Source organism: Leptospira hartskeerlii (assembly GCF_002811475.1).
GTDB classification, from domain to species: Bacteria; Spirochaetota; Leptospiria; order Leptospirales; family Leptospiraceae; genus Leptospira_B; species Leptospira_B hartskeerlii.
Genome location: NZ_NPDL01000006.1, coordinates 115,343 through 230,685 on the forward strand (window position 1 = coordinate 115,343; position 115,343 = coordinate 230,685).

The 115,343-nt window shown below is 40.4% G+C and carries 101 protein-coding genes and 2 pseudogenes (2 of these 103 running past the window's edge); 30 read left to right on the plus strand and 73 right to left on the minus strand.

Annotated elements, in window-relative coordinates; translation table 11 throughout:
* A protein-coding gene (locus CH352_RS12395; protein WP_100707483.1) for a tyrosine-type recombinase/integrase crosses the window boundary here: on the plus strand, positions 1-588 show its 3' portion. Its footprint begins 306 nt before the window's first position; only the last 588 of its 894 coding nucleotides appear in the window; the start codon falls outside the window, past its left edge; its stop codon occupies positions 586-588.
* Positions 589-592: 4 nt separating this feature from the next.
* On the opposite strand, the gene CH352_RS12400 is transcribed toward CH352_RS12395, so the two are convergent.
* The 7 genes from CH352_RS12400 to CH352_RS12430 form a co-directional block, all read right to left on the minus strand.
* Positions 593-2,005 (minus strand): MFS transporter, encoded by a 1,413-nt coding sequence (locus CH352_RS12400; RefSeq protein ID WP_100707482.1) that lies wholly within the window; start codon positions 2,003-2,005, stop codon positions 593-595.
* Between the two features lie 33 nt (positions 2,006-2,038).
* Positions 2,039-3,328 (minus strand): alanine racemase, encoded by a 1,290-nt coding sequence (locus CH352_RS12405; RefSeq protein ID WP_100707481.1) that lies wholly within the window; start codon positions 3,326-3,328, stop codon positions 2,039-2,041.
* 46 nt (positions 3,329-3,374) lie between these two features.
* Positions 3,375-3,995, minus strand: coding sequence for a trimeric intracellular cation channel family protein (locus tag CH352_RS12410; protein ID WP_100707480.1), 621 nt, complete (start codon positions 3,993-3,995; stop codon positions 3,375-3,377).
* A 1-nt stretch (position 3,996) separates the two neighbouring features.
* Positions 3,997-4,803, minus strand: coding sequence for an SDR family oxidoreductase (locus CH352_RS12415; protein WP_100707479.1), 807 nt, complete (start codon positions 4,801-4,803; stop codon positions 3,997-3,999).
* A 9-nt stretch (positions 4,804-4,812) separates the two neighbouring features.
* Positions 4,813-5,919, minus strand: coding sequence for an MBL fold metallo-hydrolase (locus tag CH352_RS12420; RefSeq protein ID WP_100707478.1), 1,107 nt, complete (start codon positions 5,917-5,919; stop codon positions 4,813-4,815).
* A 72-nt stretch (positions 5,920-5,991) separates the two neighbouring features.
* Complete coding sequence (locus CH352_RS12425) at positions 5,992-6,360, minus strand: hypothetical protein (protein ID WP_100707477.1); 369 nt, start codon at positions 6,358-6,360, stop codon at positions 5,992-5,994.
* 52 nt (positions 6,361-6,412) lie between these two features.
* Positions 6,413-8,677, minus strand: a complete 2,265-nt coding sequence (locus CH352_RS12430) for an adenylate/guanylate cyclase domain-containing protein (protein WP_100707476.1) — start codon at positions 8,675-8,677, stop codon at positions 6,413-6,415.
* A 128-nt stretch (positions 8,678-8,805) separates the two neighbouring features.
* Here CH352_RS12430 and CH352_RS12435 point away from each other — a divergent pair, with 128 nt between their 5' ends.
* Positions 8,806-9,285 (plus strand): peroxiredoxin, encoded by a 480-nt coding sequence (locus CH352_RS12435; RefSeq protein WP_100707475.1) that lies wholly within the window; start codon positions 8,806-8,808, stop codon positions 9,283-9,285.
* 3 nt (positions 9,286-9,288) lie between these two features.
* Positions 9,289-11,055 (plus strand): M61 family metallopeptidase, encoded by a 1,767-nt coding sequence (locus tag CH352_RS12440; RefSeq protein ID WP_100707474.1) that lies wholly within the window; start codon positions 9,289-9,291, stop codon positions 11,053-11,055.
* Here the strand turns inward: CH352_RS12440 and CH352_RS12445 are convergent.
* A complete protein-coding gene (locus CH352_RS12445) occupies positions 11,042-11,755 on the minus strand; it encodes an SDR family NAD(P)-dependent oxidoreductase (RefSeq protein ID WP_100707473.1) in 714 nt (237 codons plus the stop codon). The two genes, CH352_RS12440 and CH352_RS12445, sit on opposite strands and share 14 nt — an antisense overlap.
* 43 nt (positions 11,756-11,798) lie before the next feature.
* On the opposite strand from CH352_RS12445, the gene argB reads away from it, so the two are divergent.
* Positions 11,799-12,671 carry an acetylglutamate kinase gene (gene argB / locus CH352_RS12450; protein ID WP_100707472.1) on the plus strand — a complete coding sequence of 291 codons (873 nt, stop codon included), beginning with the start codon at positions 11,799-11,801 and terminating at the stop codon, positions 12,669-12,671.
* A 99-nt stretch (positions 12,672-12,770) separates the two neighbouring features.
* Positions 12,771-14,519 (plus strand): GAF domain-containing SpoIIE family protein phosphatase, encoded by a 1,749-nt coding sequence (locus tag CH352_RS12455; protein WP_100707587.1) that lies wholly within the window; start codon positions 12,771-12,773, stop codon positions 14,517-14,519.
* A 33-nt stretch (positions 14,520-14,552) separates the two neighbouring features.
* On the opposite strand, the gene CH352_RS12460 is transcribed toward CH352_RS12455, so the two are convergent.
* Complete coding sequence (locus tag CH352_RS12460) at positions 14,553-15,848, minus strand: ATP-dependent 6-phosphofructokinase (RefSeq protein ID WP_100707471.1); 1,296 nt, start codon at positions 15,846-15,848, stop codon at positions 14,553-14,555.
* 63 nt (positions 15,849-15,911) lie between these two features.
* On the opposite strand from CH352_RS12460, the gene CH352_RS12465 reads away from it, so the two are divergent.
* On the plus strand, positions 15,912-17,000 hold the full coding sequence (locus CH352_RS12465) for an LIC_20087 family outer membrane protein (RefSeq protein ID WP_243396370.1): 1,089 nt from the start codon (positions 15,912-15,914) through the stop codon (positions 16,998-17,000).
* Positions 17,001-17,067: 67 nt separating this feature from the next.
* Positions 17,068-17,700, plus strand: a complete 633-nt coding sequence (locus tag CH352_RS12470) for a hypothetical protein (RefSeq protein WP_100707470.1) — start codon at positions 17,068-17,070, stop codon at positions 17,698-17,700.
* Positions 17,701-17,768: 68 nt separating this feature from the next.
* On the opposite strand, the gene CH352_RS12475 is transcribed toward CH352_RS12470, so the two are convergent.
* From CH352_RS12475 to CH352_RS12525, 11 genes are all read right to left on the minus strand, one after another.
* Positions 17,769-18,083 (minus strand): hypothetical protein, encoded by a 315-nt coding sequence (locus CH352_RS12475; protein WP_100707469.1) that lies wholly within the window; start codon positions 18,081-18,083, stop codon positions 17,769-17,771.
* Between the two features lie 6 nt (positions 18,084-18,089).
* Complete coding sequence (gene metH, locus CH352_RS12480) at positions 18,090-21,827, minus strand: methionine synthase (RefSeq protein WP_100707468.1); 3,738 nt, start codon at positions 21,825-21,827, stop codon at positions 18,090-18,092.
* The gene (locus tag CH352_RS12485) at positions 21,824-22,123 is read right to left on the minus strand and encodes a DUF362 domain-containing protein (RefSeq protein WP_100707467.1); all 300 of its coding nucleotides are present in this window, start codon (positions 22,121-22,123) and stop codon (positions 21,824-21,826) included. The genes metH and CH352_RS12485 overlap by 4 nt, the downstream gene beginning before the upstream one ends.
* Before the next feature lie 17 nt (positions 22,124-22,140).
* Positions 22,141-23,454, minus strand: coding sequence for an adenosylhomocysteinase (ahcY, locus tag CH352_RS12490; protein WP_100707466.1), 1,314 nt, complete (start codon positions 23,452-23,454; stop codon positions 22,141-22,143).
* Positions 23,454-24,494 (minus strand): ArsR/SmtB family transcription factor, encoded by a 1,041-nt coding sequence (locus CH352_RS12495; RefSeq protein ID WP_100707465.1) that lies wholly within the window; start codon positions 24,492-24,494, stop codon positions 23,454-23,456. Before CH352_RS12495 ends, ahcY begins: the two co-directional genes overlap by 1 nt.
* Positions 24,495-24,603: 109 nt before the next feature.
* A complete protein-coding gene (locus CH352_RS12500; protein WP_100707464.1) occupies positions 24,604-25,134 on the minus strand; it encodes a DUF1564 family protein in 531 nt (176 codons plus the stop codon).
* A 75-nt stretch (positions 25,135-25,209) separates the two neighbouring features.
* Positions 25,210-25,944 (minus strand): FecR family protein, encoded by a 735-nt coding sequence (locus CH352_RS12505; protein WP_100707463.1) that lies wholly within the window; start codon positions 25,942-25,944, stop codon positions 25,210-25,212.
* An 84-nt stretch (positions 25,945-26,028) separates the two neighbouring features.
* Positions 26,029-27,111, minus strand: coding sequence for a DNA-methyltransferase (locus CH352_RS12510; RefSeq protein WP_100707462.1), 1,083 nt, complete (start codon positions 27,109-27,111; stop codon positions 26,029-26,031).
* A gap of 101 nt (positions 27,112-27,212) precedes the next feature.
* Entirely contained in the window at positions 27,213-27,776 is a 564-nt protein-coding gene (locus CH352_RS12515; RefSeq protein WP_100707585.1) for a hypothetical protein, read from the minus strand.
* 63 nt (positions 27,777-27,839) lie between these two features.
* Positions 27,840-28,868 (minus strand): FecR domain-containing protein, encoded by a 1,029-nt coding sequence (locus tag CH352_RS12520; RefSeq protein WP_100707461.1) that lies wholly within the window; start codon positions 28,866-28,868, stop codon positions 27,840-27,842.
* 26 nt (positions 28,869-28,894) lie between these two features.
* Positions 28,895-29,419 (minus strand): RNA polymerase sigma factor, encoded by a 525-nt coding sequence (locus CH352_RS12525; protein WP_008588970.1) that lies wholly within the window; start codon positions 29,417-29,419, stop codon positions 28,895-28,897.
* 542 nt (positions 29,420-29,961) lie between these two features.
* On the opposite strand from CH352_RS12525, the pseudogene CH352_RS12530 reads away from it, so the two are divergent.
* A pseudogene (locus tag CH352_RS12530) lies at positions 29,962-30,162 on the plus strand (hypothetical protein); the annotation flags it as partial.
* A gap of 46 nt (positions 30,163-30,208) precedes the next feature.
* Here the strand turns inward: CH352_RS12530 and CH352_RS12535 are convergent.
* The 4 genes from CH352_RS12535 to CH352_RS12550 all read right to left on the minus strand — a co-directional run bounded on the left by CH352_RS12535 (position 30,209) and on the right by CH352_RS12550 (position 35,192).
* Positions 30,209-30,487, minus strand: coding sequence for a TIGR04454 family lipoprotein (locus tag CH352_RS12535; RefSeq protein WP_008588707.1), 279 nt, complete (start codon positions 30,485-30,487; stop codon positions 30,209-30,211).
* A 153-nt stretch (positions 30,488-30,640) separates the two neighbouring features.
* Complete coding sequence (locus CH352_RS12540) at positions 30,641-32,542, minus strand: glycoside hydrolase family 5 protein (RefSeq protein WP_100707459.1); 1,902 nt, start codon at positions 32,540-32,542, stop codon at positions 30,641-30,643.
* Positions 32,543-32,548: 6 nt separating this feature from the next.
* On the minus strand, positions 32,549-33,433 hold the full coding sequence (locus CH352_RS12545) for a patatin-like phospholipase family protein (RefSeq protein ID WP_100707458.1): 885 nt from the start codon (positions 33,431-33,433) through the stop codon (positions 32,549-32,551).
* A 538-nt stretch (positions 33,434-33,971) separates the two neighbouring features.
* A complete protein-coding gene (locus CH352_RS12550; protein WP_100707457.1) occupies positions 33,972-35,192 on the minus strand; it encodes an MFS transporter in 1,221 nt (406 codons plus the stop codon).
* 298 nt (positions 35,193-35,490) lie between these two features.
* Here CH352_RS12550 and CH352_RS12555 point away from each other — a divergent pair, with 298 nt between their 5' ends.
* On the plus strand, positions 35,491-36,606 hold the full coding sequence (locus CH352_RS12555) for a GGDEF domain-containing protein (protein WP_100707456.1): 1,116 nt from the start codon (positions 35,491-35,493) through the stop codon (positions 36,604-36,606).
* On the opposite strand, the gene CH352_RS12560 is transcribed toward CH352_RS12555, so the two are convergent.
* The 4 genes from CH352_RS12560 to CH352_RS12575 form a co-directional block, all read right to left on the minus strand.
* Positions 36,571-37,995 (minus strand): high affinity choline transporter 1, encoded by a 1,425-nt coding sequence (locus CH352_RS12560; RefSeq protein ID WP_100707455.1) that lies wholly within the window; start codon positions 37,993-37,995, stop codon positions 36,571-36,573. The genes CH352_RS12555 and CH352_RS12560 overlap by 36 nt on opposite strands.
* Before the next feature lie 83 nt (positions 37,996-38,078).
* A complete protein-coding gene (locus tag CH352_RS12565) occupies positions 38,079-43,355 on the minus strand; it encodes a trifunctional serine/threonine-protein kinase/ATP-binding protein/SpoIIE family protein phosphatase (protein WP_100707454.1) in 5,277 nt (1,758 codons plus the stop codon).
* Positions 43,356-43,414: 59 nt separating this feature from the next.
* On the minus strand, positions 43,415-44,095 hold the full coding sequence (locus CH352_RS12570) for a transmembrane-type terpene cyclase (protein ID WP_100707453.1): 681 nt from the start codon (positions 44,093-44,095) through the stop codon (positions 43,415-43,417).
* A 3-nt stretch (positions 44,096-44,098) separates the two neighbouring features.
* Positions 44,099-45,226: an oxygenase MpaB family protein gene (locus tag CH352_RS12575; RefSeq protein WP_100707452.1), complete on the minus strand. Its 1,128-nt coding sequence runs from the start codon at positions 45,224-45,226 to the stop codon at positions 44,099-44,101.
* 99 nt (positions 45,227-45,325) lie between these two features.
* Here CH352_RS12575 and CH352_RS12580 point away from each other — a divergent pair, with 99 nt between their 5' ends.
* Positions 45,326-46,714, plus strand: coding sequence for an OmpP1/FadL family transporter (locus tag CH352_RS12580; protein WP_100707451.1), 1,389 nt, complete (start codon positions 45,326-45,328; stop codon positions 46,712-46,714).
* Here the strand turns inward: CH352_RS12580 and CH352_RS12585 are convergent.
* The 3 genes from CH352_RS12585 to CH352_RS12595 all read right to left on the minus strand — a co-directional run bounded on the left by CH352_RS12585 (position 46,711) and on the right by CH352_RS12595 (position 48,923).
* Positions 46,711-47,145, minus strand: coding sequence for a hypothetical protein (locus tag CH352_RS12585; RefSeq protein WP_100707450.1), 435 nt, complete (start codon positions 47,143-47,145; stop codon positions 46,711-46,713). The genes CH352_RS12580 and CH352_RS12585 overlap by 4 nt on opposite strands.
* Before the next feature lie 293 nt (positions 47,146-47,438).
* Entirely contained in the window at positions 47,439-47,906 is a 468-nt protein-coding gene (locus CH352_RS12590) for a hypothetical protein (protein WP_100707449.1), read from the minus strand.
* A 117-nt stretch (positions 47,907-48,023) separates the two neighbouring features.
* Entirely contained in the window at positions 48,024-48,923 is a 900-nt protein-coding gene (locus CH352_RS12595; RefSeq protein WP_100707448.1) for a haloalkane dehalogenase, read from the minus strand.
* Positions 48,924-49,085: 162 nt separating this feature from the next.
* Between CH352_RS12595 and CH352_RS12600 the strand changes: the two genes are divergently transcribed.
* Positions 49,086-50,213 carry an MBL fold metallo-hydrolase gene (locus CH352_RS12600; protein WP_100707447.1) on the plus strand — a complete coding sequence of 376 codons (1,128 nt, stop codon included), beginning with the start codon at positions 49,086-49,088 and terminating at the stop codon, positions 50,211-50,213.
* Between the two features lies 1 nt (position 50,214).
* Here the strand turns inward: CH352_RS12600 and CH352_RS12605 are convergent, their stop codons facing one another.
* The gene (locus tag CH352_RS12605) at positions 50,215-50,826 is read right to left on the minus strand and encodes a LuxR C-terminal-related transcriptional regulator (protein ID WP_100707446.1); all 612 of its coding nucleotides are present in this window, start codon (positions 50,824-50,826) and stop codon (positions 50,215-50,217) included.
* Between the two features lie 3 nt (positions 50,827-50,829).
* Entirely contained in the window at positions 50,830-52,023 is a 1,194-nt protein-coding gene (locus CH352_RS12610) for a sensor histidine kinase (protein WP_100707445.1), read from the minus strand.
* A gap of 306 nt (positions 52,024-52,329) precedes the next feature.
* Between CH352_RS12610 and CH352_RS12615 the strand changes: the two genes are divergently transcribed.
* Complete coding sequence (locus CH352_RS12615) at positions 52,330-55,125, plus strand: FG-GAP repeat protein (RefSeq protein ID WP_100707444.1); 2,796 nt, start codon at positions 52,330-52,332, stop codon at positions 55,123-55,125.
* Between the two features lie 3 nt (positions 55,126-55,128).
* On the opposite strand, the gene CH352_RS12620 is transcribed toward CH352_RS12615, so the two are convergent.
* Entirely contained in the window at positions 55,129-55,809 is a 681-nt protein-coding gene (locus tag CH352_RS12620) for a class I SAM-dependent methyltransferase (RefSeq protein ID WP_100707443.1), read from the minus strand.
* Complete coding sequence (locus CH352_RS12625; protein ID WP_100707442.1) at positions 55,806-57,137, minus strand: hypothetical protein; 1,332 nt, start codon at positions 57,135-57,137, stop codon at positions 55,806-55,808. Before CH352_RS12625 ends, CH352_RS12620 begins: the two co-directional genes overlap by 4 nt.
* A 108-nt stretch (positions 57,138-57,245) precedes the next feature.
* Here CH352_RS12625 and CH352_RS12630 point away from each other — a divergent pair, with 108 nt between their 5' ends.
* The 6 genes from CH352_RS12630 (at position 57,246) to CH352_RS12655 (ending at position 66,251) form a co-directional block, all read left to right on the plus strand.
* A complete protein-coding gene (locus CH352_RS12630) occupies positions 57,246-59,261 on the plus strand; it encodes a protein meaA (RefSeq protein ID WP_100707441.1) in 2,016 nt (671 codons plus the stop codon).
* 3 nt (positions 59,262-59,264) lie between these two features.
* Positions 59,265-60,218: a P-loop NTPase family protein gene (locus CH352_RS12635; protein ID WP_100707440.1), complete on the plus strand. Its 954-nt coding sequence runs from the start codon at positions 59,265-59,267 to the stop codon at positions 60,216-60,218.
* Positions 60,219-60,234: 16 nt separating this feature from the next.
* Positions 60,235-62,406: a dolichyl-phosphate-mannose--protein mannosyltransferase gene (locus CH352_RS12640; protein WP_100707439.1), complete on the plus strand. Its 2,172-nt coding sequence runs from the start codon at positions 60,235-60,237 to the stop codon at positions 62,404-62,406.
* A 40-nt stretch (positions 62,407-62,446) separates the two neighbouring features.
* On the plus strand, positions 62,447-64,036 hold the full coding sequence (locus CH352_RS12645; protein WP_100707438.1) for an LA_3751/LA_3752 family putative glycosyltransferase: 1,590 nt from the start codon (positions 62,447-62,449) through the stop codon (positions 64,034-64,036).
* A gap of 42 nt (positions 64,037-64,078) precedes the next feature.
* The gene (locus tag CH352_RS12650; RefSeq protein WP_100707437.1) at positions 64,079-65,308 is read left to right on the plus strand and encodes an ankyrin repeat domain-containing protein; all 1,230 of its coding nucleotides are present in this window, start codon (positions 64,079-64,081) and stop codon (positions 65,306-65,308) included.
* 136 nt (positions 65,309-65,444) lie between these two features.
* A complete protein-coding gene (locus CH352_RS12655; protein ID WP_100707436.1) occupies positions 65,445-66,251 on the plus strand; it encodes an acyl-CoA desaturase in 807 nt (268 codons plus the stop codon).
* Between the two features lie 51 nt (positions 66,252-66,302).
* Here the strand turns inward: CH352_RS12655 and CH352_RS12660 are convergent, their stop codons facing one another.
* Positions 66,303-66,782 carry a hypothetical protein gene (locus CH352_RS12660; protein ID WP_100707435.1) on the minus strand — a complete coding sequence of 160 codons (480 nt, stop codon included), beginning with the start codon at positions 66,780-66,782 and terminating at the stop codon, positions 66,303-66,305.
* Positions 66,783-67,002: 220 nt separating this feature from the next.
* On the opposite strand from CH352_RS12660, the gene CH352_RS12665 reads away from it, so the two are divergent.
* The 3 genes from CH352_RS12665 to CH352_RS12675 are packed head-to-tail and all read left to right on the plus strand — an operon-like array spanning position 67,003 to position 70,674.
* Positions 67,003-69,384 (plus strand): SpoIIE family protein phosphatase, encoded by a 2,382-nt coding sequence (locus CH352_RS12665; RefSeq protein WP_100707434.1) that lies wholly within the window; start codon positions 67,003-67,005, stop codon positions 69,382-69,384.
* Between the two features lie 47 nt (positions 69,385-69,431).
* Positions 69,432-70,334 (plus strand): diacylglycerol kinase catalytic domain-containing protein, encoded by a 903-nt coding sequence (locus CH352_RS12670; protein ID WP_100707433.1) that lies wholly within the window; start codon positions 69,432-69,434, stop codon positions 70,332-70,334.
* On the plus strand, positions 70,327-70,674 hold the full coding sequence (locus CH352_RS12675) for an STAS domain-containing protein (RefSeq protein WP_100707432.1): 348 nt from the start codon (positions 70,327-70,329) through the stop codon (positions 70,672-70,674). Before CH352_RS12670 ends, CH352_RS12675 begins: the two co-directional genes overlap by 8 nt.
* On the opposite strand, the gene CH352_RS12680 is transcribed toward CH352_RS12675, so the two are convergent.
* Positions 70,671-72,341, minus strand: coding sequence for a PhoX family protein (locus CH352_RS12680; RefSeq protein ID WP_100707431.1), 1,671 nt, complete (start codon positions 72,339-72,341; stop codon positions 70,671-70,673). The two genes, CH352_RS12675 and CH352_RS12680, sit on opposite strands and share 4 nt — an antisense overlap.
* Before the next feature lie 109 nt (positions 72,342-72,450).
* On the opposite strand from CH352_RS12680, the gene CH352_RS12685 reads away from it, so the two are divergent.
* On the plus strand, positions 72,451-72,945 hold the full coding sequence (locus tag CH352_RS12685; protein WP_100707430.1) for a hypothetical protein: 495 nt from the start codon (positions 72,451-72,453) through the stop codon (positions 72,943-72,945).
* On the opposite strand, the gene CH352_RS12690 is transcribed toward CH352_RS12685, so the two are convergent.
* The 18 genes and pseudogenes from CH352_RS12690 to CH352_RS12770 form a co-directional block, all read right to left on the minus strand.
* The gene (locus CH352_RS12690; RefSeq protein WP_100707429.1) at positions 72,926-73,462 is read right to left on the minus strand and encodes a hypothetical protein; all 537 of its coding nucleotides are present in this window, start codon (positions 73,460-73,462) and stop codon (positions 72,926-72,928) included. The genes CH352_RS12685 and CH352_RS12690 overlap by 20 nt on opposite strands.
* A 57-nt stretch (positions 73,463-73,519) precedes the next feature.
* A complete protein-coding gene (gene htpG, locus CH352_RS12695) occupies positions 73,520-75,349 on the minus strand; it encodes a molecular chaperone HtpG (protein ID WP_100707428.1) in 1,830 nt (609 codons plus the stop codon).
* Complete coding sequence (locus tag CH352_RS12700; RefSeq protein ID WP_100707427.1) at positions 75,346-76,941, minus strand: BatD family protein; 1,596 nt, start codon at positions 76,939-76,941, stop codon at positions 75,346-75,348. The genes htpG and CH352_RS12700 overlap by 4 nt, the downstream gene beginning before the upstream one ends.
* A complete protein-coding gene (batC, locus tag CH352_RS19220; protein WP_341476373.1) occupies positions 76,938-77,651 on the minus strand; it encodes a TPR repeat-containing protein BatC in 714 nt (237 codons plus the stop codon). Before batC ends, CH352_RS12700 begins: the two co-directional genes overlap by 4 nt.
* Positions 77,637-78,635, minus strand: a pseudogene (gene batB / locus CH352_RS19225) (VWA domain-containing protein BatB); the annotation flags it as partial. The pseudogene batB and the gene batC, both read right to left, overlap by 15 nt.
* A complete protein-coding gene (gene batA, locus CH352_RS12710; RefSeq protein WP_100707584.1) occupies positions 78,632-79,576 on the minus strand; it encodes a VWA domain-containing protein BatA in 945 nt (314 codons plus the stop codon). The pseudogene batB and the gene batA, both read right to left, overlap by 4 nt.
* On the minus strand, positions 79,573-80,475 hold the full coding sequence (locus tag CH352_RS12715) for an LB_053 family protein (RefSeq protein ID WP_100707425.1): 903 nt from the start codon (positions 80,473-80,475) through the stop codon (positions 79,573-79,575). Before CH352_RS12715 ends, batA begins: the two co-directional genes overlap by 4 nt.
* Positions 80,472-81,296 (minus strand): DUF58 domain-containing protein, encoded by an 825-nt coding sequence (locus CH352_RS12720; RefSeq protein ID WP_100707424.1) that lies wholly within the window; start codon positions 81,294-81,296, stop codon positions 80,472-80,474. Before CH352_RS12720 ends, CH352_RS12715 begins: the two co-directional genes overlap by 4 nt.
* Before the next feature lie 14 nt (positions 81,297-81,310).
* Positions 81,311-82,309: an AAA family ATPase gene (locus CH352_RS12725; protein ID WP_100707423.1), complete on the minus strand. Its 999-nt coding sequence runs from the start codon at positions 82,307-82,309 to the stop codon at positions 81,311-81,313.
* Between the two features lie 11 nt (positions 82,310-82,320).
* Positions 82,321-82,974, minus strand: coding sequence for an LIC20036 family protein (locus CH352_RS12730; RefSeq protein WP_100707422.1), 654 nt, complete (start codon positions 82,972-82,974; stop codon positions 82,321-82,323).
* Between the two features lie 116 nt (positions 82,975-83,090).
* A complete protein-coding gene (locus CH352_RS12735; RefSeq protein ID WP_100707421.1) occupies positions 83,091-84,377 on the minus strand; it encodes an LIC20035 family adhesin in 1,287 nt (428 codons plus the stop codon).
* 101 nt (positions 84,378-84,478) lie between these two features.
* A complete protein-coding gene (locus CH352_RS12740) occupies positions 84,479-85,567 on the minus strand; it encodes a DUF1574 domain-containing protein (protein ID WP_100707420.1) in 1,089 nt (362 codons plus the stop codon).
* A 44-nt stretch (positions 85,568-85,611) separates the two neighbouring features.
* Positions 85,612-85,977 (minus strand): PLU-1-like domain protein, encoded by a 366-nt coding sequence (locus tag CH352_RS12745; protein WP_100707419.1) that lies wholly within the window; start codon positions 85,975-85,977, stop codon positions 85,612-85,614.
* Positions 85,978-86,133: 156 nt separating this feature from the next.
* Positions 86,134-86,553, minus strand: a complete 420-nt coding sequence (locus tag CH352_RS12750) for an SRPBCC family protein (RefSeq protein ID WP_100707418.1) — start codon at positions 86,551-86,553, stop codon at positions 86,134-86,136.
* Between the two features lie 15 nt (positions 86,554-86,568).
* The gene (locus CH352_RS12755) at positions 86,569-87,381 is read right to left on the minus strand and encodes an SDR family oxidoreductase (protein WP_100707417.1); all 813 of its coding nucleotides are present in this window, start codon (positions 87,379-87,381) and stop codon (positions 86,569-86,571) included.
* A 50-nt stretch (positions 87,382-87,431) separates the two neighbouring features.
* Positions 87,432-88,718, minus strand: a complete 1,287-nt coding sequence (locus CH352_RS12760; protein ID WP_100707416.1) for an NAD(P)/FAD-dependent oxidoreductase — start codon at positions 88,716-88,718, stop codon at positions 87,432-87,434.
* Positions 88,711-89,226, minus strand: coding sequence for a low molecular weight protein-tyrosine-phosphatase (locus CH352_RS12765; protein ID WP_100707415.1), 516 nt, complete (start codon positions 89,224-89,226; stop codon positions 88,711-88,713). The genes CH352_RS12760 and CH352_RS12765 overlap by 8 nt, the downstream gene beginning before the upstream one ends.
* Positions 89,227-89,238: 12 nt before the next feature.
* Complete coding sequence (locus CH352_RS12770) at positions 89,239-90,003, minus strand: SDR family NAD(P)-dependent oxidoreductase (RefSeq protein WP_100707414.1); 765 nt, start codon at positions 90,001-90,003, stop codon at positions 89,239-89,241.
* Positions 90,004-90,133: 130 nt separating this feature from the next.
* On the opposite strand from CH352_RS12770, the gene CH352_RS12775 reads away from it, so the two are divergent.
* Complete coding sequence (locus CH352_RS12775) at positions 90,134-91,156, plus strand: GGDEF domain-containing protein (RefSeq protein WP_100707413.1); 1,023 nt, start codon at positions 90,134-90,136, stop codon at positions 91,154-91,156.
* Here CH352_RS12775 and CH352_RS12780 read toward each other — a convergent pair whose 3' ends face one another.
* The 4 genes from CH352_RS12780 to CH352_RS12795 all read right to left on the minus strand — a co-directional run bounded on the left by CH352_RS12780 (position 91,157) and on the right by CH352_RS12795 (position 94,064).
* Entirely contained in the window at positions 91,157-91,555 is a 399-nt protein-coding gene (locus CH352_RS12780) for a cyclic nucleotide-binding domain-containing protein (protein ID WP_008589074.1), read from the minus strand.
* Positions 91,556-91,739: 184 nt separating this feature from the next.
* Entirely contained in the window at positions 91,740-92,345 is a 606-nt protein-coding gene (locus CH352_RS12785; RefSeq protein WP_100707412.1) for an NADPH-dependent FMN reductase, read from the minus strand.
* Between the two features lie 107 nt (positions 92,346-92,452).
* Positions 92,453-93,154 carry a ParB/RepB/Spo0J family partition protein gene (locus tag CH352_RS12790; RefSeq protein ID WP_100707411.1) on the minus strand — a complete coding sequence of 234 codons (702 nt, stop codon included), beginning with the start codon at positions 93,152-93,154 and terminating at the stop codon, positions 92,453-92,455.
* Positions 93,138-94,064 carry a ParA family protein gene (locus tag CH352_RS12795; RefSeq protein ID WP_100707410.1) on the minus strand — a complete coding sequence of 309 codons (927 nt, stop codon included), beginning with the start codon at positions 94,062-94,064 and terminating at the stop codon, positions 93,138-93,140. Before CH352_RS12795 ends, CH352_RS12790 begins: the two co-directional genes overlap by 17 nt.
* A 187-nt stretch (positions 94,065-94,251) precedes the next feature.
* On the opposite strand from CH352_RS12795, the gene CH352_RS12800 reads away from it, so the two are divergent.
* The 5 genes from CH352_RS12800 to CH352_RS12820 all read left to right on the plus strand — a co-directional run bounded on the left by CH352_RS12800 (position 94,252) and on the right by CH352_RS12820 (position 98,578).
* Positions 94,252-95,346 carry a putative porin gene (locus tag CH352_RS12800; RefSeq protein WP_100707409.1) on the plus strand — a complete coding sequence of 365 codons (1,095 nt, stop codon included), beginning with the start codon at positions 94,252-94,254 and terminating at the stop codon, positions 95,344-95,346.
* Positions 95,343-96,449 carry a ferrochelatase gene (gene hemH, locus CH352_RS12805; RefSeq protein WP_100707408.1) on the plus strand — a complete coding sequence of 369 codons (1,107 nt, stop codon included), beginning with the start codon at positions 95,343-95,345 and terminating at the stop codon, positions 96,447-96,449. Before CH352_RS12800 ends, hemH begins: the two co-directional genes overlap by 4 nt.
* Before the next feature lie 91 nt (positions 96,450-96,540).
* Positions 96,541-96,897: a YciI family protein gene (locus CH352_RS12810; RefSeq protein ID WP_100707407.1), complete on the plus strand. Its 357-nt coding sequence runs from the start codon at positions 96,541-96,543 to the stop codon at positions 96,895-96,897.
* A gap of 27 nt (positions 96,898-96,924) precedes the next feature.
* Entirely contained in the window at positions 96,925-98,157 is a 1,233-nt protein-coding gene (locus CH352_RS12815) for an RNA polymerase sigma factor (RefSeq protein WP_100707406.1), read from the plus strand.
* A gap of 4 nt (positions 98,158-98,161) precedes the next feature.
* Complete coding sequence (locus CH352_RS12820; protein WP_100707405.1) at positions 98,162-98,578, plus strand: SRPBCC family protein; 417 nt, start codon at positions 98,162-98,164, stop codon at positions 98,576-98,578.
* Here the strand turns inward: CH352_RS12820 and hemG are convergent, their stop codons facing one another.
* From hemG to CH352_RS12870, 10 genes are all read right to left on the minus strand, one after another.
* Entirely contained in the window at positions 98,579-99,883 is a 1,305-nt protein-coding gene (gene hemG, locus CH352_RS12825; RefSeq protein ID WP_100707404.1) for a protoporphyrinogen oxidase, read from the minus strand. It lies immediately after the preceding gene.
* Between the two features lie 81 nt (positions 99,884-99,964).
* Entirely contained in the window at positions 99,965-100,930 is a 966-nt protein-coding gene (locus CH352_RS12830) for an LA_0442/LA_0875 N-terminal domain-containing protein (protein WP_100707403.1), read from the minus strand.
* 126 nt (positions 100,931-101,056) lie between these two features.
* Entirely contained in the window at positions 101,057-102,406 is a 1,350-nt protein-coding gene (hemN, locus tag CH352_RS12835; protein WP_100707402.1) for an oxygen-independent coproporphyrinogen III oxidase, read from the minus strand.
* A complete protein-coding gene (locus tag CH352_RS12840; RefSeq protein WP_100707401.1) occupies positions 102,403-103,425 on the minus strand; it encodes a uroporphyrinogen decarboxylase family protein in 1,023 nt (340 codons plus the stop codon). Before CH352_RS12840 ends, hemN begins: the two co-directional genes overlap by 4 nt.
* Entirely contained in the window at positions 103,418-104,110 is a 693-nt protein-coding gene (locus tag CH352_RS12845) for a response regulator transcription factor (protein WP_100707400.1), read from the minus strand. Before CH352_RS12845 ends, CH352_RS12840 begins: the two co-directional genes overlap by 8 nt.
* Positions 104,107-105,036: a sensor histidine kinase gene (locus CH352_RS12850; RefSeq protein ID WP_100707399.1), complete on the minus strand. Its 930-nt coding sequence runs from the start codon at positions 105,034-105,036 to the stop codon at positions 104,107-104,109. The genes CH352_RS12845 and CH352_RS12850 overlap by 4 nt, the downstream gene beginning before the upstream one ends.
* Positions 105,033-106,328: a glutamate-1-semialdehyde 2,1-aminomutase gene (gene hemL, locus CH352_RS12855; protein WP_100707398.1), complete on the minus strand. Its 1,296-nt coding sequence runs from the start codon at positions 106,326-106,328 to the stop codon at positions 105,033-105,035. Before hemL ends, CH352_RS12850 begins: the two co-directional genes overlap by 4 nt.
* Positions 106,328-107,293 carry a porphobilinogen synthase gene (gene hemB, locus CH352_RS12860; RefSeq protein ID WP_100707397.1) on the minus strand — a complete coding sequence of 322 codons (966 nt, stop codon included), beginning with the start codon at positions 107,291-107,293 and terminating at the stop codon, positions 106,328-106,330. Before hemB ends, hemL begins: the two co-directional genes overlap by 1 nt.
* Complete coding sequence (locus tag CH352_RS12865; protein ID WP_100707396.1) at positions 107,290-108,852, minus strand: hydroxymethylbilane synthase; 1,563 nt, start codon at positions 108,850-108,852, stop codon at positions 107,290-107,292. Before CH352_RS12865 ends, hemB begins: the two co-directional genes overlap by 4 nt.
* On the minus strand, positions 108,837-109,724 hold the full coding sequence (locus CH352_RS12870; RefSeq protein ID WP_100707395.1) for a glutamyl-tRNA reductase: 888 nt from the start codon (positions 109,722-109,724) through the stop codon (positions 108,837-108,839). The genes CH352_RS12865 and CH352_RS12870 overlap by 16 nt, the downstream gene beginning before the upstream one ends.
* A gap of 33 nt (positions 109,725-109,757) precedes the next feature.
* Here CH352_RS12870 and CH352_RS12875 point away from each other — a divergent pair, with 33 nt between their 5' ends.
* The gene (locus CH352_RS12875) at positions 109,758-110,048 is read left to right on the plus strand and encodes a hypothetical protein (RefSeq protein ID WP_243396368.1); all 291 of its coding nucleotides are present in this window, start codon (positions 109,758-109,760) and stop codon (positions 110,046-110,048) included.
* On the opposite strand, the gene CH352_RS12880 is transcribed toward CH352_RS12875, so the two are convergent.
* Entirely contained in the window at positions 110,025-110,921 is an 897-nt protein-coding gene (locus CH352_RS12880) for an HAD-IIB family hydrolase (protein ID WP_100707393.1), read from the minus strand. The two genes, CH352_RS12875 and CH352_RS12880, sit on opposite strands and share 24 nt — an antisense overlap.
* A 99-nt stretch (positions 110,922-111,020) precedes the next feature.
* On the opposite strand from CH352_RS12880, the gene CH352_RS12885 reads away from it, so the two are divergent.
* Positions 111,021-111,848, plus strand: coding sequence for a 1,4-dihydroxy-6-naphtoate synthase (locus CH352_RS12885; RefSeq protein ID WP_165780191.1), 828 nt, complete (start codon positions 111,021-111,023; stop codon positions 111,846-111,848).
* Here the strand turns inward: CH352_RS12885 and metF are convergent.
* The 3 genes in view from metF to CH352_RS12900 are tightly spaced (at most 33 nt apart) and all read right to left on the minus strand, a layout consistent with a single transcriptional unit that may run on beyond the window.
* Entirely contained in the window at positions 111,837-112,718 is an 882-nt protein-coding gene (gene metF / locus CH352_RS12890) for a methylenetetrahydrofolate reductase [NAD(P)H] (protein WP_100707391.1), read from the minus strand. The genes CH352_RS12885 and metF overlap by 12 nt on opposite strands.
* Before the next feature lie 33 nt (positions 112,719-112,751).
* Positions 112,752-115,259 (minus strand): discoidin domain-containing protein, encoded by a 2,508-nt coding sequence (locus CH352_RS12895; protein WP_100707390.1) that lies wholly within the window; start codon positions 115,257-115,259, stop codon positions 112,752-112,754.
* 21 nt (positions 115,260-115,280) lie between these two features.
* Positions 115,281-115,343, minus strand: the end of a protein-coding gene (locus CH352_RS12900) for a helix-turn-helix domain-containing protein (protein WP_100707583.1). It continues 831 nt past the right edge of the window; the window shows 63 of its 894 coding nt (coding positions 832-894); its start codon lies beyond the right edge, outside the window; the stop codon is at positions 115,281-115,283.

Consider the following 115,343-nt stretch of genomic DNA (forward strand, 5'->3'; position numbering starts at 1 on the left):
GAGTACAAAACTCCTAAGGTTCTTAACCAAAAAGAGATTTCGCTTCTTTTGGAGACAGCATCCGAGTCTCCTAGATCCCATCTTCTCTGCGCGTTAGCCTATTATGCAGGCCTACGAGTAGGTGAGATCATTCGTTTGAAATGGGGACAATTCGATCTTTCTAAAAAAACGATCAAAGTAGACTCCCCTATTCCTACTCAAAACAGAACCGTTTTGATGGATGGAGAATTACAAAAGATCTTGAAGAAGTTTGAGAAGGAAGTCGGAACCGAAAAATCCTCATATTTGTTCCCAGGCAAATACCAGGGCACTCATTTGACTTCCAGGAACGTAGAACGTTTGGTTGGAGATCTGGCAAAGTATGCGGGAATCAAGGCCCAAGTAACATTGTTTACTCTCAGACATAGTAGAGCGATCCATCAATTGGCAGAAGGTAAAAGTCTTGAAGATATTCGGGAATTTTTAGGCCATAAAAGTCTTGCGACCACGGAAAGTTATCTTCCGATCCGCAAGAATCTAAGGCCTCAGGTCAGACAAAAACATATCCAAGACGCTTTAAAAGAAATTAAGAAGAAGTACAAGTACTAAAGATTTATCCGGCGGAAACGCCGGAACTTCTTCTTTTTTGAATATTCTTTTTTCTTGATAGAAGTTCCTGTATTTTTGCATGGACTTCTGAAGTCAGTTCCAATCTAGTAAAGATCAAAGAAGCCAGAACAAATAAACTTCCTACCACCGGCCCAAATATAATCGTCAATCTCCAACCAAGCTCCGAATCCTGTGTTTGTGCTCCTGCTTGGTATCCGATTGCTTCTAATAGAAATCCTAAAAATGCAAAACCAATGGCTCTGATTATCTTGGTTGCCATCTTCCAAAACCCGAAATAGGCCCCTTCTCTCTTTTCTCCTGTCAAAAGTTCATCATAATCAACTACGTCTGCTACCAATGAATCAAAAAGAAGAATGGATCCTGCAAATATCCCGCCTAAAAACGCTGCAACCAAAGGTGCTTCATAAGATCCTTGGGGTAAGATCGGATATAAGATGATAGTCATAACTCCAAGTAAGAAGCTTCCCCAAAATGCAGGACGTTTTTTACCGAATCTTTTTGCTAAGTAGACCCAAAGCGGAATAGAGATCGTAAGGAAAAATACAAAAGGAAGAAGGATACGTATTACCACTTGAGAATCTTCTAATAATAATCTTTCTTTATAATACAAAAGCCCAAGAGAAGAATTCAGAGTCCTTGCAGCAGTTGCCACTATAAACGCTAAAAGTAGAGGTAGAAAATAACGGTTTTTTAATATAAAACGAGCAGATTGTAAAAAAGATAAAACATTGTCTCCGAAAGAATTCGGCTTTGTTTCGGATCGTTGGTAAGGAAAATCTCTACCTTTCGTAAAAATATAAGAAGAATAAGATACGAAACAGAGTAGAACCCAGATACTCCCAGAAGAAAGACTCCTGGATGCAAATCCATCTTTTCCTAATGAAACCCAAATCGCTGGAAGAAGTAAGCCGGACAAAAGACCCAGATTCGCAAAGAATAATCTCCAGCCGAAAATTTTGTTCCTTTCCCCCGGCGTATAACCTATCTCTCCTCCTAAACTAATATGAGGAACTGCGATCATTGTCATAAATGTATTTGTGAAAAAGTAAGCGACTACCAAATACAAAAACTTAGAGATTTGGGTTTCTAACTCGGGAGGAGTGAAAAGAAAATATACACCTAATCCAAGTAAAAATCCTCCGATTAAAATATAAGGCCTTCTTCTTCCGTTTGCGAAACTTGTACGATCGGAGATATATCCCATAATAGGATCACTGATCGCATCCCATAAGATCGCGATCAACATTGCTAAACCGAATAGAGAAGGTTTTAATCCAACTGTAGAAACATAAAAATCCAGAAGGTAGATCTGGGCCATGGTTTCCACAGCAGTGATCCCCACTTCTGCGGAAGCATAACCTGCCATGGTACTATTAGAAAGAGTTTGTACTTTCATCCAATGAGTAGATTCTTTTCGAATTCTTCTATCTTAATTGATAAAAGTTTTCCAAATACCGATCAGTTTGCCTGAACGGATCAGATGGATCTCTCCCATCTCTGCCATTACCTTCTCACTTTGTGTAGGTCTAAAAAATACATGATCATCAGGCTCTAAAGAAGTTGCTTTAGAGCCGTTTAAAATACTTTGATTGGTGCTTGTTCCGAATAAAGAATTGTCTTCGAGTCCTTTCGGAGATTCCTTTTTAGCGGAGAAAGCTCCACCGTAAATAAAGTATGTTATTTCTTGGTTCGGATTCCAGACAGGAAATAGAAAGGATAAGGACTCTAAAAATGGGATCTTGGTCCCAACTAATTTTTTCAAGACCGGAGTTGCTATAAACACTGCGGGGCTATGTTCTTCCAAACTTTCTACATCGAAATCTGTGGGTTTTACCAATGCAGAACCCAAGGACACATCATTCACTATCCCAGGATTTTTTTGATAGAAGCTATAAGTTTTACTTCCACCGCCGTTAAATACCAATTGTTTTTGGAATAAATTCGGGAACTTCTCCTTTCCTAGTTTTATGAAATTAGAATATTTATCTAATGAATTTTGGAGAGATTTTTCCATGGCGGAGATCTTATCACCGAAAATCACAGGAACGGAGGCGACATGAGGTTCGTATCCCATATATCCGGAAAGTTCTAGATTTTTAGGATTCGTTTGTAGGAGTTCCAACACAGACAAAGAATCTTCCGGTTTAGAAAATCCTCCTCTATGTAATCCTATATCGATCTCTAAACTTAGTTTTAATTTTAGTTCCTTCTTCTTTGCAAATTCTAAGTATTGAGCGACTCGATCGGAAGTATCTACCAACCATTGTACATTTTGAAAATTCTCTTTTTTAGTCTTAGAGTATATGTTTTCCAAAGCTGCGATCGGCATCGGTTTTCCCAGAAGAATATCAAATTTTTGGAATTCCGGATCGTTCAATAACATGATGATATCCCCGGAATGGAATACCATTAATCTTTTAGAGCCTGTTGCGTTTACGATATATCTGAGTAAATCTATAGAAGGCAGAGATTTTACCACCACTCTATATGATAAAGGGGCCCTAATTTTTTCTTTCAGAAGTTTTAGGTTAGAATCCAAACGATCCAAGTCGAGTAACACGATCGGTTTTCCTGGACCATTTTGTTTGAGTTCTATATTTAGATCTTTAAAATAAGGAGTGTAACCGGCCCCGTTATCTTTTGGTTTTATAAAAACGATCAGTAAAAGTGCGACTGCAAAAATCCAAAGTAATCCGTGATTAGACCCTTTTCTATACATTGAAGATTCTCCTTCGAAAAACCAGATCGGACTTTAAGTAGTTAGACTATTCCGGCAAACGGAATTTAGGAAGAGATAGATTAAATCTGACTGCGATCATTCGAACAAATATCACAAGCAAAGCGGAAACTGCAGTGTTTAAACTTCCGTTCACTTCGTATCGATCTAGTATAATGTATAAGATCGCGCCTGCCAAACATGCGGTGGCGTAAATTTCTTTTCGGAAGATCATCGGAACTTCATTAATGAGAGTGTCTCGGATCACTCCTCCAAAAACTGCGGATACCATTCCTAAGATTGCTGCAGCAAACGGATTTACTCCACTAAGTAAAGAGATCCTAGTTCCGATCACAGTATAGATCCCGATCCCGACTGTATCGAAAAAGAAAATCCCTGTTTTCATTCGGATCAAGAATCTAGGAAATACGAACGTAATTGCAAAACCTGCAAATATAGCCCAAAGAACATTAGAGTCGGAAACCCAAGAGACTGGATAATTACCCAGTGTAATATCTCTTAAAGTTCCCCCACCAATCGCAGTGATAAATCCCGTAAAGAATACACTGAATGCATCAGCATGATACGTCTTTTTTTCCGCAGCGGCCAAGGCTCCCGACACTGCAAACACAGTGACCCCGGCCAAATTGAAAAAATAAGAAAGGTCCACTTTAATTCTTTTTGTAAGTCTTCTGCTTTTTTTTACCTTTACCCATGAGAGAAGGACTGAGTAACGCATTCAATCCTGGCAGAAAACTTCCTACCTTGGCTAAAAATCCTCTGGAGCCTGGGATCAAAACTTCCATAGGTTTGTTTGGAATCACTTTATTAAAGATAATATCAGTTACTTCTTCCGTTTTTAGATATCTGTTTCCTGAGAATGTCATGGAAGCTTCTTCATAATCTTTTTGCAGATCAAGCATAGGAGTTTGGATCGCATCAGGACATACAACACTCACGAATACCTTTTTAGGTCTTAATTCTTGCGCCACTGCCAAGGAAAACCCTCTGACTGCAAACTTAGAAGTAGAATAGAGAGAAATCCCGGGGATAGGAGCAACGCCCGCCAAAGATGCAATATTTATAATATGGCCTCCGCCTTGTGCTATCATTCGGATAGAAGCTTCTCTAGTTCCGTACATCAAACCTTTGGCGTTAATATCTATATGCTTGTCTATATCCTTAGGACTTACATTTTCAATATAACCTGGAAGAAGGTAACCTGCAACATTCATTAGAATGTCTAGTTTGCCCCATTTTTTATAAGCAAGATCCATGACCTTCTTCCATTCAACAGGAGAAGTTACATCTAATTTTGAAGTTAAAACTCTGTTCTTATCAAACTTTTGTTTAGTAACGTAATCTTTTAAAGCTTTTTCGTTCAGATTGGTGAGAAGTATATTATGGCCTAAAGAATAAGCTTTTTCAACCAGATTTTTTCCTAAACCGCCGCTTGCACCGGTGATGAGTATATTCATGTATATTTCCTAATGGGTAATTATATTACCGAATTCTAATTGTCCGAATGAGAAAGTTGGACTTGTTCCGGGGAAAAGCCAGAACCCGCTCATCTCGGAAGAAGGCATAACGTTATAAAATTCAGGATTTCGCAAAGAAGGCCCGGCAATCTCTTTTTCCAAAACCATGGAGATGTACTGATCCAGACCGATCTCCAAAGTATTTCCGTTCAAGATCACTTCCATTCCTGTGTTTTTAGCATATTTACGAACACCAGGGATACGGGATTTGAGTGGATTATAATTATCCGCGCTCACTCCATTCTCGCTAGTTACAAAAATTCCTTCCGGAGTATTTGCGACCAAGCTATGGTTTCCATACGTATGTCCGGGAGTCTTGATCAAAGCGACTCCCCCGCCTAGTTCAGTATCCGAATCTAAAAGAACAACGCGATCCATGGAAATTCCGCCTGATCCATTCGGGCAATACCAATCGGATTGAGGAGGAAGAAGTCCTTGGATAGAATCCCATTCTTCCTTCATGACCAAAAGTTTTGCATTCGGAAAATATCCGGGCTGACCATTCGCTCCTAACCATTTACGCAGATCCTGAGTATGCAAATGATCGAAAGAAATATAATCCACCTTCTCCGGAGGAAGTCCCACTTTTTTAAGACATTCTTCCACCGTATTCAAGGTAGGAGCCATGATCTTTCTTCCAATGTTTTGGAAAGGACCGAAACTTTGGGAAAGTCTTTTGAAAAACGGAGTCTCCGCATTTGCATCCACGTCGGAAGGAGAGAATAATAAGGTTTTAATTCCTTCGGAAGTTTTGTATTGGATGATAAACAATCGATTGATGATATGAAGGAATGGTGTGGGAAGACTAAATGCATTCAATAACGCATACTTAGTGGGATAAGGCACTCGGACCAAATCAAAGGATTTGTAATATACTATTTGTGGTCCCGATAAAAATTTCTCTCTGAATCTTCGCGCTCTTTTGCGAACATCTTCCAAACGATCCACTGGAGCCGGAAGACTACGGGAACCTAAAAAATCTTTGATCGGTTTTAGGCTAGTATCTTTTTTAGAAGATGTTTTTTTGAGCGATTTAGAAACGTTTACCTTTGCCATAAGTTTATCCCTTCACATTTATTTTTGTTTTCCCATTCTCAGGAATTGAAAATGGGATTAGTTGATAAAAACTTAAAACGGTTTGTACAAAGCCAAATATGCGGAGAATGTTCCAAGCACTGGAAGGCCGAACCAAAGTATTTTTGCAAACTCAGGCTTTTTATAATAAGCAGTCAATAGTCCGCCAAAGATCAGCCAGATCGCAAGTTTAACGATCACCCAACCAGGAAAGCTAGTCAGAAGTCCAATCCTTGCTAACATTCCAAAACCGCCCAGAAGTATGAGGACCATACCTATTCCATGAGCGGAAGCGATCAGTTTTTTAGGAGCGTTCTCTTTTGTACCTCCTCCTAATACGTGAAGCGCAAGACCACCGTATGCGGAGAATAAGAATAAAATACCAAGGATATGAATAAGTTTGTACACCGGATAAGAAATCATAAGGTGCCTATTCTCAAGATCCTCTGATCTTATGGAAGCGAAAAACGATCTTCTACTTTTCCAAAAGATGTTGTACTCCGACCCAATTTCCAACTGGTGGAGCTTCTATATATTCCTGACAACGTTTTCTGTACAAAATCGCCACTATATCTTCCGGATAAACTTTTAGGGCCTGTTCAAAATTCTGGAGAGCTTCCTTAAAATTTCCTACTTTATAAAGAATGATCCCTCTAGAGATCAAAGCCAGAGTAGCATCCTTTAATTTACGGATATGTGGATCATCTGACTCATAAATTTCATAAATGATAATAGGTTGGCTTTTTCCTTTGACCACGACTGAGTCCACTTCTCTAATCGCAAGTTCGTCGGCAATTGTAAGACTAGACAAAGTATTTTGAGTGATTAGTATATCCGCCTTATACAAATTCGTGAGACTTTCCAAACGAGATGCAACGTTAACTGTGTCACCTATCACGGTTGTGTCCAGTCTATGAGAAGATCCTACAGTCCCGAGCATTAGATTTCCGGTATTAATTCCAATACCGATACGAACACCTTTCACATGTCCGTGAGCACTTTTAACTTCTTCTTCGAGTTCCCGGACCCTTCTTCTCATATCAATGGCAGCAAGAACCGCCCGATCCGCTGCAGACTTACCTTCCCAATCATTCTCGGAATGGATCACTCTTTCTGCGGAGAATAATGCAAGAATCGCATCTCCCATAAACTTATCCACGAAACCTTCGTACTTTTGGATGAGAGGTTCCATCTTAGCAAGATATCCGTTGATAAATCTAAAATTTTCTTCAGGAGTCATCTTCTCGGAAATCGTAGTAAAAGAACGAATGTCTGTGAATAGAACGCTCATCTCTCTTAGCGCAGAATCGCCTAAGTTTACATCCACCGCTGAATCTTTTCCGAGCACGCTTAAGAATTGCATCGGAACGAACCGGAAGAATGCATTCTTCTGTCTTGCTAATTCTAATTTCTGATGACTAAGCTCTATGTTCAATTCTTCAGATTGTTTGTATAGATCTATGAATCGATTCGCAAGAATGGTGGTTAAGGAAATCACGAATAGAAGATATGCAAACTGTGTGAATCTAATCCCAGATTGGAAGAACATTGAATCCAAAACATCGTAGCCTGAAATGAATACGATGATGAACATACTGATCGCCATGAGAGAAGCGTCTTTTTTACGAAGATAGACCGCCTTTCCCATAAAGTACAATAGATAAATAAGAGAAGGCAAAATGGAGATCTGCCATGCTCTCAAACTGATCATCAAATATTGGAATGGAGCAAAAAAAGAGAAGAAGAAGATAGAAAAACTCCATCCTGTAATTCCTAGTATCGCTTTGTTCGGTAAGGTAGATCCGTAAAAATAATCATGGAGAAAAAGTAAGAATAAAGGTGCAAGTAACGATACGGAACCATATTCAATTCTTGTAATCCAAGTGCTGTCTTGTATAAAATCAAAAATGATTGTGGATCTACTCAAAGAGTAAACCGCCATCGAGATCGAAAAAACTCCGAAGTATAAATTATATTTGTCCGTTCTTCTTTTCGAAAAAATGAGAAGATGATACAATCCGAAAAATATATAGATCGTATTTAAACTTAAATTGATTAAGATCCCGATCTTCTTGGAAAAATCATATTCAATACCTAAAGTATAATCCCCATCCAAATAAAATCCAAGATCCACATTCGTAGGCGTGAATATCGGAGAAAGAGTCGGGTATTCTTCTTCAGAAAGATGAACTGCAGGTGCATCTCCTAACATATGGAATACAAGTTTGTTTTCTCCTGCTTGTAGAAGGCTGGAATCAACCTGCACTTCCATATCTCGCAGAGTTTTTCGGATCTCCATTTTTCCATTTGGATCCAAATGGATCTCTTTTTGGAGAAGATGACCGTTTAGATAAATTTCCCAGTTCTCTCCTATAAAATTTAAATAAAGACGGATCGGATTCAAAAACACTTGTGCCTTAGGATCAAAGCTTAGATTAAACTTTGTTTGGATGGTGAACTCTTGGATCTTATCGGATACTGAAGTTTTATAGAGTTGGTTCAGAACGATCGGGAATTTTTCTATTTTTAAATACCCAGGCTCTCTAGACTCGAAGCCGGATTTGAATTCAGGTTTAAACCCTTGTACGGATTCCCATTCCAATCTTTTTAGGTCCAGGTCCTTCCAACCAGGGATGGGCTCTTCTTCTTGAGAGCCCAGAGAGTAAAAAGAGAATAAGAAAAAAGAAATGAAGATTAGAGATCTGAAAGGTAAAGCCGGAAATTTTTGTTTTTGCACCATGCGTTATTCGACAGTAGTAATTGGATGAGAAAAACTGCGAGATTTCAAGTTTTTTAAGGGATTTTTTCCTTTTCCCAAAAATGTTTTTGGTAGAAACTATCCGGAAGGGAAAATAGGAGGAAAACTTTATGTCCGACTCATGGGAAGGCAAAAAATTACCGGAAGTAAGTTTATCTAGCTCGGCAGGAAGCACCGTAAATCTACCAAAAGATTCCTCAGGTTCCTGGACCTTATTGTATTTTTATCCGAAAGACGATACCCCAGGTTGTACAAAACAAGCCTGCTCCTATCGGGACAATTTGGAAAAATTCACCAAAGCAGGAGCAAAAGTCTATGGGATCAGCTCCGACTCTCTGGACAGTCATAAGCAATTTATTGACAAATTCAATTTGAGCTTCCCTCTTCTATCCGATCCGAAACAAAGTTTGAGCGGGCCTCTAGGAGTTTATGGAGACCAAGAATGGCAAGGCAGAGTGTTCAAGGGACTTTCCAGAGATAGCTTTTTGGTAGGACCAGATGGAACTATCCGCAAAGTATGGAGAAAAGTGGATCCCACTAAAACGGTCGCTGAGACATTAGAGGAGATCTTAAAAGAGGCCGGTGCCTAAGGCGTGATCGTAAAATATACTCTAGATACATACCAACCGCATAGACATTTATTAAAGGTGGAAATGGAAGTCCACCCAGACAAACAGGAAACATTTCTTTGTATCCCGAATTGGTCCCCGGGTTCTTATAAGATCCGAGATTATTCCAAATCCATTCATCAAGTCCAATTTACTCAATCCAAACCCGGTTGGAGCCTAGAGCAAACTGATCTCGATACTTGGAAAGTTTCTTCTAAGGGAGAAACATTCAAAATTTCTTATTTAGTGTATGGGTTCGAACATACCGTAAGGACCAATTATTTCACGAGCGATTTTATTTTAGTACATCCCCCCGCTACATTCTTATATCCAAAAGATCGATTGGATCTGGAACCTGAATTAACTTGGAAAAATCTTTCTCCTTTTAAATTTTGTTATACAGGATTAAAGAAGAAGGAAGGTTCTAAACAAACTTGGAAAGCAAAGGACTTTGATGAATTTTTTGATTGTCCGATTCTTCTTACCAACGAAAAACATATCTCTTTTAATACAGAAGGATGTGAATTCGATCTAGTCATTCTAGGAGATATTGCAACAAAAGATAAGAAGAAGATTTCCAAAGATCTGGCCACCATCGTAGAAACACAGATCAAACTAATGGATGGAACGGAGAATAAGCATTATTTATTCGTTTTGGACATGAGTGATAATCTATACGGAGGATTGGAACATCTCAATTGTAGTATCAACCAATTCGATCCGAATGGATGGTCGAATCCCGATAATTACAGAACTCTTTTAGAACTTCTATCTCATGAATATTTCCATCATTGGAACGTAAAAAGAATTCGTCCGATCGCACTTGGACCTTTCGATTACCAAAAACCGAACTTAACGAAAGAATTATGGATCGCAGAAGGGATCACTAGCTTTTTCGATGCGTATTTTCTACTTCTTTGCGGATCTTATTCTCCCCAACAATATTTGAATAAACTTTGGAAGGATATTCAGGAACTGGAAGAATCTTTAGGTGAATCCTGGATGAGTTTGGAAGATTCCAGTTTTACCGCTTGGACTAAATATTACAATCGTCCATTCGATCCAAATTTTTCGAACACAGGGATCTCATATTATACGAAAGGTGCCATTCTATCTTTAAGTATGCATCTTTATATCCTAAAAGAAACCAAGGGCAAAAAATCCTTGGTGGATATCATGATTGCCTTGAACAAGCAGTATCATCAGGAGAAAAAAAGAGGTTTCACTAAAGCTGAATTTTTTCAAACAGGAAAGAAGATCACTGGCCTGGATCTAAAACTTGAATTCGACACTTATATCACAGAACCAAAACGTGTACCTATTGAAAAGTATCTGCATTTGATCGGAGTGGAGAGAACTGCATCCAAACCTAAAATTGAATTAGGATTTAGAGTAAAAGAAGAAAGAGGAAGAATGATCGTAAGTAAGATCCTTCTCTCCAAATCCGTTAAAGAAACGGATATCAATTTAGGTGATGAATGGATCGCTCTGGGCGATAAAAGAATTCTTCCAGGTAACTTTAAAGAATTATTAAATCAGTACGAGCCTGGCAAAAAAGCGGACCTTCTTCTTTCCAGAAGAGGGAAAATTTTAAAAAGAAAGATCAAATTTGATTCTTCTCCTTCGGCGAATGAACTGTGGATTGATGAAAAAGTGGAAGATGATACAAAAAAATTGAGAGAAGTATTTTTGAATCTGGGAAAAGAACCCGTGATATCGGAACCTTCTTCTAAAAAAACTAAATCGAAGTAATTCCTCCGTCCACAGTCCAGTTCGCACCGTTGATATAACCTGACTCGGAAGAAATTAAAAAAGTCACTACTCTTGCGATCTCTTCCGGGGAAGCAATCTTCTTAACAGGCGTCATCTCTATTATCTTTTTGCGATGATCATCTACCTGGTCTTCTTGGATTCCCATTTTGGTTTCCATATAACCCGGACTCACCGCATTAGACGTTATGCCCTTCTCCCCCCATTCTGCAGCGACAGATTTCATAAAACCTATGATCCCATGTTTGGAAGAAGAATAAGCCACAGACAGTGCGCTCCCTTGCACCGATAAAGAAGAAGCGATATAAACAAATCTTCCGAATTCTTGCGCACTAAAAACTGGAAGTAAAAATTTTGTAATTTGAAAAGCGGAGCGAAGATTGATGGAAAAGATTTTATCCCATTCTTCTAAAGAAACTTCGGTGATTTTATGATAAGGACCTCCGTAACCCGCGCAATGTATAAATCCGCGAATAGAAGAAGTCTCAGACTTCAAATTCTTGCAGGCATTCTCCAGTTCATCTGAAGAAGTCAGATCTACTTTTTGGAATGTTTCATTTGGATGAAGTTTGTCCGGAGAAACCAGATCCCAATTTAAGATCTTATATCCAGAATTTCCTAATTCGGAAACAAGAGCGCGGCCAAGGCCCCCACTTCCTCCAGTGATTAAAATTGTAAACATTTCTGAATCGACGTACAAGTGGGGAACGATTTCTCTGTTTGGTATGGAACATTCCTTCGAGAGGGTCAACAATATTCTGGAGGCCCTCCCCTATATAACAAAATACTCCGGGAAAACTGTGGTCATCAAATATGGCGGAGCCGCAATGGCGAAGGCAGACTTAAAGGAATCTTTTGCAAAAGATATCGTTCTTCTAAAATATGTAGGCATCCATCCGGTAATTGTTCACGGAGGCGGACCTGAAATTAACAGACTCTTAGATAGTTTGAATATTCCGACTGAGTTCGTTCACGGGCATCGGGTCACAAATGAAGAGACCATGGATGTTGTAGAGATGGTTCTCACCGGCAAAGTTAACAAACAGATCGTTTCCATGATCAATAAAGAAGGTGGGAATGCAGTAGGACTTTCCGGAAAAGACGGAAATCTAGCGGTCGCTTCCAAAACAAAGATCGAAGTAGATGTAGAAGGTAAAAAATCCGAACTAGTAGATGTGGGTCTTGTAGGCAAGATCGACAAAATAGATCCTACAGTTATTCTTTCTCTCCAAGAAAAAGGTTTTATCCCAGTCATTTCTCCAGTTGCCGAATCTGAATCTGGTGAATCTTTGAATATAAACGCGGATACTTTTGCGGGAGAATTAGCGGGAGCTCTCAAAGCAGAAAAGCTGATCCTTCTTACGGACACGAGCGGGATCCTGATCGACGGAAAACTTGTAACAGGTTTGAACAGAGCCTTAGTAAAAGATTATATTCGCAAAGGAGATATCACCGGAGGAATGATCCCTAAAGTAGAATGTTGTCTTTCCGCGATCGACCAAGGAGTGAGAAGGACTCATATTATTGACGGAAGAGTCCCCCATTCTATTCTGATCGAAATCTTTACTGATCAAGGGATCGGTTCCTTGATCGAATAAGAGGAAAGTTTCGAATCTCCTTGACAGGAGTTGGATTTGGGCTGGAATAAGCCCTCCCGATTTGAAAATCTCTCAAAAAAAGAAGTACTCCCGGACCAAATGAGTTTCAAACAGCTCTCCTTAGCTCTTATTTCAGACATTACTGCCAGGATCAACTCTACAGACGATCTGGAAGAACTTTTGGGAATTATCATAGATACCACAAAAGATGTACTCAATACGGAAGGATGTTCCCTTCTACTCTATGATCCGGAAGAAGATTGTCTAGTATTCCAAGTTGCAAAAGGTGATAAGGGAGAATCCCTCACTGAATTAAAAGTCCCTAGAGGAAAAGGGATCGCTGGAATGGTTCTAGAAAGTCTAGAACCTGTCATCGTAAACGACGCGGCAAACGATCCTAGAATTTATAGAAACATAGACGACGCAGTTGGATTCACCACAAAAAACCTGATCTGCGTTCCAATGAAGGCACAAGGAGAGATCCAAGGAGTTCTGGAAGCGGTTAACTCATTGGAAAGGCCTGAATTCACAAATAAAGATATTAAAATATTAGAATATCTTTCCGATCTTGCGGCTATCGCGATCAGGAACAGAAGATTGATCCGCGATCTAAAAGATCGTGCCAGAGAATTGGACTGTCTCTATCAGATTAGCCAGGCGATTTCTAATATTGGCGAGCTGGATCAGTTCTTAAATCTGACAGTAAACTCCATCTCAGACGTTTTAGGTGCGGAAAGAGTTTCTTTAATCTTCCAAAACCCTAGAACAAAAGCATTCGAACTTTCTAAATCTATCGGTTTCAGTTTGGAAGAAGAATCCCATTTAGTGGACGAATCTCGCGGGATCTTAAACGAAATTTTATCCCAGGGAAAAGCAATCTTAGTACAGGGACAAACGGATATTAATCCCGACCTTCTTACTCCGAATCGCTATAAGACTAGATCCTTCGTTTCCGTTCCGATCCGTCAGGATGGAACGATCATAGGCGTTTTGAATGCAGCGGATAAAATGAGCGGAGACAGTTTTTCCCACCAAGATCTTTCCATCTTAAGTACGATCTCCAACCAAATTGCAGAAGCATATAATAGCCTTTTGGCAAAGAACCAAAAGGAGAAGTTAACCTCCATCAGAAGAGATATGCAGATCGCTTCTCAGATCCAGATCAACTCTCTGCCTAATATTCCTAAGAAGATGCATCTTCTGGAAATCGAGACTTCTTACACCGCATCCAAAGAGATTGGTGGGGATTTCTACGATCTAATCTATCATAATCCGGACGAAGTGAGTATCCTAATCGCAGACGTTTCCGGAAAAGGGATCGCAGCCGCGTTGTTTATGGAATTTTCCAAAACGATTATCGCAGGGGAAGTGGCGCGTAACTCTTCTACAAGTATCAGTCTCATGGGTGCAAATCGGATCATACAAGAGAAGTCCGGTTATTTTATGTTCGTTACTGTGATGCTCACTCGTATCAATATGCTCAAAAAAAGAATACGTTATTCTAGCGCAGGTCATAACGAGCAGTTATTATATAAAGCTAAGGAGAAGAAGGTACTACTTCTCTCCGGAAAAGGAATGCCTTTAGGGATCAAAGAGTCAGAGATAGAAGAACATGAAGTGGAATACCAACCTGGGGATCTTCTGGTTCTATACACTGACGGAGTAAGCGAGACCACAAACGAAACCGGAGAAATGTATTCTCTGGAAAATCTCGCAAAACTCATAGAAAGAAATGGGGATATGCCTGTAGAAAATCTAAAAGAACTGATCCTAGATACTACTGACGCATTCAGAGGAGAAGCGGATCCTCATGACGATTACACTTTAGTAATGGTCCGACTCAATTAGAATTATATAATCTTCCTCAGAAAAACTCTTATATTATTCGACTACCATACGAGCCGGCTGTCCCGTAGATGCCAATAATGTTCTCCACAAAGTACTCTTAGTAGGTTGCAGCACTTTTCTTTCCTGAATAGCGATATCAATAGGAAGATGAGTGAACACATTATTCCACATTCCGATCACTAGATCCGTCTTGCCTGCCATCGCAGCGTGCACCGCATTCTGAGCCAGAAATCCGCAGAAAATAGAATCCTCAGGGTTTGCAGGAATAGAACGAATGATATAGCTTGGATCAATATATTTCACATTCACTTCAATCTTCTCCGATTTGAAGAAGTCCTGGATGGAATTTTTTAGATAAACGCCTATATCGCCTAACTTTAGATTTCCGGAAGCATCCCTTTCTTCCGTTTTACCGAAAAACTTTTGCCCTGCTCCTTCTGCGACAATGATGACCGCGTGTTTTCTGGTTAAGATCCTATTTCTCAAAACATCTAAAAAAGAACCTTTTCCATGCAGATCGAAATCCACTTCAGGGATCAGACAATAATTTACATTTTGAGAAGCGAGAGCGGCGTTCACCGCGATAAACCCGGAATGCCTCCCCATTAACTTGACTACACCGATACCGTTCGGCGCGCCTTTTGCTTCCACATGTGCGCATTCTACCGCTTCCATCGCTTTGGAGAAGGCTGTGGAAAATCCGAAAGTTTTTTGCACATAATTGATATCGTTATCTATCGTTTTAGGAACTCCAATGACGGAGATCTCTTCTCCCCTTCTGTCTATCTCCTTAACGATCTCTTTGGCTCCTCTTAAGGTGCCATCTCCTCCTATGCAAAACAACATTTTGACACCATACAAAGAAAGCCTATCCACCATGTCGGAAGCACTTTGGTTCCCTCTGGAAGAAGCGAGAATTGTACCTCCGTCCCTTCCGATATGCGCCACGTTTTCCGGATTCAACTCAATCGGCTTATGATCAAATTTTTTGACAAGGCCTTGGTAACCGTAAGGAAAACCAAGGATACGTTTGACCCCGTATCTATAATTTAATTCCATTACGATACCTCGGATCACGTCATTGATCCCTGGACAAAGTCCCCCGCAGGTCACGATCCCGGCAGTAACTTCTTTTGGGTCGAAGTAGACCTTCTTTCTGGGACCGGCTTGTTCGAAAAATTCAGCTCCTTCTCCGATATATTCCTTCCAGCTCTCTTCTGTTTCGAATACTGTCTTGAAAACCACCTTGGATTCGTCTCCGGTGTAATATTCGTAAGCGGCCGGACTTTCAATTTTGCAGGGTCCGAAATTTCTGATCTTTGTGTTCATTTTTACCGATTCCAAGTAAATTATAGAAGGTCTTATTTTTTGGTAAATATGGCGGAATTTTCATTGGCAAAGCAGAATATTCCGTCATATATCAATAAATATAGGATGAGAACCGAGAAGATGACATATGATTCCAAATCTCTTCCTAAACGTAAGCGCTCGTTCTTTAGAAAGACCTTCCCTTCCCTCTTACAGGTGATTTTTCCTTTTGTTGCAAGCCTGTCCGTAATCTACGGAGAGAACAGTTCTACTTTTTTCTGGGATTCTTTCGACAACTTTTCTAAAAACAAGGCCCTATTTTCTCAAAAGGAAACTTCCGGTCGGACGGAGGAAAAGGAAGAGCATAAAGTCCAATTTTTTTCTTCTCTTACATTCAAATATCCTTATGAAATGAAAGTGTTTCGAGAATATATTCCGGTCGAATCAGCATCTTTCGACTCCATTCCAGGATTGCCTAGTAAAATACCAAGCCAACCAAGAATACTTTTACAGAAGAGAGAATTTTTCGCTCTTTATCCATCGCTCGGGAGAGAAGAAGTTTTTGTAATGGCGATGAGTATGGGCCAAAACAAGGAAATTAAATCCGAGGCCTATGTAGGAGCGAATACTGAACGGAGAGCATTTGATCCTCTGACTGACGTGAGAGCCACTTCTTCCGTTATGCCAGGATTAGGCTCTAACCTTTCTAGAGGCTTGGACAACCAAGCAGGGAATTTACTCTTTGGATATTTACTCGGAAGAGCCGGGATCCAAATGGACTTAGGCTGGAGAATGGCCGGGAATAACGTAGGTTTGGCGATCCCAGAATCCGCAAAATCTTCTATCGGGATCAGTTATTCATTGATCTCAAATTCTAGCAGCTTGAACAAGATGGATTTCTTTTTACAGGTTTCCGGGATCAAAAGATTTAACGATAAAAGTCTTTTACAAATTGATACTCCCCAAGCTTTCAGAGGATGGCAGCAAGGTTACGAGTATTACGTGAATCCAGGATTTTCTATTGCCACAAAAAATTTGAGTTTCGAAGGTTTAGTACGTTTGCCACTTCATCAACCATTCCCAAATACGGACGGGCTCTTAACTCCTGAGATCCAAGGGATGCTCGGAGTAAAATACAAATTTTCGGACAGTTCTCCTAATCTGCAAAAATAAAGATCAAATTTTCTTAATATAATCTCGCCGGTCCTTAGTAAATCTTTCCAAGTCAGGAGAAATGCCTATGAAAAAAATCAAGTTCCTAATTTTACTCTGCGCCGCCACTACCGTTTTCGGCGACGAAGTAGTTTATACTAAAACAGGAAAGAAGGTAGTCCTCAAAGAAAATTTCACCTGGCAATATGCGCCTGAACCAAAAGTAGATCCTTCTAAAAAATCAAACTCAGTCAGATCCATTTTGAAAGCAGAAGACCAAACAAGTCTGATCAAAAGTAAATCAGGAGTATATTCTGTTTTTTATAATTCAACGCTATGGACAAGCGTAACCGAAAATCACGAGTTCGCAGAATTCCATTTTGTTAACCAGGCAAGAACAGGGAACGCAATGGTGATCTATGAAGGTTTGGAAATACCGTTAGAATCATTTCCTGAATTAGTTTTATTGAATGTGGTCAAAACAGATCCGGATGCGAGGATTGTAAACATTGAAGATTGCTCCGTGAATGGAGTCCCAGGAAAGATCGTCACTTATACTGCCCAAATCAAAGGCCTTAGATTTATTTTTTACTCCTTTCTAGCTAGCGGTAATTTCGGTTCCATTCAGTTTTCCACTTTTACCTTAGAAAGCCAGTTCGAGAAAGAGAAGGCGAACTTTGAGAAGGTGATTTCTGGATTTGTTTTGAATCGAGGTTTGTAGTAACTTCGATGGGTATTACGACCCAAACAGGCAGCTTGGGTCGTGGAATTTGAATTTCGTCGAAGATACTACAAAATCTGCATTTTCTGAAAAGAAAGTTGCAGATCCAGCTTGTTGATTTGCTCTTTCTTTCTGCCAAATCTCAATAAAGTAGTAGTTTCGCCGGATGTAGTATCTATGACCTCAATCCTAGTTTCCATTACAGGGCAGGCAACTTCCTCACAACTGATCTCACTCAGTTTCAAACGAAGATCTTCCCTTCCCAGTTTCTCCCTTATCTTAGAAGCCAACCAGGGATGAAATGGAAACTCTGTTCCAGGTTCCGATTCATCCTGGTATTCAGAATGAACCGGATTTGTAGTAACTTCGACAAATCGTTTCATTAAAGATTAGACTCTGGAAACCGCCTCCTGGGGGTCGTAAGCCAAATTCGGAGAAAGCCATTTTTCCACTTCAGAAACGGTCATTCCTTTCCTTTTTGCATAATCCTGGATCTGGTCCTTATTGATCTTCGCAACAGCAAAATATTTAGCAGCAGGATGAGCGAAGTATAAGCCACTCACTGAACTTGCAGGCATCATTGCAAAATGTTCAGTGAGAGTGATACCTGTATTCTTTTCCACTTCCAATAGATCGAATAAAGTTCTCTTTTCAGTATGGTCCGGGCTTGCAGGATAACCGGCCGCAGGACGAATTCCCTGGTAACGTTCCCGGATTAATTCTTCGGTAGAAAGATTTTCGTCCGCTACATAGCCCCAAATTTCTTTTCGAATTTTCAGGTGCATATATTCCGCGAAAGCTTCTGCAAAACGATCGCCTAAAGCTTTTGCCATGATGGAATTATAATCGTCCAGGCGAGAATCGAATATAGAAGCAAAAGCTTCTACTCCATGACCCGCAGTAACTGCAAAACCACCGATATAATCCGCGACTCCGCTTTCTTTAGGAGCGACATAGTCCGCCAAACAGTAATTAGGTTCGTCTTTTTCTTCTTTGCTGATCTGCTGGCGAAGAGTATGGAAAACGGTCTTAATATTTGTTCTGGTTTCGTCTTCATAAACTTCGATATCGTCTCCTACACTATTTGCAGGAAAGACCCCGATTACTCCTCGGGTTGTATATCTTTTATTGGAAACGATATCTTCCAATAATTTCTGAGCATCTTTGAATAATTCTTTGGCTTGTTTACCGTAAGTTTCACTTTCAAGAATGGAAGGATAACGTCCCTTCAACTCCCAAGCTTGGAAGAATGGCGACCAATCTATATAAGGAACTAATTCCTCTAAAGAGATCTCGTTATCAAAAACGCGAACTCCTACGAAATTCGGCTTCTTCACCTTTGTCACGTTCCAATCGGTAGCGTATTTATTCTCTCTGGCATCTTCGATCGAAACAAGTTTTCGATCGCTTCTAGTATTAAAATAAATTTCTCTTTGTATCTTTTGTTCTTCTTTGATTTGCTTTATATAATCCGGCTTTAAAGAAGGATTCAAAAGTTTCCCTACAACGTTTACAACTCTCGAAGCGTCCAAAACATGGACCACAGGCTGATCATACTTCTCGGAAATTTTTACGGAAGTATGAGCTGAACTTGTAGTAGCTCCTCCAATCAATAGGGGAATATCAAAACCTGTCCTTTTCATTTCAGAAGCAACGTGAACCATCTCATCGAGAGAAGGAGTGATGAGTCCGGACAAACCGATGATGTCAACATTCTCCTTTTTTGCTTCTTCCAGAATTTTCTCACAAGGGACCATCACTCCGAGGTCAATCACTTCGTAATTATTACATGCGAGCACAACAGCTACGATATTCTTGCCTATATCATGAACATCTCCCTTCACTGTGGCGATCAGGAATTTTTGTTTTCTGGAAGCCTGTGCCTGCTTACGATTTTCTTCTTCCATAAAAGGCAGAAGGTACGCTACGGATTTTTTCATAACCCTTGCGCTTTTTACTACCTGAGGAAGGAACATTTTTCCTGATCCGAAAAGATCTCCCACAACTCTCATTCCATCCATTAAAGGACCTTCGATCACTTGCAACGGTTGATCGTATTTGAGTCTTGCTTCTTCCGTATCCTGGTCTATATATTCTACAATTCCTTTTACTAAAGAATATTCTAATCTTTGCTCGACTGTTCCGTCTCTCCAGGCTTCTTCTTTTTTCTCTGCCTTCTCACCTGACTTAAAGGATTCGGCAAATTCAATTAATCTTTCAGTCGCGTCGGATCTTCTATTTAAAAGTACGTCCTCTACTCTTTCTAAAAGATCCTTAGGAATTTCTTCATAAACTGCGAGCATCCCTGCATTTACGATCGCCATATCCATTCCGGCTTTGATCGCATAGTATAAGAATGCTGAGTGCATAGCTTCTCGCACTGGATTATTTCCGCGGAAAGAGAAAGAAATATTACTTAAACCACCGCTGATCTTCGCCCCTGGGCAAACGGCTTTGATCTCTTTGATCGCTTCTATAAAATCGACCGCATAATTATTATGTTCTTCTATTCCTGTTCCTACGGTTAGAATATTCGGATCAAAAATGATATCAAACGGAGAGAAGTCTGCTTTCTCCACCAATAGATCATAAGCCCTTTTGCAAATCCGGACTTTGTCGTCTTTAGTAGCAGCTTGGCCTTGTTCATCGAAAGCCATTACGATAACAGAAGCACCATACATCTTAACGGTTTTTGCCTGCTGTAAGAATTTCTCTTCTCCTTCTTTTAAGGAAATGGAGTTTACAATCGGTTTCCCTTGGATACATTTTAACCCAGTTTCCAAAACAGACCATTTGGAACTGTCTACCATGAAAGGGACCTTTGCGATATCAGGCTCCACTGCGATCAAGTTTAAAAATTCTTTCATGGAGGCTTCTCCATCTAAAAGAGCTTCGTCAAAATTTATATCTATGACGTTAGCACCGGCTTCGACTTGCTGCAAAGCGACGGATACTGCCTCTTCAAAGTTTCCTTCTAAGATCAGCTTTTTAAATTTAGGAGAACCTGTTACGTTAGTTCTTTCCCCTATTAAGACGAAACCGGTTGCTTCATCTATATTCAAAGGTTCTAATCCGGATAATCTGGTCTTCCCTTCTATCTCTGGAATGATCCTCGGCTTTTTACCTTGGACGGCTTTGGCACCTTCTTTAATATGAGCAGGAGTAGTCCCACAACATCCTCCTGCAATATTCAACCAACCTTGGTTGGAAAAATCATCCAAGAAACTTCCGAATTCTTCCGGAGTTTGGTCATATCCTCCGAACGCGTTAGGCAAGCCTGCATTCGGATAACAGCTAATATAACAACCCGAGATCCTGGACAATTCTTCTATATAGGGTCTCATCTCTCCCGCACCTAAGGCACAGTTAATCCCAACAGAAAGAGGATTTGCATGATAGATTGAATTGTAGAATGCCTCGATTGTCTGTCCTGACAAAGTTCTTCCGGAAGCGTCGGTAATCGTTACCGAAAGAGAGACAGGAATTCTTACATTCAAATCTTTGAATACGTTCTCAATAGCAACGATGATCGCCTTAAGATTTAAAGTATCGATATTCGTTTCGGAAAGAAGAATATCGACTCCTTCTTCAACTAACGCTCTGACCTGCTCGTAGAATGTTTCTACTAATTCGTCGAAGGTTACTGCACGGAATGCTGGATTATTCACATCCGGAGAAAGAGAAGCCGTTCTTGTCGTAGGTCCGATTGATCCAGCGAGGAATAATGGCTGATCGGGATGAGTTTTGGAGAACTTCTCCATTGCAGCACGAGCGACCTTCACCGCTTTTCTGTTCAGCTCATCTACATAAGCTTCCGCATTATAATCTGCTTGGGAAATCCTGTTCGAGCTGAACGTATTCGTTTCTAAAATGTTCGCTCCTGCTTCCAAAAATTTATAATGTATTTCTTCGATCACTTCCGGCTTAGTGATCACCAGGAGATCGTTATTTCCCTTTAATGCGGAAGGATGGTCTTTAAGTCTTTCGTCTCGGAAATCGTCTTCTCCCAGACCATACCTTTGGATCATTGTCCCCATTGCTCCGTCAAGAACCAGTATCCTTTCTTCTAACAATTTTAAGAGTTCTTGTGCTTTGGGATTTGTATATGTGGGAAATTTATGTTTCATAATTCTTTAATATTGCAGTGCTTATCTAAAAGAGGTTTTTTAAGATCGTTGATCATCGGCAATGTTTTCGATTCTCTTGCGTTCAAAGCGATCCAATCTTTCCATATCACCGGCACCTCATCCTCCGGGAAGATGGCATTCACCGGACATTCTCTCAAACAATCATTACAATTGATGCAAATGTCCGGATCTATGACTAAGTAATCCTTTCCTTCTCGGAAAGCTTCTACAGGACAGGCAGCAGCGCAGTAAGTAATTTTGCACCCTACACAGGGTTCGGTTACTATGTATGCCACGGCCTCTCCTTTATCGATTAATAGCGGTAGTGTTCCGGTTTATACGGACCTTCTACCGGCACTCCGATATACTCAGCTTGCTTAGCGTTTAATGTAGTTAGGCGAACTCCTAATTGCTCCAAATGTAACGCTGCAACTTTCTCATCTAGTTTTTTAGGCAATCTATAGACGCCGATCTCGTATTTATTGTTCCAAAGTTCGATCTGAGCCAATACTTGGTTTGTGAAGGAACAAGACATTACGAAAGAAGGGTGACCAGTCGCACAACCTAAGTTTACCAAACGACCTTCTGCAAGAACGATAATGGATCTACCGTTCGCGAAAGTGTATTTGTCCACCTGAGGTTTGATCTCCTTCTTCACTACGCCTTTCTCAGCGTTCAATCTGGACATTTGGATCTCAGTGTCGAAGTGTCCGATATTACAGAGAATCGCGCCGTCTTTCATTGCTTTCATATGTTCAAGGGAAATAATATCGTCGTTTCCGGTCGCAGTTACTACGATATCCACGAATTCGATCGCGTCTTCCACCCTTAGAACTTGGTATCCTTCCATTACTGCCTGAAGAGCACAGATAGGATCGATTTCTGTAACGATCACTCTAGCACCGAAATTGCGTAAAGAAGCAGCAGAACCTTTTCCAACATCTCCATAACCGCAAACAAGAGCTACTTTCCCGGCAAGCATAACGTCGGTTGCACGTTTAATACCGTCAGCTAAAGATTCTCTACAGCCATATAAGTTGTCGAATTTAGACTTGGTAACGGAATCGTTCACGTTGATCGCAGGAAGTTTCAATTCGCCTTTTTTCAGGAGTTTTTCGAGACCTTTTACTCCTGTAGTAGTTTCTTCAGAAACTCCTTTAATTTCAGCGAGAAGTTGAGGATATTTCTCATGAATATACATGGTGAGATCACCACCGTCGTCCAGGATCATGTTCGGACCTTTTCCACCGTCGAAAAAGATAGTCTGTTCTACACACCACCAGTATTCTTCTTCCGTTTCGCCTTTCCAAGCAAACACAGGAACTCCGGTTTTTGCAATTGCAGCTGCTGCATGGTCTTGAGTGGAGAAGATATTACAAGAAGACCAACGAACTTCTGCTCCAAGCTCAGTCAAAGTTTCGATTAGGACCGCAGTTTGGATGGTCATGTGAAGGGAACCTGCGATACGCGCACCTTTGAGAGGTTGTTTCCCCTTATATTCTTTGCGTAAGGACATCAGACCTGGCATTTCTTTCTCTGCCAAAATGATTTCTTCGCGACCCCAGTCAGCGAGTGAAATGTCTTTAACCTTATATTTTAAACCTTTTTCTTGTATTGTAGCGGACATTAAAGTCCTCCTCTTTTCTTAGCTTTAATTATTAATACTTTGAAGTATTTCTGAGATTCCACTTCTTCGATGGATTCAAGGCTGAAGCCGGTGTGGCTGAGCCAATCTGTGAGAAGTTCCGACTCGAATCCGAGCCATAAGTCGGCGAAATTATCGCGCATGAATTCTTGGTTGTGTTTTTTTAGGTCTACTATGATGAAAACGCCATCGTCCTTTAAAACTTTATGTATTTCTTTCATAGCCTGAGGTGGGCTGGAAAGGTGATGTAAAACCATCGAAGCTACGACAGAATCCGCAGACTGGATCAAATTCTCCGGCAGAGTTTCAATCTCGGATGTGAGCAAATGAACTTGGGAATTATTTAAAAAAGAACTTCTCGCCTCTTTGATCATCTTTTCAGAAGAATCGATACCGATGACTTCTTGGCTTTTCATCAATAAGTAAGGAATCAAACCACCAGGACCACATCCAAGGTCTAAGATCCTACAAGAATGTTCTGGAAGCAATTCCAGTATCTTATTCCGATATAAAACCGGATCCAGAACATCGCTTTGTATGCTTTCCCAATCCTGGGCAACATCATCGAAATATTTAGATCTTTTCAGATCTCTTTGTCTGAGAATATCTTTAGTCTTAGTAAGATCCTGCTCCGAATAAGGAAGGCTCTTTTCAAAATCGAGAAGAAGCGTATGAAATCTTGCAGAAAAATCCTGCGAATCGCCATTAGAAACCTTAGGGCTGTAATATACCCAAGAACCTTCGCGTTGAGATGTCAAAAATCCGGCATCTGCCAGGATCTTTAAATGTCTCGAGATCCTGGATTGACCCATGTCCAGAACTTCCGTTATCTCCTGAACATTTAAGGGCGTAATGGAGAGTATCCGAAGAACTCGAATACGGGTTTCATCGGATAATGCCTTTATCGCGAGTAGAATATCGCGATCTTGTAAGCCTCCTCTTGCCGGAGAAGATGCGATGAGAATTGAATCTGAATAAGTTTCGACAGATTCTCTTTCTAAAGACGTATCCTTAAGCGACATTTCCAAGACCTTCTTACGAGATATCAAGATATCTTGATTTCATCAAGCAAAAATCGCAACTTTTTCTAAGATAATTATGTCTTATATATTATCGAAGGTGATTCCGAAACTAACTCCAACCCGGAGATCCCTTCTTAAGAGTAAATTTCCGAGGCCATCCTACTAAAATGATCCAAACCTCTCGCGTGTCCAAATTCAAGACACGACGAATGTCTATAATCCTTGAAGTCGGTGGTTTTCGATTTCGCCAAAAGTGAGAAAGAATTCTTTCATCCACTGCAAGTGATTCCCAATGGATCATTAACACTATTATATAATTCATTGAAACGCCGTGCGCAAGGGCTACATTTCGCAGCTCTTGGTAATTTTCTTCTTTCGGACGATAACTGTGGCGGACTAAATTTTGGCCTTTTGACTGAAAGGAAGTTCTAAGTGGATTTCTTCCCATGTATTTTCGTGACTGAAGCAACAAGCTATACTTTTCTTGCAAACGCCTCAAATATCTTGGAAAATTCCGTTTGCAATCAACGGGAACTTTTCTCCAAAGTCTTTCCGGAATCAATGCCGTAGAAGGATATGGATTCTTAACAATCTTTACCTTTCGTTTAAGTTTCTCATTTTGGAAAACAGTAGAGTTCATACTCTTCTCGTTTCCCAAGTTAGAGTTAGTGCTTGAGAATTTTTTAATTTGTCAAAGTTACTACAGCAGAATAAATTACAAATCCTGCTTTGTCTGATTCAATAACTCTTGGTTTTGAAGTTTTTGGTCTCGAAGAATCTTATAATTCTCCTCCATTATCTTCTTAAACCCATCCAAGATCTTCATTTTCTCGCGCATGAATTCTTCCAAGGGCTGCTTCAGAAGACCTTGAGGAGATACTACAGCTTCTTCATCTCGTTTTAATGGAAAATTTTTTCCATTTTCTGTAGTAACTCCGACTTCTCCTTCTTTCACAAAAATTCCATTCGGTACGTCAGAATCTTCATGATCAGGATTTTCTTTACGTTGAGTTTCATTTTCTTCACAGACCACAAACTGCGTTCCCCGAACACCCGCATTGTAAGAAGGTGTAGTTATCGTAAAATCTTCTTTCTTAGATCCTTTATCAACTCGAGCGAACACTTTGCCAGAAACAAGTTCTAATTTTGATTTATTTGCCTTTTTGTCGGAACTCAGTTCGGCAATCTTGACTTTCGTAAAAGCCGCAATGCGAACGACAACGGATGGACCAATCTGAAGATCTACTTTTCCTTCTTTTGTTTCGAGTTCGTCCTGCTTTTTTAAGATCGAATTCTTCTTGAGGCTTACCTTTTTCCCATCTTGGGTTCCAGAAACATCTCCTACAACGAATAGCACGATCGCAATTTCTTCTTCTGCAGATAAAGAAGAAGGTAAAGCAACGAAAGTAGAGAAAATAAGGAATGTAGATACAAGTGCTCGATATTTCATGCGAGAATTTCCTATAACACCAATTTATCTGATAAAGCTGTAGTAGGATCTACTAGATCCATTAGAATAGCAACAATTTGAAACTTACTTTTTAGAGGAATTTTGCAGATTAAACCGAGAATAATAAGCTTTCAAGGAGAAATGTTCGTTCTCATACGAAGAATCTACCGATTCGAACGTCAATTCTGTCTCCTGAGAAGTTATTACTGGAAATCCATAGTATTTATTTTTATGCGAAATCTCTTTCTTTTGCTTCTTCCGATCTAAAATAAAATCAAGATGACTTTGTAATCTGTTTTGTAGTATCGTCGACGAAACATTCACTGCACTAAGCAGCTTTTTCCTGGCAATTTCAAGAATTCCCGGATCTACATCATATCCAATACTATTTCTGGAAGAAAGAAGAGCCGCTAACGATGTAGTTCCTGTTCCCAGGAACGGGTCCAAGACTGCATCCCCCTTTATGGAAAACATGTTCACCAATCGATAGGCGAAATCTAGAGGAAATGCAGCAGTCCGTTCTCGTGAAGCTCCGACATCCTTGAAAATCTGTCTTTCTCCTTTTAGGTCCCACACATCCGAAAACCAAACATTCCTTTCTTCCCAGAAAAAGGCGCTATTTCGTCGGATCTCCGTCTCAGATTTAGAATACTTTCTCAATCCCCCTTTTCGAAGGACCAGAATATACTCATGCTCGTAGGTAACATAAGCACCTACTGGATACATGCCAGATCCCATAAACTTAGTCGGAGAATTAGTCTGCTTTCGCCAAAGAATGTCGGGTAGAGAAGTAAAGCCGAAGTTACGACAAGCCTGTAAAATCCTTGAATGATTCGAAAATAAACTGAACTCCCCGCCAATACTCCGAGTGGCGTCTCCAATGTTTACAAGCAGGATCCCACCTTCTTTCAAAACTCGGAAGCATTCACCCCAGACCCTATCCAATTGCAAATGCATTGCCTCGAAGGCATCGTTGCCTAAGTTTTTGGCAAGAGCGTTCTTGGTATTTTTGTCCCAACTTTTGAAAAGATCATCCCACATTTCTACCATGGGATAAGGAGGAGAAGTTAATACGAGGTTGACACTTTCATCCGAAAGCTTATCCATTTTTCTCGAATCGGAATTATATAATATATGTGAAGTTTCCGGAACGAGTATATCCTTCATACACGTTCTGCATGTTTCAATAACGTCCTAAATTGGCTATTCAAATTTAGAAAGCGAAGATAAGGAGAGGAAAAGTCGAAGATACGACAAAATCCCCAGTATTAATTCTTTTTGCCGTGGATCTTTTTATCGATCAACTCATTCAGAAGATCTGCAAGATCCTGAAACTCATCCCCACTTCGGATCCGGATCTTGTCTACGTCTTTGCCTTCCAATAGCAACTTTAGATTCTTCTTAATATTATAGATCGGCCCGGCCATTTTGTGGGAATAGACCAAGACAAAGATCGCAGAAAGTAGAAGATACAACATGGAGAATAGTAGAATTCCTTTAAATTGGATCGTAAAAAGATCCAGACCATGATCGTAATCCGGGAGAGCGAGCTCCTTCTCTACAAACTTGTCCTTCTCTTCTCCGTTAACAATCTCAAATCCCTTTTGGTAGACTTTAACAGTGTCTTGGCGAAGTCTGAAAACCACTCCTTTGTCGTACTTAGTAGAATGGATCCAGAATAAAAATCCGAGAGTAAGCAGTAACCCGAAGATAAACAATAAAGAAAAATTTAAGAAGAACCTTAATTGAAAGTCCTTATCGATCAGATAATTGGCAAGATGTCTTTTATAACGAGGAATCTTTGCGGAGGGGTTTGCTGTTTCTTCAGACATGGGAATTAGCCTTCTTTGGTAGAATTTCTTTAAAATTCTCCACATGTCAAAAATAATTCGTTTTTAACGAAGTTGAATCACCTCCATAACCGAATCTCTTTGGATTTTTATTTCCTTCTCAAGGGTTTGCAAATACATAAAATTTTCGTCCATGTCGACGATCACACCTTCTAACGTCTCACCATTGGAAAGTACGACCCTCTCTAATCTTTGATATTCGTTAAATAGATCGTCTTTATTGGAGAAAGATTTTTCGGAATTTCTAGGAATCTCGTCCACAAGAAGTTCTGAAAATTTAAAACCTAAGTCCTTTTGCTCGGTAGAAGATAGAAAAGTTCTCTGGAATCCTTTTGCCTCTAAACGGATTTTTTGGCCTGGTTCCAAAACTTGTTCTCCACGGTTAGGATCAATGCTACTCTTTGCTGCAACTCTTCCTTCTAAAACGGAAACGATAGTCCCCTCTTTAAGACTTTCTCTGACTTCGAATTTTGTTCCTCTGACTTCTACTAAGCCTATTTCAGTTATGATCTTAAATTCGTCTTTTTTAAGATTCTTATGCAGATGGACTAAGATACTTCCATTACGAAGTCGGAAAGATTGTTTTCCTTCTTTCATGATCTCGAGCTCTGTAGATTCTTCCAAAATCATACCTTCTCCCTTAGCAATGTTTAGGAAAAGTCTGGAGCCAGGTTCAGTCTTTAAGATCTGGCCAGAACCTACGGATTCGCCTTCATTTAAAGCCAAAAGTTTTTCGGAATCTGATGAAAATAGGTATCCTTTCCCGATAATTTTAGTCACGGATATTCCGAGGTCGTTCTTTACAGGGGGAATTTTAGGATTTTGTAAAATTAGAAAGCCGAATGCTCCGATCAAGATCGCAGCTGCAGAAGCAATAGTGTATAATAACGGTTTTTTAAAGCTAATAACTTTAGAAGCTTGGGCCTTTTCGTAAATTTCCTCGAAAGAAATATTTGAAGGAGGAGAAACCCAAGATTTGGAAAGCATATCGGACAATTTATCGATAGAAGAACTGAATTCGTTCTTCTCACCTTCGATTGCCTTCCTAATTTTATGTTCGAAATTTTCGTCCATTCTTCCCTTTAACAGCCTTCTCTGTATTATTCCATCGGCAGAATTTGTTTGTTTTTTGCGATCTCTACGAGTTTTCCGGTCGCCTTCACGACCAATCTGGATGCAGTCGCAATCGAGATCCCCATTATATCCGCAATATCAGCCAACGTGTATTTTTCTATATTCTTTAATACTAAAGCGTATCTTTCTCCTTCTTCTAAGTCGTCCAAACAATCCATCAATCTGGATTCCAAGTCGGAAAGTTCCGTTTTTCTTTCGAAACTTTGTCCTTCTTCTCTGTAAGTTCCCATGTCGTCTGTTCCGGATTCTTTCACCGTGGAGAACTTCTTGGCATAGTTGATCGATCGATTTCTCGCGATTGTATATAACAGCTTTAGGGCTTGTTCTTTGTTTAAGTCGGAATTGGAATACTTCTTAAAAAAATTAAGAAAGGTATCCTGCATTAGGTCAGAGGCGGTTTCTGGATTTCCGGTATACTTATACAAGAAATCAAAAATTCTCCCGTTGGATTCCCGATACAGGGTTTCCATAAAATCTTTTCGGGATGCCATTACACAAAGATTCCAACTTGAAACGCTAATTCAAGTAATTTCCGGCGGCTGTTCTAAACTATACCCTTTTCTCCTCTTCGCGAACGGGCTTTGATAGAGATAACATATCGGGTCCGACTTTTTTACATAGAGGAGAAAAATTTGTAGGAAGGTTTACATTTTTTCTACTCTTCAATTTTAGAAAAGGAGAAGAAGGTGCCTTCTAAAAATAGATCTACCCGAGTTCAGGGAGAATCCGTTCGGCAGTAGGATTGAAATCGAGTTTTGTAGTAACTTCGACGAAAGAAGAGAGGAATCTCCCCGGCCAGTCGAAGTTACTACATTTAGTGGAATACACTACTCAAATATGAGACATAATTCTGAATTCTCAAATCCTCCAGATCCTTCTCAATTGTACCGATAGAATTTGTATCAACAACTTAAACCCAATGAAAATGAGTCGAACCCTTCCAGTCCTAGCCTTTTTTGTAGTAACTTCGACACTTTTATACTCCCCAGTTCTCCATCCATCTCCAGAAGCTTCCTTCCCCAACGAAACTCCTGAATCAAAACCTCTCTTAAGAGTACTTCCAGCTTTCAGGAAAGAAGAATGCGACTGGGCAATTCGTTGGGACGTATGCCTTAAATGTGTTTCGAGTAGATACAGATACGCACAAAGGATACATTTTTATCCTTCTGGATTGTATAGAGAACATGGATGTTATTCTGAGGAGAAAGGTTTCTTTTTGATAAAAGAAGATTAGGCAGTAAATAAAGAGCCGGAAGGACCCGGCCCTTTATTATTAGAAATTACTTCTTACAAGTAGCTAAGGCTGCCAGTGTTTTAGAAGATTTTAAACAAGTAAGATCGTATTTGCCAGTCATACACTCTTTGAGTAGATGAGCGGAAATTTGACCTTGCATAGCTTTCAGTTTTTCTGCCTGCTCAGGAGTTTGACCAACAGCAAGGTTAGAAATCAATTCATTTACAACTGGATCACATTCTGCTTGGCTCACTTTCGCTCCGCCGCAAGAAATAAGACCTGCAAAAATTAGAATTGTAAGGATCGAAAAAAACGTGTTTTTCATGCAAAGACCTCTGCGAATTTTTAACTCTATGTCGCCAATATTAGCCTCGAGTTGAACCTCTAACTAGATAAGATCGAAAAATTCCAAAACCTTGGACAATTCCGACAGTTTAACGACGAAGGCCATTCTAATGACTCCCATTCTATAGAAAAGTTATTTTTTAGTCGGGAAAATCGTTATGCCGTAATAGGAAACTGACTTTTCTCCTTTGAAGGTAAGGACTCTTTTTTTGGAGTCGAATTTCCAGCTTCCCGCGTTTACCAGTACTTCGAAACCTTTTCCGTAATGAATTTCAGGAAGAAAAATCTCTGCTACTGGAATTTCATCTCCTTCTTTTTGAAAGGAATATTTGAACATTGATTTTTCCATATCAAAACTGATCGCTTCCGGATTTCCTTTAGTTCGGATCGGATAAGGCCTGGAGAATGCTCTAACGGCCCTTCCCCCATCTTCATCTATACTTTTAGGAGTATCCAAAGAATAGAGTGAAAGATCTTCTTCATTCCATCTATCACCTAAACTGTGAGTATTATCAGGAGTATAATTCCAAAGAGTATAATGTACGAAATTTTTCTCGATAGAAGTTATGATACGATGTAAAGAAGCCTCTAAGTGAGAATAATTTTTTGTTCTAAACGCCAAACGTCCGTTCATATCCATCGGGATCCCAGTTTCTCCGATTACCGTAGGACAGTTATTCATCTTCTTAATAGAAACTTCTTTGATCATTCTGATCGTGTCTTCGTAAGCCTTCTCCACATTCTTCTTTCCGAATATTGGGACCTGCTTGAAAATATGGACTCCAAACCAAGGAATAAAACGTTTGAACATCAAAACGGAAACATCGTACCAGTGAGTCGCGTTGATTACAGCTCCTTCTCCTTTTTTTGGTTTTTCGTTCCAGTCCAATTCTAAACTTCCTGGATCTGATTCGATGAAGATGGAGAATTTTTTCTGAACAGATTGTATTCTTGTTTTGAATCTTTTGATAAAAGGAAGCATGAACTCAGGGTAGAATTCTATCTTTCTTCCTCTATATTTATTAAAATAATCGGGACGAAGTAACATTGGAGCTCCATTCGGGTCGTAATCCCAAACTCCATGTTGTCTCCAGATACAATGTTTTCCTTCCTGCCATAAAGGAATAGACTTAGTATTTAACTTAGTTTTTCCTAAATTGAATCCGGTAAACCCGAGCATATACGCATTATTTGCTCTTACAGTTCTTCCTTCGGACAAAAACATTTCTTGGAAAGGAGAAGTAGTCAGAATTTTTCCAAAACCAAGTCCGGAAAATTCTCCTATATTTTTTTTACCGATCCATCCAGGAGAAGGTTCATTCAAAGAATCGAATCCTAAAACGTTTTTGTATTTAGCGACCTTCTTCGCTATTTTACACATCGCTTCTATATAATGATCTTGTAAGAAAGTTTCTACATTCTTTCCGCGAATGGAAAGTTTAGGCGCGAATGTTTTTCCTCCGAAGAATAGAGTAAACATTGTCGCACAGGCATACTTCTGATAGTTCAAAGGCCAGGACATTCTTTTGTAATTCCTACCTTGAAAGTGATGAACGATCGCAGTATCGGAATCTTTAATATTCTCAATATTCATTCCGACTTCTTCCAAAGTCCAACCTGGCGCGCCATCTCCTCCTGTGAATCTGGACCAAACATCTTGGTGAGGATCTATAAAAACGTAGAATCCTTTTTTGTCGGCAAGTGCCACCATTCTTTCAATATAATCTAAATATGCTTGGTCGTATTTGCCTGGACCTAAATGTTCCACTGCCTCCCAAGTAACAAGAAAGCGAAGAAAGTTAAATCCCCACTTCCTCAATCGATCTAAATGTTCAGAAGCTTCCTTCTCTTCTAAAGGTCTTCCTACGAAGGAAACTTTTCTGTGATCATGAAATGTTAAGGATTGATCGAAATGTGTGGTTCCATCCGGTTTGAATGGAAGTTTGGAACTTCCTGAAAGATTTACTCCTCTTAATTGGAGAATATATCCTTCCGAATCTATAAAATTTCCGTCTTCTACCTTGATTTCCAGCATTGGATCTTAATCTTCCCCGAATTGGATTTTAGCATCTTCGTATCCGCGGCTGATCAGATAGTCCGCTTGTACTTGAGAAAAATTTAATATACTTCCGAAACCGAGAGAGGTTCTCGGTCCGATCACTCTGATCTTATAATCCGTTTTTTCAGGTTCGGAGAAAGATAATAATGATTTAGTGAACCCCTTCTTCTTATTATCCTTTTGTTTTTTTTGGTATTGTAGATTTGCCATGATTGTTTGGAAAGATCCGATCAAAGAAAGTTCGAATACCCTTTCGAGTCCGTCTCTTCTATTCCTTGGAAGTCCCATATTCACTCCTCCCACAGGAGACAACAATACTACTACTATCTCTTTTGCGCCTCTTTCTACCGCAGGGAGGATCGGAACGTTTGCCATCACTCCCCCATCCCAATGAGGTTTTCCATCCACATACTGCCAAGGGAAGATCAGAGGTATGGCGGAAGAAGCCATCACATGTTCTATATCTATATCCTTATTCCCAAAAAAGACCAACTCTGCAGTCAGTATATTAACCGCGGTAATGATGATCTCCATCGGATTTTTTCGCATATTACGAAAATCTAATTGAGAATAGAGTAGATACTTTAAAGGAGTTGTGTCTGCAAGCGGAGAAAATCTACGAAAGATCAGATCCAGAAAATCATTCCAGATGGAATATTTCATTACCTTCTGGATTTCGATGGATTTCCAAAGATCTACGATCTTTGCTGCATCCATTCCGCAACCCAAGGCGGAAGCTGTGATCGCACCCACGGAAGTTCCGCAGACTACATCCGGTTTAAATCCGATTTCTTCTAAATATTTTAGGACCCCGGCATGATATGCGCCTCGAGCGCCTCCACCGGATAATACTAAAGCCCGCTTCATTCCAAATAAGGTCCTGCCGGAGTCAGTCTTAGGTTTCGCAGGTAAATTTCAAGGCGGAATATTGATTTGGAAGTTTGTAGTATCTTCGACAATTTCTACGCGAGTTCGTATTACCCAGATATAACTAGCTAATATTGGCTTAGAATTTGGAAGAATGGATGGGGTTCCTAAATCAGCGTCGAAGTTACTACAGATTTAGCATCAGGGAATTCCCCTCGCATAGTAACATCTAAAAAGGAAGAAATTAAAACCTTCTGAGTGTCTGCGTCTAGCTATGCTAAATGCCCGAAAGTGACCAATTCTCGGAACTCAGAAAGGCCAGTGGTCTGATGGTATTGCAATAGGTCCAAGAGGGCCTTTTTGCAGGGGCCTGGGCTATTGCTCAGCCACCTCACAGGTCATTTTCTTGCTGCAACTGTCGCTACTCAACTAAACCACCTCCTTTAACGTGTGGCCAGACCATATTCTGTCGCATTAAAAAGTCAAGAAATGTCCGTATTTTTTTACGGATTTCAGAAACAAGTTTCCAAAGTGTAACTTAGGAAACTATTTTCACCTTTCTGGACAGATAGAGAGCGAGAAGATTGAAACCGATCGCAAAGTAACCTACTATATCAAATCTTTCGAAAGTTCCATTCGGTAATTGGATTAGGATCGCTCCTGCAAGAAGAGCTCCGATACCGGTGGCTACACTCTGTAAACTAGAATTCACAGACATAAAACTTCCCCTCACCTCAGGCCGAATGGCAGAAGTTAACATTGCCATAGAAGGAATAACCCGACCGGATACTAGGACCATAAAAACTGTCGTAACTCCGAGGGCCATGTACACAGGCAGATCCTTAGGTAAATGAGTGATAGCAAGAATAGGAAATAAGGCGAGAAGAACTAGGATCAGAAAAACCTTATGTTTCCCGAACTTATCCGACATGAATCCTACGATCCAAGAAGAAACAAAAGTGCAAATCCCTCCGATCTCGTAGATATGGCTGACCTGAGTCTTGGAAAAGCCCATATTCCTTTCCATAAAAACAGCTATCGAAGTTACGACAGTAAATCCACCCAAGATTACGCTCATAAAAAACGCTAGAGCCACCAAGTGATCTCTTTTCGAAAGCACGCTAATTAGCTGACTGAAATCCGCCACCTTCTGCTTTTCCATTTTAGAAGGAATGCTAGGTAAATAAAGAATGGCCAGAACCAGGACCGGAAGCCCGAGGATCACAATAAATGCAAAGGTATAATTCCAACCGGAACTCATCGCAATTCTGATACCTGTAGGAACTCCTAACACTGATGCAGCGGAGAATGCGCCCATTACTCCCCCCATCGCCTTCCCTCTCTTTTCTATCGGAAAAACGTCACCTATAATGGAAAGGACCACACCGCTGATCATTCCTCCGAAAATTCCCGCAGTGATCCTTGCAAAAAGAAGAAAAGAATATGTATCTGCAATCGCGCAGAGCGCAGTTCCTACTAAAAACCCCACATATAAAAAGATTGCAGCAGACTTACGATTGAAACGATCGATAAAGTTAGCTCCAATCAAAGCAGCAATCGCTGCGGCAAAAGAATAAGAAGAAAGTACCAAAGAGAACATTGCGGTATCGATCTGGAACTGCTTCAAAAAATAATCCTGAAGCGGAAACATGATCATAAAATCCATGATATTGGTGAACTGAATACTCGCGAGCAGCAAGATCAGAAACAATTCATGACGAACCATTTTTGTCCGAGGAAGTGAAGCTACGGATTCCATATACTTACCAGATTTTTTTAGGTAAGTTATAAAGAGATAAATTTTTAGAAGTTCCGTATTTTACTCATATAAATTTATTCATGTAAAGTTTGGAAACTAAATAGATTCAGACTATTCGTCTAGAACTAAGTTCAAGAAATTTCTAAGATTACAAATGCGGGTTTCAATGACGAATCGGCACCCAAGTTTATTTCCACACTAGGTAAATAATTTTCCGATTTTTGTTACTAGGATTTTTAACTTCCTTTCTTTGAAGCGTATAAACCTAAATCTTCATCCGTCTATCTGAATATCCGCTATGAAACTCAAAAGATATCTTTCGGAAGACTTTTCTTATTCGAAATCAGGAGAAATCCGTAAACTTCGAACCCTAGACAATGACAAATCCGTCAGAATTCTCAGCGTTTTTACCCTTCTAATCTCCTGCATTCTTTTGGCTCAAACCATACTTTCACCCGGCACTACAATGGGAGGCCAGCTTCAATTCTTGTACGGTCTTAGCTTCGGAAGTTCCGCGTTATTCTCAGGATTGATGTTGGCGATCCTTGCCTTAAAGGACTTAAAAGGAAAAAAACTCTCCTATTTCTCCACTCTTGGTTATGTCGGGATCCTTACTTTAGTAACTACATTTGCAACTTTGGTGGATCAGCATCATGCGGGGGACTATTCCGCATTCTGTTTCGGATTGCTTATGCTCCCACTTTTCATCCGGGCAAGCTTTCTTACTTACCTTACTATCGTCTCGATCAATCTGTTATTCTTTTCATTCGGTTATAGTTTTATGACCGAACGAGACCTTGATTTCTCCATCTTAACCCCCGTCATTGCATTCTCCATTGCGAGCATAGGTGCAGCTATCAATGTAGAAGGTACCAGATTAAAAAGTAACCTTTTGCAATTACAATTGGAAGAATCCAATAAAAGCCTAAAAGAACTATCCCATAAAGATTCCTTAACAGGGCTTTTCAATAGAAGACACTTAATGGAATCATTAAGTACTCTTTTAGCGGCATCTAAAAGATACGATTTTCCTTTGTCTGTCCTTCTACTCGATTTGGACCATTTCAAAAAGGCAAACGATTCATTCGGACACCAAGCAGGAGATAAATTACTCGCGACGATCGGAAGATCGTTGTCTGGGTTAGTGAGAGATTGTGACGTAGCAGCTCGTTACGGCGGAGAAGAATTCTGTGTCGTGCTCTCCAATACGAATATAGAAGGAGCTAAATTCGTAGCGGAAAGGATCCGAGCCAGAATAGAAACCGAAACCTTCGAAGAAATACCTTGGACAATTACAGTGAGTATAGGAGTCGCTTCAAGAGAAGGTGACGAGAGTCCCGAAGATTTCCTAAAAGCGGCAGATAAGAAATTATACGAATCAAAGGCCGCTGGAAGGAACAGAGTCTCCGCCTAATTCCGGTTCCGACTCGAATAAAGAAATTTTAATATATCTTCCTAAATATTGCCCTAAAAAGCTTACCCCTAAAGCCGGAATAGTGGGCGGCAACCATTGCGGCCCAAAAAATTTCAGGCCTAACCAAACGATCATCCCTGAAAACATTGCATAAACTGCTCCACTTGCATTCGCCTCTTTCCAAAATAATGCGGCGACCAAAGGAACAAAAAGAGAAACTAAACTAATGGAAGAAGAATCCGCGACCAACTGATAAATATTCGTTTCGCTCAATGCCATTCCGGTAGATACAATTGTTACGACTAGTACGGAAAAACGCATTACTCTCAGTAACAACTTTTCAGAAGGATTTTTCAATGTGGGACGAATCAAATTTTCCCCTAAAACCGAAGCAGGAGCCAAAATCGCTCCGGAAGCGGTACTTAAGATCGCAGAAAGTAATGCCCCAAAAAATAAGATCTGTATAAACAAAGTAGAATGTACTAATACTACGTGAGGAAGTATCATTTGATTGTCGCCGGCTGCAATCTCAGGATAAACTCTTCTAGCAAAATATCCCGCAAGCAAAGGTAAAAATGCAACGGTCAGATACATTCCACCGCCTAAAAACGAAGAGTATACTGCTACCTTTTCAGATTTTGAAGACATCACTCTTTGGAAAATATCTTGTTGAGGGATAGAACCCAACCCTATCGTCATCCACGCTGCAATATATGCGAGAATCGCTTCAGTTTCAATTGGAGGAAAGAAGGAAAAAAATCCGGGCTTTGCAGTCGCAATTACAGTTTGGAATCCACCAGCTTTACCTTGCAGATCCCAGACCAAAACTAAAAGTCCTACTATGATCAATATGGTTTGCAAGAAATCTGTAATCGAGATAGCCCACATACCTCCAATATAAGTATAGATCAAAACCACAACGGATGCCGAAAGTATCCCCACATACATATCGAATCCGAATAAAGAATGAATGACTATCCCCATTGCAACTAATTGAGCTGCGATCCAACCGAAGTATGAAGGAATCATAAATAATGCTGAAAGAAATTCTACCTTACGGCCAAAACGATTTTTGTATAAATCGCCGAAGGTAAGAATATTCATCCTATACAATGGCCTGGCAAAAAATATCCCGACTAAAAAAAGACAAAGCGCAGCACCGAAAGGATCTTCTATCACAGCTAAGATCCCTCCATCCACAAACTTAGAAGAAGCACCCATCAAAGTTTCCGAACCGAACCAAGTAGCAAATAGGGCCGAAGATGCAAGCACTAGAGGGAGCCTTCTTCCTGCTAATACATAGTCTTTAGAACTATTAACGAATCTAGAGGCAAATGCGCCGATCAGAATGGTAATAACAATATACAGAATAACGAAAAGACCTAACAATTCAGAATGTCCTGATAGAAAACTTCTTAATTGTGATCTTGAAATTCAGAGAATCAAAACGCAAGCGATAATAAGAAAGTAGATCAATCTATGTCCAAGATCAAAAGAGTGATATCGTCCTGGATCGAACTTTTAGAAATAAAATTTTGTAGATCGGAGATTATCCTTTCTGCTTGGATCTGAGGTTCAAACTGAGCATTTGAACGGATAGAATGCAAAAATCTTTCCTCTCCATATTCCAATTTGTCTTCATCAAACTGCTCGTATATCCCGTCTGAGAAAAGAAAGATCCTATCTCCGGATTCTATCTTATATTCCTCGGTTCTATAAGGATAATCTTTTACAAATCCTAAGATAGCTCCTGTCTTAGGCATCTCTTCTGTTTGATAGGAACGTAATAAAAATTGGGAGATATGACCGGCAGATGCAAAATAGACTTTTTTCTCGGATAGATCCACATCGCAGATCGCTCCAGTGAAGTAGAGTGTTTTATATTTATTTAAAATAGAATTATTCAATGCGAAAAGAATTTCTCCCGGTTTTTCCAGAGAAGATTTTAAACTTTCATATTCTCCTTTGATCGCCATCGTAACTAACGCTGCTTGCACTCCGTGGCCTGTCGCATCCGCCAAAAAGAACCTATATCGTCCGTTGTTTAATTTACATATATCATAGAAGTCCCCTCCTACTTCATCCATTGGCATGTAATTCACGGAATATCGCAAGCCCGGGATACTTTTAAGTTCAGGAAGAATACTTCTCTGGATCTTTTGAGAATACAACATATCCTTCCGAATGATAGAAAGAGATCTAGCTAATTCTTCCGTTCTTTCGTTTACTTTTCTTTCCAGTTCCGAATTCATTCGAGTGATATCCTCGTATAATTTCGCATTCTCTAACGAAATTGCGGCCTGGGCGGAAAGTATCTCTAAAATTTCCAATCTATGTTCGTCGAAGATCCCAGCAGTAAGTCGATTCTCTAAATAAAGAACACATAATGTTCTTCCTTGTTTTGTAATCGGCATGCAGAGCAATGACTTGGGCTTACTTCTTTTAACATAGGGATTTACGGAATAAAAAGAATCTCTTGCTGCGTCAGAGATCAAAACCTTCTGCCCGGAACGAAAACAAAAATACACAATTTCTAAGGGTAAAAGATGCCCTGCTTCATCTAGTGAGATCGGCTTGGGCAAAAATCCAGGCTCTTCTATATCGGAACCCGCCATCAAAAAAAGTTCTTTGTCTTGGGGAAGGATCAAAAATCCTCTAGTAGCCGCTGCATTCTCCATGATAGTTCGGATTAGCTGCCTTAATAATTCGCCTAACTCGATCACTCCTGAAATACTTTGAGAAGCCTTGAGCACAGTTCGTAAATCCAAACTGAAGGATGTGGAAAGCATAGAATCTGCCAGGATCTTCTCCGCGGAACGTTTCGGAGTTCCTTGAGGACGAAGCAATTCTCCGTATTCATCTCTGAGCAAGTTTACGATAGATTTGGCTCCCCAAGATCCGTAAAGCCGAACCGCATTTTGCATCAGGAACTTTCCGTAGGAGGTCCTACCGTGTTCTATACTCCATTCAGCAACATGTTGGTATACGACTGCTTTTCGAAAATCGTTCGGTTCGGACTCAACTTGTTGTATGGCCATATCAAAATATTTGGATGCATTTTCCTTTCTTCCTGCATAATCCTCATAAAGTCCTGCCAAAACAAAATAGAATAATTGGAAACTAGGCGGATAGATCCTTGACCAAAGTTTAAATAAATATAATGAATATCTAAAGAAGAACTTTTCGGTCAATTTCAACTTCTTCTTACGCAATTTCAAAAGTCCCAAGGACCTATAAAATCTATATTCCGAATATATGAACATGATCCTGGATTTTTCCAGATCCGAATGATAATTTTTAAAAATTCTCTCCGCTTCTAAATAATAGCCCGACAGATAGGAAAAAGAACCGAATAAGGTTGCGTACCAAGAATTAGCAGTCCCATTTCCCGCAGACTCGAGAACCTTAGACTCGAATTCCCGATCAGTATATAAATTATCCTTATATCGAATTGTTTCAGTGGATTTTCCTTCTAGACGATCTAGATAAGAATCGGAAGAATACAAAAGGATCATCAGAATATCGTAATTTAATTTGGAACCTCTTTCTAAGTTCTCTCTGATCTTCTCCCTATAGGAAATGGAATTTTCCGCAGAATATAATTGATTCGTATTTTGGGAAAAAAGTGCGAACGCAGCCCAGAGATAGTCCCCATACTGCATACATTTATGAAATGCCTCTTCCGTATAATCCACTATGGAACGGAAAGGATACATAAAATAATCCAGAAGAATTGTCCGGCCAAAAACAAATCGACCATAGAGTTCATCTGATTTAAACTTTTTTAATATCTTTTCGGCCAGTGTCCAATATCTCATAGACTGCTGAAAATTTCCGTTGATGGAAAGCAGAATGGAACCGAATCCTGCGTAACCGAAAAAGCTAAATGGAGCATTTCCTTCTTTCAAGGTAAGGTTGATCAGCTTTAAATAAATATAAGCCATCACCTTCATATCCATATGTTTTCCGTAATTAAGAAGATTAACTAAAATGTTTAAGGCTTCCGTTTTATATGGATCTTTGCTATCTTTTGCATGTACTAATTTTTCAGGAGATCTTCCTCTACTGTAGAATACCATCTTCAATACTTCGCCGAATACTGCTAAAAATCCTGGTTTCTCTTTAAAACCGATCCCAAGAGATTGTAATGCTTTGATCCCGATCTTAGATGCGGAATCCAAATCGTTAAAAACGTTCATCACTTCCAATTGCATTAGATAAACGTCCGCTTTTTCGGATGGGCTATGGAGTTTGGAAAGTAGGTCGGATATGATCTTCTCCGCTTCTTCTCTTCTGGATAAATAATATGCGGATTCCGCAAGAGACTTCAGAATATGAATAGCGTTCTTTCTATCTTTCTGCCAATAAGAGTCTTTTAGCTGAGAAGCAAGCAGACTAAAAAAAGAATAAGAAGATTCGTATGCTGCTCCGACTTTTGCAGAATTACCGGCAAGTATAGTATAATGAAAGAAGTCCTCATTCTCCTGTCCGTTCGTATACAATTCTCTGGAACGCAAAAGATGATTTGCAATATCTAAGATCTGTTCGGATCCGCCTGAATTTTTTTCCCTTTCTATCAGTAATTTAGCTAGAGTATTATGGATCCTTGCTTTCTCGCCAGAGTCTGTTGCATCCAAAATACTTTGGATCATTCTATCATGAGAAAAATGGAACTGTACATTCGAAAGAGAAGAATACATTCCGGATTCTTCTATCTTTTTTTGGGAAATATACTGCAAAGCGGGAAACAACATATTTCCCGCTTCTCTATAAAATACGATCCCTTCTCTGATTGCTTCTCTAATCCCTCTAGACAAGACCCCGGGTCTTGTTTTGAAAAAATCATACATATCTTTCAGATCGAATTTAGCCCCGATACAAGCCCCTACCCGCAAAACTTCCAAGGTTTCGTCAGGAAGTTTTCCTACCTTATCCAGAAATAGATCTAGAACGTTATCCGTAACTGCTCTTTGTAAAAGCCTATCCCAATCCACTCTATGGTAAGCAGTCTTTGGATCAAAACTAAGACATCCTTCATCATACAAGGATTTTAAGAACTGATGCAAAAATAGAGGATTCCCTCCCGTTTTTGAAACGAGAACTTCTGCGAGTCTGTTCGCGTCTTCAGCAGAAACATGAATACTGTCTGAAATATACTTAAAAACACTATGTTCGCTTAGAGGAGAAAGTCGTATCTCTCTCAGATCCAAACCTGGAGAGCCTTGTTTTACATTTACATTCGGGAAGAAGTCGGCATCTTCAGAACGACTGGTCAAAACAAAAAGTAATCCTTCCCAATCTTCGCTATTCAAAATAAATTCAAGTAATGCAAGAGAAGCGGAATCTGCCCATTGTAGATCATCCAATAGAATGATTGCCGGATTTTTTCGGTCAAAACAAAGAGTCAAAAACTTAAGAGCCACTGCAAATAGGATCTTTTCGTCCTTCTGCCTCTTACTGGTTTTTGCGGGTATTTCTATTCCTAATGTTTTTCCCAAATCAGGCAAAAACTGGGTCAGGATCTCTATATTATCCCCTAGAGTTTCCTTTATAAAATTTTTAAGTAGAACGATCTCTTCTTCTTTTTTCTGGAGTATCCTTCTTAAAAGATCATCCATGATCTGGCGGAATGCATAGTACGGGATTTCTTTTTTATCTTCTTCGAATTTTCCCCGTAAAAGAACGACAGAATAAATATCCAGATAAGTGATCGCATCTTCTACTAGAGCAGTTTTTCCAGTACCTGATTTTCCTCCGATGAATACTGCCGACCTTCTTCCGTTCGTTACATTTACTATCCCGGATTCGATCTCTTTTCTTTCTTTATCTCTATCATAGATACGAGGAGAATCTCTAAAACCTACTTTTCTTTCATAAACGCCGGGAACAAACTCCGACAATTTACGTTTGGACTTTAAAGAATCCTTAATGCTCTTTAGGTCGTGTATCAGATTTTCCAAAGAGAAGTATCTCTCTTCCGGCATCTTAGAGAGTAATTTATCCACCAAAGTTGAAATTGCGGTAGGAACATCTTCCCTTTTTTTCACTAAAGAAACAGGAGATCTTGCAATATGATAATGTACCATCTCCAAAGGATCTTCCGTTTCAAACGGAGGAGCTCCGGAGATCATCTTATAGAACAATGCTCCTAAAGAATATGCATCTGATCTGAAATCAACCGGACGATTCAGCCTTCCCGTATTTTCAGGAGAACAATAAGGTAAAATATCAAATGTATATCTAAGAGGCGCATAACTTCCTTTTTCGGAGAGAAGAAGAGAGGCTCCTCCCAACCAAGCTAATTTTGTTTCTCCAGTATCCGGATTATAAAAGAATGCACGCGGAGAAATTTGGTTATGAACAATGCCGAATGAATGTAACCTTGCTAAATTCTCCGTAATTGCTAAAGCTATGTCTAAGAAGGTCTCGAGAGAGATGGATCCTGCCAAACTTTGGTGTAGAAGTTTAGAAGGGATATTTTCGTAGATCAAACAGATCCCGTCCGAATTTTCGAACATATCCTCCGGTTTGAGAATACCTGGATCGCTAACTAATTTCCCCAATTCAAATTCATTTAGAAAATACACCGAAGAGGTTTCCTTGCCCTCCGGTCTCTGAACTCGAATGATCTTTGGTTCTCTGGTCCTACCGAATTTTCCTCTATATGTTTGAGAAAAACTGTCCTCGTACAACAATTCCCCCAATTCATAAGGAACTCTGTCTGTGGACAAATCCGGCGTAGTTTCCAATTTTATCTTTTTCGAAACCTAAGCGGCCCCGAAACCTCACCCGAACTAAATTTTAAAGTTCACACTTTAGAGGGCGAATACTTTTGGCGTGTAAAGATCCAAACATAGTAAATGTCGGCTATCGTTCCGAGCCCGCTCAATACCTGAACAAAGTACTTATCCGGAAAATATAGAAAGATGAAGATCGTAAAGAATCCGTTGCCTAAAAACTTTGCCCATGAAACCGGATAGGAGAACATGTTCGGATTTCCAGTTTTTAAGAAAAGGATCGGATACAATACCGAAATGATCAGACTTAAGATATAAGCCGAATTGGACCCGGTAAAAAGATCATAACCTCCCTTATAGAAAGTATAGATCAATAATCCCCAAGACACCACCAAAATGCCCAAAAGGAATTTATATCCCTTATCCGACATTGGCAAGGAAATTTGTTTTTTACCGAACCGGATTACCTGATAGAAAATCACTATGTCCAATACGAATCCGAGTTTATAGCCCCAGAGTAATATCGCACCCATCGGTTCTTTAATAAAGAAGCCCCATAATAATTCCCAAATAATGTTCCCGCAGGCGATAAAAACGGGCATCTCGACGAATTTTTTCTTAAACGGTTCTATTAGAAGAACTGCATACATATAGGCCCAGAAAACCACTCCTAAAAGTAAGCAAATATTCTCAAACAGAGTATAACGTCCGAAGTATTCCGGGTCCGTTGCTAATGTCTGCCAAAAACTCATCCTTTATAGTCTCCAATTCTCTCTTAATGAAGGCGGGATCCAAAATCTGGCTTTTTTTCCGCCGTAATAAAAATGATCCATAGAAAAAAGAAGTTTGGAAGCAAAATAAGCGACTAACTTTCCGAACCCTTCATCATCGTCTACATGAGAGTCGAAGTCCTTAAAGATCTTTTCCATAAAATAACCCAAAGGATTTTTTGGAGGCCATCCTAGGCCAAGCACTTCGCTTGTTTTTTGTCCCATGTATGTTTGCAAAAAAAATAATGGAAGGTTATCAAATAAATTTCCCGGAAGCATATATTCCATAAAGTCCAATAGAGATTTTGCAAGTACCTTGCCGGCGTCCGAAGGTTTTTGTTGGTCGTTAAATATCGACTCACCTAAAGAATGTGCGGCATCATATCCTTCCGGACAGAGCTCAGGTTTTACTCCTATAAAATGTCCCACCACCCTCCATAGATGAATGTATGAGTCTTTTTCCTCCTGGCTAAGTTTTAGAGAGGATTGACCAAGACCTTCTACCACCAAACTGGAAAAAGATTGTAGAGTACCTGCCATATCTTCTTGGTTGATCGGTTGTCCCCAAGCAGCAGGATCCCAGTCTTTTCCTTTTCCGAGAAAATAACGTATAGAAGCATGCATTAATCTTACTTTCTGGGCGGTGCGTATCCCTTTACCTTGAGGGCCCAGTCCATTCTCCTGTGCGACAGAGATAACAAACTGAGTGGTTTCCATCAGTCTTCGATTGACTCCGTCTATTACACCATTCTGTTCTATCAATCTTCCAGTTTTGTAAAGTACCTGTGCTCCGTCTCCGCAAGAGTACGCCATGGGAAGAGACTTAACGCAAAGCATCATCAAGATTTGAGGACCATAAGTGGAGAATAACTGCTCTCCTTTTGCAATCTTGTTCTTATCCGCCCAAGAAGGGAGATCTTCCGTTTCATAAAAATATTTTTCTAAATAATCAGGTAAACCGGAAGGGATAGGATCCGAGTTCTTAGAAAGGGCATCGAAAAAGAGCATTGTTTTCTCTCTGTCAAAAGCGGATTCAGTAAAATATTTCGTGACAATCTCGTCCGCCAATGGATCAGTTTCTTTTCGTAATGCGCGTAACTCGTTCGAATTCATTCTAAAACTAAAACCTCGTCTCCGGAATGCGCCAGTTTTATATTTTGAATTTTAAAAAGAAAGCACTTGTAAAAAAAACCGTAACGAATTCCTTTAAGCATGCTTTTTGGATCTAGAGCTCGCAAAAAATTCTCCCTGTTTTTCTTGGCTATAATTTCTTTCCTTGCTCCTAAGTTAGAAGCTGTCGGACTTTTTCAGCCTTCTCATAATGCAAGATATGGAGGTATGGGAGGAGTCAATTTAGCCATTGGAGGATCTCCTATGGATATAGGGACTAATCCAGCTAACTTAAGTCTCAAAAATCGAAAGGAGTTGGAGTTCGGAATTTCTTTACCGTACATCCGTACAGTATACAAAGACAAGTTTTCAGACCCAGACCCAAATCTTTCCTACGAAAATTCAGAATCCTATAACGTGCTCGCCCCACTTCCCTATTTTGCGATCCGAATTCCAATCAGCGAAAAATGGACTTACGGTGGAGGAATTTATATACCAGGCGGAGGAAACGGAGAAGTTTCCGGACTCACAAGGATCACACCTAACGGTCAAAGTTTGAACGACTGGTCAGGGATGAAACTTCCCACTCCAATCGGAGATTCTAGAAGAATCCAGGAAAGTTACTCTTCTACTTTTTATCTAGTCAAATCCACTCATGCACTCTCCTATAAAATCGGTGGACTTTCTATAGCGCTCGGAGTCGAAGGAATTTATTCCAGACAGATCGCTTACCAAAAGTTTTACGACATTACCGGAAATATTGAAGTTCCCGGCCAAGGTTTTGATTATAAAAGTAAAAATGCATACGCACTCGGAGGGATCTTCGGGACAACGTACCAGATCACAGATACATTCAAGATTGCTTATTCTTACCAAACTTCCGCGAAAGTCCCTTTGGATGGAAGTATGCAAGTTGGTTCTTATCCGAGCCGTACTGGAGTTTCTGCAACATTTGCAGTCCCTGAAAGACATGGTTTAGGTTTTTCTTATGGAACGGATACATTTAAGATCGGAGTAGATGCATTATATTATAATTATGCTTCTTATACTTCCACCTATAAACAAACATTGGCAGCACCTGTTTTCCCGACTGCATTCGGACAAACGAATGTGATACCTCAAAATTTAAGTTATCATGATTCTTGGGCTTTAGGAATAGGAGGCGAATGGATCGTAAGCGATTGGACTTACAGATTAGGCGCAAGGCATAACTCTGGAGTTTTAAGATCGGAAGGAACAAATGCACTCCAAGCTGGAATCATGGTGCAAGATCTGGTCTCTGGTGGATTAGGATATTCAACCGGAAAATGGAAATTCGATTTTACACTTTTATATTATCTTCCGGTAAGAGTCTATAACGGAGGTTCTGCAGATTGGAACTTTAATCATGCAGTATTCTCCAAAGACGATATCCGAGTAGCAGAATTTAAACATTCCTTAAGATCGGATATCCCTGCGATATTATTAGGAGCCAGCTATTCCTTTGATTAAATTCGTGCTTCCGTTTTACAATCATGGGAGAATGCGGTGGAAGTAGGAAGAGGATAAAAAGGGATCAAAGGTAGATCACGGATAATCTCGGATTGAAATGTCCATTCTTCAAGTGTCTGAACGGATTTTTCCCAAGCTTCCACCAATAAGGAAGAGTGAATTTTCTGATAACAATCGTTTAGAGCTTTTTGACGTAAATATAATGTAGCAATTTTTGCAGAATGTAGATTAAACATTACGTCGGTAAATTCGGATTCTTCCTCCCAAAATTTGTCGCCAAGACCCGAATTGATAAATGCGACCGCCTTTGCCCCAATCGGAACGGATAAAAACGCATCGGCAACTTCACCAAATAAAGGAGAAGCAACGGACAAAAAAGCGGTAAACATCCCTGTCTTTTCATTCGAGATAAATTGTTCTGAAATTTTCATACGCTATCCTAGTTATTCTATATCAGAGCAATATTTGTGTCCGAGTCCAAATACTTGCTCAAAAACAGACTCATATATTTTTATAGTATGTCATTTCAGGAAGACTGTCCAGACCCGAAAAGAGATCCGGCGATTTGACAAGTTTAACTACGGATATAAAAGGTTTAAATTTCTAAGATCTTGAATGAAATTTATTGAATATAATGTTTCTATTTTATTCGGGAATGTTCTGTTAATTTGACAGTATAGTCCGGGCTCTCATTGTTACTTAAGACATATGTAATCTAATTGCTTCAAGCCTTATCATTTGCTCTGGATATAATAGAACTTGCCAGAAGACAAAATGCAATTAAGTCAAAGCTAAACGCACCCACTTGTCCGAACTGCCATGCAGATCTTATACTATTCCAATGTTCCGGAATAGAATGAGTGACTGTCCATTCTTTGATTTGAGAAGCTGCCGGTGCCACGAAAAAAAACCAAACTCCTAAAGAGAAAATAAAGGAGAATGCACTCAAGATCGCATAACGAAATGATTTAGTTCCCTTGGAAAGATAAGCGATCGCAAAAATAAGAAGAATAGAACCTATCTGTACAATAGGACCGACAATCGCAAAATATTTATACAAACTAGTTTGTACTTGGAAATATAGCTCAGCTTCCCAATGCAATTTTGGAGCAGCCTCCATAACATGTGCAAATCTCATTCCAAGAGTTAATGCAGCTAGTATTAAAGCAAAAAATCGGATCTTAGATAACATAACAGATTCCTTTCGTTTCCTTTAGCTTCTACTCCCAACCGAAAAGGTTACCGAATTTCCTCAAAAAAAGGATCCAATTTCATTTGAATTTTTAAAAATAAAGCTTATCACAACTAACTAAGGATTGTTTTGGATAAATTCGGAAAGAAGTTCCGCAAGTAGCTCACCCTTCTCCTCCTGAAGGAAATGTCCTGCTCCTTGGATTACAGTATGTTTTTGTCCTTTTGCACCCGGGATGGTTCTTCTAAAGAATATATCCCCGCCTTTCGTGATAGGATCCGAATCGCTGAACATCGTAATAAAAGGTTTTTTGAAATTTTTATAAAACATCCAAGCCTGACGATTTCTTTCCGTCTCCGGATTATCAGGAGAAATAGGAACAAGAGTAGGAAATTTTCTGGCTCCTGCCTTATACGATTCATCCGGATAAGGAGAATCGTAGGCGCGGATAATTTCCGGACTTAATTTAGTAACACATCCGTTTTGGATAATCTTTCCAATAGGAAGTTTACTGACTTCTTGGGAGAAGCGAAGCCATTTCAAGAAGTCTTCCTTAGGAGGGATATCTCCTGTAGGTAAAAAAGTATTTGCAGCACATATTCTTGCAAAACGAGAATCCAATTCCGCTACCGCCCTTAAACCTAAGAGCCCTCCCCAGTCTTGACAAAAGAGTGTGATATTCTTTAATCCCAAACCTGTAATAAAATTTTTCAACCAGTCTACATGATTTTTATATGTATACGTTTTTAGATCCGTGGGCTTATCCGATTTTCCAAAACCGATCAGATCAGGCGCGAGCACTCTATAACCTTTTTCTGATAAAGGAGGGATCATCTTTCTGTAAAGATAAGACCAACTTGGCTCCCCGTGCAATAATAAGACTGTTTCTTTTGCATCCGTAGGACCTTCGTCCACATAATGCATTTTGAATTCTCCTACTGAAATATAATGAGGAGAAAAAGGATAATCCTTTAGATTAGAAAAACATTCTGAAGGAGTTTCTAAATAAGTTTGCATACCAAATCTACCAGAACGGATGTACTTTATATAAGGGCTCAGATCTTAGATTCTCTGAAAATCTTGTCAAACTTCTTCGCAAAAAAATAAACCAACTGGCGTTTTCTGATTTTAAAAAATCGAAAAATAAGATCTTGTGGGACCCCCTACAAAGAGAGATTTATGTTCGGAAAAAAGGCACAGAAAGTCACGATTTACACTTCTTTCGTTCTATTCGGTTTATTTTTATTAGTTTTAAGCCAAACAGCGTGTTTGAGTTCTTTCGGAGGAAATCCAAGCGGCACACGATTGGAAAGAATGAAAACTTCCAAGATGTTTCATGAGGGGAAGTTCGAAAATGATCCTTTCGTTCCGATGTTAAGTCCTGGAACTTATATTGCTGTTTTGAAAAGACAACTTTTCGGTTCGGAAACAAGAACTCCGCCTTCTCCGATACCTGTCCAAAAACCGGACCTAAAAACTTTTTCGGATCCAATAGCACCCGGACTAAGAGCTATCTGGTTCGGACATTCTTCCGTTTTGGTAGAAATAGACGGGATACGTATCTTCACTGATCCTGTGTTCTCCCAAAGAGTTTCTCCATTTGAAAGTATAGGACCTGGCAGACTTTTTCCTCTGCCATTAGAACTATCAGAACTTCCTAATATAGATGCAGTTGTAATCTCTCATGATCATTACGATCATTTGGATATGGTCACCACTCAATTTTTAGCGAAGAAAGGTACAAAATATTTCGTTCCCCTCGGCATTGGCGCCCATTTAGAATCCTGGGGAATTCCGGAAAATCAGATCATAGAATTAGATTGGTGGCAAAAAGGGAATATTAAGAATATTGAAATTATCTGCACACCGGCAGTTCATTACTCCGGAAGAGGTCTATTCAACGGCAAATCTACTCTTTGGTCTTCCTGGAGCCTCATCGGACCAAAACATAAATTTTTCCATAGCGGAGACACGGGATATTCTTCTCATTTTACCGAGATCGGAAAAAAATTAGGACCTTTCGACCTGACTTCTATCAAAGTGGGGGCATACGATTGGACCTGGGAAGGAATTCATATGAATCCTGAAAGCGCAGTCCAAGCTCATTTAGATCTCAAAGGTAAAACGATGCTTCCTGTGCATTGGGCAACTTTCAATCTTGCAATCCATTCTTGGGACGAACCTATTTTAAGAACAAAACAAGGAGCGGATCAAAACGGAGTTCGTCTGGCTACTCCTAAACCCGGAGAATGGGTAGATCTACAAAAGGATAGCATATTCGAATCTTGGTGGGAGAAGGTAAAATAGATTAAGAGAATTTTCTCACTAATTCCAATCTGGAATTTACATGCAATTTTCTGAATATACTTTTGATTTGGACCCTTACAGTCCCTTCTTTAGTGCCCAAGGATGCTGCAATTTCCTTGGTTCTTTTGCCATCCACGATCATATCCAATACTTTCTTTTCTCGATTGGACAATACTTCCACTTCTTTCTGGGAAGTTTTGCGAAAAGAATGAATAACTCTGGCGGCAAGTCCCGGAGAAAGTATCCCTCCCCCTTCCAACAATATCTCCGCTTTTTCTTGGATATCTCCTACATCTTTTTTTAATATATAACCTATTGCTCCCGCTTTTAGAGCTTTGAACAAGGCCTCCTCAGACTCGAATGCAGACAAGATCGCGTAACCTGTTTTGGAATCAGAGGAGTATCTTTCTAAAATAAAATCCAATCCGCTTTTTCCGGGAAGATCGATATCTACAAACACCAAATCGTAATGGGCGTCTTTATACTTAGGAAATTCCTCGGCGGAGCTATAAACTTCCACCTTTGTAACTCTATTCAACTTTTTTAATCTTTCTTTGCATTGACTTGCGAATGCAGGATCATCTTCCAAGATCGCTATTTTATATAATTTCACGAATCAAATTCTCCGTAGTTGACGGATCGGTATCTCTAAAAATCCTTTAAAGTCCCGATTTTCTAAATTTTCTTTCCATTCTCCATTGATCGCAGAAGTTCTAAATTGGATGGTTTTATTCCCTTTGGAGCCTATTCTCATCTCTTGGAAATTTGTACGAGTTCGGATAGATATCTCTATAGTATCTTTTTTTGGGGAGAAGATCCAATGAGAAATCCCGGATCCGTATTTAAGATCGTTGGAACATATCTCCGTTACAATTCCCAATATTTGTTCCGCTTTTTCAGTATCTATATTAAAATCTTCGTCCCCTTCTCTCGTAAATCTCACCTTTCTTCCTGCGTTACCGTACCTTCTCAATAATAATACTCTAATTCCACTCCAAATATCTTCCGAGATCAATTTAACGTCCGCCATACTTGCAGTGATCTCTCTTATACCTTTGAAAATATCTTCTGATAATTTTTCCAATCTTAGAAGTGCATCCGTGTCTCCGCTTTTATAACCCTGAATAGAACGAACTAATAGATTTAGATCGGTTACTTTAGCTCCTAAATAATCGTGAAGATCCCTAGTGATCGCTTCTCTTTCTTTATACAATCTTTCCTGTAAATTTTTGGCCTTCTTCAGATATTCTATTCTGTATCCATACCACCAAGTATTACATAAGCAAATAAACAATTGGAGCGCACTCATATTGCTGATCTGCACCCACACAGTCCTGTCCGAAAAATATCCGATTCCTTCCGGAAGGATCCTAAGAATATAAAATGCAACTATGGAGAATGAATAGATAGTGTAAAAGATGGGCCTTCCGTTGAAGAATAAACTCACCAAAAAAAGGATCACTTGGTTAGTGATCCACATATTATTATCATAAAAATAATATTCGTTGTCGTGGAATTGTGTCTCAACCTCCAAAACCAACAAGATAAAAAGCCCACCGAATACGATCAGATTCTTTCTGAAATAATTTTTAGAGTAAAATTGGATCACTCCCAGGCTGAATAAACAAATAAAAGCTGAGATCAGATCCAGATATAGTAAAAGAAAATTGGATCGAACATATTCTAGGATTGCACCCCATATGGTGATCGCACATACGATCCCGAAAAAATAAGAGGATATCCTGTAATTTTGGGAATAGAATTCCTCTCTTGCAAATCTATCTCTATCCTTTTCTTTTACTATTTCCATATTCGCTTCTGGCTAACATGCAGATCATCGTTTGGCACATGGTATCTATCCGAGGATAAAACTCTATTCGAATATTTGCTTCTAACTAGGTTTTAGCGACATAGAATCCAATTTTTGTTTTCTCCCAAACCGATCTAACTTTTTCCTTCTCTCCTACCTCAAGGAGGGTATTGCCCTTTTTAACCTTAGCTCTTAAGTTATACGGCAACGTTTTTCCTTTTCGGACCTCAAAAGGCAAAACCCGCTTCTTCAATAGGAGAAGTATATAATTGAAACTTAATATTTAAAAAGATTAGGAAACTAAAGATGAAAACCAAACTAGCTTTGATCTTATTGATCAGTTTGAATTCCTTTTGTTCCGGAACAAATTCCGGACTTTCTGCATTGGCCGCTTTCTTCGGGCTTCCACAAACACCATCCTATGGAAATGTTCAATTCGCGGTGAATGTTGCAAGCTCACTAACAAAGGTAACCGTTACTGTAACTGGCCCGGGGATCTCCACTCCTATTGTCCAAGACTTGGTTAAGATAGGAAATACTTGGCAAGGGATCATTGGACAAATCCCGGCAGGCACAGACAGAACGTTTTCGGGAGAAGGTTTCAATGCCTCGAATGTTCTGATACAACAGGGCCAGGTAACTGGAGTTACAATATCAGCAAACTCTATTACCAATATACTCTTGGTTCTCTCTGAAACAAACCCAGCTCCGCCGTTTTCAAATGCAGCACCGATCATAGATTCTTTGGTAGCTTCTACAAATCAGGTTGCTCCTTCTTCTTCCATTAATTTGAATTCAACGGTTCATGATCCGAATCCTTCGGACACATTAACCTATTTGTGGTCGGCCACCGGTGGAAGTTTCAATAATTCGAATATTCTAAATCCTGTATGGACTTCTCCTTCTACACCCGGGCAATATACGATTACATTGACCGTAAGCGATCAACTAGGCGCAAGCTCATCCTTAAGTTTTACCGCTGACGTACAGGTAGGATATGGGACAGGTTATGGAAGTATAAACGTAGGCTCTAATTCTTCTCCTTTTGTATCTAACGTTATATCGAATCCTTCCAGCATTGCTCCGGGTGCTTCTACAAATATTACCCTGACTGCATTCGATCCGGATGGAAATACGATCTCCTATTCTTGGAGTTCCAGTTGTGCGGGAAGTTTTAATGATCCGAATACGCAAAATCCTGTATTCACTGCATCTTCTTCCGCAAGTTTAGGGCCTTGCACGTTAAGTGTTTCTTTATCCGATGGAAATGGTGGATCCAATCTTGGATCTTTCACTATCCAAATCTCCCAGACCCAAACAGTGAATCTTGCACCTCAGATCTTGTCTAGCTTCCAAACTGCTTTGGCCCTCGATCCTTCTGGCTCCATGGTGTTTAGGGTAACGGCTACAGATCCGGAGAATACTCCACTCTCCTTCTCCTGGAATTCTAGCTCTGGCGTTGTTGGAACTCCAACAAACACGGTCAACGGAAATCTAACAACAAGTGAAATAGTTTGGACTGCACCAACCTGCGGATCTAATCTACAGGTTTCCGTAACCATCACAGATGGAGATGGAAATTCTGCGGTCCTAAACTATCTTCCGGTGAATATCAACGGGGCCCCTACATGTGTTTTAGGTCTTTGGTCCCAACAAGCTTATATCAAGGCTTCCAACTCGGAAGCAGATGATAATTTTGGAAGATCCTGGGCTCTTTCAGGAGACACGATAGTGGTAGGCGCGCCTTTGGAAGATAGTAATCAAACAACGATCACAAATGGTAGCAATCCAGGCTCTTCTGATAATAGCGCTTCTGCATCAGGTGCGGTTTACGTTTATATTCGAAATGGAAATACTTGGACCCAACAAGCTATATTAAAACCTTCTAATTCAGAAGAAAGCGACTTGTTCGGTTTCGCGGTAAGTATTTCAGGAGATACGATCGTAGCCAGCGCAATCCAAGAAGATAGTAACCAAAACTATATTACAAACGGAAGTTCTGCATCCTCAGATAATAGCATGACATTTGCTGGAGCAGTTTATGTTTTTGTAAGGAATGGGAACACTTGGGCCCAGCAAGCTTATATCAAACCTTCTAACCCATCTGAATTTGATTCTTTCGGAAACTCGATCGCAATCCAAGGAGATACATTAGTCGTTGGCTGTCATAATGAAAGCAGCGCCCAAAATACGATCTCTAATGGGCAACCTGCTCCTAATGACGATAGTCTCAACCATAGTGGAGCCGTTTACGTTTACAAAAGAACAGGAAGCACTTGGGTAGAAGAAGCTTATATCAAGGCTTCGAATCCGGACAACGGTGATTACTTTGGCTATAGTGTCGCAATCAGCGGAGATACGATCGCAGTAGGCTCTCAAGGCGAAGACAGTAATCAAAATTATATTACGAACGGAAGCAGTGGAAGTTCCGACAATAGTTTATCTCAAGCCGGAGCAGTGTATACATTTACTAGAACCGGAAATATTTGGGCACCGGAAGCCTATATCAAACCTTCCAATCCGGATGCGTACGATGTTTTCGGGACTGCTGTCGCTATTTATGGAGACACTATAGCAGTCGGAGCGACCGGAGAAGCCAGTAACCAAAATAGTATTTCCTCAGGCACTAACGCTTCTTCGGATAACTCCTCGACGTATTCAGGAGCAGTCTATGTGTTTGCCAGAAGCGGAGGTCTCTGGTCCCAACAAGCTTACCTGAAAGCGTCGAATTCCAGTCCGAATAATATTTTCGGGGCAGCAATCAGTATTTATGGAGATACAATCGCTGTGGGGGGTTTAGATTCAAGTGCGCAGACCACGATCTCTTACGGAAATACGGCAAGCTCCGATAATAGCGCTCAGTATGCCGGCGCAGCGTATATTTTCGAAAGAAACGGTATAAGCTGGTCTCAAGCTGCTTACATAAAAGCACCTAATGCGAACGCTTACGACTTCTTCGGAGGAGTATGTTTGGACGGAAATAGTCTTTTAGTAAGCGCATACCGGGAATCAAGTTCGGAAAATACGATCACAAATGGAGTTTATGGAAGTGCGGACAATAGCGCCCAGTATGCGGGCGCTGCCTACGTATTCACTAGATAGACTTTAGTCATCCACGAACAGCTCGTCGCAAAACGGGCTGTCTTTCGTGATCCTGCTTTCCAGAAGATTGAAAGCAACTCTTCTGAAATAAGGGCGAATTAATTTTTCGTAATACTTTTTGGATCTTTGGTGTGCATAAGGATCCGTAAAGTAAATCTCCTTCTTCATTCTTGTGTAATCGTTTTTGGTAGGGACCGTAAAATAGAGATAATTCACGATCTTATGCAGTTTCTCAAAAACCTTAGGAAGATGTTTATCTTCTATATATTGGACCACAGAGTTACAAATACCCAGAGTGAACGGAGGAAGATGAATATATTTCAGGTCGAGATCTTGGATGGTAGAATGTAAAAAGGAAAGATTATAAGAACGGATCCACTTCTGTTTTGCGATCGCATCTATCATGTCTTCGGAAGGGTCCACTGCAAATACACGATTCGGTTGGAATATTTTTACGAATTCTTTTAGAAGTAAGGCCTTACCGAACCCGAAGTCAGCAATACTCCTAGGATGGACTTGCATCAGATCAAAAACGGACTTTATGTATTTTGCATGTTCTTTGGCGTTGAAAGAAGCATCCACGTCCTTCCCGCTTCCGTAAATTTCACTCCAGTAGGAAGTTTCGAATGGTAGACCGTTGGCTCCGTAAGCGATATAATCGGAGTCTTGCGGTTTTTTACTCATACATCAGGAGCCTTGGAAGAAGAAAGCCAAGAAATAAAGAACGCTTTCAGATCATCGTAACCTTTTTGGTCGGAAAGTTCCGACTTCGCTTCGATGGATCTCGTCTTTAAAGTTTTTAAACTAGGATCAGTTTGTATTCTTTTCCATAAGAATCCGTTGATCAGCACTCTTTCTCCGGATAAAAATAAATAGGGAGTATTCTTCGCTTTTACTTCTCTTTGCAAAAGTTTTCTATCTACCGCCCAGACTTCAGATAAAAGAATATAATCTTTTTCTCTCATTTCAGGATAAGAAGTGAAATGGGTCTTTTGTTTGGAAATAAAATATAAATATGCGGAAGTTTCAGGAGAAACATAGATCCTTTCATCCTGATCTACGATCAATCTCCCTTTTAAAGATGTAATGTCTTTAGCAAGAGAGTTTAACTTAAGCTTATCCACTCCCAAAATAGGACGGATCGTGAAATATCCGGAAACTGCAATCAGGGCGAAAATTCCGATTGATGCAGGGATAGAATTCAGTTCCTTCTCGGAGCGGAGTAAAAAATTGCCCACGAATAAGATTAAAATAAAAGAACCGAAACCTAAAAGGTATTTCCAAACGGCACCGCCCATATATGCAAAAGAATGGGCTCCGTAAAAATTAAGATTTCCTAATAGAATAATCCCGAGTACTAAAACGGAAAGATAACCGAATAAGAAAAGTTTAGGAAGATTTCTTCTTTTAAAGAATACGGATTGTTGCTTCTTCTTCTCTCTTATGCCTACTGTTCCGGCCTTGATCACAAAAATAGTAAATCCGATCAGAAAGAAAGTGAAATGAGAGAAAAATCCGAGCACAGTGCAGGAAACTAAGATCAAAAGATCCACTACTGTTTCCATTCGGAACGAAAGAAATAACACGAGCAGAAAGGAAAAACTAACTAATTCTCCCAACATATTTAATGGAACTAGATAAGAGAACGGATTGATCGCCGCTAAATAACAGAACAGATAATGATTCAGTTTCCAGCTCTCTCTTTCCATGATATAAGCGCAGAGATGCACCCCTAAACTTAGGAAAAACGCTGCGAAAGAGAGATAAGCAGGTATATAATTCAAACCGAAGATCGACTTCCAAAAGGATAAAAGCAAAAACGGAAGAGGTTCCTGGAAGGAGAAAAATTTTCCGTCTTCCGAAAGAGAACGCAATTCTGCCAATGTCCGAAAACTTTCTCCGTTGGACGGGTCACCGTGCCAAGAATAGAGAAGGGTCAGAAGACCGGTGAGAAACAGCGTCGAAAGTAAAATGAGCGCGGGGTTTGCTTTTCTGTTTCTTTCCAAGTCCATGCGGTGGAATTCTTCTCCTACGGATTTCGGAGCTACGTTAAAAATTTAGGTGAAATTATACCAACACATTTTGAACTAAACTAAGAGGCATATTCCGAGGGCAAGAAGATGGAAAAAAAAGACCATATCCTTTACGATAAGACCGGAAATCCTAGCAAAGAGCCGGCTTGGATTTTTAGAACTTACGCGGGTCATACAAACGCAAAGGAGTCCAACGAACTCTTTAGAAAAAACCTGGCAAAGGGTCAAACCGGCCTCTCCATCGCCTTTGATCTTCCCACACAATGCGGTTATAGCTCTGATCACGCAATCGCTAAGCCGGAAATCGGAAAAGTAGGAGTTCCAATCAACACGTTGGAGGACTTCCGGATCCTATTCGATCAGATCCCGATCGAAGAAATGAACACTTCGATGACCATCAACGGGACCTCAATGTGGCTTCTCTCTCTCTATGTGGCGTTAGCCGAAGAAAGAGGAGAAGACGTTTCCAAACTCCAAGGAACCACTCAAAACGACATAATCAAAGAATATCTGGCTCGTGGGACCTACATTTTCCCTCCGGAACATTCCATCAGAATCATCGTGGATATGTATGAATATTGTTTGAAAAGAATTCCAAAATGGAACCCATCCAATATTTGTTCCTACCATTTGCAAGAAGCGGGAGCAACTCCAGTCCAAGAGCTGGCATTCGCACTCGCAACAGGAATGGCCATCCTTGACGCAGTGAAAGAAAGAAACTGTTTCACTCACGAAGAATTCGAGCAGTGTGTTGGTAGGATCTCCTTCTTCGTAAACGCAGGTATCCGATTCATCGAAGAAATGTGTAAAATGCGCGCCTTCTCCGATATGTGGGAAGAGATTACAAAAGGAATTTATCAGGTAAAAAGCGAGAAATACCGCCGCTTCCGTTACGGAGTCCAAGTAAACTCACTCGGATTAACCGAAGAACAACCTGAAAACAACGCCTGGAGAATTTTGATCGAAGCTTTAGGAGTCACCTTAAGTAGAGATTCGAGATGTAGAGCACTCCAACTTCCAGCTTGGAACGAAGCACTTTCACTTCCTCGTCCTTGGGACCAACAATGGTCACTTCGTTTGCAACAAGTACTTGCTTACGAAACAGACTTACTTGAATATCCGGACCTATTCGAAGGTTCTAAAGTTGTAGAAAGTAAAGTAAAAGACCTGATCGAGAACGCAAACAAAGAGATCCAAAAGATCAAAGAAATGGGCGGAGCGATCAAGGCGATCGAGAACGGTTACATGAAAGCCCAACTCGTAAAATCCCAGGCAGAAAGACTCGCTAAGATCAATAACGACGAACTTATCATCGTAGGGAAGAACAAATGGAAAGATGGAATCCCTTCCCCTCTTACAAATGATCCTGACGGAGGGATTTTCAAAGTAGATCCTAAGTCCGCAGAACAAACCTTAAAAGTACTCTCCGATGTAAAATCAAGAAGAGATGCGAAGAAGGTTGCAGAAACTCTCGCAAGATTGGAAGACGATGCTAAAAACGGAAAGAACCTTATGTTCGCTTCCGTAGAATGTGCTAAGGCTCTTGTGACTACAGGAGAATGGGCAGATACACTCAGAAAAATATTCGGAGAATACCGCCCATCCACCGGAGTAGAAGGACAAAAACTCAATCTAGAATCCGACAAAGTATCTAATGTCAGAGCCAAAGTAGAGAAATTCCAAAAAGCAACAGGTGCAAGACCTAAAATCGTAGTCGGCAAACCTGGGTTAGATGGTCATTCCAATGGCGCAGAGATGATTGCAGTATCCGCAAAACATGCGGGATTCGATGTGATTTACTCAGGGATCAGACTCACTCCGGAAGAAATCGTGCAATCCGCAGTCGAAGAAAACGCAAATGTGATCGGAGTATCCATACTTTCCGGATCTCATGTGGAACTTGCAGAGCAAATATTCGCAGAATTAAAACATTATAAAGCGGATATACCTGTTGTCTTCGGCGGAATTATCCCTCAGCCTGATTTCGAAAAACTACATTCTATCGGAGTAAAAGCAATCTTTACGCCTAAAGATTATGATTTGATGGATGTAATGGATCGTATCATAGACATCGTATCCGAGAAGATCCCAGCTTCCGTTTAAGGCATGACCGTACGGTTTGCAGAAAAGGAACTCAAAGAACTGATCCAAGAAGCTTCCCAAGGGGAAAAATATCCTCTTGCGAAGCTGATCAGCGAATTAGAAAGACCGGATTCATTCGAATTTCGTAAAGTTCTATTCAAAGAATTAGAAAACTCGGGTTTTAACGGGGATAAGTCCGTAACCATCGGATTTACAGGAACTCCTGGAGCAGGAAAATCCTCACTCTTAGGAGAGATCTCCACCAACTTCTTACAAACAATCCCCGATAAAAAAATGGCGGTAGTTGCAATAGATCCTTCCAGTCACATAAGCGGAGGATCTTTACTCGGAGACAGAACCAGGCTCTCTCTACCAGTCAGAGAAAAAAGGATCTTTTTCAGATCTCAACCCAGCCAATTAGAGCTGGGAGGTTTAAATCCATATACCTATCATGTGATCCGATTGCTACGTTGCTTTTTCGATTTTATATTTGTCGAGACAGTAGGGATCGGCCAAAACGAAATAGAAGTCTCTAAGCTATCAGATCTTTCCTTTTTAGTAATGGTCCCCCTAGGAGGGGATCAGATCCAATTCATGAAAAGCGGAATTATGGAAGTTCCAGACGCATTCATATTAAATAAATGCGATGAAGAAAATCTTGCCAGAGCAAGTTATCACACCCTTTCCACGACTCTCGAGTTCTTACGAGATATCGTTCCAGGAGGAAGTATCCCTCCCATTTTCCTGACCAGCGTAAAAACTAAAAAAGGGATCAAAGAACTATTAGATTTTGTTTTGAAAAGTAAACCTCATACTAAAAGATCTACGGAAACCAAGGTCCAGATCGAAAAATGGATCAAGACTGAGTATGGAAATTTTGGCCTAAAGGTCCTATCTCAAGCTCATTTCGACCCAAAAAACTCTTTCGAAGAAGTAGAAGCTGCCGCTAAAACTGAAATCGAAAAAAAATATAAGTAAGGCGATTAACTCCAATATGCTAGCTATTTTCAATTCCTTGTTTATCGGGATCGTACTCATTTCTTCTTCTCTCACTAACCAAATTGTTTCCGGTTTCTCCAGACCCTTAGCTTGGGTAGGTTTTACTTTAGGAATTGGCTTTATCTCATATTTCTTTTATAAGAATCGGGGAAAAGATCAATTTAACAAAAATCTAATATCGCAAGGCGTCATTTCTATATTAACGGGAATATATATTTCATTTTATTTTTTCTCTCCGACAGTTTACGGCTCCTTATTCGCAAACTTCAAAATCTTCTATATACTTGTTTTACTTTCTGCTTCTCTGTACATTTCTTATTATAGAACAAAAAAGATCTCGGACATCTGGAAAAACTTTTCAAGGCTGGGACTTTTAACTTTATTTTTATTGTTATTTTCCATTCCAACTTCCGTAACTAGACTTTTTTCGAGCGATGATTCAAATGGAGCAAAGTTGATTCCTTTCAGCTTAGAAAAAGACGGCAACCTTGATCTTTCCGAATTTTTCATAAACCCTCCGATCATCCACGCATCAGAATGGGCTCCAGACAAAGAGGTCCTATATGTACCTTCTCAACTACCTTCCGGCGACTATATAGAACATCCCTTTTTTCTCACGGCCTATAAAGGAAAATTACTAAGCTCTTTTCCATTACTGCCTGGATTATATAATTCATTTGTTTATTTTTCATTAAAATTGATCGGGGTAAAAATTGTAACTCCGGATACGATCAATCTCTCCAGTTCCGGCCCTAAAATGCATGCGATCGAAGATTTTATCTATTTAGAAAAATTCTCCTCGTCCCTTCTTTTTGCGATCACATCTATTCTACTTTTTAAAGCAATTTGCAAAATAGCTTCTGCAAGAACCTCACTTCTGATCACATTGCTTTATTCTTTCGGAACCACACATTTTTCAAATACTTCCCAAACTTTATGGCAGCATGGATTTATAGAATTTCTGATAGTTGCAAGCATCTTCCTTTTTCTCTCTAAAGATATTTTGACTCCCGCAAAAATTTTGCTCCTTGGAATGATATTAGGTTGTTTCTTTTTTGTAAGACCTCCTTCTATCTTAGTCGCCGGACTACTTGGTCTAGTATTTTTATGGAGGCTTCGCCACCTCCCTGCAAAAGAAAAACTTAACCTTCTTCTCATCTCTGCAGCAGGTCTATTTATACCGCTATGTTCTTTGGGACTTCTGAATTATCTACATTATGGACATATAATGGGCGGATATTATCTCATGGAGAAATCCTTCGCCTTATCCGGAATGCCTGATAGATTCATTGGAAATTTTTGGGAGGGAGTTGGAGGATTATTGATCAGCCCTGGATTTGGCTTATTCGTATTCTCCCCCATCGTGTTATTATCCTTTTTAGGATTTTTCCCAGTTAGAAAAAGAATCGGATTTTTAATACTTCCTACCCTACTTTCTACCCTTGCCTACCTATATATTTATGGAAAACATTTTATATGGTGGGGAGGAGTCTCGTATGCGACCAGATTCCTAACCGATCTCATGCCCTTTTTTGCGGTGCTACTTTTACCTGCATTAACGATTTCTTATAAAAGAACTATCTTGAAATTTGTATTTATTTTGTTTTCCATAATTTCAGTATGGGCTCATACCTCTGCCATGTATTCAGACGCACCCTTTAAAGAATGGCAAGGCTGCAAAAGATTACCAATCCGAGAAAAGGCGTGGAGATGGGAAAGAATTCCTTATACTATGCCTTTCAGAGCATATTACCCTTATTTAACAGGAAAACTTGATATAGAGCCGATCCATGAATGTCAGATGGGAGAAGCGGCCGGATCTATAGGAGATCGAACTGCCTTCAAATTCGAAGGCAGTTCAGTTATATTAGGTTCAGAAAAAGTCCTTCGAGATATTACCGCATATTTCAGATCAGGACATTATTGCGCTAAGATCTTTTCTAAAGTTGAGAAAGAACGAAATCCTTCGGATGAAGTTCTTCAGATCTTGATAACTCAGAAAGATAAGATATACATGAGCCAAATTTTGAATTCCGATCTATCTAAGAAAAATGAATTCGAATTTGATATCGCAAAATCAGGCAAAACTAAAATTTCCGTCCTGAAAAAAGGAAATACTCCTGTTATATTCGCAGGCTTAACTCTCACAAAAGGGACTTGCGAATAATATTCTGGCTTTCTAAAGAACTAAGCAAGAGGCGAAATAGATGAGATCCATATTTAAAAAAAGAAATCTTCTAGGATTTCTATCCCTACTTCTTTTCTGTGTCTTTCTTATCAAATCATCAAAACCGGAAGTATCTCTCACTTACGATTCCAGAACAAAATCGCTCCAAACACATTCATTAATCCATTCACACTTTGGATCGGAAGAACTTCCCTACCCTGCAAAGTCTATCGATCCTAAAGAAGAATTTCTTCCAATGCCTGCAAATAATTACACTAAATTAGGAGAATCCACTATCTCCGTTTTCCCGATCTTGCTAGCTACACTTGCAACTCCTTTTTATTATTTAGCAGGAAACCAAGGCTTACCTTATTTCAATTTACTCGGAGTATTTATATTCCTTTGGATCTTAAGAAAATTTTGGAAGGCATCTAATACCTTTATAGCTCTCGCATTTTTCGGATCTTATATTCCCATCCTGATGATGGAATTTGCAGAACATACATTGTTTATAGCAATCTTACTCGTTAGCCTCACATTCTTATATAAAAGGAATGGGATCTATGCAGGGATTTTTGCGGGATTATCTATCTGGCTCAGGCATGAAGGAATTGTATTTGCAGGTTGTATTCTTTTTGCTTCTTGGATTAGCGAAGGATTTCCTCCATTTAACAAAAAAATAAAATTGGAGAAGTCTCAAAGCTTTAGATTCGGTCTTGGGTTTGCGTTTATATTTCTAGTTTTCGTCCTATTCAATTATCTTCGCTATTCTTCCTTTTTAGGACCGAGATTCCATGCAAATTATGGAGAGACCGGAGTTGGATTTGTACATAAAATCCAGTGGGCGATCGGTTTTTTATTCTTGAACAAGATAGACGAAACTGTTCGCATCGGATTTTTCATCTATATGCCCTTTGCTCTGATAGGTTTAGGCATTCTTCTTTTCAATATCCGTAAAATTTCCATTAGAAGGAAAACAATTGTTCTCGGAACAGTAATCTTTCTTTTTACGATCCCGTTTTTAGCTCCAAACTACGGATTCTGGGAATGGGGACCTAGGTATTTAAGTGCCGGAATTCCTGCAGTGACCTTGGTTCTACTTTGGTTTTGGAATTATTTCGCGAAAAAGAAAAACAAACTCTTTCAAAAATCTGCATTTGGGGCCCTGATCGCAATTCCTTTGATCATGACATTTATCGGATTGAGCTTTTTAAATCAGTCCAGAAAACAACTTCTAAAAACGTATACTTTATTCCATGAATTGAATGCGGATACGCTCGTATTCCATGATTTTTCCGTAATGTATTTTATGGGAAATGATTACCTATCCAAGAATGTTCTATGCGCTCCTAAGGAAGATTCTCTTTCCCCGTTATTAGGAATAATTGCCCAAAAAGAAAAAGGTAAAAGGATCGTGCTCATCCAGATCAAAGAAGAATTGATCACTCCAGAAAAATTAGAAAAGACCAGAAAAAGTCCTGTTTTTGATATCATGCTCAAAACGGAACCTTGGAAAAGTAAAAATATCTCCTCCAAAATTTCAGAATATTATCCAAATGTGCAAAGAATAGACTCTCCCTTTTTCGACATTTGGGTAGCCGATTTCAACGCCTCTTCAAAATTTAAATAAATTATTGATTGATTAAAAAGGATTTTTTTGTCCAATCATTGGATGAAATTTTCCTCCGGTTTATTCTTCGTAAGCTTCTTACTCTTATTTTCTTTCAGATCTGTTTTTTCGGAAGAGCTCAAATTTGTTCATCCGACAAATGCAGTTGGAGGTACATACTCCGGTATCAAAAAAAGAGCGGAACTTCCCTCTCCTACTGTTTCCGGCACAGGTTTAAAAGCAGTAGCAATCGTTGGCGAAGTGGATGGGAACGAAGGCCCTAAGACCAGAGAATATGTAAATAATATCAAAGGACTTGTAAAAGTTTTAAAAGACAGAGGAGTTTCTGTCAGTGAATTTTATCCTCCTAACAATCCCTGGTCAGGGATCAAAGAAGCTTCACAAAATGCGAATATAGTTTTATACGCGGGGCATGGAGTCGGAACCAATTTAGATCAACCACCTTACGATCAAAGATCAGTGGGCGGATTCTATTTAGGAAAAGAATTCGTTTCTAATGAACAAATTTCTTCCGGTTTAAAACCGGCACCTGGAGCGATCGTTCTGTTTTTAGGAGCTTGTTTCACTGCAGGAAATATGGCATATGATATGGGAGTGATCCGAGACGAAGAGACTAAAAAAAGGATCTCCATGTATTCTTCCCCTTTTCTGGAGACAGGATTTAAAGGTTATTACGCTACTTGGGCGCCTTGGACTGCTCAAACAATCCTAGCATTATTATTTACTAATAAGAACTATGGTGATGTTTATTTCAGCCAAACAAATCCGCAAGAAGTGACTAAAATTTCTCATCCTAGTTCTTCCGGATCTTCGCTATATTATCATACTAAACCTCCTACTTCCAAGCCGGTTTATGATTATGCGTTTGCAGGAAATCCTTCTAATGTTTTGAGATCCGAAAATTCAAACACGGATACCGAAACCAAAATTTCTGAAGAAGAGAAACTGAAACAAAATCGTATCCTAATTTCCAGTTTATATGATAAGAACGAAAACAAATCCTTGGAATCTCTCGAAAATGGCGCTGATCCAAATGCGGATTATCTGGGCTGGAGGCCGATCCATCTTGCGATCGTATTCGATCTTCCTAATGTAGTGAAGGAACTCGTTCGTAAGAAAGCTTCTATCAATGCGCAGGCGGAAGGTTACACTCCTTTGTCCATGGCGATTGCTTATGAGCGCAAAGAGATTGCTGAATTTTTGGAAAAGGAGGGTGGGACCAGAAGTAGAGCCGCTTTTAAAAAACCGAATATTCCAAATTTGAAGAAGTAGAAAAACCTGTCTTTTTTGCGGGGAAATCGGTCTAATGAGACCATAATCGCCTATAAATCTCAAGTTTCCCCTCACATTTTTTGCAACCTGCCCTCCCGAATTGACTCATATCATTTAGAAAAAAAGGGAGCCCTCCATGGCAATCATTCTAAGTTTTTTTGCGGCACACTGGATTTTAGCCGCTTTCGTTCAATCGTTCTATTTACATCGTTATTCTGCTCACCAGATGTTCAAACTGAACCGTTTCTGGGAAAAGTTCTTCTATTTCTTTACTTTTGCTGTGCAAGGTTCCTCATTCCTCAATCCAAGAGCGTATGCAATTCTTCACAGAAGACACCACGCTTACAGTGACACCGCAAAAGATCCTCACTCTCCCGTAGCTTCTAAAGGATTTTTCGATATGATGTGGACCACCGCAGTGGTTTACGAAAACATTTTAGATCGTAAAGAAGAAGTGGAGAAGGATTTCAGAGGAAATTATCCTGAGATCCCTTGGTTTGATCGTTTTGCTGATTCTTGGTATGTTCGTTTGTTCTTCGGAACTGCTTATACTCTTTTCTATATGGCATTCGTTCCTGCAGATGCAGTTTGGTTATATGCTTTATTACCGATCCATTATCTAATGGGACCAACTCATGGCGCGATCGTAAACTGGTGCGGTCATATGTATGGATACCGCAACCATGCAAAAAATCCTGATAATTCCAAAAACACTCTGCCAGTGGACTTTTTGATCATGGGAGAATTGTACCAAAACAACCACCATGCACACCCGAACTCTCCAAACTTCGCGTTCCGTTGGTTCGAGTTGGATATTACTTACCAAGTGATGAAGGTACTACATTTTATGGGGATCATCACTATCCAAAGAGCAGTCTGGACCGAAAAAGGAAGAAAAGAACTTTCTGGTACGGCACCTTCTCCTTTAGCTGATGTAGCTTAAGATTTTTTAACTTAGTGAGTTTGTAAGCCGCTTGGGAACAAGCGGCTTTTTTTATTCTTCTCGGATCCTATCCAAGTCCCCTCTCATCTCTTTGTCGTATTCTTCCATTAAGAGAGGATAAAATTCGGAGCTTAATTCTATTTTTCCGTTCAATACCAATTGGAATAATGCGCGGACCAATTCTTCTTTTTCGAAACCGGTGCAGATCCATTCCAGGAGTTCCAATGCCAAGTCCAGCCTACCTTCTTCCGAGATAGTTTTGCGGAAGATTTCTAAGACCTCTTTTTCTTTTCCAGCTTCCAGGAAACTTCTGAGTTCGACCGGCATACTTTGAAGTAGAAGTTGCTTTTTTGCATTCGGAGTAAAAAGGAATTCTGGCTTTCCTTCGGGCAGATGAGAGTGAATTGCCTTATCTACTTCTTCTTTAGAATGTCCTAATTTGATTAAGGTCCTACCCAAGACCTCTCCTAATACGAAGTCCTCCAAAGGGTGAAACGGAAATCCCTGTTTTTTAGGTTCCTGATCTTCCATCTTGTTAGGGTCCAGAACCGTTTGTCTGCGGTCAAGCAGAGAGAATGGCCGACTAACTACTCATTAGGTGGAATATTTTTGTAACCTGAATTTCACGAAACCTTAGTACGAATGGGATCTTCCCGGTGTAAGTTTTGGGTCTCTTTTTTAAAGAAGAGAAAAGGCTAAAAATACAAAGCGCGCCTTCCCGATCAGGGAGATTCCATTTCCGGAACAATATATGAGTTTTAGACAAAAAATTTTTCTCATTCTTGGAGCAAGTCAGCTTCTATTAGTACTTATTCTTGCGATCACATTTATCCAAATGATCGACCAAGTTAAAAATGAACCTCAGGACAAAAGGGCATTAGACCGCTCGCTGGAGTTCAGGAAGGAACTCAAACATAAGGAAGAAGTTATCCGACTTCTTCTCAAAGAAATAGAAAGAAACCAAAAGACTCTTTCGATTTTAGAAAACGGTTTGGGAAATAGAGGAATCCTTCAAGGCAACCTAGATTACATCAAAGGGATCATGACACAATATGGTCTTTCCATCTTTGAGATCCATGATAAGACAGGACATGTTTATTTTAGATTTCATAGGCCGGCCGATTACGGAGACGATAAGTCAGGACAGAAGATCGTACAAGAAGCTTTGCAAGGTAGGATCGCTTCTACCTTAGAGATCGGTCATAGCGGCCTCGGGCTTAGGGTCACTGCCCCGCTTAAGAACGGCGGGATCATGATGGTAGGCCAAGTGGTGGATGATAAATTTATACAAACAATCACTGGTTCGGAAGACGTTCATCTTGCCATTTATGAAAAAGAAAAACTGATCTCTTTTTCGGACAGTACAATCTCCAAATATTTAGGAGATAGAAAACCAAAGGACCTTTCTGGAATTTCTAGGTTTACTTTGGAAGGAAGACATTATTATCTCACTCAAGTCCCTTATGAGAACCAAGGATTAAGTAATCTTAAACTAGATTTCGTTCTTTTGATAGATGAGACTGAACTTTACGAGTCCACTCGAAACCTTTGGCTCTATTGCGGACTAATCGCTCTCGCAGTATTCGGAGGGATCTTATTCGCATCTTACAGATTCTCCAGAGATATCATAGACGCCGTTAAGGCTCTTAACTTCGCAATGCAAAATCCTAACGAGGACGAATCCAAAATTGTGGATTTAAATCGTTCGGATGAATTGGGGGAAATGGCGGAAGTATTCATCGAAATGAAGAAGGATCTTTTGGATCACCAAATGTTCTTGGAAAAGAAGGTGGAAGAGAAGACCAAAGAATTACAGGAAACATTGGACGATCTTCGAGCTTTAAAAGAAAAGCAAGACGGGGATTATTATCTGACTTCCCTGTTACTTCGTCCTCTTGCTACTACTAAATATGAAAGTCCGAATACTAAAATCAGCGGTATCTTAAGACAAAAGAAAACTTTCGTATTTAGAAAGAGAGAAGCTGATATCGGTGGTGACCTTGTTTCCATCAGCGAGATCACATTATACGGTAAAAAATACCTGAGTATCATGAACTCAGACGCAATGGGTAAATCCATCCAAGGTGCGGGTGGTGCACTCGTAATGGGAACCGTATTCAAAGCAATCGTAACGAGAACCCAACTTTCTAGAAGTAATCAAAAGAAAACTCCTGAAAAATGGCTGAAAGACTGTTATACGGAATTACAAAACGTGTTCGTTACATTCGACGGTACAATGCTTGTTTCCGCACTACTCTGCCTTCTAGATGAAGAAACAGGAGCATTATATTCTATTAATGCAGAACATCCTAATATGGTACTATATCGAGATGCAAAAGCCGGCTTCTTGGATTCTGACTTCCCTATCCGCAAACTCGGCTTCTCCGAAAACACGACAGAACCTTTAGTGAGAGTGGATAAACTGGAAGCAGGAGATAAGATCTTCTTAGGATCTGACGGAAGAGACGATATTCTTCTTTATGATCCGAATTCTCCGGACCCTGTGATGAACGAGGATGAGTTCTTATTCTTAAGATTTGTGGAACTTTCCGGTGGAAATCTGGAAGATCTAGAAAGATTAATTAACGCTGCAGGAGAAATTTCTGACGATTTAAGTCTTTTGAGCATAGGTTATAAAGAAGCAGAAGTTTCTTCTTCTCGCGCAAAAATGATTTCGGAAGAATACAACAAACTACTTCAGATCGGGATCAAAGAATATAAAAAAGGAAATACCGAAAAGACTAAAGAAGTTTTTGCGCAAGCATTAGAGATAGACGATTCGGATCCGGCTCTTTACAAACAAATGGCAAGGATCTGCATCAACGCAAAGGAATTCGATGAAGGAGCGAAATATACGGAGGCTTATCTTTCCAAGATCCCGTTCGACAACGAATATATCTTCTATCTTTCCTATTGTCTCAGAAAAACTAAGGATTACTGGAAGTCTTTGGAATTTGCAGAAAAACTCAGATCCAGAGAACCTGAAAATATTAGAAATCTAAAACATTTGGTGGCTCTGTACAGACTTACCGGAAATCGAATGAAGTTCAGGGCAACTATGTCCGTTCTGAAATTGATCCTGGCAGACTCGGGCCCTAAGACAAATAATTCTTCGGAACCCGCATTGGTTTGATTTTTTTCGTTTTCTGGAAGACATAGATCCGTCCAAATTGGTAATCCATGTCGACGGAAAAGCGAAAAAAGATCGAATCTGTTCTGGTAGTTATTAAAAGAACAAAGTACGAATTAGATCTGGAGAGTTACGGCTCTCTGGATGAATTCAAAAGAGTAGCGGAGATCCAAAACGATTCCTTCTCTAGGATCTATAATTCTCATCTCAGACAGATCCAAAGTAGAGAAGAATTAAAACGTACTTTCCCGAATGGAAAGTTTATCTTTCGAGAAGAATTAGAAAATATAGATATAGCCGTTTATGATCTGGTGATCGCGTTAGGCGGGGACAATCATTTTACTTACGTTGCCCATCATGCATTGGACAATTTAGTTCTGGGATGTAATTCCGATCCTGAAACTTCCGTAGGAGCCCTTCTATCCTTTCATACCTCCGATATCTCAAAGGCGGTTTCCCAAAATTGGGAGAATATCATAATAGAAGAATGGCCCAGGATCAATGTTAGGATCGAATATCCGAATGGCAAAGCTATAGAAACATTCCAGGGGATCAGTGAAATTTCTATCCGAAATAATAGCCCCGACTTAACGAGCCGATTTTTAATCTCTCACGAACAGGTATCCGAAGAACAGAAATGTTCCGGCCTTCTCGTATATACCGGAGCGGGTTCTACTGGTTGGGTTATGTCTTGCGAAAATAAAGACGTAAGCTTTGACAAGCAGGAGCCTTATTTCAAAGTGTACTGTAGAGAGTTGCGTAAGAAGGAAAGTTTCCAGTACAAGCTGGATCACTTCACAGTTCACAATTCTTTCCGTCTAATATCCGAAATGCGCGGGGGGATCTCAATCGATTCCTTGGCGGAACGTATTTACGATTTCCCTCCCGGGGCAAAAGCGGACTTTTCCGTTTCTCCGGAAAGATTGCGGGTGGTGGTGCAAAAACATGGATAGTTTGAAAATTCTAGAACAGGATGCAGGCAAAGAGATCAGAGTATATTTGGTTTCCGGCAGACTAGACGAATCCACCTTCCCCCTATTTAAGGAAAAAGTATTGGATGTAAGTCATACAAACAATATCGTTTTAAACTTATCCGATCTTAAATATGTTTCCAGCTCAGGCATTCGTGCAATCTTCGAATTAAAGAACAGACTTACTGGAGAAGGTAAAAAACTTCTTCTTACGGAAGCGGGAGAGAAGGTCATACAGATCTTCAATCTATTAGGTCTTTGGAAACCTTTTGCTCATTTTGAAAAAGAAGAAGACGCAATCGCTGCTTGTCTTAAAAACTAAGCCCTTCTAATCGCGACCACTCCTGGCCTAGGTATATCCCCTTTTGTTCTAGCGGGCCAACGGCTTGTAGGAAGATCATAGTCCTTGGTATCTTCTCCAGGATGTTGTACCGATAAAAATAAAAACTCTTCGTCAGGTGTAAACCATGGGCCAGTGAGTTCTGCACCGATTGGAGCAGATGCAAATTGGAAAGCCTTGCCCGCGTCTTCTCCGCTTGTAGGAATAAAGAACAAACCGTTATTGCCGAATTTTTTAAAGATGGATCTTCCAAGCAAACGAGTGGTCATGTCCGTCACCATCCAAAGATTTCCGGAAGAATCAAAAGCCAAATTATCAGGAGAAGAAAATCCGCTCTTCCCTCCCCCGGCAACAAACACTTCGAACTCGAAACGAACCGATTCAGCATCAGAATTCTCTTCTTTGATGCGAACGATCTGTCCATAAAAATTTCCATGAGAATCGTTATTAGTAAAAGAAACAAAAACAGATTTATCTAATGGATGCACTTCCAGATCTTCCGGTCTATCCATTGGAGTCCCGCCTGCAGTTTTCGCAGCGTCCCTACATGATACCAAAATATCAGCTTGGGTCTTAAATTTAGGATTTCCTTCTTTATCTTTTGCGTTTTTTAGATTCGGATTTTTTTCCAGATCCAGAGGAACCCATACGCATTTTTCAAAATTACCAACGTATAATGTCCCTTCATCTAGAAGTTCTGTGTTTAATTTTCCTTTTTTAGGATCGAAATTTTTTTCAGACACGAACTTATAAACGCATTGGTCCTTGGAATCATCTCCCATATACACAACTAACTTTCCGGAAGGAGAAACTGTTAATGCAGCATTCTCATGGGAAAATCTTCCAAGTGCGGTATGTTTTACTGGAATGGAAGAAGGATCAAAAGGATCTACTTCGATGATCCAACCGTATTCTTTGGAGTCTTCCAATTTGCAATCTTCTACGACCATTTCATAGTTCTCTTCGCAAGAAAGAACAGTATTCCATAATGTTTGTCCACCGGAACAGTTTGCAAATGTTCCGTGCACTTTTGTTTTACCGGAAATTGCATCTGAACCGGCCGCCGGACCTTTCAGTTGGAATTCCGACCTTCCATTTATTCTTCTCCCATACTTAGATTCAGGATCTAAAACCCAGGAGCCTTTTGATTTACGTAGTCCGATCACTGAACCCCCCAATGAATACAGATATTTTTCGATCTGTTCAGGAGTTCTATTATTAGGGCCTTTTTGATTATAGTCGTATCCGGTAACATAATATTCTAATTCGTTTAAGTATTCGTGATTGGTCCAAAGAAGTGCAGAGTTTGGATCGTTCGGAAATTGGAAGAAGCAGTTAAAATCGGCAGCATAGCCGAAAGTATCTCCCTTGGAGTTGATCTTATCTCCGTAAACTGCGATCAGATCGTATGTAAAACCGGCCGCTAAGACCAGCTCATCTTGTGTATTAGGACGTAGAGGTTTAAAATTACTTCCTGGAATTTTGGAAGAGATCTCTTTTTTCGTTTTTGAAGAAGAAGGATGTGAAGAATGTACTTTTTTAGGATGCTCTTTTGCAGGATCCGAAAACAGATCCAAGGTCCGGGCAGCAGTCAAAGCAAGCATCCCCTTTCCCATATATTTCAAAAAGTCGGATCTAGATACCTTCATATCCTAAAAATATTGTACCTGACTCTATGGACCATTCGTTTTTTCTTCCTACAGAAAAAGGAAACTTGGTTGTAATATTCCCTGTCGAAAAAGATGATAAAGCTTGAGAATGAAAACGAACTCTACCCCATTCTATAAGATCCTTTTTATCATGGGCTGGGTTTCTCTTGCGTTCTTTCTTCCTCTTTCCGTCGCAGTTTATTGGGAAAATAAAAGTTTAGAATCGATCTACAAAAACTTGTCTCTTCCGGGAAACAAAGAGTTCGGAGTTCTAGTAGAAAATACAAAACTCAATAAGTTAGGCAGAACCGTAAATGTGTACACCTATATGGTGCCGGACGAACAGGGTAAAAAACACGAGGTCACGGAAGAAGTGGACCAGACCACGAACAGAAGAATGAGAGTGGGAGATACAGTTCAGGTCCGCACTTTAGTTTGGAATAGTTTCGGAAAGACAAAGATCCTAGGTAGGATCGTTGGGAACACTGCCCCACCTCCCGGTTTCGGTTTTATGCAGGACTTTTTGTTATTCGGGATTTTGTTCTCTTTCGGGCTGGTATTAGTCAGCCTTTACTTCAGAACGTTCAAGGCTGAGGTAGAGTAGTAGAATTAAAAGCGCTGTCCTTTTTAAAGATCAGCTGAACCTGGTAAGGCTCTTGTATATATCTGGCGGGATTCATCTCGTACGAAATAAAACAGTAATACTTTTCGTAGACAATTACGAACATAAAGTCTCTAAATTTTAAATACTGCATTTGTTTTCTGATCCCACGCATCCAAATGGAATCTTCGTAAACTCGCTCGTATCTTACTGAGTTTGCGTTTATTTTTTTGAGTTCTTCCGAAGTCATTTTTTCCGGATCTCTTTTTCTCAACTCAAGTTTTAAGGAGCGGATCAGATTGTATTCCAACTTCTCCTTTTCCAACACATCTAGATTAGGAAGAGTTTTAAAATAATATTCGTAATATTCCTTATCTAAGGACCTGCCGTCCTTATGCACTTCCCCATCCTCCTCGATTGACTCGGAGGACGGTTTGCCCTTGCTAGGCTCTTGAGAATATAAGCCGGCAGAGGTCAGTAAAATCAGCGTTAATAAAATCGGGAAAATCGGTGTCCGCATACCGGTACCAATAAAGATATCGGTACGATCCCCAATTTCCCCCTTTTTTTTTCGGAATTAATCCGAGGAAAGATCTTCCAATAGGTCTCTTTGGCGGCGGATTAAATCACTCAATTCTTCCTCTCCGATCAGCTTGGCACCTAACAAGGCCAGATCGTACACGGAACGGGCCAATTTTTCCGCCTTCTCCGGACGCGCACCCTTGGAAAGACCAAGGATGTTTTTAACCAATTTAGATTTGCGATTCAGAAGAAGAGTATGATTCTTTAAGAAGTCACCAGCCTTTTGTCCGTACATCTGGCCCATATCGGCCAAACGTCTCAGTTGTTCCGGTAATAAAATTACGGCAGGAATATCCTCCGACTTCAATGCTTCCGTTTTAATTTCCACACCTTCTTTCGAAATAGCCTTAGTAAAAATTTCCTTAAGCCTATCTTCCGTGGTTTTGTTATCTTGGTCTGCGAGATCAGGGCCTGCATCCTTATCCAAAACTTGGTCGGCAAGTTCTGAATCCACTCTTTGGAATATCCAATCAGGGTTTTTACTCTCTAAAAACTGTAAGAAATGGTTGTCTATGCGAGAATCCACAAGCAAAGCTTCCAATCCTTGGGACTTAAGAAGATCCATATATACGGAAGAAAGTTCTGCTTCCCCCGCATAATATACTTTGCCGGAATTCTTTTCCTTATTTCTTTCTACATATTCTTCCAGCTTTGTCAAATCGCCGTTAGATGAACGGAAGAATATCAAATCCTTTGCTGATTCGTAAAATTTTTCATCAGTCATCATCCCATACTTAACGAAAAGAGAGATTTCTTCCCAGTTCTTACGGAACTCGTCCGGATTTTTGGTCCATTCTTCCTGCAGTTTATCTGAAACTTTTTTAACGATATGAGAAGATATCTTTTTTACCAAAGGATCATTTTGCAAATAAGATCTCGAGACGTTCAGAGGAAGATCGGGAATATCCAGAGTTCCTTGTAGAACGGTTAAAAATTGAGGCACTAACTCTTTTGCTTCATCAGACACAAACACATGATTACAATAGAGTTTGATCCCCATTCGATTTGCATCTAACTCATGTTTGAGTCTTGGGAAATACAGGATCCCTTGTAGCCTAAAAGGATAATCCACATTTAAGTGAACATGAAATAAAGGCTCTCCTGCAAAAGGAAATAGATACTGATAGAATTCATCATATTGTTCTTTTTTAACGGAAGAAGGTTGCTCACTCCATAATGGGGTTTGCTTATTCGCCTTCTCTTCTTTTACAAAGATCGGAACAGGAAGAAAATCACAGTATTTACGAACTAGTTCCTTTAGTTTCCAAGAATCCAAGTATTCTCCGGAATCTCCATCCAGATACAGACTGATCTTGGTCCCTCTCTCGGATCTTTCTCCTGCTTTTAAGGTAAACTCAGTGCCTGATTCACTTTCCCAAATAACGGGAACACTTCCTTTTTTATAAGACTTGGTTTCTATTTTTACCTTGGAAGAAACCATAAAGCTAGAATAAAATCCCAGACCGAAATGGCCGATAATCTCAGGCTTATCTCCTTCCGATTGGTATTTTTTTACGAACTCTTCTGCGCCTGAAAATGCGATCTGGTTGATATAACGGTTCACTTCTTCATCGGTCATCCCGATCCCGTTATCTTGGATGGTTAAGATCCTGGTTTCTTGGTCGAAATCCAGATCGATCCTATAGTCTGTCCCTCCTTCGAATTCCTCGTTCAAGGAGACTTTTTTGAGTTTAGCAATTGCATCACATGCGTTGGAAACTAATTCTCTTAAGAATATATCTTTTTCAGAATATAACCATTTTTTAATAATTGGGAAAATATTCTCCGTTTCTACGGAGATCCTACCTTTCACTTCTTCGCTCATTCGGATCCCTCCTCTTTTAATTTTTCAGACAACCAATTTGAGATCCTAATCAGAGTTGCTTTGGAAGAAGGTCCCAGACTTTTATAAGTTTCAGTCAACGGAACCGTGTCGGACTTCCAACTCGCGAGAAGACTTGCCTCTTCCTCCGGCAATCCCTTGGTCATCACAGAATGTTTCAAAACAAAACCTCTTTTGGAACCTATCCAGAGGTCAAGTCGTTTCAATATCACTTCGGCTTGATACTTCTTACGCAGCGTTAAAACCGTAAATGTACCTATCCCTATAAATACGAAAGAAAGAAGGATAGATACTACTATAAAAGATCCACCCTTACTTCCTGTATCCTCAGTCGTAATTTCCTGTTTCGGTCTAGGAGGACCGATCTCCAAACCTGGAAAACGAAGAGAAACAGATTCATATCTACCTGATCCAGGATTGAAAAAAGTAAATTTCAGATCTTCCGGTTTCCAAATTCCCTCTTTTTTAGGAAGTACTGAATAATGATAAGAATGATTCAGATAAAATCCGAATTCTCCTGGGCCAAGCTCTCTAAAATCTCTTTGCAGTCTTGTTTGCAAAAAAGTGATCTCTGGATAACAAGAAGGATCGCATCCACTTAATAAGGGATCCTTAATGGAAGATAGGTTCCCATTACCTGAGATGGTCAACTTGAACTGAAAAGGCTCTCCTAAAAAGGCTGTTTTAGGATATTCTTCTAAACCTATCTTAAAATTGCCTACTGCCCCTTTAAATTCCGACGGAGTAGGAGAAGGTAAGTCCTTTACGAAAATTTTACTCGGGATCGTCTTAATACTTCTCATATGAAAGAATGACTGCTGTCTCCCTTCTAAATGAAAGACTGTAGAGCCTAAAGAGTATTCCCCCTTTCTCAAAGGTGTCAGAATGAATGTTTCTTTATTATAAACTGCAGTTTCGAATTCTAATCCTTCGTAAATCACTTGTTCCGGGATTAAAAGATTAATTCCGGAAAGTGCCTCACTTCTAAAATAAGGAAATTCGATAGAACTGGAAAAATCCCGATCTATATAAGGGCGTATTGCATTTCTATAATATAAGGTAAAAAATCCTAAAATAGGCTCCCCCACCCAAACTTGATCCTTGTTCGTTCTGAATAATACCTTCAAGTCCCCATCTTCAGGACCTTCTGCTTCTTCATTAAAAAAGTAACGATTAGAAAAGAATCCGGAAGACTTATTCGTAGTGGAACTTCTGGGAGAAATTTCCAATGCCATCTTTCCTGATTCGACTTTTTGTCCGTCGACTTCTACTTCTATCTCCGGGACGGAAAAACGCCCTGGCGCTGAGACTGTTAGCCTGTACTTAATTAATTTTTTACGATATACTTTAAAATTTACTATAGTGGTATTTTCTTCAGTGCCCCAATAAACTGCCTTGATCCCTTGTCCGGCCCATTCTTTTTCGATCAAACGAACCTGAGCACCACCTTCCGTTTCTAAAATAATAAATACTGCATCTCCCAGATCTGCCCTAGTTTGGCTAAGATAAAATTTGGGACCTTGCGCGAATAAAGGAAATGCTCCTAATAATAAAAGAAGAAGGAAACGTTTCACCAGAACACCTCTTTGTTCCGGGAACCTGGACTTCTTCTTTTTACTGAATCCAAATCCATGGACTCCATAATCCGATCTAATTCGTCTTCGATCTTGGATTTGTTTTTATCTTTCTGTTCCTTTCCTGCCCCGGACTTAGATTGTTTTTCGACCTTCTCTTTTCCTTTGGAACCTTGTTTAGATGCGGAAGACTTGCCTTCTTTCTCCTCAGATGTATTCTCTTTGTTTTCTCCTTCCGGAGGAGGAAGTTTGCGCAACCATTCTAAATTCTTCTTAGCAGATTCTAAATTAGGATTTTCTTTTAAAGAACGAAGATAATGTTCTGCTGCTTTTTTACGATCCCCTAATTTTAGATAAGAGTTTCCTAAATTAAAATGAGACTGCGCTCTAAGCCCAGAATCTTTTGAATCTGCAGACTTTTCAAAATGACGGATTGCCTTGTCTAGATTTCCGGACTTATATTCGCAATCTCCCCGATTGAATTCTAATCTAGGATCTTCCGGAAAATAAGGATCTGCTTCTTTGTATCTTTCTAAAGAATTTTTATAATCTCCTTGTTCGTAGGAGTTCCTACCCTCTTTGATCCGATTCCCTCCCGGATCCAACTCAAAAGAATAGGTTTCTCTTCCCCAGAGTGAGAAAAGGAGCAATAAACCCGGAGCGACTTTTTTAGAAAGTTTTACCAAAAATCTTCCCCAGAATTCTAACACAAAGAAATCAAATAATAAAAGTAGGAGCGCAGGTACGAGAAACTTTTTGGCTCCTTCTGCCCTCCTTAAATTACGAATTCTTTGTCCTGTGTTTTTTTCCATGGACCCGATCCAGGATTTTATATCGCCAATCTCAGGACTTTCAGAATCTAGAGATAAAAATCTGCCTTCGTTTGCAGAGGCTAGTTCTTTTAGAAATCCAGGATTGGATTTTGAAATAATAACGCCTGGAGAATTTTCATAAGGAGCCAAGGATCCGTCTTTAGTTAAGAAACCATACACGCGAGAACCGTCTTCTGAATATCCGATCGGACCTCCTGTTGGAGTTCCTACAGACCAGACCCAAACCTCAGCAGGAAATTTTACGATACTAGGAGAATCCATATCCTCTCCATCCGAGATCAAAACCAAAATACGATTTCGTAATACTTGATTTGAATTCAGGACTTCTTCCGCTTTTTTGAATGCAGACTTCAGATCGGTCCCTCTATCTCCCACTATATCCACATCCAAACCTCTTACATACTCTGAAAATGCACGAGTATCCGAAGTCATGGGGCAATATACAAATGGAGAAGCGGCAAAAACGATCATACCAAATCTGTTTCCGTTCAATTGAGGAAGAAGCCTCAGGATTGTTTCTTTTGCTCTGGTTATGCGAGAAGGACGAGTATCCACAGATTGCATAGAAAGACTTACATCCACCAAGAATAGAAAGTCCACACCTCGGGAGACTTCCTCTTCCTTAGACTTGGTCGATTCAGCTCTTTGGTAGGCAAAATAAGAAAGATAAAATACGGAAGCAATCGCAAAGATCCTTGCGAGCACTATATAGAAAGGTGGGACCTTGGATTCTCTTTGCAAGCCGGGATAAGATTTTTTCCAACGGCTCCAATAAAAATAGAATGTGAGCTTAAATAAAGAATAAGCAAAGAAGATCAGCCCAAGCGAGATCCAAAAAGATTCTAAAAAAGTTTCGTTCATACGTAGTACCGAAACACCCAAGATCTCAAAAGTAGATCCAAGCCCAATAACGCGAGCGCATAGGTCAGAAAAATTAAGGATTCTGACTCTCTTACTTCTTCCGGAGGCAGGATCAAAAGATCTTTTTCCAAAGAGTCGATGGAGGCCAAGACCTCTCTTAGCTCGCTGATATCTTCCGCCCTATAAAATACTCCTCCTGTTCTTTTGGAAAGTATATCCAAAATTTCGAAATTTACTTCGTAAGATTGATCTTCTTTTCCGATGCCGATGGAATAAATTTTTACCCCTACACCCCTTGCAATCTCAGTAGCAGTCACTGGATCTATACGACCGGTATTAGAAGCGCCGTCCGTTATGAGGACTATTACCTTGGATTTTGCAGGAGACCTGCGTAATCTATAACAGGAGAGTATAAGTGCATCTCCTATAGCTGTTCCTTGTTCTGGAACTGTCTCTTCTTCTGCTTGGCCTAATATTTCTTCCAACACTTCTCTATCGCTTGTCAAAGGAGATTGCAGGTATGCTCCTCCCGCAAATACTACCAACCCCAAACGATCATTTTCTCTTTTTCTAATAAACTCTTTAAGTAATTTTTTAGAAACTCCTAAGCGGGTCTCGGGTAAGAAGTCCCTGCTTTTGGACATGGAGCCGGATACGTCCAATGCCAGAATAATATCCACTCCTTTGGTCTCATCCGGAAGGAATCTATATCTTTTCCCGGGACCTGCGACTGCGATTACAAACAATGTCAATACAATTGGGCGAACTAACGGAGCTATCGAAGATAAAAACCGCTTTAGAGAGAATGTTCCGGATTGGATTTTTCCGGGGATTCTAAGTTCGATTCCAAGTGCTGGTTCGTTTTTCCAATAAGAATAGACTGTCCAGATCCAGATCGGGATAATTAGAAGAAGGTAATATGGAGATTCCCATTCAGTCATTTGGAAAGCGCCTCCTTCCAATAATCCCAAGCCTTCAGCGCTTCGGAAGAAGGGATCTCCACTTCTTCTCCGGAATATTGGGCCTTACGAAAAGTATTCTCCCAATTTTTAACTTCCTCTTCTTCCAATCCGAATGAATCATAAATACGTTGGAATAATTCCGCTTCGGTCAGATGCGCGAATGGAGCATTCATCTTTTTGGACATATTCTCTCGAATATAACCTGATAATACTCTATAAAAAGTCCTGGCAAATACCGGAGGAGTATTGATGATCTCGTCCAATTTACTTTCGTATATTAGAATTTTCTGAACCCAAGGATCCGCCTCTACAAGTGCATCCATAGTTCTTTTAGATGCTGTTTGATTCAAATACCAAGCATAGAAAATCCCCAAACCTAAAGCGGCAAGGCCCGCGATGATTGCCGCCAATTTCCAGCCGTATTTCCCTGAAAATTCCAGAGGCGGTAGGATCTCCTCCGGAGTTTTGTCCTTCTCCCCAATGGAAGTAAGAACAGTCAGAGCTGCTTCAGAGAGAAATTCTTTTCCGTTCTTATCTTTCCAAACAATTGGCAAATAGAATTTTCCAGAATTATAATAAGCAACGATTAACTTGATCTTTGTCTCTGAAATTTCAGAAGAGATCACTTCGAATAATGGAAGATCTGGAGAATCAGGATCAGGATACATTCCTTTAGAAGGGATCTCAGGATTCTGAATTTCTCCCTGTTGGAATTCCAACAGATATTCCGCCTGTTCTCCGATCCCTACTTCCTTCGGTTCCCAATCTTCTTTCCAAGCAAATGACGGAACTGAAAAGAGCAGCAGAGATGAATAGAATACATAGTAGAAAAATTGAATACGATCCAAAGATCTTCGACGGAAAACTCCCGCCTTCATGACATACTTCTCCAATATTCCAGGAGTTTGTTTGGGTCGGTATCTTTTCCTTCCAATTCCAAACATCTGGACTTAAACAAAAATTCCAGATTCTTTTTGATACTTTCTCCTACAGGAGAAGGAATAGCGCCTGTTTCAGGATCTTTTAACAAGAAGAATTGGAAAAAACCTTTAGGGGCACTTTCTTCCAGACGGTCCTTAAATCGGATCGCATGTAGAGTATGAAATCTTCTAAGACCTGTAAGTCTTTTTAAAGAAGGAAGTCCATGAAAATCGGAAAGTATATAAGAATCAGTGTATCTTCTGATCCTGTTTTTTAAGAGTACGAATGGAAGTTTAGGATCTGTTTTTAGTTTTTTATGAGGATAAGTACGAACCTTCTCCAATGCAGAAAGAGCTTCTTCCGTATTTCGGATATAACCGGTTTCCCATTCCAATCGATCCGAATAGAGTAGAATTTTAGCGAGATTTCCTTTTCTTACATAAAGTAAAACTAATAGAGCTAAAACCTGGAAAGCATTCTCCGCCTTAGTCCATTCTGAACTGCTCCAATCCATCGATTCGGAAACATCCAGAAAAAAAACGCCAAGTCTTTCTTTCTCTTCGTAGAATTCTCTTACATGTAATTCTCCGAATCTGGAAGTGACATTCCAATCTATAAGTCTTGTATCATCACCGACAGCATAAGGGCGAACATCTTTGAAGTCCACTCCCCTGCCCTTTCTGGAACTCGTGGCCGTACCTTGTCTGTTTCGAAGAGAAAATCCTCTCTCCTTAAAATCCAAAAGTTGGATCAGGTTTTGGTATTCTTTACGGAACATTTTAGTCGATTAGATCAAAGTATCTGGGTCGCGTCCGAAACGATCCGAACCACAGATTCTATCCCCACATCCTCAGAAATTGCTTCGAACGTAAGTAAAATTCTATGACGAAGTATCTCAGGAAGAACAGCCTTCACATCTTCCGGTGCCACATAGTCTCTTCCTTCCCATAATGCCTTTGCTTTGGATGCTTTGAGTAGGCTCAAACTGGCTCTAGGAGAAGCTCCATGTTTTACATAGGGAAGAAGATCCGGAACGGTTTTTTCTTCCGGGCGAGTATTCCTTACTAAACGAACAATATAACTTTTTAATTTAGGTTCTACGTGGACTCTATCCACAAGAGAAGAGATCTTTAATACATCCTTAGCAGTTGCAGTTTTTTTAATACGTTTTGGACCAGCCGCTAGCTTGCCATGCTGCTCTAAAATTGCAAGTTCCTCGTCTATATCAGGATAATCCACAAGAACCTTCATAAAAAAACGGTCCATTTGCGCTTCCGGTAACGGATACGTTCCGTCTTGATCGATCGGGTTCTCTGTAGCCAGCACTAAGAAGGGCCTCTCCAAAGGAAAAGTATTCTCTCCTATGGTGACTGTTCTTTCTTCCATACATTCCAAAAGAGCAGACTGTACTTTTGCAGGGGCCCTATTGATCTCGTCCGCAAGCAATACTCCGGTAAAGATCGGGCCTTTACGTGTAGTGAATTCTCCATTCTTTGGATTGAACACGATCGTCCCGATCAAGTCAGCAGGAAGAAGGTCAGGCGTGAACTGCACTCTTTTAAAATCCAGATCCAATGCGGAAGATAATGATTTTGCCAGAAGTGTTTTTGCAAGTCCTGGCATCCCCTCTAAGAGAACATGTCCTTGGCAGGCTAAAGAGATGAGTAGATTTTTCACTACTGCTTCTTGTCCTGTGATCTCTCCGGTTAGTTCTTGGCGGATCCGATCTAAAGTATCTTTTGCAAAATGGATATCAGATTCGGATAAGGGATCTTTAGCGATGGATTCCATACTATTTCCTATTAACGTTCCGCAAGCCAACGGCCGGAACTATTCGTACCTTGGTAAGCTCCTTGGATCTTTTTACCGTCCAAGTCTCCTGTGTAAGTTTGGGTAAAAGGAACGTTACTCCCTATCTCCGAACATCTTGCTCCTGCACAGGATCTCACAAAACGAATGGATTTGCCCGTCACTCGAATACCCGTCAGGATCTCGTTTGATCCTTTTCCCCAATTCGTAAAACGTAAAGTAGCTCCTATCCCTCCTGTCTTGCGAGGAAAAATACTCAATACGCCCTTATGAGTTCCAATTTGTATCCTATAAGTCCCTACAAATGATTTTTCCGGATCGCTCAAAGGTACTTGGTTCGGATTTAAACTTTGGGGATCCTCTAAAAACTCTATTTTCTCCACCGTTTCCAGAGGAATAGAAAAATCAGGATCTTGTAATATTACATTTTTAGAATTTAAGGAAACTAGAGTCCCTTCGGTAAAGGAACCACTATAAGTTACCTTTGCCTGACGATTTATAGAGCTGCATCCTCGGGCGAAATATCCAAGCAGGAAGAATAGAGGAGCTGCCACTAATATCCCTAAACTAATTTTTTTGAGATCGTTATTTGTGATAATTTTTTCCAAGGCATTTTCCTTTCTGTATCCATGTTGGAGTTCCAACATGGATTAGAGAAGAATTTTACAGATTGAGAAAAGCATTTATAAATATTGGAAGCCCGGAACATTTACTCTCCGAGCTTTTCATACTTAAGAAATTGAAATACACATTAGGCTAAAGATTACTTACAGCCTTGTAATTCTCCCATTTTAGGATTTTCTCTACCGTTCACGTAATATTTTTTACCCTGAGCCGTTGTCCAACAATCGTTTTTTTGGTTTGTCCCAGGCATAATCGGCCCTTGTCCAATCTTTGCTCCAGACTCGTCATACTCGACCGCAGTTCCGTTTGCCGAAATTTCGAAGGACTTCTTGCCGTTTTTATAATATGCAAACGGGAAATCAGGTTTGTATTTTGCCTTCAGTTCGTCAGTTTTTTCGTCCATGAGTAGAAGGTCGAAAAGAAGTTTTCCTTTTCCAACGATTGTTCCGTCCTTATCGTATACTTCTGCGGAACTCATCATCATTTCGTTCATCATGGTTCCTTTATACGCAGGATTTCCGGTGCTCCAATAAAAGGTCCAATCTCCCTTACGAGTATGATCTCTCTGCCCTTCCGCAAATACCTTTCCGTTTTTATAATATTCTTTCCAAGCGCCTATTCTGAGAGATTTCTTATCCGCACCCGCGCCCTTCGGAGCGTAGTTACCTTCGGACTGAGGAGACCCGTTGTCGTAATAGTTTTTCCAATAACCCGTTTTTAGATCGTCCGAATTATTTCCTTCTGAAGAGACAGTGTTCCCATCTTTATGATAATTCGTTTCTTTACCGCTTTTCTTGCCGTCTTTGAATTCGATTACGGATTTTTTAGCTCCGTCTTCGTTATAATAATCTTTCCAAGTTCCGACTTTTTTATCGTCTGCGTAAGTACCTTCGTCGCTTAAGATCCCTTTGTCTGTTTTAGACCAGTATGGTCCATTCTTCTTGTCGGCTTTGTAGATTGTGCTTTCAAGTTGGGTTCCATCTTTCGCGAGTTTTTTATCTTCACCTTCTTTTACACCGGCAACATAAGGAGTTTCTCTTAAAGTTTCTCCTGTTTCGTATAATGTTTTCCAGATCCCTTCTCTTTTATCATCTTTGTAGTCACCTACGCGGACCAGAACGGAGAATTTATTTTTCTGAAGATCTTCCTTTTCTACATATTCTTTCCAAGAACCGTTACGTTTCAGTTTTTTGATCTGATCGGGAGTTAACGCGCTAGCTTGGTCCGGAGTACAGGGCTTACCGGAACAGTCCAAGTTAACCGGACCTTCTGCCTTTAAATTGAATGTTTCTTTGAATTTTTCTACTCTGATATTCGGTTCTAAAATTTGGAACTCGACATTCTTGCCCTTGTTCTCAACGACACTCGCCGAAGAACATCCGATCAAAAGAGAAATTGAAACCGCTGTGGAGATAATTTTTTTCATGGGTTCGCCTTTTGGGGAAAATCTAACGAAGCAAAATTAAGGCAGACAATCCTTCTCGTCAACCTCCTTTCCCCGGCGAAATATGTAGAATGAAAGGCGGATTACTCTCCTGGATATCTCATTCTTAAAAAGCGTAAGAACGGACGGTAACAGTCCACTGCCATATGACCACTGTCCGCAAAAGTATTGCACTCGTAGTCGGATGCTTCCGCCATATCTATAATGGGAATACCGACCCTTTGGTTAATTGGGCGAATTCTTTCCCACCAAGGAGCGGGGATATTCAATTCTTTTAGAAGGTTTTCCAAAGGAAGAGAAACTTCAGGGCGAACCACAAGGGTAGGAACTCCTTCTTCTTTCACTCTATCCAGGATCTTTTCGTAAAAGGAAAATTGCATTTCGGAAGGAGAATATTTAGGATAGATCCAGCCAATCGTACGGATAGAACTTGCTTCCAGTTTGCCGTAATCCTTCTCCATAAAACCGCCAGCAGGAGAGATTGCATTTCCCTTATCCCTTTGTAGAGATTCTATAGTCAGTTTTTTGATCAGGTCGGCTTGCGCGAATTTTTTATTGGTAAGATGAGAATACACATTTGTGAGGTAAGGTTTATTCTTACTTACTCCGAAAAAATAATTCGCCAGATAATAATTCACATTTTCCTTACCTAGGTCCCAGGCATTGGAAAGAACGAATCTAAGATCGAAACTATTTGCTAAATTCGATTTTTTGAATGTAGTGCTGTTTGCGTTGAACTGAAAAGGATCCGCTTCTAAAACTAGAAAGTCAGGTTTTACACCTGCTTCGAATAATCTTTCCAAAAAGTAGAGATAGTATGCGGGAGTGGTTACCGCAGAAGAAAGATTATAAACTTCCCAGTCAGGATAGAAGTCCAGGATCTCTTCGTTCTTGAAGTATAACATCCTGGAAGAGCCCATGAGGAGTACCAACTTTTTGTTGGACTTATTCTCGGCATTCTTTCCGAATTTGGAGATCATCTCTTTCAAGAGATCCTGCTTAACGTCGTAATAAATATAAGTTAATTCTACTTTTACGTAGTCTCTGACCTTATCCAAAAAGAAAATTTTATCTAGAGCGAATATGAATATAAAAAGAAGTACTGGATAGAATAGAAAAGGATGGGTGAAAAAATTAATTTTTTCTTTTGATTGGAGTTCGTTCTCGGACACGGACTCAAGACTCCCCGGCTGACCGGGGATGTCAATAGATTATATCAAGCAGTTGCGAGAGTTTCGGTAGCTCTGCGGCGTTTTTGAAGATCTGCCAACCATTCTTCGGTTGTTTTACAGTATCCTACCAAACGTTTTACATGCCTACGACGCTCAGGATCCAAGATCTCTCTCGCTTCGCGAACGATCTCTTCTACTATTTTGATATGAAAGGAAAAGTGACTGGTGAATAAGTTAAAGTATTCTTTGTCCGTGGTGAGCCAATCTTTGGATTGGATCTCATTTAAGAAGTCTTCCATCTTAGAGATATCTGAATCGAATTCGGAATCGTACGGTGAGTTTAAAATCGAAATCGTATCTGTGATATCCGTAAGACTTTGAAAATAAGAGTCTAGTTCTGGAAAGTTCACTGTATACCGCCTTGAAAAGCAGCTCGCGATCTTGGCCTCTATATGAAGAGAAAGACCGCGAACACCCTATGATCGGGGGCTCTAATGCCATCTTTTTTTAGGGACCCGAGAGTTCAAGTGGAAAACAAAAACACAATCCGACACTAAAGAGATATTTTAGTTCTTCCTGAGGTACTGTAGTAAATGCATACTTTCCTCATCCCAGCCTTCAGAAGCGGCTTCGATCCAATGATCGAATTTTTCTCCCAATGGGTATCCTGAGTTGGTGAGCTTAAGAAGAGTAGAATCTCCGTCTTTTTCAAACTCTAGTTTGAGTTCTATATCACCTGCCGGATGATCCTGCCATTGAAGTATCAACTCTTGGAAAGGAACGATCTTTTTGTAAATGCCTGTAGAAGTAAGTTCTCCTTCGGGACCTAAATTCCAGGTCCAGGAAAAAGTGCCGCCTAGTTTAGGGCGACCGGTTACTTTATCCGCCAACCAATGAATCAACTCTTCGTTGACAGTGACAGCACTCCAAACTTTTTCCAAAGGAAAATCATATTTAAATTCTTTAATAATACTTCTAGTTTCCATATAGACTTCAGTCCTTTAATGAAAGTCCTTATAAAGTTTTTTATATAATACTTTTTCTAAAAACGAAGGAGAAATATTCCTCATCCATTTCATGAAAAATCCGCTTTTGTCCATTACCACAAGTCTTGATTTCGGATCTTCGATAGAACGGATCATTTTCTCGGCAACTTCTTCCGGAGTTTTACTTTTACCTGAATAATGGGATTCTCCCAATATCTGGCCATCCCCGTCTATACCGTTTGCTCTTAGTTTCGTTTTGGTATAAGGAGGACAGAATATTATAAATCGAAGACCTTCTTCCGAAAGTTCGATACGTGCGGCTTCCATAACGGCGTGTAACGCGGATTTGGAAGAAGAATAAGCGCTTCTAGCAGGGACCCCATATAGTCCGCTGACAGTTGAAGTGACCATGACTGCTCCTTTATTCTTTTTTAGAAAAGGAAGAAGCCTTATTGTTAGAAATACAGGACCGAAAAAGTTCACGTCAAACGTTTTACGGAATGCTTCTATCTGAGTTTGGTCAAATCTAGAATGAGCGGTTATACCTGCGTTATTAAAAAGAACGTCAATGCCATCCGTGAGTTTTGCCAACTTAGCGACCGCTTTGTTGATCTCTTTTTCCGAAGAAAGGTCTGCCTGAATATGGAAAATTTGCGCAGACCGCTTTTCCTTCTTCTTAGAAATTTTGCGAACCAACTCAGGTTCCGTTCTGGAAAGATTGATAATCTTGCAAGGAATCTTAGACAAACTTTCCAGCAAAGCCTCTCCAATACCGGAAGAGCCTCCGGTAATTACGATTGTCTTGCCTTTCCAGAGATCAGTTTGCATCAGGCTTATTCTTTTATTATGTACGACCTATTCAAGGATTATTTTCGGCTTTAATTCTGCGCAGAAGTTCCGGCGGAGTTGGATTCAATCTCATCCTGGATCAATCTTGCCTCTGCACGAAATGTAATATAAGACCAAACCCAAGTGATGAAGATGGAGATCTTATTCTTAAATCCAACCTGATAGAATATGTGGATAAAAAGCCAAACTACCCAGCCGAAAAATCCTCTCAATCTAAGATTACCTACCTGTGCAACTGCGTCTTGTCTTCCGATAGTCGCCATACTTCCCTTATCCAGATAACGGAAAGGTTTTCTTTTTTTAGATTTCAGATCTCCTCGAATGAGAGAAGCAACATATCTTCCCTGTTGCATCGCAACTGGAGAAACACCAGGCAAAGGTTTTTCCATACCTTTGGAATAATTCGCGATATCGCCTATTACAAAAACCTCAGGATGTCCTTCCACATTGCAGAACTCATCCACCATCACTCTTCCCATTCTATCCGTAGGAACTCCTAAAGTCGCTCCGATCGCATTTGCCTGAACTCCTGCGGCCCAAATCACGGTAGAAGAAGGAATTGTTCTACCTTCAATCTTCACTCCATTCTGGTCTATTTCAAGAACCTTGGTTCCGGTCAGGACTTCTACTCCCCTCTTCTCCAAACGGATCTTTGCAAACTCACTTAACTTTGGTGCAAATGCAGCAAGAAGTCTTGGAGAAGCTTCAATCAAAGTGATCTTTGCTAAAGCAGGATCGATCGTATGGAATTCGTTTCTCACTATCTCATGAGAAAGTTCTGCGATGGAACCCGCTAATTCCACACCTGTAGGACCTCCGCCGATGATTACATAATTCAAATGTTTTTTGGCGAGTTCAGGATCTCCTGCAAGCTCTGCCTGTTCGAAAGAAGTTAAAATTTTAGTTCGGATAGCAAGCGCGTCCTTCAGAGATTTTAATCCGATAGAATATTTTTTCCAATGATCGTTCCCAAAATATCCCGATTTAGCCCCTGCCGCCAATATTAGATAATCATAATCTTCTGAATGACCCTGGAAGATGACCTTTTTAGCCTGGATGTCGACCTTCTCCACTTCTCCTAAATAGACCGTCACATTCTCTTTATCACCGATAAGAGATCTAGTAGGGATTGCAATATCTGCCGGGCTCAAAACCGCGGTGGCTACTTGGTATAATAAAGGTTGGAACAAATGGTGATTTTTTTTATCGATAGCGACGATTTCCAAGTCTTCTTCTTTGGACATTTTTTTGATCGCCTGCAATCCCCCGAAACCTACTCCGATTACTACTACTTTCTTTTTTTCACCCTTAGGCATTCTTTACTCCATTTTTACTCAAGACATATTCCAGAAATCCTTCCGAAGCTTCGAAAACGATTTGGTGGACTTCTTCGAAGTCCTTTAAAGTTCCATAATATGGATCAGGAACCTCGGAATCTTTTCCTTGGCCCTTTTGGAACTTTCTGAACAAATGAATTTTTTTTCTTTCTTCTTCATTCGAAGCGAGTGCCCCCAAATCCTTATTATTGGATCTGTCCATCGCCAGAATAAAATCATAATATTCAAAATCGGATCTTTTAAATTGTCTCGCCTTATGAGTGAGCTCTATTCCCTTTTTGCGGGCTGTCTGTCTGGTCCTGGGATCGGCTAATTCTCCGATATGATACCGAGATGTACCGCAGGAATCCACTTCGAAGAGGGAAGAAAGTCCTCTCTTTTCCAATAGATCCACGAATGCGCCTTCTGCAGCAGGAGATCTGCAGATATTTCCCAAGCATACGAAGAGAACTCTGTAGATATTCGAAGAGTCTGGAGTTCCTACCATATCCAAAAACCTTTATTTAGGCCCGATCTTCTCCCATATGAATTCAGGAAGCGATCTCATCAAAACCCCGATCATCGCCCAAGGGAACCAAGGCACAGTAGCTGATCGAACTCCTGATTCTATCCTATTGTAAATTTTTTTAGCGCCTTTTTCTGCGGAAACAAGAAAAGGACGGGACTTCAACTTTTGATTGATTGGAGTATCAATGAAGCCCGGATGAATGACAGTAACCTTCACACCGAATTGTCTAACTTCTCCCCTTAACGCTTCCAAATAAGTAGAAACTGCGGCCTTAGAAGTAGAATAACTTGCTGAGCCGGGAAGACCTCTAAACGAAGCAACCGAAGAAATCCCTACGATCTGTCCTTTTTTCTGATCTCTAAAGATCGGTTGTAAAGCGGAGATGCCTGCCATAAGCCCGATTAAATTTGTATCGATTACCTTCTTATCCGCTTCGAAACTTTTTTGGCCGAAAGAAGAGTTGGTAGAAATTCCGGCGTTCGCAATGAATAGGTCCACTCCACCAAGTTCTTTAGCAAGTTTAGGAAGCACTTTAAAATTATCCGCTGATTCTGAAACATCTAAGGACGCCAAGATCACCTTGCCTCCTTTATTAAAGGAGCGGATCTCTTTTGCGATATCCTCTAAAACATTTTTTCTTCTAGAAGTGATCGCCAGATCATGACCTTCCTTTCCGTATAAAAGAGCAAGTTCTCTGCCTATACCGGAGCTAGCTCCAGTGATAATAATTTTTTTCTTATTAGGACCTTTGGACATATGAAACCGCCAAGTAATTCATTAAATTGGTTTACCCATAAGGTGGAAAAGAATTATTTTACCAGTATCCGATAACAAACCCGAAAGTTAGGAGTTCCTACCAAGGACTCAAACCCGCTACCGAACCAAAATGCGAAATCTACAAGACGAACTAAAAGAAAAAGATGAGGAAATCCAAAAGCTCAAGGAATTATTGGAGCTCTACGAAAGAGTGTCTAAGCTTGGAGAAGTAGAATTACTCACAGCCGAACAGACCCTTACCGCCCACGAAACCACAGCAAATCTAGCCAGAAACGAACTCATAGAAATGAGAGACAGGTTTAAGGGCCTGGGGCAAATCGATTCCGAACGAAAAACTGCAATCTTAGAGATCGTAAACGATAAAGAAGCACCTCTCCCTAGCCTCGCGAGTAAATTCGAAGAGATGGGAAAGAAGGACGATTATTTCTATTCGGACTTCTTCAGAATTATCGCAAACTTAGATCTACCTGAATCGGAAGCCAGATCCCTTTGGAAAGAGATCTACGCACACGCAGAGAACTTGAGCAAACAATTGGGCAGAAGTATGAACTTCGTAGTCGCACTTTTAGATTATATTTACCTAAAGAATAGACTGATAGAAAACCCGAAGATCGTAGACATCTATTCTTTTGAAGAGATCATCCTAAACGCAGTCATAGACGAAGGGACAGGGATCTATAATAGAAGATATTTCAACCTGGTCCTAAACAAAGAGATTACCAGAAGTAAAAGATATAAAAGAAGTTTCTGCTTATTCCTATTCGACCTGGACAATTTTAAGAAGATCAACGATACAAAAGGACATTCTTTCGGGGATGATATCCTAAAACTGGTGGCTGGAACTCTGATGTATGCGTTTAGAACGGAGGACATCAGCTGTAGGGTCGGGGGAGAAGAATTTGCGGTCATTCTTCCGGAAACCACTAAAGAAAACGCAAGAGTGGCTATCGAAAGATTCAGGACTTATTTAAGAAATTCCTCCAAAAACGATTTCGGGATAGAAGTCACAGTATCCGGAGGAGTTGCAGAATATCCAGGAGATGCAGACGAAAGCAATAGGCTATATTCGTTCACAGACGCAAAGTTATACGAAGCAAAAGCGGCCGGCAAAGACCGCATTACGTATACCTGATCATTTATCGTCTATCTGATATTCTATCTCTTTCGTAGTAATTTCGTTCAACTTAGAGATCAAAAGTTCGTTCGTATTCGCCAAGCGGTCCGCTAAAATCCTCACCATTTTTGCCGCAAACTCTGGGTTCGCAAGAAGGTATCTTTCCAATTGTTGTTTGGATTCCACAGCGACCATTTCAGTATCCATTACCGCTCTCGCAGTTGCAGTTCTAGGCTTTGCTCTAAACAAAGCCATCTCACCGAAAAAATCTCCCTTCTTCATCAAAGCTAAACGAGTGGCTGAGTTTTTATGAGTAAAAAATATTTCAACAGTTCCAGAGGTGATGATATACATCGAGTTATTCAACTCTCCTTCTCTGAAAATGATTTGGCCGGCCTGGATATTAATTTTATTCATGAATTCCTATCTGACTTGGAAACATTTCGTTTTCCACTTAAAGCCCAATTCCTTAGGCCCTCAGGATATATCATCGGGTCAGAAAAGACAATCTTTGAGCCAATTCCTGAAGTGAAGGAACTCCCCTCCCCTGCTCAATTTTACGAGCAAGGCAGTGCAGTTAATCGGCCGTAATTATGTCACATTAAGACATTCCGTTCTTAAATCTGGGATCCTGGACCACGCCAGACTCGCGAATTTCCGATAAAGCCTCCGCATAAGCCAATAAGATCTTCAGAGCAAATGTGCTTCTTTCTCTGATAAAACTATCTTCGGGAGAAACAGGCTCTACTCCATTAATTAGATGTTCCACATCTCTAAAGATCAACTGTTCCGGAATATAACAAATCTTGGTATTTTTATAACTACTTGCTCTCATTTCATTGATCGGAAAAGCGCCGCCTCTACCAGAAGAAACAGAAACGAGAAGTCCTGGCTTATGGCCCAGCTGGACCAATCCCGCATGAAGGAAGAAATTTTTAATGGCAGGACTTGCCATGCCGCCATACTCGGGAGTGATAACAACAAAACCTTCCGAACTTTTTAAATTTTCATCGATAGGTTTCCAAAGATCCGTCCAGAGCTTATCGTCGCTTGTCTGAGTAGAATCATAGATGGGAAGAGGATTTTTTCCTAAGTCCAAGGTCCAAGTTTCTACGGACATTTCTTTTAATTTAGAATTTAAGAATTCGCCTACTTTAGAGGATTGAGATACTTTTTGTTGGGAGCCGACTATGATTCCGATTTTCATTCTATTCCTTTATTAGAAACCCGAGCGATTATAAAAAGTCTGCTCGAACTGTCTCATGAGAACAGGATCAAGAGCCTCGACTTTTCTCCAACGAGAAAAAAAATGTCTTAGCGCAATCCGTACTTTTTCTTTAGGTTAGAAAGTTCTCTCAGGAAAGATTCTCTATTCTTAACAGTCAGAGGTTTCAGGTCTAGGGTGACCCTTTCTCCCGGTTTGCGGGGTGAAATCGTTTCACCCCCCCTTCCTTCTTTCTTTTTCAGGAGGGTTTCAAGATTTTTAACAGAAAGATCACTTCCACTTTTGAGCAATTCCGAAACTGATTTTTGATCCAACCTTGCAATAGAACTCAACTGTTTCACATATCTTTCGGTATAACCTAAGATCTTACCGACTTCTTCTGCCGTTTTTTTCCTTTCTTTTCTCAAGAACTGAATGGCGCGACCAACTTCCCAAGGATTCAAACTTTTGCGTTTTTCGTTCTCTGCCAAGGCGATCTCGTAACATCTGTCCTCGGAAGCTTCAGTCTCCACTACCGGAATGGATTTCCAACCGATCAATTTCGCGGCCTGAAATCTTCTTTCTCCCGCTACGATCTGAAACTTTTTACCTAATTTGCGGACAACGATCGGCTCTATGAGTCCTAAACGTTTCATAGACTCCACAAGATCGCTCACATCTTCTTTTCCGAAGACCCTAGGCTGCTCCGGATTAGTAATAATATCAGAAAGAAGGATTTCTTTTTTAAGGGACTCGTCCCCGCCGAAAGCTGTTAATAAATCCAACCCCGCAAAATCAGATCTTTTTGCCATTTGCTCTCCTCATCACTTCTTCCGCCAAAGTAGAAAACATCTGCATCGCTTTAGGATCATATTCGGATAAAAGTTTACGTTTTGCTTGGGACTGAGGGATCGCCTCTCTTCTATACACAACAGAATCGAATACCGGGAAATACTTCCTAACAGTTTCAGCAAGACCCGAAAGCGCCCTTGAGTCCTCATACTGGTTTAACACTGCGCCCAAAAGTCCAAGCCCGGGATTTGCTTTTTTTCGGATCTTCTCAATTGTACCATGAAGATCTTTCAGACCTTGAACACTAAAAGCACGAGTCTGGATCGGGACTAACACAAGATCCGCCGCGATCAAAGCATTCTCTAAGATCAAACCAAGAGAAGGAGGACAATCTATAATAATATATTCATAAGAAGAACGGATCGGCAATAGAGCTTCTTTCAAAAGATCAAAATCGTCCCTCTCGTACGGAGTAGTAAAATTCGCCAAATGAATGGAAGAAGGAACCAGATCCAAACCAGGAGCCAGGTTCACAATAATTTCGGAAATATCTACTTTGGATTCTTCCTTATAACCCAGACTATGAAAAACCGATTTGTCTGCCTGCCCAACATACAACTGTGTGATATTTGCCTGAGCATCCCAATCCAGTAATAAAACTTTTTTGCCCGCCTTTGCCAATGCTTCCGCGAGACAGATGGAAACTGTAGTTTTACCTTCTCCACCTTTTTGATTGGAAACCGCAATGATCACGGACTCGTAGGAATGCTTTGTCTTTTTGGAGAAGTACTTATCCAAAACTTCCGTCTTGTACTTGCCCTTATTATCTTTGGGCAAGGACCATTTTTCTGCCTTCTCCAGAAACTCATCTTCCGAACTTAAAACGTATTCGGAGAGAACTTCTTCCACACTTAAAACTTTGGCTTTCACTTCAGACCTTGACCCTGATAATAGATCAACCGAACGATCTGATTTGTCAAGAAAACCTATGTCTCATATTAGCTTAAGAGCGAAAAAACCGAATTGAAACGATAGGGGAGGGGAAAATGCTAAGGTCTCTTCTCGGAAAAGGAATTCACAGGGGGATGAAATCATTTCACCCCTATTCTAGGATGAAATGAAAATTCAGATTCGAATTATAATCTTACTATTCTGCCTATTTGCCACGGCCAACCTACTCGCTCAAGAACCCGAATCTCCAAAAGAGATAAGACCGGAAATAAACCTCCCTGGAACTGCGGCACCCCAAACCAAATTTCAGTCAATTCTATCAGAGCTAATGACCAGAAGTTCCATTACGGGCCTATTTGGAGAAAATGGAGGCCAACATATTTTCGAATCGGGCACAAAGTTCCCGAATCTCTCCGGGCTGAAGGCTGGATCCAGGATCACTTATAATAGAGAATTTGAATACGGTGGAATTGGTTTAAAGCATTGGTGGGAAACCTGGGAGATCAATCTGGAATACAGAACCACTTTCAAAAACCAAAGGACCGGAGAGGGTAGGGACGAGGACTTCTTCCTGGGAAGTGTAAGCAGGGAGAAGGGGACAAAGATCGATTTCGCAAACGCAAGTTTTAACGATACACCTTATACATTCACAGGCACCCAAAACTTTGCGGACGGAAGAGGGAAATTGAAAATGAAAGACGATCGTGTCGGCTTCCTTGCCAGAAAATATTTCGGTGGAGCAAATCCTGATCCCAGAAAACCAGGCTCCGGTTTTTATCTTACCGGCGGAGCTTATTATACATTTTATAAATATTATCTATACGACGTGATGCAATGGATCGCAACTGCACCAGTCACTTATGGCCCGATCGGAATTGGGCTCAGTTATTCAATCTCCACTTGGGAAGTTCCATTCGGATTTGGTTATAGATATTCCAATGGGACCTGGATGCTAGAAGCAAGCCTTTCCGGAAATGTTTGGTATTCACATTTCCGGGATTATCATTATCAAAGAAATCTGAATTTCATCGGAGATTCTTCAGGCTTTGGTTTGGAAACGAATTTAGGGGCAGGATATATTCTACCCTCTTGGTTATTTTTCGCAAAATTAACAGAGCATAGATTGTACGGAGAAGGAAGCTTTCAGACCCAAGGCGGACTAAGTAGAGACGACGTCATTTCCAATTATTCGGGAAATTATAGAAACTATCTGAGTACTAAACAATATTCAGTCGAATTCCAAGTGAGCCATTTTTTATGAAAAATAAACTTTTACTGATCAACCTAGGCGGCCCCAGAAATGCCGAAGAAATTCCGAAATTCCTAAAAGACCTATTCGAAGATCCTTTGGTATTCGATCTCCCGCTCCCCGAATTTCTCAGGATCAGACTCGCTAGAAAAATTGCAGAGACCAGAGCTAAAAAAGTAGAAGAAACATACGCCTCCATGGGATTCGGAGGAGGCTCCCCTCTTGTCTCCGAAACTGAAAAACAAGCGGAAGGTTTGAAAAAACTTTTAGAAGAATCCGGAGAAAAATGGGAAGTTAAGACTGCAATGTGCTGCGGATATCCGGACATCAGAGAACTTCCTTCCGAATGGACTGATCCAAAAGAAGAAGTGATACTTCTTCCACTATTTCCTCATTTTTCAAGATCCACAGTTCTATCCACAGCAATGCTCATGGAAAAAAAGTTAGGATATTGCCCAGCTTCCAACCCACATTGGGTAAGACCATTCTCCGACAGAAAAGAATATTTGGAATCTATCCGAGACCTGATCCTGGATTTTTTCCAAGGCAAACTCACTGAGAAAGATTTTTTGCATATCAAACAAGAACAGATATCTGATTGGCAAAACTTGGATATAGTATTCAGTGCACATGGGATCCCTCTTCGCCTGATCAAAAAGGGTGACGTTTACACAAAAGAAATTGAAGAGAATGTAAATGCGCTCACTTCCCTCTTGAGAGAAAAAGGCTACCTAGGGCAAATACATTTATCCTACCAGAGTAGGGTAGGGCCAAGTAAATGGACAACTCCTAATACTCTAGACAAGATCCAAGAGTTAGGACAAAAAGGAACTAAAAGGATCGCAGTTTATCCGATCAGTTTTATCAGCGATCACTTAGAAACATTAGAAGAGATCGGAGTGCAGATTAGAGACCATGCATTCCAAAACGGAATTTCCGAATATCATAGAATCCCCGCACCAGGAACATATCCGGCATTCTTGGAGGCACTGGCAAAATTCGTATTCGAGGCAAAATATTCTGCTCAGAAAGACAGGTCTTTAAGTTGTATCTGCAAGGTTTCAGGCGGGTGGGATCCTAAAAAAGAGAAGATCGCTTGTGAATGTTATCTATAAGGACAAGATCTAAATTTTCTCCAAGTTCCTGTCCAATTTTCCAAAACTCAATTGATCTATAGATAGAAATCGACTTCTATAGGAGAGAAATATGGACGAATACTTGATATTAATGAGACTGGACCTGATCACAAAAGACGCTCAGCCTTCTCCGGAACAAATGCAAGTGTATATGAAAATGTATCAGGATTGGGTAGGAGGAATTGCCGCCCAAAATAAATTCGTTGGCGGAACTGGACTATCCACGGAAGGTAAGGTCATCAAATCAGGTCAGATCGTCACTGACGGGCCATTCGCAGAAACAAAGGAATCCATAGCAGGCTTTATTACGATTAAGGCTAAAAACTTTGAAGAAGCCGCCGATATCGCCAAAGGATGCCCCATTTTAAATGGACCGGGTAATAGCGTGGAAGTGAGAAAGATCGTAGGCGTAGACAATACACGTTAGCCGAAACACTATCCCTGTTTCAATTTTATGCAAAGTTCGGAGATATTACCTCATCTATTCAGAAATGAATACACAAAGATCGTTTCCGTTCTTTGCAAACATATAGGTTTCGAAAATATAGAAATCGCGGAAGAGATCGCAAGTGAAACATTCTTAACTGCGACTGAAACCTGGGGGATCAAAGGAAATCCGGAACACCCTACTGCCTGGTTGTATGCGGTGGCAAAGAATAAAGCCAAAAATTACCTACAAAGAAATTCGATCTTTCAAACAAAGATCCTTCCCGAACTTACCAAAACTCAAACTGAGAGCATTGAACCCGAAATTGATCTTTCCCCGGAAAATATATACGATAGTCAGCTTAGGATGATATTCGCAATATGCCATCCTTCTGTTTCTTCTGAGGCACAAGTGGGACTTTCCCTTAGGATCTTATGTGGATTCGGGATAGAAGAGATCGCCGATGCATTCTTAACCAACAAAGAAACGATCAATAAGAGACTATTCAGGGCTAAAGAAAGACTGAGGGAAGAAAAGATCGCAATCGAACTTCCGGCGCCAGAAGAGATAGAAGATCGATTGGATTCGGTGCTCTCTACTATCTATCTGCTCTTTAATGAGGGTTATTATTCTATCAGTCAGAACAAACCTTTACGCAAAGATCTCTGCATAGAGGCTATCCGTCTCTGCAGCATGCTTGTAGAAAATCAGATCACGAATAAACCTCAAGTCTATGCCCTTCTCGCATTGATGTGTTTTCATACTTCTAGATTTGAAGCAAGACAAGATGAGAATGGAGAACAAATCTTATACCAAGACCAGGACACAAATCTTTGGAATTATGATCTGATCAGAAAGGGAGAAATCTTTCTTAACAAAGCAGCAAGCGGCACCAAACTCACAAAATATCACTTGGAAGCAGGTATCGCATATTGGCATACACAGAAGGAAGATACAAAAGAAAAATGGGAAAATATTTTGCAGTTATACAATCGTCTACTTCAGCTACAATATTCTCCAATTGCAGCTTTGAATCGAACATACGCTCTTTCTAAAGCAAATGGAAAGAAAGAAGCGATCCTCGAAGCGGAAAAATTAGACCTGAAAGAAAACCATTTTTATTTTGCTCTTTTAGGAGAATTATATATAGATATAGATAGATCCAAGTCAGAAGGATATTTTCGCAAAGCTCTTTCGCTCGCAAAAACTTCTCAGGCAAAGATCAGTATCCAGAAAAAGATCGATCAATTTTCAAAATAAACAAATGTTTAAGACAAAGAATACAAAACATATCAGCGTTACCATTCCTGTTACCCAAAAGACAGCTTATGAATATCTTTCCGATCCTAAAAATTTTCCCGAATGGGCCTCCGGTTTATGTAAGTCCATTTCTCCCTTAGGAAACGGAGAATGGTCCATCGACTCTCCAATGGGCAAACTAACCGCTAAATTTACTGATAAAAACCAATACGGCATCTTGGATCATTATGTGATCTTTAATCCTGAAAATATTTCTTATAATCCGCTCAGGATCATAGAGAATGGAGAGGGGAGTGAGTTAATCTTCACATTATTCCAAACAGAAGGAATGACTCCCGAAAAATTCGAAGAGGATTCCAACTGGGTCAAAAAAGATCTGGAAGAACTTAAAGGAATCTTAATGAATAAATTTATAGGATAATCAAAGCGAAAAATCCGGATTATATAAAGAGAAGGCCCGCTCTAAAATGGACTTTAAACCGATCCCGCTCCTAAAATTCCCTTCTACTCGGATCTCAGGCGGCAGGACTCGATCCAAGTCTCGATTAAAAGCATGAAGTTGGGGTCCATACACCGGAAGTGCATCTTTCCAAACAGTTACATAATGATTCAAAGGGACTCCACTTTCAGAGAATAATTTTTTACGATCCTCTTCCACTATGGAAATAATCTCTTCTTCCGTTTTGGAAGAAATTTCTCTGTCTCCGGCCCCACCCATAATAAAAGTTTCTGAATGGATCCCGTCGGAGGTCCTACCGGAGAATATAAAATCGTTAAATAAAATCCCTCTAGATCTGATCCCCAATTCGGAAGAAAAACTTTTATGATCTTTAGGGAATAGCACTCCAAATCCTTTTTTTCCATTTAAGATGGAATCCTTTCCGAAGCGGGTCACACTTACGATAGGCAAAGTATCCAGCATTCCTTGGTAGGATTTAAATTCTTTATATTCCGATTTCAGGAGTTTCAAAGCGGTTCCGAGATTTGTCGCGATCGTAATCTTGGATTTAGGATAAGTCGCTCTTAATTCTTTTAAACTAGAAATATCCTGATTGTATTTGATCTTTCCTTGAGAAGAAACTCTTGCCTCTAAAGCTCCGAGCAAGGTCCCGATACCGCCTCTAAAACTTACAGTTCCTCTTCTTCCCGGAAGGAGTTTTGGTTTTCCTTTTTTGGAATTTCTAAGATGCAAAATGTTTTTCCAAAGAGGAGCCTGTTCCGGAAGAAATTTTCCGAGTACAAGTTCCGCAGACATCGCGTCCAGATCGCCCGCATATATTCCGCCTAACGCAGGCTCCACAATCTTGCTGAGAGTTTTTTCTCCCAACACTCTTTTGCCCCATTGATAAATGGATTCGCCAGGGAGAGGTTGTGCGGGCACAGTCAGCACGGAAAATGCCAGAGAGATTATTTCGAAGACAGAAAGGGGCATTCTTCTCATCTTTCCGTCGGAAAATATATAACGTTTTTTAGATGTAGGATTGGAGAATAAAATATCCAACCCTAAACGGGAGGCGAGGTTTTCCAACTCCCAGCAATTGATGATCCCATTTGCCGCCCTTTCTACGATCCCGTATTCCGTTCGCACGGAACGGATCAATCCGCCAGAACTTTCCCTTTTTTCCAGTACTAATACGGACTCACCCTTCTCTAAAGAAAGGAATGCATGCAGAAGGCCCGTAAAGCCTGCGCCAATTACTATATGATCCGGAACCCATTTCGCCACGGATACAAAGTAATCGGATGGAAACTATTGGCAATTAAATCCTAGATTTTCTTTCAAAAGGTAGAAAAGTTTTTATCAAGTTCAGAATTCGAATCTGTAACCCATAGTGTATTTGGTTTCCATTCCGGAGAAGGTTCCAGTGCCGGAAGATCCACTTCCCGCTCCAACGCTAGATGGCATTGCGGAAATTACCATCCCTCTGCTTTGGCCGTCAGAAAACTGGACTACCGATTTGACAGAATTTGCAAAAACATAAGAATCGATCAGGTTCAAGAGATAGATCCCGCCTAACACATATAAGGCGCCTTGGTATTCTCTGAAGTTTTTATCCGCTTCTTCTCTTTTTATCTGAACCTGACTGGATTGATTCGCAAAATAAGCATCGATAGGAGATAAGGACGGAGTAGCGGCCGCTTGGGCTTGGCCAAGCGCAGCAAGTGTAAGGCTCTCCCTTGTATACGGGTTTCCCAGATCTCCATATTCTCTTACCGAAGTTCTATATACTCTGAATTTGTCATAAGCAACAAATGCAGCCGCGGCAAATAGGGTAGGGTAGAGAAGAGATTGGAACTTTCTGTCCGTATAATATTGTCCCCAGCCAGGCACGGCTGCCGATCTCATGAGCGCGTTTAAAGGACGTTTTGCTTCTTGTTTACGAAGTTCTTCTTGGCGGCGTGCTTCTTCGTCCGCTGCTGCCTGTTTTTTTAGATCTTCTTCTTTTTGTTTCTCTTCTTCCAGATGTCTTTGAGCTACTTCTTTATCTTCTTGCTCTTTTTTGTCCGCTGCGAGTTTGTCTTCTTCCTCTTTACGGATCTTCTCCTCTTCGTCGTCGTTCACATCTTGGAAAAGGATTTTAAGGATGAGATCTTTATCTACTTTACGTTTTCCTGATTCTGTTTGGAGAAGAACAGAATGTTGATTTTGAGTGATGATATCTCCTTTGACTTTTCCACCTTCTCTCAACAAAACAGTGACTGGAAAGATCCCAACAGGAGCAAAAACGATCAATAAGATCGGAATAAATTTTTTTAAATGCAAAGATAACATTTCAAAAACGAAAAAGTGTTACACCACTAAAGTCCCCAAAGTATTGGACGAAAAGAAATTAATTTCCAAATGAGTCCTTTCTAAGAGAAGAAACATCTATTGGACCCGAATATTTCAGAAAGAGAGTCAAATAGACTGAGAAAATACCTTGGTTTCAGGACTTTTTCTTCTCAAACGCATATCCAAACCTGTACATGCATTCCTTAAGAAAGGTTTTCCCAGGTCGGTTAAAACAAGGGTTTTTCCTTTCCACTCTATTAAATTATCGTCTTCCATAGTAGCCAAATAGAGGCGAACTTCTTCAAAAATCGGATCCGGAACTTCCACTTTTCCCAAAGTGGAAAGTTTTAGAATGAGTTCTCTTTGAAGCAAATCTTCAGAATTTAATTTATGTCCCCTGAGTATCGCCTGTCCATTTTCCGAAATTCTTCTTTGATATTTTTTCAGGATCTTTTCGTTCTGATAGAAACAATCCCAACTATCCGAAATTGCAGACACGCCCAATCCTAAAAGTAGATCGGTGGACTTGGTGGTATAGCCCATAAAATTTCGATGGAGATTCCCATTTTGATAAGCGGTGTAAAGTGAATCGGACTCTAAAGCAAAATGGTCCATTCCAATTTCTTTATATCCCGCATCCAAAAAGAGTTCTCTTCCGAGCTCATAGAGCTCTCTCTTTTCTTCTCCCTTCGGAAGATCATCTTCAGTGAACAATCTTTGCGCAGCCTTGATCCAAGGGACATGAGCATAACTATAGAATGCGATACGATCCGGCCTAAGCTCTAATGTTTTTCGGATCGTTTCTTTCATACTCTCTTTGGTTTGTTTAGGAAGTCCATAGATCAGGTCGAAATTTACGGAATGATATCCTAACTTTCGAGCACCCTCCGTGATCCCAGCAGTTAGCTCATAAGGTTGAATTCGATTTACTAGTCTTTGCACTTCCGGATCGAAGTCCTGGACACCCAAGCTGATCCTGGTAAATCCGTATTTTGCCAATACTTCTAATTGGGAAAGCCTGGTTCTTCTTGGATCTACTTCTAGCGAAAACTCAGGAGAATCGGATACTTTCCAAGAATCTAAAATAGGTTTTAACAAACTTTCCATATTGGATTCGGAAAGGTAAGTAGGAGATCCTCCGCCCAAATGTAATTCTCTAAGCTCGCGCTTCGTCAATTCAGGAAGTTCTTCCTGATATTTTCTGAATTCTTGCAGAACTGTTTCCACATACGGGTCTTCTACAGAATGGTTTTTTGTAATAGAAGTATTACATCCACAAAACGAACAAAGAGTTTCGCAGAATGGAATATGAAGATATAATGCAACGGAAGAATCATCCGGAAGCAACCTTCTATGAAGCGCATCTATCCATTCTTCTCTAGTCGGATTGTCTTCCCAATAAGGCACAGTAGGATAACTAGTATATCTAGGTGCCGGGACATCGTATTTTCGAATTAAATCAGATTTGGAACTCATACGAAGGCCTCACGTATCGTGCTTACGAAAGTTCTAATATTCGCTTCCGGTGTTTTTGGCAGGACTCCGTGACCCAAACCACAGACCCATCCTGCTCTTTTTTCAGGGACCAGATCCAAAAACGGTCTGATCCAACGATTTAAATATTTCTTAAATTCCTCAGATTCCATAAACAGAAGTGCTTGGTCAAAATTTCCCTGCACAAAATGAGAACCGTTCCCCAAAAAATCGACGATATCAGTTCTATGATCCATTCCAAATCCAGTCAGTCCGGAAATTTCTCTAAGAGACTGCAAGGAACCTGGCGCCAAATTTTTTGCATAATAACCTATCTTACCGGGGAATGCCTCCACCAAAACCTTAATGCTTGGCAAAATCGCCTCCTGGAAGAACGCAGGAGAAGCATCTCCTGCTGCGGTATCAAAGATCATTACAATCTCTGCGCCACCCTCTAATTGTAAGCGTATGTTTTCTTTTAATAAAGCAAGGATCTTTTCATAAAAACCTTCTCTCAACTTCGCCGAAATTTTAGGAAGTATTAGATTTCCATCATGTTTCCCTTGGGTAGCATAACAGAATAAGGTCCAAGGACCTCCGATAAATCCGATCAAAGATTTATCCTTAGAGATCCTTTTTCTGGTGCGGATTACCGCATCCTTTTGAAACCCCATAAATTCAACCGCTTGTTCCAAAGGGTAAAACTTTTTTAGATCTTCTAATGTGGAGAGATGCCAACCAAGTTTCGGACCTTCTTCCCCGAAACGTAATCCCATTCCGAATGCTTCTAAAGGGAAAAGAATGTCGGAGAATAAAATTGCAGTATCAAAATCGAAATCATCCACGGGACCAAAAGCAACTTCCGCAGCAAGTTCCGGGACCTTGCACAGCTCTTCGAAAGAATGTTTTTTTCTTAAATTTTGGTAATGCGAATGATAACGGCCCGCTTGGCGCATCATCCAAATTGGAGGAGTGACCTGGGGCTCCAACTTAAGTGCGGCTTGGAATCTAGTATTAGACATTCTTTAAGTCTCCGATCCATTGGTAGCCGACCCCTCTCACAGAGCGGATCGCATCCTCACCCCTGTCTCCGAAGGCTTGGCGTAATCTAACAATGGAATTATCTATAGTTCTATTTGTAGGGAATTTTTCCTCTCCCCAAAGGCGATCTAAAATCTCATCTCTGCTAACTGTTCTTCCTCTTTCTTCCACTAAAAAGTTCAAGAGAGCACAGTCTCTCTTAGAAAGATGGATCTCTTCTTTGGAAGGTGTAAGGATACAATATCCGTAAAAATCCAGAAGATACCCTTCGTAAGAATATTTAGCCTGTTTTATGGAATGTTTATGAGATTCTAATACGTGTTTTACCCTGATCAACAATTCCTTTAGATGGAATGGTTTAGGTATAAATTCTTCCGCGCCTAGTTCGAAACCTCTCAAACGTTCAGGCGCTCCTGAATGCGCAGTTAAGAATAAAAATGGAGGGCAATCTTTTCTGGATTTTAATTCTTCCGCTAATTCAAATCCATCTCCGTCAGGCAAACGAACATCTAAAAGGATTAGATCCGGCTTGGAATCTGCGGCCAAAACTTTTGCAGACTGGGCGGAGACCGTCCAAACCATTTCGTATCCTTCTTTTTCCAAACGTTCCTTTAAAGTTTCCCCTAAAGAACGATCGTCTTCTACTAGTAATAATTTCGCTTTCATACGCCGCTTCTCCTTTGAAAAGAATAAGAAGGCAAAATCAACTCTGCCAAAAATCCTCCCGACTCGGAATTTCGAACGGAGAAATTTCCTCCCATTCTTCCGGCTAACTTTTCGGCGATATACAACCCAACTCCGGTGCCACTGGTGCTCGTATGCCTTAGGAATAATCTTCCTAATAATTTAAAATTACCGGAGAAACCTTTTCCATTATCTTCGAATTTAAATTTGATCCTATCTCCGGAAATTGGTTCTGAAAGTATTTTTACTTTCGTGGCCCCTCCATGTTGCACGGAGTTTTCCAAAAGATTTCTAAAAATACTCTCTAAGGCTCTCCTGTCCGCTAACACTTTGGTTTCTTTCCATTCAGTCTGGATATCCAACTCGGACCACTCTTCTCTTAGACTTTCCTCCCAGTGTCGGAGGTCCAACTCTTCCAAATATAATCCTTCAGATCTCATCAAGCTTGCAAGATACAATGCCTTGTTCATTTGAGATTCGATCCGGTCAGAGTCCTTTAATAATCTGTGAAGAAGTTTGTCTTTGCCTGCTTCCACACCTTCTTCCAATAAACTCTCCGCTTGCAACCTGAGACTTGCTAAAGGAGTTTTCATTTCATGAGTGACTGTGGAGAAAAAATCGTGAATGAGTTTGTTTCTTTTTTCTTCCCGGAATGTTAACCAGACTAAAGTTGCGCCGCCAATCACTAATAAAAAGAGAAAGAAGGCGCCTTCCATTTTGATCATAGAACTTTGTCTTTCTAATTTTTCTAAAAAATCAATATCGACCTGAGATCCCAAACGGGCGGCAAGTTCAGTCGTCATTTTATTCTGTCTTAATCCCAAAAAAAGCCACCATACCCCGAGCGAAACCGTAGTCATAACCCAGATTACCGGCAAAACAATCTTTTTGGAATCGAAGACCTTCATACTTTCAATTTCTTTAATGCGGAATCCGCCTTCTCCAATGTTTCAGAAAGTATTTTGTCGGAATGAGCATAGCTCAAAAAACCGACTTCATAACCGGAAGGTGCAAGATAGATCCCTTCCGAAAGAAGTGCATGAAATACTTTTGCAAAACCTTCTTTATGGCCGACAGGGATCTTATCCACAGTGCGGATAGGGGAGGGTGATTTTTTATGGAACCAAAATAAAGAAGAATGTACACTGGAATCCCAGTCTCCCTCAGGATCTCTCTCCCTTAAGATAGAGACCATTCCGGAAACGAAAGACTTGGTGCGATTTTCCAAAATATCCCATACATTATCTTTTTCGCATTTTTTCAATGTAGCCAGGCCGGCTCTCATTCCAAAAGGGCTAGCGCTTAACGTTCCAGCTTGATACACAGGCCCTTGTGGTGCAACCAGGTCTAACAGCTCAGCTTTCCCAGCGTAAGCTCCGACAGGGAATCCTCCGCCTATGATCTTTCCGTAAGTCACAAGATCAGGCGCAATTCCTAATTCTCCGCTCATTCCGGTGAGACCTACTCGAAACCCGCTGATCACTTCGTCAAATAGCACAAGACTCCCGTGTTTTCTGGCAATCTCTACGATCTTAGATAAGAATTCTTTTCTTTGTACTAATAAACCGTAATTTGCAGGCAGAGGTTCTATCACTAATGCTGCGATATTCTTGCCTTCTTTTGCAAAAAGTTCCTCTACTGCTTTTTCGTCGTCCAAAGGAAGGACCAAAGTATTTTTGATGAGTTCTGAACCAATTCCAGCACTATCGGAAGAAGATTCTCCGGCAAGCCCGGAACCTGCTTTTACAAGTAAAGCATCCAAATGGCCATGGTAACATCCGTCGAATTTTAGGATTTTATCACGACCTGTTGCAGCACGAGCCACACGTAAAGCGCTCATTACCGCTTCGGTTCCGCTATTCACGAATCTGATTTTCTCTACCCAAGGGATCTTGGACACGATCCATTCTGCGAGTTCTAATGAATAAGGTTCTGCAGCGCCGAAACTCCAAGCAAGGTCCACAGTTTCGGATACGATCTTTTGGACATCTTCGTCTCTATGACCTAAGATCAAAGGACCGAAGCTTAAACAATAATCTATGTATTCTTTTCCGGAAACATCCGTAAGTTTAGCACCTTTTCCGGTTTGGAAGAATACAGGATCTCCCCCCACGGAACGAAAGGATCTAACGGGAGAATGTACTCCGCCCGGTGCAACTTTTTTTGCTCTTTCAAAAAGTTCCTTAGAACTTGGAAACATCAGCCTAAAATCTCCTTTCCTCTTCTTGCGGCGTAAGTGATCAGATAAGACGCACCTGCTCTGGAAAACACTTGCCATGTTTCTTTAAGAGCATCTTCAAATTTACAAAATCCATTTTCTGCGAGCATTGCAATAGATGCATATTCTCCACTGACTTGATAAGCACCGACAGGCAGTCCAGTTTGCTCTTTGATCGGCAAGATCAGATCAATAGAAGTCATGCCTGGCTTAACCATCAAAAGATCTGCGCCTTCTTCCGTGTCTCTGATAGAAGAAAGAATAGAATCCTCTCTGTTTCTTACATCTATTTGGTAAGAAGAACGATCTCCATGACCAGGAGCAGACTCTGCAGCTTCTCTGAACGGTCCGTAAAAATGGCTCTTGAATTTTGTAGAATAACTCATGATTGGAACATGCTGGAAACCATTTGAGTCCAGAATATTTCTGTGACTTCTAATTCTTCCATCCATCATATCGGAAGGAGAAATGCCATCCGCACCTGACTCAGCATAGCAGAGAGCCAGTTCGGAAAGTCTTTTGACAGAACTAATATTATCTATTCTGCCTTTAGGATCCAAAAGACCGCAATGACCATGAGTGGTCAAAGAACAAAGACAAGTATCCACCCAGAGAAAAGCCTCAGGGAATTTGGATTTTATATTACCAATTACGTTTTTATAAAATGATTTCGGGATAGAATCATCCGACTTTTTCTCAGGAACCAAGAATAGAAGGAAATGTTCCACGCCATTCTTCAGATCCGATTCTACTTGAGACAGAATGGACTCTTGGCTATCACGGAATACTCCAGGTAAAGAGGACATTTTTTCCGGAGATTTCAGACTTTCGGTTACGAATATCGGCTGGACCAGTTTTCTTGGGTTCAAACTCTCCGAAGAAACCAAATTTCTGAGCGGGGCATTGAGGCGATTTCTTCTCAGACCCAACAAACTCTCGGAACTCATACAGCACCTCTTTTTGTAAGAAAATCCGGGGCTTCACCCTTGCAGGCTCTCTCCCAAGATTCAAAGTTCGGGAATGCGAAAATTTTCGCATTCGAACCTAATGTTTTTCTAATATATTTATACGTAGCGCCGGTTCCGCAAGAATGAATACGAGAGCCTATTTCAGGATTCTTTTTATAAGCTCTATCGAATTGAGAAGCGCTCATCCAGAAAAAATGAGAGTACGTGGAAAGATCAGGCTGTTCAGAATCAAAGTCCACTTTATAAGTTACGAACCTTTTCCAAACTCCCTCAATGATATCGCTCTCTTCATGAGTGAGCTTAATAAAGTCAGGATTGGATTCATAAAAACTAACGATATCTTTCGCGTCTTCTTCTCCCAAACCGTCTGTGGAGCCGTTTACCCAAACATCCCTGGAAGCTAACTTCTCCCAGGTTTTTGCACCAGCCACGATAAAAATCGTTTCTGGTCCCGGCAACTCCCAATCCTTAGGCAAAGAATCCGCGCGAGAAACAAACCAAAACTTTTCTTTAGGAACCGACGCTTGAACAGGAGAACGTTTCATTCTAAAACCCTGTCTCGGTTTCGGAAATACAAGATCTAAAGAAGAAGGGATCGGTAATTCTTCTCCATTCCATCGATCAAACGCGTCTAACTCGGAACCTGAATCAGTCTTACCTCGAACGAATAGAAAATCGGCAGGTCCTCCCAAAATTACGGAGACCCCGATCTTCTGGTGGCAACCCCCGCCAAAGTAAGAGAGAATTTTCCTTTCTTCAAGAACTGCCGCCTCTTCTTTCCGATTCGAAAGTGGAAGTAAAAGTTTTTTAGTCTTCTCGTCACCTTTTCGGATCTCAGCAGCAAGTGCACCTTGCGCGGGTGCATTCGGATTTTTTGATAAAGGCAGAACCATAAACAGTTCATTCGCAATGGCAGATCTAATTTCTTTTCTGACTTCCGAATATTCTTCCGTGGAAGAAAAAGAAAAATTTTCAGCAAGAAGACGATCTATCGCAGCCTTTGCTACTACGAGTCCCGAAACCTCAGGATCGGATTTCCATTTACGGAGTCTAGTCTGAACATTCCCTCTTACAGGATGAAAACTGATCGGCAAATTTTGTAAACGAGAGGGGAGTGCACTCGGAAGAAATGCAGAAAGATTATATTCTCTTCTTGGACTTGAAGAATGGATCTTAATTTCTTTAGGAGGATTTTCGTAAGAAGATCTTTTAAATAGCAGAACATCTCTTTGGTCTGCGCGAGGAAGTACCATTAGAATTTCAGTGCCATCATGACCTTCCAGATCTAAATCCTTAAAGGAGTGAACGACTACATCCACATTTCCTTGGACAAGCTCTTTGGTTAAGTCTTGGGTGAATACACCTCTGCTTCCCATTTTCCAGAGTGGAGTGGTTAGATCTTGATCCCCGCTTGCTTCTTTGAAAAAAAGTTGGAGCTCCAACTCAGGATACAATTTACGCAATTGATCTTGTACGAGGCAGGTCTGTAATTTAGCGAGGGAACTTTTTCGGGAACCGATTCTTAAAACGTCGGACAAGGTAGGTCATCCCAACCGAATACAAATTGATGAGCTTCCAGTTCTCTTTCTTCCAAAAGCTCGTCTAAAACGGATTTTAATTCTTCCTTCACTTTTCTGGTCCTTTCTTCCGTTTCTTTCAAGGAAGAAAGCATCTGGGCAAAGGAAATATATACGATATCTGAAGGCCATGCTTCTTCCAAAGGCTCTTCTCTAAAATCTAAGACGAGATTGCCTGGAGCCAGCTTATCCATCCAAACTGAGCAGTCCATAGGAGCGGCGATCACCCAAGCTTCTCCATTAGGAGACCAATCTTCCATTAAATGAGAAGAAGAACCGGAAACGGAAGATAAAAATTCCAAACGATTTGGATTACGTCCAACGATCTTAGTTTTTCTATTAGAATGAGAAAGCCAAGGCAGGATCTTTTCAGCAAGTTGTCCGGTCCCAAAGAGTACAATCTCCTTAGGAGGATTGGAAGCTTCGGATAAATATTTATCCGCCAAACCACCATAAGATTGCTCTCCCAAATTTTGCAAATAACCGGAGCGAAGAGTCCTACAATCTTCAATTAAATTGTCTCTGAGCTTTGCCAAATAATCTCCGAAAGCGAGATCAGGCACTTCTTGAAATCTTTGTTTGAATTGAGAGAGAACTTCTGTTTCTCCGAATAATTTAGATTTTAAGCCTGAGATAATTTCGAGAAGAAGTCTATATGCTTCGTAACCGGATTTACTTTCCCAATGAGAAGGAAGATTTTCCGGATGCGGATGGATCCTGGAATCTGAAATAAGAACAGTGCGCATACAAGTCTTCCAAGAAAATGCATCTGGAAGAGACAACAAATCCCTGTCGGAAGATTCAGAGTGAAAAACTTGTAATGTGGACCACATCTATCTTAGATCATACCTAATTCAGGGCCCTATTTGTCAAAATACTGTCAGAGAGATCCGAAAAATATTCCTCTTGCATGTGTTGAGAACGAATTTCAAAATGACTTTATGGTTTGGGACATAGGCCTCCAAGATAAAATAGTTTATCTAGTTGTTGGCGCTGCAGCGGTTTATTTGAGCTTTCCGCTCGTTTCTTCTATTAAAAGTTTATTTAGCAAAACCCAAACCAAGGAGACAAGTTTCGGTTGTTACGAAGCTGCTTGCTCCTCTTGCGAAGTAATTGATAAAAATCAAAAGTCCTTATCTAAACGAAAGCACGGATAATTCCAAAAGAGTCATCGCGATCCCATCTTCATTATTTGAATATTTAGTAATATAAGAAGCACCTTCTTTCAAAATAGGCACCGCATTCTTCATCGCAAATCCGTATCCGGAAGAATAAAGCATTTCTCTATCATTCAGCTCGTCGCCGAAAGAAATCACTCCAGCCTCGCCTAAGCCTGAAATTTTTAGATAAGACTGGATTGCTGTCCACTTGGAAACTCCCTTCTCCAAAACTTCCAAGCAGTAAGATACTCCGGGGATTTTGGTGATTACGGTCCTATATTCGAAAGACTCAGGCAAGGATAGAAGTTCCTTTTCTAATTCGATCAATTCTTCTTTTATTAGAGAAAGATAACATACCACAAGCGCACGATCCGAAGAATGTTCTAAAAGGTCTCCAACCAACTTGGTTCTCGCGATATCTCCACCTGAATAATTATGATACTTTTCATCCGTGATCGGAGACTCGATTAAGATATCGATCCCTTCCTCGAATCGATCTACATGGAGAAGGGGAGAGTGGCCCTTCTTCTTTCCTAAAGATAAAACTGCGTATGTTGCGTTTTCAGAAATATATGTTTCTGAAATTCTTTCTCCACTTGGAGAACTTCGGAGCACCTGCCCATTATTGGCCACCACAGTCACATTCCCCCGAAATTCCTGAGCGTATGGAAGTGCAGAAGAGAACCTTCTTCCTGTAGCGATGATTAGCCCAACCCCCTGATCCAATGCGGTCTGCAAAACATAATGATTCAAACTGGAAATAGAAGCCCTAGAATCCAAAAGTGTTCCGTCCAGATCCATTGCAATCGTATGAAAGGGGAGAAGCCCGTCCAATTTTGGAAATTTGTGCGAATGAGAAATGATATCCATTCAAGGAAACCTACATCTTTTCCAATAGACCTAAGGGCAGGAGTTCCTTCCACCTCCTTTTTTCGTTTTCAAAAGAATCAAAACTGATTGCCTGGAAGAATGGAACTCAGTCTGGCATATTCTCCCTGTCCGAACGACACATTCATCTTCTATCATCTCATCTCCGGAAAAACCAAAGCACCATTTTCCGTAAAAGAAGAACTATACGATGTGGAACAACTGAACCAATTCGCAAACAAAGGAAAATTCCAAGCCACGAAAATTTCATTCGCAGCGTTGTTCCAAGTTGCAGACAATTATTCTCTTTTGGACAGCGGATCAGCACTCGGTAGGAACTGCGGCCCGATCATCATAAAAAAAGCGGGTTCTTCTGTAGGAACTCCCAACAGGAAAAAAATTTTGGTCCCGGGGCTCTGGACCACTGCAAACTTACTCACACATCTATATTTAAAAGGGGATTTTACACCAGTTCCTACACGCTATGACCTGATCCTTGACAAAGTAAAAAATGGAGAAGCTGACTTCGGAATAGTCATCCATGAAGAAAGATTCACTTACGAAGCAAGAGGTCTCTCCAAAGTAGAAGATTTAGGAGAATGGTGGGAAGGCACAACAGGCGCACATATTCCACTTGGATGTATCGCAATCCGCAGAGATCTTCCTTCCCAAACAAAACATGACTTAGATTCGGCGATTAAGGAAAGTCTTTCTCTTGCATACCAAAACAGAGAAAGTATGTACGATTATATTTTAAAACATTCTCAAACCACAACAAGAGAAGTGGCGGATGCACATATAGATCTTTATGTGAATGAATTTTCTAAAAGTTTAGGAAAGGAAGGAGAAAGGGCCATCCGCTTATTACAGCAAAAAGCCCTAGAAACAGGATTACTTCCTCCGGAAAAAGAGAAGGACTTATTCCTTTAGTTTTTTGAGTTCTCTAACTATATCCAAACTCGCAGGAGATTGGTTCAAAGTATAAAGATGAATTCCGGGCGCTCCCATCTTGACCAGCTCGCGGCATTGGCTTACTGAGAAATTGGTACTTCTTTTATAAAATTCTTGCGGCTGGTCCTTCACTTCTTCCAGATCGGAAACTAGTTTTTCAGGAAATTCACAGGCAGCCATTGCCTTAAATCTTTCAATTTGAGCAAAAGAAGTGATTGGCATGATCCCAGGGATCACAGGCACATTGATCCCTTTTTTGCGGATCAGATTTAAGAAAGATTCGAAATTTGAATTTTTAAAAAACAATTGAGACACCAGGTAAGAAGCACCTGAATCCACTTTGCGTTTTAGATTGTCCACATCGGATTCTAAACTTGCAGCTTCCGGATGTTTTTCCGGATAACAAGCAGCTCCCATACAAAAATCGAAACCTTCTGCTTTTATAAAAGAGATAAGCTCGCTTGCATGACTGAATCCACCTTCTACCTTCTTGAAAGCCTCTTCTCCCTTAGGAGGATCTCCTCGGAGTGCCATTAGGTTTTCAATCCCAGACTCCCGGATCTGTTTTAAAATAACTCTGATCTCGTCCTTGTTTCCGCCCACACAGGTAAAATGAGCCGCCGCAGGAAGAGAGAATTTTTTAGCTAATTCGGAAGTAATTCGGATCGTTTTATCTCGAGTAGAACCACCAGCACCGTAAGTCACAGTGATATAACCAGGATCTACCTTGGATAATTCTTCCACAGCTTCAAATAACTTCACTTCTCCTTCCGGAGTTTTAGGAGGGAAAAACTCGAAAGAGTACACCGGCGTTTTTGCCGTTTTATAAATTTCTAATATCTTTTTCATTCTAACCTTTCCCCGCAAAATACGGGGAATTTTTCAACTACAGCAGAGTAGGACTTGGATTGGTCCTCTACCGTTTCTTTGTAAGCCCAGAGATTTTGCCACAAGCGCACCAGGCTTTAAATTTTCAGGAGCGATTCTGACCGCATGGCCTCCGGTTAGACCAGAACATAATAGGTCTCCGGGTTGCACAGGATAAGATTGAGCCTCTACATTCGCAAGGACCACTCCTGCAATTGCAACCAGCCATTGTCCTTCCGCTTGCGGTTTGTCTCCCAAAACTAATGCTGCAGACTTAACCGCGACTCCTACGATATTCGTAGCGTTTGGTTGTCTGGATTTATGAAGTTTACCATCTTCTCCCATGGCAAGAAGATCTCCTTCCGCAATCACATCAGAAGACTGAACAGGAAAAAATTTAGCGATACAATCCGTACCTTTTCCTGTTTGGAGATATACTGTTCCCAGAAAATCGGAATCTCCTTCTGCCAAAATCGCTTTGCCTGAGCCTGTTTCGTTCAGACTTGGAATCCCTTTCCCGCTTGCATATACTGCATGGCCGGATCTAGAATGGAACCATCCACCGAATCCTCTTTTGGCCAGACCTAAAATACCTGCGGATTCTTTTTCGCCGGAAGCGCTATCTCCGCGAACTCCGAATTTTTCTCCAAAACCTAAGATCCCGGAGAATCTACCGGAACCTACGATACCTGCTCCTTTCTCGCTCTCGTTTCTTGCGTAAGCAAGTCCCGCATTTTCAGGAGGAGGGGAAATATTTGCATAAGGCGCTTCTACAGAACCCTTCAGTCTCAAATATCCAGTATGAGAACTGAAATCGTGCTCTTTAGGAGCGTAATCATGAGCGTGCGGAAGAGGCTGTCTTGCATCCGACAATCTAGGATCATCCGAAGAAACTACATGACCAGGGATGGACTTTCCTTTGGGCGCAACAGTCACTATACCAGGATATTCGGTACTAGCGTTACGCAACCTTTCGTCATCACCTTGGACAACTGCACCTTCTTTTGCTTCACCGGAACGAGCCAGCTTCACAATCCCATAAGACTGAGGAGTAGAAATTTTTAATCTCTTATCATTTCCCTGAACTGCAGCATCTGCAGATTCTTCTCCATTAGAAGCGAATCTTAAAATACCGGAACTTTCTGTAGTAGCATGTCTTAGTCTAGGATCATCAGAAGTGACCACTTTTCCAGGACTTGCGTCTCCAGGCGGCGCTAATTGAACTAAACCGAATTTTTGGTTCGTTGCATGTTTCAAACGATCGTCATTCCCCTGAACAACAGTGCCTTCTTTGGTCTCACCATTCTCCGCAAGTTCAACAATACCAAAACTTTGGGTAGAAGAAGGTTTCAAACGATCATCATTTCCTTGCACGACTCTATCTGCCCGATTTTCGCCGTTCGCAGCAAGTCGCACCAAACCATAAGAGGCCTCGGTAGAATGTTTTAATCTTCTGTCGTTACCTTGGACAACAACACCTTCTTTTTCTTCTCCATCGGAAGCAAGTTCTACGATACCCTTATACTCGGTAGAGCCGTCTCTTAACCTTCTGTCATTTGCCTGAACTGCGGCACCTTCAGAAGTTTCTCCATCAATCGCAAGTCGGACCAAACCGGATCTAAGAACAGTTGCGTAGGGAAGTGGCTCTGCAGTAGGTTTATGGGTCAGCTCGCTTAAGTATGGAGCCGCGTATAATTCTACTTCTACGATGCTTGCGGAATATTTTTCTTTGTTCTGGATCTTGCGAGGGCGAGAAACGAATTTCAAGAAGCGAATATTCGTAGGTAAAAATCTCCATTGATACCAAGTCCCCAACTCGGACAAGAATTGATTCTCTTCCAAAAGTTGGTTCCAGGTCAGATCATCCTCACTATAATATACCGTAAAAGTTTCCGGAAAATGTAAGTGACCGTCTTTCGGCGAAAGAACTCTCAGCTCATTCACTCTACTAATAGAGCCAAGATCCATTAGGAAAAATTCTTCCTTTGGCTGATTCGATTCTATAGAAGACCAGCCGTAGTCGGGCCTTTCATCGATCAGATTTTCTTTTACCCAAAATCTATCTTTCTCGGAACTCACTTCTAATTTAGTAACTCCAGAGATGCCAACTTCCAACGCTCCGATAGAAACTTTAAATTTAGCTCCTTCTTTTTCAGAAACCTTACTGACCAATTTTAGAAAGTTAGCGCGGACCAAGGAAAAGTTCCACTGTCCCACTCTTTTATTCAACCTTCTGAAACCTGTTTCTTGAAGGATCGGTTCCCAAACTTTTCCATCCAAAGAAATTTCGAATTTAAAAGAGTCAGGGAAGAATGTGCCGGATTGTTCCGACTGATGCAACTTGATCTGATTAAAACTAGAGCCCGGATTTAAAACTAAAGTTAAAACCCCAACACCAGGATGATCCAATTGTTCGGAATAAGAACGAAGTCCTCCTTCCTTAAATTCGAACGTACCCTTAGTCTTAATTTCGTTTACTTTAACTTGTCGAGGATGGCTGATCCGGATGGATTCTTCATTCATAAGAGCTTTAACGTGGTCCTTTTAAACATGTACCCGGTTTTCTTCGGCTTTTGCAGAAAATATAACCAGTATCGAGGGGTGGAT

Bases quoted from the DNA above. Each gene is read 5' to 3' on its own strand.
- CH352_RS12885 (WP_165780191.1), top strand. From the start codon at position 111,021: ATGGAACTCAGTCTGGCATATTCTCCCTGTCCGAACGACACATTCATC.
- CH352_RS12470 (WP_100707470.1), top strand. From the start codon at position 17,068: ATGAAAAAAATCAAGTTCCTAATTTTACTCTGCGCCGCCACTACCGTT.
- CH352_RS12545 (WP_100707458.1), bottom strand. From the start codon at position 33,433: ATGAAGCGGGCTTTAGTATTATCCGGTGGAGGCGCTCGAGGCGCATAT.
- batA (WP_100707584.1), bottom strand. From the start codon at position 79,576: ATGACTGAATGGGAATCTCCATATTACCTTCTTCTAATTATCCCGATC.
- CH352_RS12690 (WP_100707429.1), bottom strand. From the start codon at position 73,462: ATGCGGACACCGATTTTCCCGATTTTATTAACGCTGATTTTACTGACC.
- CH352_RS12430 (WP_100707476.1), bottom strand. From the start codon at position 8,677: ATGGTGCAAAAACAAAAATTTCCGGCTTTACCTTTCAGATCTCTAATC.
- CH352_RS12790 (WP_100707411.1), bottom strand. From the start codon at position 93,154: ATGGCAAAAAGATCTGATTTTGCGGGGTTGGATTTATTAACAGCTTTC.
- CH352_RS12650 (WP_100707437.1), top strand. From the start codon at position 64,079: ATGAAATTTTCCTCCGGTTTATTCTTCGTAAGCTTCTTACTCTTATTT.
- CH352_RS12765 (WP_100707415.1), bottom strand. From the start codon at position 89,226: ATGGTAGGAACTCCAGACTCTTCGAATATCTACAGAGTTCTCTTCGTA.
- CH352_RS12670 (WP_100707433.1), top strand. From the start codon at position 69,432: ATGTCGACGGAAAAGCGAAAAAAGATCGAATCTGTTCTGGTAGTTATT.
- CH352_RS12630 (WP_100707441.1), top strand. From the start codon at position 57,246: ATGGAAAAAAAAGACCATATCCTTTACGATAAGACCGGAAATCCTAGC.
- CH352_RS12600 (WP_100707447.1), top strand. From the start codon at position 49,086: ATGTTCGGAAAAAAGGCACAGAAAGTCACGATTTACACTTCTTTCGTT.
- CH352_RS12595 (WP_100707448.1), bottom strand. From the start codon at position 48,923: ATGCAAACTTATTTAGAAACTCCTTCAGAATGTTTTTCTAATCTAAAG.
- htpG (WP_100707428.1), bottom strand. From the start codon at position 75,349: ATGAGCGAAGAAGTGAAAGGTAGGATCTCCGTAGAAACGGAGAATATT.
- CH352_RS12420 (WP_100707478.1), bottom strand. From the start codon at position 5,919: ATGGCAAAGGTAAACGTTTCTAAATCGCTCAAAAAAACATCTTCTAAA.
- CH352_RS12755 (WP_100707417.1), bottom strand. From the start codon at position 87,381: ATGCAAACTGATCTCTGGAAAGGCAAGACAATCGTAATTACCGGAGGC.
- CH352_RS12525 (WP_008588970.1), bottom strand. From the start codon at position 29,419: ATGGCATCCCGAAAAGATTTTATGGAAACCCTGTATCGGGAATCCAAC.
- CH352_RS12715 (WP_100707425.1), bottom strand. From the start codon at position 80,475: ATGAAGGCGGGAGTTTTCCGTCGAAGATCTTTGGATCGTATTCAATTT.
- CH352_RS12435 (WP_100707475.1), top strand. From the start codon at position 8,806: ATGTCCGACTCATGGGAAGGCAAAAAATTACCGGAAGTAAGTTTATCT.
- CH352_RS12535 (WP_008588707.1), bottom strand. From the start codon at position 30,487: ATGAAAAACACGTTTTTTTCGATCCTTACAATTCTAATTTTTGCAGGT.
- CH352_RS12460 (WP_100707471.1), bottom strand. From the start codon at position 15,848: ATGAACACAAAGATCAGAAATTTCGGACCCTGCAAAATTGAAAGTCCG.
- CH352_RS12400 (WP_100707482.1), bottom strand. From the start codon at position 2,005: ATGAAAGTACAAACTCTTTCTAATAGTACCATGGCAGGTTATGCTTCC.
- CH352_RS12640 (WP_100707439.1), top strand. From the start codon at position 60,235: ATGCTAGCTATTTTCAATTCCTTGTTTATCGGGATCGTACTCATTTCT.
- CH352_RS12850 (WP_100707399.1), bottom strand. From the start codon at position 105,036: ATGAAGGTCTTCGATTCCAAAAAGATTGTTTTGCCGGTAATCTGGGTT.
- CH352_RS12720 (WP_100707424.1), bottom strand. From the start codon at position 81,296: ATGTTCCGTAAAGAATACCAAAACCTGATCCAACTTTTGGATTTTAAG.
- CH352_RS12685 (WP_100707430.1), top strand. From the start codon at position 72,451: ATGAAAACGAACTCTACCCCATTCTATAAGATCCTTTTTATCATGGGC.
- CH352_RS12880 (WP_100707393.1), bottom strand. From the start codon at position 110,921: ATGGATATCATTTCTCATTCGCACAAATTTCCAAAATTGGACGGGCTT.
- CH352_RS12580 (WP_100707451.1), top strand. From the start codon at position 45,326: ATGCTTTTTGGATCTAGAGCTCGCAAAAAATTCTCCCTGTTTTTCTTG.
- CH352_RS12585 (WP_100707450.1), bottom strand. From the start codon at position 47,145: ATGAAAATTTCAGAACAATTTATCTCGAATGAAAAGACAGGGATGTTT.
- CH352_RS12870 (WP_100707395.1), bottom strand. From the start codon at position 109,724: ATGTGGTCCACATTACAAGTTTTTCACTCTGAATCTTCCGACAGGGAT.
- CH352_RS12550 (WP_100707457.1), bottom strand. From the start codon at position 35,192: ATGGAATCCGTAGCTTCACTTCCTCGGACAAAAATGGTTCGTCATGAA.
- CH352_RS12895 (WP_100707390.1), bottom strand. From the start codon at position 115,259: ATGAATGAAGAATCCATCCGGATCAGCCATCCTCGACAAGTTAAAGTA.
- CH352_RS12555 (WP_100707456.1), top strand. From the start codon at position 35,491: ATGAAACTCAAAAGATATCTTTCGGAAGACTTTTCTTATTCGAAATCA.
- CH352_RS12845 (WP_100707400.1), bottom strand. From the start codon at position 104,110: ATGAAAGCGAAATTATTACTAGTAGAAGACGATCGTTCTTTAGGGGAA.
- CH352_RS12635 (WP_100707440.1), top strand. From the start codon at position 59,265: ATGACCGTACGGTTTGCAGAAAAGGAACTCAAAGAACTGATCCAAGAA.
- CH352_RS12775 (WP_100707413.1), top strand. From the start codon at position 90,134: ATGCGAAATCTACAAGACGAACTAAAAGAAAAAGATGAGGAAATCCAA.
- CH352_RS12800 (WP_100707409.1), top strand. From the start codon at position 94,252: ATGAAAATTCAGATTCGAATTATAATCTTACTATTCTGCCTATTTGCC.
- CH352_RS12665 (WP_100707434.1), top strand. From the start codon at position 67,003: ATGAGTTTTAGACAAAAAATTTTTCTCATTCTTGGAGCAAGTCAGCTT.
- CH352_RS12455 (WP_100707587.1), top strand. From the start codon at position 12,771: ATGAGTTTCAAACAGCTCTCCTTAGCTCTTATTTCAGACATTACTGCC.
- CH352_RS12820 (WP_100707405.1), top strand. From the start codon at position 98,162: ATGTTTAAGACAAAGAATACAAAACATATCAGCGTTACCATTCCTGTT.
- CH352_RS12680 (WP_100707431.1), bottom strand. From the start codon at position 72,341: ATGAAGGTATCTAGATCCGACTTTTTGAAATATATGGGAAAGGGGATG.
- CH352_RS12405 (WP_100707481.1), bottom strand. From the start codon at position 3,328: ATGTATAGAAAAGGGTCTAATCACGGATTACTTTGGATTTTTGCAGTC.
- hemB (WP_100707397.1), bottom strand. From the start codon at position 107,293: ATGAGTTCCGAGAGTTTGTTGGGTCTGAGAAGAAATCGCCTCAATGCC.
- CH352_RS12770 (WP_100707414.1), bottom strand. From the start codon at position 90,003: ATGTCCAAAGGTCCTAATAAGAAAAAAATTATTATCACTGGAGCTAGC.
- CH352_RS12510 (WP_100707462.1), bottom strand. From the start codon at position 27,111: ATGAAGGATATACTCGTTCCGGAAACTTCACATATATTATATAATTCC.
- CH352_RS12520 (WP_100707461.1), bottom strand. From the start codon at position 28,868: ATGGACGAAAATTTCGAACATAAAATTAGGAAGGCAATCGAAGGTGAG.
- CH352_RS12760 (WP_100707416.1), bottom strand. From the start codon at position 88,718: ATGCCTAAGGGTGAAAAAAAGAAAGTAGTAGTAATCGGAGTAGGTTTC.
- CH352_RS12655 (WP_100707436.1), top strand. From the start codon at position 65,445: ATGGCAATCATTCTAAGTTTTTTTGCGGCACACTGGATTTTAGCCGCT.
- CH352_RS12830 (WP_100707403.1), bottom strand. From the start codon at position 100,930: ATGTTATCTTTGCATTTAAAAAAATTTATTCCGATCTTATTGATCGTT.
- hemN (WP_100707402.1), bottom strand. From the start codon at position 102,406: ATGAGTTCCAAATCTGATTTAATTCGAAAATACGATGTCCCGGCACCT.
- CH352_RS12475 (WP_100707469.1), bottom strand. From the start codon at position 18,083: ATGAAACGATTTGTCGAAGTTACTACAAATCCGGTTCATTCTGAATAC.
- CH352_RS12505 (WP_100707463.1), bottom strand. From the start codon at position 25,944: ATGAAATATCGAGCACTTGTATCTACATTCCTTATTTTCTCTACTTTC.
- CH352_RS12730 (WP_100707422.1), bottom strand. From the start codon at position 82,974: ATGTTGGAACTCCAACATGGATACAGAAAGGAAAATGCCTTGGAAAAA.
- CH352_RS12495 (WP_100707465.1), bottom strand. From the start codon at position 24,494: ATGTCGCTTAAGGATACGTCTTTAGAAAGAGAATCTGTCGAAACTTAT.
- hemL (WP_100707398.1), bottom strand. From the start codon at position 106,328: ATGTTTCCAAGTTCTAAGGAACTTTTTGAAAGAGCAAAAAAAGTTGCA.
- CH352_RS12590 (WP_100707449.1), bottom strand. From the start codon at position 47,906: ATGTTATCTAAGATCCGATTTTTTGCTTTAATACTAGCTGCATTAACT.
- CH352_RS12515 (WP_100707585.1), bottom strand. From the start codon at position 27,776: ATGTCTGAAGAAACAGCAAACCCCTCCGCAAAGATTCCTCGTTATAAA.
- CH352_RS12780 (WP_008589074.1), bottom strand. From the start codon at position 91,555: ATGAATAAAATTAATATCCAGGCCGGCCAAATCATTTTCAGAGAAGGA.
- metF (WP_100707391.1), bottom strand. From the start codon at position 112,718: ATGAAAAAGATATTAGAAATTTATAAAACGGCAAAAACGCCGGTGTAC.
- CH352_RS12750 (WP_100707418.1), bottom strand. From the start codon at position 86,553: ATGGAAACTAGAAGTATTATTAAAGAATTTAAATATGATTTTCCTTTG.
- argB (WP_100707472.1), top strand. From the start codon at position 11,799: ATGGAACATTCCTTCGAGAGGGTCAACAATATTCTGGAGGCCCTCCCC.
- ahcY (WP_100707466.1), bottom strand. From the start codon at position 23,454: ATGTCCGCTACAATACAAGAAAAAGGTTTAAAATATAAGGTTAAAGAC.
- CH352_RS12415 (WP_100707479.1), bottom strand. From the start codon at position 4,803: ATGAATATACTCATCACCGGTGCAAGCGGCGGTTTAGGAAAAAATCTG.
- CH352_RS12725 (WP_100707423.1), bottom strand. From the start codon at position 82,309: ATGGAATCCATCGCTAAAGATCCCTTATCCGAATCTGATATCCATTTT.
- hemH (WP_100707408.1), top strand. From the start codon at position 95,343: ATGAAAAATAAACTTTTACTGATCAACCTAGGCGGCCCCAGAAATGCC.
- CH352_RS12425 (WP_100707477.1), bottom strand. From the start codon at position 6,360: ATGATTTCTTATCCGGTGTACAAACTTATTCATATCCTTGGTATTTTA.
- CH352_RS12625 (WP_100707442.1), bottom strand. From the start codon at position 57,137: ATGGACTTGGAAAGAAACAGAAAAGCAAACCCCGCGCTCATTTTACTT.
- CH352_RS12615 (WP_100707444.1), top strand. From the start codon at position 52,330: ATGAAAACCAAACTAGCTTTGATCTTATTGATCAGTTTGAATTCCTTT.
- CH352_RS12675 (WP_100707432.1), top strand. From the start codon at position 70,327: ATGGATAGTTTGAAAATTCTAGAACAGGATGCAGGCAAAGAGATCAGA.
- CH352_RS12840 (WP_100707401.1), bottom strand. From the start codon at position 103,425: ATGTCTAATACTAGATTCCAAGCCGCACTTAAGTTGGAGCCCCAGGTC.
- CH352_RS12815 (WP_100707406.1), top strand. From the start codon at position 96,925: ATGCAAAGTTCGGAGATATTACCTCATCTATTCAGAAATGAATACACA.
- CH352_RS12620 (WP_100707443.1), bottom strand. From the start codon at position 55,809: ATGAGTAAAAAACCGCAAGACTCCGATTATATCGCTTACGGAGCCAAC.
- CH352_RS12540 (WP_100707459.1), bottom strand. From the start codon at position 32,542: ATGCTGGAAATCAAGGTAGAAGACGGAAATTTTATAGATTCGGAAGGA.
- CH352_RS12735 (WP_100707421.1), bottom strand. From the start codon at position 84,377: ATGAAAAAAATTATCTCCACAGCGGTTTCAATTTCTCTTTTGATCGGA.
- CH352_RS12445 (WP_100707473.1), bottom strand. From the start codon at position 11,755: ATGTTTACAATTTTAATCACTGGAGGAAGTGGGGGCCTTGGCCGCGCT.
- metH (WP_100707468.1), bottom strand. From the start codon at position 21,827: ATGAAACATAAATTTCCCACATATACAAATCCCAAAGCACAAGAACTC.
- CH352_RS12610 (WP_100707445.1), bottom strand. From the start codon at position 52,023: ATGGAAATAGTAAAAGAAAAGGATAGAGATAGATTTGCAAGAGAGGAA.
- CH352_RS12570 (WP_100707453.1), bottom strand. From the start codon at position 44,095: ATGAGTTTTTGGCAGACATTAGCAACGGACCCGGAATACTTCGGACGT.
- CH352_RS12810 (WP_100707407.1), top strand. From the start codon at position 96,541: ATGGACGAATACTTGATATTAATGAGACTGGACCTGATCACAAAAGAC.
- CH352_RS12785 (WP_100707412.1), bottom strand. From the start codon at position 92,345: ATGAAAATCGGAATCATAGTCGGCTCCCAACAAAAAGTATCTCAATCC.
- CH352_RS12660 (WP_100707435.1), bottom strand. From the start codon at position 66,782: ATGGAAGATCAGGAACCTAAAAAACAGGGATTTCCGTTTCACCCTTTG.
- CH352_RS12500 (WP_100707464.1), bottom strand. From the start codon at position 25,134: ATGAACTCTACTGTTTTCCAAAATGAGAAACTTAAACGAAAGGTAAAG.
- CH352_RS12575 (WP_100707452.1), bottom strand. From the start codon at position 45,226: ATGAATTCGAACGAGTTACGCGCATTACGAAAAGAAACTGATCCATTG.
- CH352_RS12645 (WP_100707438.1), top strand. From the start codon at position 62,447: ATGAGATCCATATTTAAAAAAAGAAATCTTCTAGGATTTCTATCCCTA.